Here is a 115,343-nt window from a genome sequence, read left to right as displayed (position 1 = left end):
CCTGCGGCAACGATGTTCTTGGCCACGTAGCGGCCGGCGTAGGCGGCGGAACGGTCGACCTTGGACGGGTCCTTGCCGGAGAACGCGCCGCCGCCATGACGGGCCATGCCACCGTAGGAATCGACGATGATCTTGCGGCCGGTCAGGCCGCAGTCGCCCACCGGGCCGCCGATCACGAAGTTGCCGGTCGGGTTGATGTGGAACTGGGTGTCCTTGTGCAGCAGCTCGGCCGGCAGCACCTGCTTGATGATCAGCTCCATCACGCCTTCGCGCAGGTCCTTGTAGCTGACTTCCGGGTTGTGCTGGGTGGACAGGACGATGGCGTCGATGCCGACGACCTTGCCGTTCTCGTAGCGGCAGGTGACCTGGGACTTGGCGTCGGGACGCAGCCAGGGCAGCAGGCCGGACTTGCGGGCCTCGGCCTGGCGCTCCACCAGTCGGTGCGAGAAGCAGATCGGCGCGGGCATCAGCACGTCGGTTTCGTTGCTGGCGTAGCCGAACATCAGGCCCTGGTCTCCAGCGCCCTGGTCTTCGGGCTTGGCGCGGTCGACGCCCTGGTTGATGTCCACCGACTGCTTGCCGATGATGTTCAGCACGCCGCAGGTGGCGCCGTCGAAGCCGACGTCGGAGCTGTTGTAGCCGATGTCGATGATGACCTTGCGCACCAGGTCTTCCAGGTCGACCCAGGCGGAGGTGGTGACTTCGCCGGCAATGATCGCGACACCGGTCTTCACCAGGGTTTCGCAGGCCACGCGGGCGTATTTGTCCTTGGCGATGATGGCGTCGAGCACCGCATCGGAAATCTGGTCCGCGATCTTGTCCGGATGGCCTTCGGAGACGGATTCGGAGGTGAAAACAGAGTATTCGCTCATCTAACGGTTCCTATCATTTACCGGTGGGTGAGGACGCTTCGCGAATCCGGTTTGGCGAAGTGCCGTACCTGGATCTGAAAGCCATTGCGTAAACCGATGTAAACACTTTCGCCGGACGCGAGCCCGGCGGCGTCGGCCCAATGGGCCAGGTCTTCCTGTTCGAACCCCAGCCAGAGGTCACCACAGGCCTCGCGGGCCCAGCTCTGGTCGTGGCTGCAGAGTTCGGTCACCAGCAGGCTGCCACCGGGTTTCACCAGGTGCGCCAGCTGCTTCACGGCCTCCGCCGGTGCGGCAAAGTGGTGCAGCACCATGTTCAGCACCACGCAGTCCGCCGCGTCGTCGACGTCCTGCAGGGCATCGCCCAGCCGCAGCCGGACGTTATTCAAACCTTCACTGGCGCAGCGTTGCTTCGCCATCTCGAGCATGGCCTGGCTGTTATCCAGCGCCGTGACCTGGGCGAAACGCCGGGCCAGCTCGGGGAGGAATCCGCCGTCGCCGGGACCGACCTCCAGCGCCGTGGCGCCGGGGGCGAAGCTCAGTGCATCGAGCAGCGCCAGCACGCTTTCGCGGTATTGCGGCAGTCCTGCGATCAGGTCCTGGGTCGCCTGGAACTTCTCCGCGCTGCGGGCAAAGAAGTCGCGGCTGACGGCGGCGCGCTGGGCGTGCACGCCGTCGATGCGGGCGCTGACGTCGTCGGCCAGTGCCAGCTCGTCCACTTCTTCGAGCAGCGCCCCGTGCAGCGTGCCACCCAGGCTTTCACCCTGGGGCAGGGCGCGGCGATAGAAGATCGCGTTGCCTTCGCGGCGCGTTGCGACCAGGCCGGCCTGGGCGAGCACCTTCAGGTGGTGGCTCATGCCCGACTGGCGGACACCGAAGATATGCGCCAGCTCCAGCACGCCGAACGAATCGTTGGCCAGCACCCGCAGCACATTCAGCCGCAGCGGATCGCCGCCGGCCTTGCACAGGGCAGCCAGTTGATCGCAATCGTCGTGGCGGATTTCGGGCAGGCGCAGACTCATAGGTCGCGCAGTCTAGTCGTGGCTTCCGGGGTGGGCAATAGCTGTATCAAAAAGTTTTGATATTGGCGGATGAGTGGTTTTTGACCGATTGGGTGTCGCACCCCATGCCTTGCATCAGCCATCTGGCGATCTGTCATTGCCCCACAGGGCCCCGCTGGGCGAAAATGCCGGCCTTTTTTCATTCCCTTCGATCTTTCGAAGCAGCCCCGCAGGAGATTCAGCGATGCCCAGCCGTCGTGAGCGAGCCAACGCCATCCGCGCACTGAGCATGGACGCCGTGCAGAAAGCCAACAGCGGCCATCCCGGCGCCCCCATGGGCATGGCGGATATCGCCGAAGTCCTCTGGCGCGACTACCTCAAGCACAACCCGAGCAACCCGCAGTGGGCCGACCGCGACCGTTTCGTGCTGTCCAACGGCCACGGCTCGATGCTGATCTACTCGCTGCTGCACCTCACCGGCTACGACGTCACCGTCGATGACCTGAAGAACTTCCGCCAGATGCACTCGCGCACCCCGGGCCACCCGGAGTACGGCTACACCGCCGGCGTCGAGACCACCACCGGCCCGCTGGGCCAGGGCATCGCCAACGCCGTGGGCATGGCGCTGGCCGAGAAAGTGCTGGCCGCACAGTTCAACCGCGACGGCCACAGCATCGTCGACCACTACACCTACGCCTTCCTGGGCGACGGCTGCATGATGGAGGGCATCTCCCATGAAGTCGCCTCGCTGGCCGGCACCCTGCGCCTGAACAAGCTGATCGCCTTCTACGACGACAACGGCATCTCCATCGACGGCGAAGTCCACGGCTGGTTCACCGACGACACCCCCAAGCGCTTCGAGGCCTACGGCTGGCAGGTGATCCGCAATGTCGACGGGCATGACGCCGACGAGATCAAGACCGCCATCGAGACCGCCCGCAAGAGCGAAGTGCCGACCCTGATCTGCTGCAAGACCATCATCGGCTTCGGCTCGCCGAACAAGCAGGGCAAGGAAGAAAGCCATGGCGCCGCCCTGGGCGTCGACGAAGTGGCCGCCACGCGCGCCGCGCTGGGCTGGAACCACGCGCCGTTCGAGATCCCGGCGGACATCTACGCCGAGTGGAGCGCCAAGGATAGCGGCGCCACCCGTGAGGCCGAGTGGAACAAGCGTTTTGCTGCCTACCAGGCCGCACATCCGGAGCTGGCCGCTGAGTTCGAGCGCCGCGTTGCCGGTGAACTGCCGGCCGATTTCGCCGAGAAGGCTGCCGCCTACGTCGCCGACGTCGCGCTGAAGGGCGAGACCATTGCCAGCCGCAAGGCCAGCCAGAATGCCCTGAACGCCTTCGGCCCGCTGCTGCCGGAACTGCTGGGCGGCTCCGCCGACCTCGCCGGTTCCAACCTGACTCTGTGGAAGGGCTGCAAGGGCGTGAGCGCCGACGACGCCAACGGCAACTACCTGTTCTACGGTGTGCGCGAGTTCGGCATGAGCGCCATCATGAACGGTGTGGCCCTGCATGGCGGCTTCCTCCCCTACGGCGCGACCTTCCTGATCTTCATGGAATACGCCCGCAACGCGGTGCGCATGTCCGCCCTGATGAAGCAGCGCGTGCTCTACGTGTTCACCCACGACTCCATCGGCCTGGGCGAAGACGGCCCCACCCACCAGCCGATCGAGCAGTTGGCCAGCCTGCGCCTGACCCCGAACCTGGATACCTGGCGCCCGGCCGATGCCGTGGAGTCCGCGGTGGCCTGGAAGTACGCCATCGAGCGTGCCGACGGTCCGTCCGCGCTGATCTTCAGCCGCCAGAACCTGCCGCACCAGCCGCGCGACGCCGCCCAACTGGCCGACGTGGCTCGTGGCGCCTACGTGCTCAAGGACTGCGACGGCGAGCCGGAGCTGATCCTGATCGCCACCGGCTCCGAAGTCGGCCTGGCCGTCCAGGCATTCGACAAGCTCAGCGCCGAAGGCCGCAAGGTGCGCGTGGTCTCCATGCCGTCCACCAGCGTCTTCGACCAGCAGGATGCCGGCTACAAGCAGGCCGTGCTGCCGGTCCAGGTGGGTGCGCGTATCGCCATCGAAGCCGCCCATGCCGACTACTGGTACAAGTACGTCGGCCTGGAAGGCCGCGTCATCGGCATGACCACCTTCGGTGAGTCGGCCCCGGCACCGGCGCTGTTCGAGCACTTCGGCTTCACCGTCGAGAACGTGCTGGAAGTCGCCGCCGAGCTGCTCGAAGCCTGATCCGGCTCTTGTAGGAGCGAGCTTGCTCGCGAAGGGTTTTGCTCGGTTCGCGAGCAAGCTCGCTCCTACGAAGATCGACAAGGGATAACAATGTCCAAGCGCCCTTACCGAGTTGCCCTCAACGGCTATGGCCGTATCGGCCGCTGCGTGTTCCGCGCCCTGCACGAACGCGGCGCCAAGGCTGATTTCTCCATTGTCGCGCTGAACGACCTGGCGGACCTGGCCAGCCTGGAGTACCTCACCCGCTTCGACTCTACCCACGGCCGCTTCCCCGGCGAGGTGAGCGTGGCCGACGGATGCCTGCATATCGGCGCCGACTGTGTGAAGGTGTTCCGCGAAGCCGAGCCCGAGGCCATCGACTGGCGCGCCCTGGACATCGACCTGGTGCTGGAATGCTCCGGCGTCTACCACACCCGTGCCGACGGCGAGCGCTTCCTTGGCGCCGGTGCGCCGCGGGTCCTGTTCTCCCAGCCGATGGCCAGCGAGGCGGACATCGATGCCACCGTGGTCTTCGGCATCAACCAGCAGGGCCTCTCCGGTGCCGAGACGCTGGTGTCCAACGCCTCCTGCACCACCAACTGCAGCGTGCCGCTGCTCAAGCTGCTGAACGAGGCCGTGGGCATCGAGTACGTCTCGATCACCACCATTCACTCGGCGATGAACGACCAGCCGGTGATCGACGCCTACCACCACGAAGACCTGCGCCGCACACGCTCCGCCTTCCAGTCGGTGATCCCGGTGTCCACGGGGCTGGCGCGCGGCATCGAACGCCTGTTGCCGGAACTCGCCGGGCGAATCCAGGCCAAAGCCATTCGGGTGCCGACGGTGAACGTCTCGGCCCTGGACATTACCCTGCAGGTTTCCCGCGATACGTCCGCGCAGGAGATCAACCGGGTGCTGCGCCAGGCTGCCACCGAGGGCCCGCTGAAAGGCCTGCTGGCGTACACCGAGCTGCCCCATGCCAGCTGTGATTTCAATCATGACCCACACTCGGCCATCGTCGATGGCAGCCAGACCCGCGTTTCCGGCCCCCGTCTGGTGAACGTGCTGGCCTGGTTCGACAACGAGTGGGGGTTCGCTAACCGCATGCTCGACACCGCAGGCCACTACCTGCGTGTCGCCGCTACCGAACGTTAATCAAACAGCCCCAACAGGACTGACTGTCATGACCGTGTTGAAGATGACCGACCTCGACCTCCAAGGTAAGCGCGTGCTGATCCGCGAAGACCTCAACGTTCCGGTGAAGGACGGTGTGGTCAAGAGTGACGCGCGCATCCTGGCTTCGCTGCCGACCATCAAGCTGGCCCTGGAAAAGGGCGCGGCGGTAATGGTCTGCTCGCACCTGGGCCGCCCGACCGAAGGCGAGTTCTCCGAAGAGAACAGCCTGCAGCCGGTCGCCGACTACCTGTCCAAGGCCCTTGGCCGCGCCGTGCCGCTGGTCAAGGACTACCTGGGCGGCGTCGACGTGAAGGCCGGTGAAGTCGTGCTGTTCGAGAACGTGCGCTTCAACAAGGGCGAAAAGAAGAACGCCGACGAGCTGGCCCAGCAATACGCCGCCCTCTGCGACGTGTTCGTCATGGACGCCTTCGGCACCGCCCACCGCGCCGAGGGGTCGACCCACGGCGTGGCCAAGTTCGCCAAGGTCGCCGCGGCCGGCCCGCTGCTGGCCGCCGAGCTGGAAGCCCTCGGCAAGGCCCTGGGCAACCCGGCACGCCCGATGGCGGCCATCGTTGCCGGCTCCAAGGTCTCCACCAAGCTCGACGTGCTGAACAGTCTGGCGCAGATCTGCGACCAGCTGATCGTCGGCGGCGGCATCGCCAACACCTTCCTCGCCGCGGCGGGCCACAAGGTTGGCAAGTCGCTGTACGAAGCCGACCTGGTCGACACCGCCAAGGCCATCGCCGCCAAGGTCAGCGTGCCGCTGCCGGTGGACGTGGTGGTTGCCAAGGAATTCGCCGAGACTGCCGTCGCCACCGTCAAGGACATCGCTGACGTGGCCGACGACGACATGATCCTGGACATCGGCCCGAAAACCGCTGCCCAGTTCGCCGAGCTGCTGAAAACCTCAAAGACCATCCTGTGGAACGGCCCGGTTGGCGTATTCGAATTCGACCAGTTCGGCGAAGGCACCAAGACCCTGGCCAAGGCCATCGCCGAAGGCAGCGCCTTCAGCATCGCCGGCGGTGGCGACACCCTGGCGGCGATCGACAAGTACGGCATCGGCGAGCAGATCTCCTACATTTCCACGGGTGGTGGCGCCTTCCTCGAGTTTGTCGAGGGCAAGGTCCTGCCGGCTGTGGAAGTGCTGGAGCAGCGCGCCAAGGCCTGATCCTGGCTGTACTGTCGGGCGACAGTAAAGCAAACCTCTGCGGCATCCTCGGGTCACAAGCCTTGTACGGATGCCAAGGAGAAGGGTCATGCGAGCTGTCACCCCTGTGCTGTCGTTTTGCCTCGTGCTGGTGGGTTGCGCCGGAAGTGGTGGCGCCCCCAGTACCTGTGAAGTGATGAGCCCGCCGCCGGTCATGGTTCCTTCGGACCAGAACCGCGAGCGGGTGGAGAGCCAGAGCAGCGGCGATCCGACGCCTGACCAGAAGCCGGTGAACTGCCCCTGAGGCAGTCAGCTGAGGGTCGGGATCACGATCTGACAGTGCCGCCTGTGCGCGAGTACAGGCGGCACTGGCGTTCCTGCGACGGGACGGGCAATCTGGCGCATTGGATATCCGGCGGCGCGTCCGCCCGAAGGAGAGTCGCCCGATGCTGCGTTATATCGTCCCGGCCCTGGCCCTATCGCTGACGGCGGGCTGCTCCAGCCATTCGTCCGGCGGCAAGGCCGCTTCGGGCAGCGGCTGGAACCAGTGGGTCTGCGACAGCGAAGCCCAGGTGCAGTGGCGCTACGTCGATCCCAGCAGGTCGGTGGTCGACCTGAAGCTGGGTGAAGACGATGTGGTCCATCACCTGGAAGAGGAACCCGGCGGCTCCGGCGCTTTCTATAGCGACGGGCTGATCGGATTGAGCATCAAGGGCGACCAGGGTCTGGTCTACTGGGTCGAGAGCAACGACCTGATCGGCCGGGGTTGCAAGGCGCGCTGAGCGCCGATTGTCCGGCACGCGCCGGAAGGCTTGAACACGGCCTGCCCCTGCGGCAGGCTTCCAAACATGTAGTTAAGGGGCTCGTGTAACCGAGCCTGACTTCTGGGAGAAGCGAAGACCATGGCACTCATCAGCATGCGCCAAATGCTGGATCACGCCGCCGAGTTCGGCTACGGCGTTCCGGCTTTCAACGTCAACAACCTGGAGCAGATGCGCGCCATCATGGAAGCGGCCGACAAGACCGATTCCCCGGTGATCGTGCAGGCCTCCGCTGGCGCCCGCAAATACGCCGGCGCGCCCTTCCTGCGCCACCTGATCCTCGCGGCCATCGAAGAATTCCCGCACATTCCGGTGTGCATGCACCAGGACCACGGCACCAGCCCTGACGTCTGCCAGCGCTCCATCCAGCTGGGCTTCTCCTCCGTCATGATGGACGGCTCGCTGAAGGAAGACGGCAAGACCCCGGCCGACTACGAATACAACGTCCGCGTCACCCAGCAGACCGTTGCCTTCGCCCACGCCTGCGGCGTGTCCGTGGAAGGTGAGCTGGGCTGCCTGGGCTCCCTGGAAACCGGCATGGCCGGCGAAGAAGACGGCGTCGGCGCCGAAGGCGTGCTGGATCACAGCCAACTGCTGACCGACCCGGAAGAAGCCGCCGACTTCGTCAAGAAGACCCAGGTCGACGCCCTGGCCATCGCCATCGGCACCAGCCACGGCGCCTACAAGTTCACCAAGCCGCCGACCGGCGACGTGCTCTCCATCGAGCGCATCAAGGAAATCCACAAGCGCATCCCCAACACCCACCTGGTGATGCACGGCTCCTCCTCGGTGCCGCAAGAGTGGCTGAAGGTGATCAACGAGTTCGGCGGCGACATCAAGGAAACCTACGGCGTGCCGGTCGAGGAAATCGTCGAAGGCATCAAGCACGGCGTGCGCAAGGTCAACATCGACACCGACCTGCGCCTGGCTTCCACCGGTGCCATTCGCCGCATGATGGCCGAGCAGCCGAGCGAGTTCGACCCGCGCAAGTTCTTCGCCAAGACCATCGTCGCCATGCGCGATATCTGCATCGCTCGCTACGAAGCCTTCGGCACTGCCGGCCATGCCTCGAAGATCAAGCCGATCTCACTGGAAGGCATGTTCCAGCGTTACGCCAAGGGTGAGCTGACCGCGAAGATCAACTGATCCCGCTTTGGCTTTGTCCCTGAAGAGCCCCGCCCTGCGGGGCTCTTTTGCATCCGCTAGAAGGAAATATCTGGATGTTTCGTGCGTTGCTTCCCGCTTTGCTGTTGATCCTGCTGGCTGGCTGCTCATTGCGCCCGGCCGCCCCCTCCGGTCCGCCGCCCAAGCCGCCGGTGGATTTGCCGGCTGATGCGCAGAACTGCCTGACTCACCAGGAGTGCACGCTGAAGACATCGCGCACCTTGCTGTTCGTCTTCGCCTATGCCGATGCTGGCGCGCCTTTGGTAGTAAACGACAACCGCGTGCTCAAGACCCCGGATAACGTGCCGCGGAACAACTGGCCCGCGATCCGGATTCAGCTGTCCGATGCGGATGGCGGTCGCTTCGAGTTTTCCAGCGATTGCTCGCAGAAGGGCTGCCGTATCAAGGCTTCTCGTTTGCTGGCCTGCTACCGTAGTTATCTCGAAGGCAAAGCCTGCCGGCTCCGCTGAGCGCTGGTGCTCGGGCCGGGCAGGCTCTGGAGGCACGATGACGGATGTACATGGCAGTGCGCAGGAGGGTTTCTCCCGCGAAGCAAAGGCCTACGCCCATGGCCGCCCGGATTATCCCGACGAGCTGTTGGGCTGGCTCGGCGAGGAGTTGGAGATCGGTGCCGGCAAAGAGGTAGTCGACCTTGGTGCGGGCACCGGCAAGTTCACATCGCTGCTACTGCGCGCCGGTGCGCAGGTCACTGCCATCGAGCCAGTGGCGGCGATGCGCGAACAGCTCGGCGCGGCGCTGCCCACGGTGAAGGTATTGAGCGGCACGGCCCAGGCGATGCCTCTGGCGTCGGAAAGCGTCGATGCGCTGACTTGCGCCCAGGCCTTCCACTGGTTCGCTGACGAGCGGGCGCTGGCAGAAATCCATCGCGTGCTGCGGCCGGGCGGCCGTCTCGGGCTGGTCTGGAATGTGCGCGACGAGCGGGTCGACTGGGTCGCCCAGGTGACACGCATCCTCGAGCGCTACGAAGGCAGTACGCCGCGCTTCCACACCGGGCAATGGCGCCGTGCCTTTGCCGGCTCGCGCTTCGAAGACCTGCGACTGCGCGAATTCAGCTACCAGCACATCGGTCCGCCGGAGCGGGTGATTGTCGCGCGAACGCTTTCGGTGAGCTTTATCGCGGCGCTGCCCGACGAGCAGAAGCAGCGCGTCGCCGAGCAACTGCATGAGCTGATCGCCACGCACCCGGCGCTGAAGGGGCGTAGCGAAGTTGCCTTCCCCTATCGAACTGAGGCCTACAGCACCCGCGCGCTGGCCTGATCGGGTAATGCGGTAGACTGGCGGGCGTCTCCTCCGCCAGTCGTTTCCCATGCAGCCGCTTCGCTATCTCCAGGCCTATCCGCCACAACTCCAGGACCAGGTGCGCCAGCTCATTGAGCAGGACCGCCTCGGTGAGTACCTGGAGCGCCGCTATCCCGGTCGTCACGATGTGCAGAGCGACAAGGCGCTGTACAGCTACGCCATGGACCTCAAACAGCAGTTCATGCGCACCGCGCCGGCGGTGGACAAGGTGCTCTACGACAACAAGCTGGATGTAGTGCAACGCGCGCTGGGCCTGAACACGGCGATCTCGCGCGTACAGGGCGGCAAGCTCAAGGCGAAGAAGGAAATCCGCGTCGCCTCGTTGTTCAAGGATGCCGCTCCCGAATTCCTGCAGATGATCGTCGTTCACGAGCTGGCGCACCTGAAGGAACGCGACCACAGCAAAGCCTTCTACCAGCTCTGCGAGCACATGCTGCCCGGCTATCACCAGTTGGAATTCGACCTGCGCGTCTACCTGACCTGGCGCGACCTGCCTCAGTAGTAGAGTCGCGCCAGATAGATCAGACCCAGACACCACGGCAGCAACAGGACGAAGCCCAGGTAGCGCAGCACCTGGCGCGCGCGGTTCTCTGTCTGGCCCGCCCAATGGATTGCCGCGAGCGCCAGCGCGTAAGCCATCAGGCCCGCCAGCAGCCACTCATAGTGTTCCGTGGTGGGCGAAACCGCACCGAGGTGAGTGTGCGTGAGGTGCCAGACGCAAAGGGCAATTGCCGGTACCAGGAGCGCCAGTGCCACCGGTGTCCGTCCCGCAAGTCGCAGCAGGAAGGCGATGAGCAACCCCGCCAGGCCTGCGCTGGCAGTCAGGACGGCAAACAGTTGGTCGAGGTAGACGAGGTCAGGGGCGCTCTCGAGCGAACGTGGTTGCGCGAGCAGGCGCAACAGGGGCGCGCCGAGCAGGAGAGTGGACAGGCAGAACAGCCATCCTGGTGCGGCGCGTTGCATCCGACACTCCTGAAGAAGTTGCTGCGGGAAGCCCCTGACGTGCCGGATGGGGCCGGTCGCCTGGGGTTGTTCGCCGCCGCAAAGCACAGATTAATCAATGAGTTGGCTAAGTGCTATGGTTTTGTCGGGGCGGTTCCCGAAATAGAAGGGCCCCTCCGGAGAGGGGCCTTTCATCAGAACAGGTCAATCGGCGCTTCTTCCTCCGCTGGCATTCCACTGCCAGGAGCGCTGCCGGGTGCCAGTTCGTTCATGGAAGGCGGTGTGTCTTCGTTCTTGAACAGTTCGAAATACGCGCCCGGGGTGCCCGGAGGCGCCGCGCGGCCAGTGACCGGGTCGATACGCAGGCTGACCATGCCGGGTGGCTCGGGCAACAGGTGCGACGGCTTGTCTTTCAGCGCAGCGCCCATGTAGCGCATCCAGATCGGCAGGGCGACGTTGCCGCCATATTCCGCGCGGCCGAGGCTTTCCGGCTGGTCGAAGCCGACCCATACGGTGGTCATGAAGTCGGCGTTGAAGCCGGAGAACCAGGCGTCCTTCGACTCGTTGGTGGTGCCCGTCTTGCCCGCCAGGTCATCACGCTTGAGGGCCAGGGCGCGGCGGCCGGTCCCGCGTTTGATTACGTCCTGCAGCATGCTGGTCATGATGTACGCGGTGCGCGCATCGATGACGCGCTCGGCGGCGGCCGGTTCGATCGTGGTCTTGGCCTGGCTCGGGTCGTCGTTGCCAAAGGCGTCGGCAGAAGCAGGTTGTGGCTGCGCCTGCACCTGCTCCTCGTTCTGCGGGATGCTGGGCGGGTTGGCCTGGTACAGCACCTGGCCGTCACGGCTCTCGATGCGCTGGACGATGTACGGCGAGACCTTGAAGCCGCCGTTGGCGAAGACGGTCCAGGCGCTGGCGATCTCCATTGGCGTCAGGGTCGCGGTGCCCAGGGCCATGGAGAGGTTTGGCGGCAGGTCGTCCTTGTTCAGGCCGAACTTGCTGATGCAGTTGCGTGCGCGGTCAACGCCCAGCGCCTGCAGAATTCGGATCGACACCATGTTGCGCGATTTGTACAGCGCCTCGCGCATGGGGATCGGGCCGAGGAAGGTGTTGGTGTCGTTCTTCGGACGCCACACCTTGTCCAGGTATTCGTCATAGAACACCACCGGGGCGTCGTTGATCAGCGAGGCAGCGGTGAAGCCGTTGTCCAGCGCACAGCTGTAGATGAACGGCTTGAAGCTGGAGCCGGGCTGGCGGCGGGCCTGGGTGGCGCGGTTGTAGTTGCTCTGCTCGAAGGAGAAGCCGCCCACCAGCGCCATGATCGCGCCGTCCTGCGGGTTGAGCGAGACCAGGGCGCTCTGCGCTGCCGGCACCTGGGTCAGGCGCAGCGAACCGTCGTCCTTGCGCTGTACGCGGATCACATCGCCCGCCTGCACCACGTCGCTGGGTTGGCTGGGCATGCGGCCCATGCTGTTGTTGCTCAGGTAGGGGCGAGCCCACTTCATGCCGTCCCAGCTCAGCGCTTCTTCCTTGCCGTCGCGGGTCATGACCATGGCGCCGCTCTTCTCGACCTGAGTGACGATGGCTGGTTCCAGGCCGCCCAGCGGGCGCTGCTGTGCAATTGCCTGGCGCCAGGCGTCACGGGTCTTGCCGGGCAGGCGGGTCTCGGGGCCGCGATAGCCGTGCCGCTGGTCGTAATCCTGCAGGCCTTCACGCAGGGCGGTGTTGGCGTCTTCCTGCAGGTCGCTGCGCACGGTGGTATAGACGCGATAGCCCTCGGTGTAGGCATCGCCGCCAAAGCGGCCGACCAGTTCGGCGCGGGCCATCTCGGCGATGTAGGGGGCGGCCAGTTCCGGAGTCTGGACATGGTAGGACGCGCCCACTGGCTCCTGGATGGCAGCCTGGTAGCGCGGCTGGTCGATGAAGCCGAGCTTGAGCATGCGCTCGAGAATCCAGTTGCGTCGTTCCAGGCTGCGTGCGGCATTGGCCAGCGGGTTATAGCGTGACGGCGCCTTGGGCAGGCCGGCAATCATCGCCATCTGCGCCAGGCTCAGGTCCTTGATGGATTTGCCGTAATAAACCTGGGCGGCGGCTTCCACGCCATAGGCGCGGTTGCCCAGGTAGATCTTGTTGACGTAGAGCTCGAGGATCTCGTCCTTGGTGAGCGAGCGCTCGATCTGCAGGGCGAGCAATATCTCGTTGATCTTGCGGGAGAAGCTGCGTTCGTTGGTGAGGAAATAGTTCTTCGCCACCTGCATGGTGATCGTACTGCCGCCGGTCTGGATGTGCCCGGTTTTCAATAATTGCGCGGCAGCACGCATCAGGCTTTTGACGTCCACGCCATAATGGTTGGCGAAATTATCATCTTCAGCCGATAACAGTGCGTGGGTGAAATCCGGGGGGATTTCAGCAAATCGAATCGGCGTTCGGCGCATCTCGCCAAACTCTGCTATCAATTTGTTATCAGCACTGTACACGCGCAGCGGCATCTGCAAGCGCACGTTGCGCAAGGCTTCCACGGACGGGAGGTTCGGGCTGAGGTACAGATAGGCGCCGCTGAAACTGAGCAGCACTCCACAAATAATGGTGACGCAGGTCCACCACAGAAACTTCAGCAGGCGCATCGGAAGGTCTTGGATTTCCAGAGAAAAGAAAGAGTTAAGCGGATGGTGCGGTAAAAAGGGAAAAGCTGATCACATTATAAGCAGTTTTTTTGCTGGCAAGCCATTTGCGCAGGTGTCAAGTCTGGTATCTAATGTGGAAAAACATAAATCGTCCGTAAGTCTCGGATGCTGATAGGAAATCAGTCGTGCTAGGGCTCTTCAATAAGAAAGCGAACACGCTGCTGGGGATAGACATCAGTTCGACTTCGGTCAAACTTCTCGAATTGAGCCGCTCTGGAGGCCGCTACAAGGTAGAGGCCTATGCTGTCGAGCCGCTCCCGCCCAACGCAGTCGTAGAAAAGAACATCGCTGAGCTGGAGGGTGTCGGCCAGGCGTTGTCACGTGTGGTCGCCAAGGCACGGACCGCAGTGAAGACGTCTGCGGTCGCGGTTGCCGGCTCGGCGGTCATCACCAAAACCATCGAGATGGACGGCGGACTCTCGGACGACGAGCTGGAAAATCAGCTCAAGATCGAGGCCGACCAGTACATCCCCTACCCCCTCGAAGAGGTCGCTATCGACTTCGAGGTGCAGGGCACGTCAGCGCGCAACGCGGATCGTGTCGATGTTCTTCTCGCTGCTTGTCGGAAGGAGAACGTCGAGGTGCGTGAAGCGGCACTGGCGCTCGCGGGCCTCACGGCCAAGGTCGTCGATGTGGAGGCCTACGCGCTGGAGCGAGCGTTCAGTCTGCTGGGAGACCAGTTGGGCGGCAATGCCGACGAGCTCACAGTTGCGGTGGTCGACATCGGCGCCACCATGACCACGCTCAGTGTGCTGCACCATGGCCGCACCATCTATACGCGCGAGCAGCTCTTTGGCGGGCGGCAGCTCACCGAGGAAATCCAGCGGCGCTATGGACTGTCGGTCGAGGAAGCGGGTCTGGCCAAGAAGCAGGGCGGTCTTCCGGATGACTACGACAGCGAAGTGTTGCAGCCGTTCAAGGACGCCGTGGTTCAGCAGGTGTCCCGTTCGCTGCAGTTCTTCTTCGCGGCCGGTCAGTTCAACGATGTGGACTACATCCTGCTGGCAGGCGGCACCGCGTCCATTCCGGACCTGGACCGCCTGATACAGCAGAAGATCGGTACTCCGACCCTGGTGGCCAACCCGTTCGCCGACATGGTGCTGAGCGGCAAGGTCAACGCCGGTGCGCTGGCCAGTGATGCGCCTGCGCTGATGATTGCCTGCGGTCTGGCGATGAGGAGTTTCGACTGATGGCACGCATCAACCTATTGCCCTGGCGGGAGCAGCTGCGCGAGGAACGCAAGCAGCGCTTCCTGGTGATTCTGGGCGCTGTGCTGCTGGCTTCCGGGGCTGTGATCTTCCTGGGCGACCAGTACTTCAACTCGGCCATCGAGAACCAGGGCGCGCGCAACGACTTCCTGCGCAAGGAAATCGCCGTGCTGGATGCGCGGATCAAGGAGATCAGCGAGCTAAAGACTCGCCGCCAGCAATTGCTCGAGCGCATGAAGATCATCCAGGACCTGCAGGGTAACCGCCCGATCATCGGCCGTGTATTCGACCAGTTGGTTCGGACCCTGCCCGATGGCGTGTACTTCACTGGGCTGAAGATGTCCGGGAAATCCATCGCCATTGCCGGCGCGGCCGAATCCAACAACCGCGTCTCCAACCTCATGCGTAACCTGGACTCTTCCGAATGGCTGACTGCGCCGAACCTGACCGAAGTGAAGGCGGTCACCCAGGGCGCCCTGGATCAGGCAAACGTCTTCCAGTTGACCGTGCAGCAGACCCAGCCCGGCAGTGAGGAACAGGACAAGAAAAGTCCCGCGCAAGGAGCCAAGAAATGAGTCTGGCCAGTTCCCTGGAGAGCTTGCGCAAGATCGACATCAACGATCTTGATCTGAACAACCTCGGCTCCTGGCCGGCGGCGGTCAAGGTGATTGCCTGCGTGCTGCTGATGGCGGTGGTGCTGGCGCTTGGGTACAACTTCCACCTGAAGGACCTGCAGGAGCAGCTTGATCGCAACCGCGACGAGGAACAGACCCTCAAGCAGCAATTCGCAACCAAGGCGTTCCAGGCGGCGAACCTGGATGCCTACAAGGTGCAGATGAAGGAGATGGAAGAATCCTTCGGCGCCTTGCTGCGTCAACTGCCGAGCGATACCGAGGTCCCCGGGCTGCTGGAAGACATCACCCGCACCGGCCTGGGTAGCGGCCTCGAATTCGAGGAGATCAAGCTGCTGCCGGAAGTGACCCAGCAGTTCTACATCGAATTGCCTATTCAGATCAGCGTTGTGGGCGGGTATCACGACTTGGCGACCTTCGTCAGTGGTGTGTCCAGCCTGCCGCGGATCGTGACCCTGCATGATTTCGAGATCAAACCCGCAAGCCCCGATAGCACTTCCAAGCTGCGCATGAGCATCCTGGCAAAGACCTACCGGTATAACGACAAGGGCGTGAAGACGACGGCCCCGACTGCGGGAGCGAAGAAATGAGGGGGCGCCTGATTATCTGCAGTTTTCTGCTCCTGAGCTTGAATGGCTGTGGCTCGGGTGGTGATTTTGCCGACCTGCAGGCTTACCTGGACGAAGTCAGGGCTCGCCCGAAAGGGGCTATCGAGCCGCTGCCCAAGTTCCAGGCATACGAGGCATTCACCTACAGCGCCTCGTCCCTGCGCAGTCCCTTCCAGCCGCCGGTGAAGATCGACCTGGCGGTCAAGCAGAAGGGCAACAAGGTCATCAAGCCCGATGAGACACGGGTCAAGCAGTTCCTCGAAGGCTTCAATATCGAGACTTTCGAGATGGTCGGCACGCTGGCCAGGGATAACCAGACATTCGCTCTCGTAAAAGGTGCAGGAGGGGTGCATCGGGTACGAGTGGGTGACTACCTTGGGCGCAACGACGGCAAGATCGTTGCGATCAGCGAAGCCAAGATCGACGTGATTGAAATCGTTCCTGATGGTGAGGGCGGCTGGCTGGAGCGTCCGCGCAGCCTGACTCTCAAGGAACGCTCCTAAGGGCGGGGATGAACATGGATAACAAACAGCAGTCTGCACGACGGATTCAGACGATGAATAGAACGCTTTCCCGCCTGAGCATTTCCGTGCTCGCGGCCGTATTCGCGCCGGCGCTGCTCGCCGCCAACCTGCAGAGCGTCGATGTGGCGGCACTGCCGGGCGACCGCGTGGAGCTGAAGCTCGGCTTCGACGAGCCGGTGGCGGCGCCGCGCGGCTACACCATCGAGCAGCCGGCGCGTATTGCGCTGGACCTGCCGGGCGTGCAGAACAAGCTGGGTAGCAAGAATCGCGAGCTGGGCGTGGGCAACGCCCGCAGCCTGACCGTGGTCGAGGCCAAGGACCGCACCCGCCTTATCGTCAACCTCAGTACCCTAGTGCCTTACACCACGCGTGCCGAAGGTTCGAACCTCTATGTCGTGGTCGGTGCGGGCGGTGCGACCTCCAGTTCCTACGCTTCTGCCGCGCCGTCGCCGGCTCCGGTTGCCAAGCCTGCCCAGCCCAAGCCTTACCTTCCGGCTGGCAAGGCGATCCGCAATATCGATTTCCAGCGTGGCGAACAGGGTGAAGGCAATGTCGTGATCGATCTGTCCGATCCGACGGTCAGTCCTGATATCCAGGAGCAAGGCGGCAAGATCCGCCTGGACTTCCCGCGTACCCAGCTGCCGGATAACCTGCGCGTGCGACTGGACGTGAAGGACTTCGCCACCCCGGTGCAGTTCGTCAACGCCGCGGCCGCTGGCGACAAGGCCAGTATCTCCATCGAACCGACCGGGCTGTATGACTATCTCGTCTATCAGACCGACAACCGCATGACCGTCAGCATCAAGCCGTTGACCCAGGACGATGCCGAGAAGCGCAAGAAGGACAACTTCGCCTACACCGGCGAGAAGCTGTCGCTGAACTTCCAGGACATCGACGTGCGTTCGGTGCTGCAGCTCATTGCCGACTTCACCGATTTGAACCTGGTGGCTTCGGACACCGTGCAGGGCAACATCACCCTGCGCCTGCAGAACGTGCCGTGGGACCAGGCGCTGGATCTGGTGCTCAAGACCAAGGGCCTGGACAAGCGCAAGGTCGGCAACGTCCTGCTGGTTGCGCCGGCCGATGAAATCGCCGCTCGCGAGCGCCAGGAGCTGGAGGCACAGAAGCAGATCTCCGAACTGGCTCCGCTGCGTCGTGAGCTGATCCAGGTGAACTATGCCAAGGCGTCGGACATTGCCAAGCTGTTCCAGTCGGTGACCGGCACCAGCGGTGCTCCGGGTGCCGCTCCCGGCGGTGATAACCGGGGTTCGATCACTGTCGATGACCGTACCAACGCCATCATTGCCTACCAGACCCAGGATCGCCTCGACGAACTGCGTCGTATCGTTGCCCAGCTCGACATTCCAGTTCGCCAGGTGATGATCGAGGCGCGCATCGTCGAAGCGGCGGTGGACTACAGCAAGAGCCTGGGCGTTCGCTGGGGCGGTGCCTTCAGCAGCGGCAACTGGGACTTCTACGGTAAGGACGGCGCCCGGACTGTCGATAGCGACTCCGGCCAGCTCTACCTGCCGGGAACCTCTACGGTGGGTAATTGGACTGCCGCCGACGGCGTAGCGCCGGTTCCGTTTGTCGACATGGGCGTGACCAACAGTACTTCCGGTATCGGCATCGGTTTCCTGAGCAACCATGCCATGCTCGACCTGCAACTCTCCGCCATGGAGAAGAGCGGTAACGGCGAAGTGGTGTCCCAGCCCAAGGTCGTCACCTCCGACAAGGAAACCGCAAAGATCCTCAAGGGCTCGGAGATTCCGTACCAGGAAGCCAGTTCCAGTGGCGCGACCTCGGTGTCGTTCAAGGAGGCCGCGCTGGCCCTGGAAGTGACTCCGCAGATCACTCCGGACAACCGCATCATCATGGAAGTGAAGGTCAACAAGGACGAGCCGGACTACGCCAACGCCCTGAACGGTGTACCGCCGATCAAGAAGAACGAAGTCAACGCCAAGGTACTGGTCAACGATGGCGAAACCATCGTGATCGGTGGTGTGTTCTCCAACACCCAGACCAAGGCGACCGACAAGGTTCCGTTCCTCGGTGACGTTCCGTTCATTGGCCGACTGTTCCGTCGCGACTCGGTAACCGACAGCAAGAACGAGCTGCTGGTTTTCCTTACCCCGCGGATCATGAATAATCAGGCCATTGCAGTCGGCCGTTGATCAATGTCGTGTCCAATTTGATTCTGGTAGGCCCGATGGGAGCTGGTAAAAGCACCATCGGGCGTCTCCTCGCCAAAGAACTTCACCTCGTCTTCAAAGATTCGGATAAAGAGATCGAGCAGCGCTGCGGAGCCAACATCCCCTGGATATTCGATGTCGAGGGCGAGGCGGGCTTCCGCGAGCGTGAGCAGGCGATGCTGGCCGAGCTATGCGATGAAGGGGGCGTGGTCATCGCCACGGGTGGCGGCGCGGTCATGCGCGACGCCAATCGCCTCATCCTCAAGAATGGCGGCAAGGTGATCTACCTGCACGCCTCGGTCGAGCAGCAGATTTCCCGCACGGCGCGGGACAAGAATCGCCCTCTGTTGCAAAAGCCCAATCCGGAACAGATCCTTCGCGACCTCATGCAGATGCGCGATCCGCTTTATCGCGAAATCGCCGACGTGATCATCGAAACCGACGAGCGGCCTCCGCGTCTCGTCGTGCTGGAGATCATCGAGCGCCTGCGTGAGCTGGAGCGCCATTAACGGCGCTGCAATCTGGGGTATCCTAGTCCCCTTTCCTGTCCGGGGGTTTCATGCGCACACTCAACGTCGATCTGGCCGATCGCAGCTACCCGATCTATATCGGCGAGGGGCTGCTGGATGAACCGCGCTACTTCGCGCCGCACATCCGCGGCCGCCAGGTAGCCATCGTCACCAACGAAACCATCGCGCCGCTGTACCTGGATCGACTGCAGAAGACCCTGGCCGCCTACAAGGTCACCACGGTCGTGCTCCCTGACGGCGAAGCCTACAAGCAGTGGGAAACCCTGCAGCTGATCTTCGATGGCCTGCTGACCGCACGCCATGACCGCAAGACCACCCTGATCGCCCTCGGCGGTGGCGTCATCGGCGACATGACCGGTTTCGCGGCTGCCTGTTATCAGCGCGGCGTCGACTTCATCCAGGTGCCGACCACCCTGTTGTCCCAGGTGGACTCCTCGGTGGGCGGCAAGACCGGTATCAACCATCCGCTGGGCAAGAACATGGTCGGGGCCTTCTATCAGCCGCAGGCCGTGGTCATCGATACCGCGACCCTCAAGACGCTGCCCCCGCGCGAGCTGTCGGCGGGCCTGGCAGAGGTGATCAAGTACGGCTTCATCTGCGACGAGCCTTTCCTCGCCTGGCTGGAAGCGCACATGGGTGATCTGCTCGCGCTGGAGCCTGTCGCGCTGACCGAGGCCATCGAGCGTTCCTGCGCGGCCAAGGCTCGCGTGGTCGGCGCCGACGAGAAGGAGACCGGCGTGCGCGCCACGCTGAACCTGGGCCATACCTTCGGTCACGCCATCGAGACCCACATGGGTTACGGCGTCTGGCTGCACGGCGAAGCCGTGGGTGCGGGAACCGTGATGGCACTTGAGATGTCGCATCGGCTGGGATGGCTGACAAAGGCCGAACTCGACCGCGGCATCCGCCTGCTCGCCGCGGCGAAGCTGCCGGTGGTCCCGCCGCAGGAAATGAACGCCGAGCATTTTCTCGAGCACATGGCCGTCGACAAGAAAGTGCTCGATGGCCGTTTGCGTCTGGTATTGCTCCAAGGGCTGGGGGGCGCGGTCGTGACCGCCGAATTCCCCCGTGAGATTCTGGAAGAAACACTGCGCGCTGACTACCAGTCACTGGTCGGTCAGGCAGGAGAACACTGAGGTCCCATGTCCAGCTTGCATGCCGATGAGGCCTTCCTGGCCCACTACCAGTTCAGCCATGACCCCTTCGCACCGCGGGTTCCAGGCTTCAAGTTCTTCCCGGCGCAGCGCAAGCCCGTACTGGGCCAGCTGCACCACCTGGCGCGCTACAGCCACCTGCTGCTGGCCGTTACCGGTCCGCTGGGCAGCGGCAAGACCCTGTTGCGCCAGGCCCTGGTGGCCAGCACCAACAAGGACGCCGTCTCCAGCGTGGTGATCTCCGGTCGTTCGGTGACCGACGAAGCCACGCTGCTGCGCCAGCTCGCGCAAGGCCTGGGCATCACCCAGACCAGCATCGAGGCGATCCTCGCCAAGGTCGCCCAGTTGGCGATCACCGGGCAGGACGTCTACCTGCTGGTGGATGACGCCGAGCAGCTACGCGACGATGCTCTCGAAGTCCTTCTGCTGCTGGCAGCCGGCAACTCCGAAGCGCGCCTGCACGTCTTCCTGTTTGGCGAGCCTGAGCTGCTCTCGCGCCTGGAGGTGCTATCCGAGGGCGAGGAGCGTTTCCACGCCATCGAGCTGCAACCCTACAGCGAAGAAGAAACCCGCGAGTACCTGGCGCAGCGCCTCGAAGGCGCGGGGCAGGGTATCGAGTTGATTTCCGCCGACCTGCTGGCCGACATCCACGAACAATCCGGCGGCTGGCCGGGCACCATCAACCAGACCGCTCGCGATGCGATGATCGAAGCGATGCTGGCTGATCGCAGTGGTGAGCGCAAAGCCGCCGGTGCCGGCTTCAAGTTGCCGAAGAAGCATCTGGCAATCCTCGGCGTGGTCGCCATTGGTGTCATCGCCGCCTGGTTCATGCAGGGCAAGACCACCAAGCCGGAGACCGCGAGCAACACCGCTGCGCAGACATCGTCGCAACTGCCGCTGGGCGGTGGCGCAGCGCCGCAGCCGAACGCACAGCCGCAGCCGGATGCCCAGGGCAACGGCCCGTCCGTGGAATTCGCCGGTTCCAACCAGCCGCTGCCGCTGCCATTGGTGGGCGAAAGCCAGCCGGTGATCCGCGAACCCCTGGCTCAGGCTGGTGGCCAGGACGATGCCGACGAAGGCGGCATGCCTTCGGCAGCCATTCCGCCGACTGTGACCACCACTGCGCCGCCGGTGACCCCGCTGGCGAACAATGGTCCGAAACCGCTGAACCCGGTGCCGGCGGCTCCCGTCCAGCAGCAGGCTGCGATCCAGCCAGCCCCGACTCCTGTGCCCACGCCGCGTCCGGAGCCGGTCAAGCCTGCCGCCACCGCGCCGGCGAAGCCCGTCCAGACCGCCAAGCCGGCTGTGACCAAACCCGCCACCACCGTTGCCAGTGCCAAGCCGGCGACTGCTGCCAGCAAGCCTGCCGCGGCAACGGGTAGCGCCGGTGGCAGCAGCTGGTACCAGTCACAGGCCGGTTCGCGCTACGCCGTGCAGGTGCTGGGCACGGGCTCCGAAGCCAGCGCCAAGGCCTTCATCAGCCAGCAGGGTGGCGGCGACTACCGTTACTTCCGCAAGAGCCTTCAGGGCAAGCCGTTCTATGTCGTGACCTACGGTAACTTTGCTGATCGCACTGCCGCGCAGGCGGCGATCAAGAAGCTGCCGGCGAAGATCCAGGCCTCCAAGCCCTGGGCTCGTCCTTTCTCCAGCATCCAGCAGGACATCGCCGGGGCGCGCTGAAAGGTCGCAGTGTCGCAATACTGAAAAAGCCGAGCCTCGCACCGCGGGGCTCGGCTTTTTTATTGGCTTGTGTCTTTGGCAGGATTCTTATAAAAATGCGACATCGGGTGTCAGCAGTGCGTCAAAAAAAACAGTGACGTCGCTTTCCCCATGTGTACAATGACCTCCCTTTGCCTATCGGAAACTTGCCGCTTGAGCGAGTAGACAGGCGAAGTGCTTGTAGAGGGTCTGCTGACGTTTCGTCATGGCCAGGGCCGGAACCGCCGCTACGTTGGGTAAGACGTGGCAACTCGCGCGGGACGGTCATTCCAGGTGAACCAGGGGCTACAACGGCGCTGCACGATAGATGCGGCCCGAGCCTTTGGGGTGCGCGGGAAACGAGCCTGCACGGCGAAACTGGGCGATGGCGAAACGTCAGCAGACCCTGGAATCTATAAAAGTTTTGCCGGTGAGAGTTCCCTATGAAAGCAGGTCTGTACCATCCTGAGACGTTCAAGGATAACTGCGGATTCGGTTTGATCGCCCATATGACGGGCGAGGCAAGCCACGAACTTCTGCAAACCGCCATCGAAGCACTGACCTGCATGACCCACCGAGGTGGGATCAACGCGGACGGGAAAACCGGGGACGGCTGTGGGCTGCTGATCCAGAAGCCCGACCAGTTCCTGCGCGCCGTGGCCCTTGAGTCCTTCGGCGCCGATCTCCCTGACCAGTATGCGGTCGGGATGGTCTTCTTCAACCAGGATCCGGTAAAAGCCGAAGCCGCTCGCGCGAACATGAATCGCGAGATCGAGCGCGCCGGCCTGAAGCTGGTCGGCTGGCGCAAGGTGCCGATCGACACCAGCGTCCTGGGTCGCCTGGCGCTGGAGCGCCTGCCGCAGATCGAGCAGGTGTTCATCGGCGGCGAAGGCCTGTCCGACCAGGAGTTCGCGGTCAAGCTGTTCAGCTCCCGTCGCCGCTCCTCCGTGGCCAACGCCGAGGACGCCGATCACTATGTCTGCAGCTTCTCGCACAAGACCATCATCTATAAGGGCCTGATGATGCCGGCGGACCTCGCCGCCTTCTATCCGGACCTTTCCGACGAGCGCCTGAAGACCGCCATCTGCGTCTTCCACCAGCGCTTCTCGACCAACACTCTGCCCAAGTGGCCGCTGGCGCAGCCGTTCCGACTGCTGGCGCACAACGGCGAGATCAACACCATCACCGGCAACCGCAACTGGGCCCAGGCCCGTCGCGCCAAGTTCGCCAACGAGTGGATGCCCGATCTCGACGAGCTCGGCCCGCTGGTCAACCGCGTGGGTTCGGACTCCTCCAGCATGGACAACATGCTCGAGCTGATGGTCACCGGCGGCATGGACATGTTCCGTGGCCTGCGCATGATCATTCCGCCGGCCTGGCAGAACGTCGAGACCATGGACGCCGACCTGCGTGCGTTCTACGAATTCAACTCACTGCACATGGAGCCATGGGACGGCCCCGCCGGCGTCGTGCTGACCGACGGCCGCTACGCCGTCTGCCTGCTCGACCGCAACGGCCTGCGCCCGTCGCGCTGGGTCACCACCAAGAACGGCTACATCACCCTCGCCTCGGAAATCGGCGTGTGGGACTACAAGCCCGAGGATGTCATCGCCAAGGGCCGCGTCGGTCCGGGCCAGATACTCGCGGTGGACACCGAGACCGGCCAGCTGCTGCAGACCGAGGACATCGACAACCGCCTGAAGTCGCGCCACCCGTACAAGCAGTGGTTGCGCCAGAGCGCACTGCGCATCCAGGCGACCCTGGACGATGACCAGGGCGTCGCCAGCTACGACGGTGACCAGCTCAAGCAGTACATGAAGATGTTCCAGGTCACCTTCGAGGAGCGTGACCAGGTGCTGCGTCCGCTCGCCGAGCAGGGCCAGGAAGCGGTCGGCTCGATGGGCGACGACACTCCGATGGCGGTACTGTCCAAGCGCATCCGCTCGCCGTATGACTACTTCCGCCAGGTCTTCGCGCAGGTCACCAACCCGCCGATCGACCCGCTGCGCGAAGCGATCGTGATGTCCCTGGAAACCTGTCTGGGCATCGAGCAGAACATCTTCGAAGAGTCCCCGCACCACGCCAACCAGGCGATCCTGACCACCCCGGTGATCTCCCCGGCCAAGTGGCGGACCTTGATGAACCTGGAGCGTCCGGGCTTCGACCTGCACCACATCGACCTGAACTACGACGAAAGCGTCGGGCTCGAAACGGCGGTGCGCAACATTGCCGACCAAGCCGAGGAAGCCGTGCGCGCCGGCAAGGTGCTGCTGGTACTCTCCGACCGCCACATCGCGCCCGGCAAGCTGCCGGTGCACGCGGCCCTGGCCGTGGGCGCCGTGCACCACCGCCTGGTGCAGACCGGCCTGCGCTGCGACTCCAACATCCTGGTGGAAACCGCCACTGCCCGTGACCCGCACCATTTCGCGGTGCTGGTGGGCTTCGGTGCGTCCGCAGTCTACCCGTACCTCGCCTACGAGGTGCTGGCCGACCTGATCCGCACTGGCGAAGTGCTGGGCGACCTCTACGAGGTCTTCAAGTACTACCGCAAGGGCATCTCCAAGGGGATGCTGAAGATCCTCTCGAAGATGGGCATTTCCACCATCGCTTCCTACCGTGGCGCCCAGCTGTTCGAAGCCATCGGCCTGTCCGACGAAGTCACCGGCCTGTGCTTCCCGGGCACCCCGAGCCGCATCCAGGGCGCGCGTTTCATCGACATCGAGAACGAGCAGAAGCTGCTCGCGTTCGAAGCCTGGAACAGCCGTAAGCCGATCCAGCAGGGCGGCCTGCTGAAGTTCGTCTATGGCGGCGAGTACCACGCCTACAACCCGGACGTGGTGAACACCCTGCAGGCCGCCGTGCAGCAGGGCGACTACGCCAAGTTCAAGGAATACACCGCGCTGGTGGACCAGCGTCCGGTGTCCATGCTGCGCGACCTGCTCAAGGTGAAAACCGCCGAGCAGCCACTGAGCCTGGACGAGATCGAGCCGCTGGAAGCCATCTTCAAGCGCTTCGACGCCGCCGGTATCTCCCTCGGCGCGCTGTCGCCGGAGGCCCACGAGGCCCTGGCCGAAGCCATGAACCGCCTGGGCGGCCGCTCCAACTCCGGTGAGGGGGGCGAAGACCCGGCGCGCTACGGCACGCTGAAAAGCTCGAAGATCAAGCAGGTGGCCACCGGCCGCTTTGGCGTGACCCCGGAATACCTGGTCAACGCCGAAGTCCTGCAGATCAAGGTGGCCCAGGGCGCCAAGCCCGGCGAGGGCGGCCAGTTGCCCGGCGGCAAGGTCAACGGCCTGATCGCCCGCCTGCGCTATGCGGTGCCCGGCGTGACCCTGATCTCGCCGCCGCCGCACCACGACATCTACTCCATCGAAGACCTCGCCCAGCTGATCTTCGACCTCAAGCAGGTCAACCCGCAGGCGCTGGTGTCGGTGAAGCTGGTTTCCGAGCCGGGCGTGGGCACCATCGCCGCCGGCGTGGCCAAGGCCTATGCCGACCTGATTACCATTTCCGGCTATGACGGCGGTACCGGCGCGTCGCCGATCACCTCCATCAAGTATGCCGGTTCGCCGTGGGAGCTGGGCCTCGCCGAGGCGCACCAGACCCTGCGCGGCAACGACCTGCGCGGCAAGGTCCGGGTGCAGACCGACGGCGGCCTGAAGACCGGCCTGGACGTCATCAAGGCCGCGATCCTCGGCGCCGAAAGCTTCGGTTTCGGCACCGCGCCGATGATCGCCCTGGGCTGCAAGTACCTGCGCATCTGCCACCTGAACAACTGCGCCACCGGCGTCGCCACCCAGAACGACAAGCTGCGCAAGGACCACTTCATCGGCACCGTGGACATGGTGGTGAACTTCTTCACCTTCATCGCCAGCGAGACCCGTGAGTGGCTGGCCAAGCTCGGCGTGCGCAGCCTGGAAGAACTGATCGGCCGCACCGACCTGCTGGAAATCCTGCCGGGCGAGACGCCCAAGCAGGGCAACCTCGATCTCACGCCGCTGCTGGGCAGCGACCTGATCCCGGCCGAGAAGCCGCAGTTCTGCGAAGTCGAGAAGAACCCGCCGTTCGATCAGGGCCTGCTGGCCGAGAAGATGGTCGAACTGGCCCGCGACGCCATCGCAGGCGCCAAGGGTGGCGAGTACGAACTGGATATCTGCAACTGCGATCGCTCCATCGGCGCGCGGATTTCCGGCGAGATCGCCAAGGTTCACGGTAACCAGGGCATGGCCAAGGCGCCGATCACCTTCCGCTTCAAGGGCACTGCGGGCCAGAGCTTCGGCGTGTGGAACGCCGGCGGTCTGCACCTGTACCTGGAAGGCGACGCCAACGACTACGTGGGCAAGGGCATGACCGGTGGCAAGCTGGTCGTCACCCCGCCCAAGGGCAGTCCCTTCAAGTCGCAGGAGTCGGCCATCGTCGGCAACACCTGCCTGTATGGCGCCACCGGCGGCAAGCTGTTCGCTGCTGGCACCGCGGGCGAGCGTTTCGGCGTGCGCAACTCCGGCGCCCATGCCGTTGTGGAAGGCACCGGTGACCACTGCTGCGAATACATGACCGGCGGCTTCATCTGCGTACTGGGCAAGACCGGCTACAACTTCGGCTCCGGCATGACCGGTGGCTTCGCTTACGTCCTCGACATGGACAACACCTTCGTTGACCGCGTGAACCATGAGCTGGTGGAAATCCAGCGCATCAGCGGCGAAGCGATGGAGGCCTACCGCAGCCACCTGCGCAAGGTCCTGGTCGAGTACGTGGCGGAAACCGCGAGTGAGTGGGGCGCACATCTGCTGGAGAACCTCGACGACTACCTGCGTCGGTTCTGGCTGGTGAAACCCAAGGCCGCAAGCCTCGGTTCCCTGCTGACCAGCACCCGTGCCAACCCGCAATAAGCGCCTGAAGTTTGATGAGGTCTGAAAATGTCTGAACGTCTGAATAACGACTTCCAGTTCATCGAAGTCGGGCGCAAGGATCCGAAGAAGAAACTCCTGCGCCAACGCAAGCGCGAGTTCGTGGAAATCTACGACCTGTTCAAGCCGCAGCAGGCGGCTGACCAAGCCCACCGCTGCCTGGGTTGTGGCAACCCGTATTGCGAGTGGAAGTGCCCGGTGCACAACTTCATCCCCAACTGGTTGAAGCTGGTTTCCGAAGGCAACATCCTCGCTGCCGCCGAGTTGTCCCACCAGACCAACACCCTGCCGGAAGTCTGCGGCCGGGTCTGCCCGCAGGATCGCCTGTGCGAAGGCGCCTGCACTCTGAACGACGGCTTTGGCGCGGTCACCATCGGCTCGGTGGAGAAATACATCACCGACACCGCCTTCGCCATGGGCTGGCGCCCCGACATGTCCAAGGTCAAGCCCACCGGCAAGCGCGTCGCCGTGATCGGCGCGGGCCCGGCCGGCCTGGGTTGCGCCGACGTGCTGGTGCGCAACGGCGTGACCCCGGTGGTGTTCGACAAGAACCCGGAAATCGGTGGCCTGCTGACCTTCGGCATCCCCGAGTTCAAGCTGGAGAAGCAGGTGCTGTCGCGTCGCCGCGAGGTGTTCACCGGCATGGGCATCGAGTTCCGCCTGAACACCGAGATCGGCAAGGACGTGACCATGGAGCAACTGCTCGATGAGTACGATGCCGTGTTCATGGGCATGGGCACCTACACCTACATGAAAGGTGGTTTCCCCGGCGAAGACCTGCCCGGCGTGCACGATGCGCTGGACTTCCTGATCGCCAACGTGAACCGCAACCTGGGCTTCGAGAAGTCGCCGGAAGACTTCGTCGACATGAAGGGCAAGCGCGTCGTGGTACTGGGCGGTGGCGACACCGCGATGGACTGCAACCGCACCTCGATCCGCCAGGGGGCCAAGAGCGTGACCTGCGCCTACCGCCGTGACGAAGAGAACATGCCCGGCTCGCGCAAAGAGGTGAAGAACGCCAAGGAAGAAGGCGTGAAGTTCCTCTTCAATCGCCAGCCCATCGCCATCGTCGGCGAGGACAAGGTGGAAGGCGTGAAGGTGGTCGAGACCCGTCTCGGCGAACCGGATGCCCGTGGCCGTCGCAGCCCCGAGCCGATCCCGGGCTCCGAGGAGATCATCCCGGCCGAAGCCGTGCTGATCGCCTTCGGCTTCCGCCCGAGCCCGGCCCCGTGGTTCGACCAGCACCAGGTGGAGATCGACAGCCAGGGTCGCGTCATCGCCCCGGCCGCCGCGCAGTTCAAGCACCAGACCAGCAACCCGAAGATCTTCGCCGGCGGCGACATGGTCCGCGGTTCCGACCTGGTGGTGACCGCGATCTTCGAAGGCCGTACGGCCGCCGAAGGCATCCTGGACTACCTGGGCGTCTGATCGGGACTTTGTAGGAGCGAGCTTGCTCGCGAACTTGCCCCGCAGCGGGGCATTCGCGAGCAAGGACTAGGCGTCCCCTCGGTCCTACGAGAAGCACTTCCAACAGCGACCAAATGTCGCGCAAGACAAAAGGCACGGCACCCGCCGTGCCTTTTCGTTTGGGGTTTGCGAAAATGCCCGCACTTTTTTTCCGGATGCCGTTATGACTGCCCTGAAGAACGATCGCTTCCTCCGCGCCCTGCTCAAGCAGCCCGTCGATGTCACCCCTGTCTGGATGATGCGCCAGGCCGGCCGCTACCTGCCGGAGTACCGCGCCACCCGTGCCAAGGCCGGTGACTTCATGAGCCTGTGCATGAACCCGCAGATGGCCTGCGAAGTGACCCTGCAGCCGCTGGACCGTTATCCGCAGCTGGACGCGGCGATCCTCTTCTCCGACATCCTCACCATCCCCGACGCCATGGGCCAGGGCCTGTACTTCGAGACTGGCGAAGGCCCGCGTTTCAAGAAGGTCGTGACCACCCAGGCGGACATCGACGCGCTGCCGATCCCCGATCCGGAGAAGGACCTGGGCTACGTGATGGACGCCGTGCGCACCATCCGCCGCGAGCTGAATGGCCGCGTCCCGCTGATCGGCTTCTCTGGCAGCCCCTGGACCCTGGCCACCTACATGGTGGAGGGCGGCTCCAGCCGCGACTTCCGCAAGACCAAGGCGATGCTCTACGACAACCCGCAGGCCCTGCACGCGCTGCTGGACAAACTGGCGCAGTCGGTCACCAGCTACCTGAACGGCCAGATCGTCGCTGGCGCCCAGGCGGTGCAGATCTTCGATTCCTGGGGCGGCGCGCTGTCGGCGGCGGCCTACCAGGAGTTCTCCCTGGCCTATATGCAGAAGATCGTCGACGGCCTGATCCGCGAACACGAAGGTCGCCGCGTGCCGGTGATCCTCTTCACCAAGGGTGGCGGTCTGTGGCTGGAATCCATGGCCAACACCGGTGCCGAGGCCCTCGGCCTGGACTGGACCTGCGACATCGGCAGCGCCCGCACCCGCGTCGGTGACAAGGTTGCGCTGCAGGGCAACATGGATCCGGCAGTGCTGTACGCGAAGCCTGAAGCGATCCGCGCCGAAGTCGCGCGCATCCTCGGCGCGTTCGGTAACGGCAATGGCCACGTGTTCAACCTCGGTCATGGCGTCACCCCGGAGGTTGATCCGGCCCATGCCGGCGCCTTCTTCGAGGCGGTGCACGAGCTGTCGGCGCAGTATCACTGAGTCTGAGGCTCCACCGAAAAGCCCCGCAGTCGCGGGGCTTTTTCGTTTCTGCCGAGTAGGTTCGCGAGCGGGAAAGAGCGCGCCGCACATACCGGTTACTGTAGGAGCGAGCTTGCTCGCGAACCGCTCGGACTTCGTCCGCGATCGGCCCGAACGGCACGACGTCCCACGACGCAATGAAAAAAGCCCCGCTCGGAAGCGGGGCTTTTTCGTTCCCTCATGGAGCCTCAAGCCCCATCAGGGTGCATCACGCAGCATCGCCCACCAGGCCGGCGGCGCGCTGGGCCTTGTTGCGGCGGTTGGACACCAGCAGGCCCGAGCAGACCACCACGACGGTCAGCAGGGTGGTGGCGACCACTTCCATGCGGTGGTCCGGGCGGATCAGCATGATCACCAGGGCGCCGACGATGAACAGGATCACCGCCCAGGTGAGCCAGGGGAACAGCCACATCTTCAGCTTCAACTGGTGGCCCTGGGCGAGCAGCTTCTTGCGCATGCGCAGCTGTGACAGGGCGATCACCAGGTACACCAGCAGGGCGATGGCGCCGGAACTGGCCAGCAGGAAGTTGAACACTTCGGCCGGGGCCAGGTAATTGGCGAAAGTGCACAGGAAGGCCATGGCGGTGGACAGCAGCACGGCGTACACCGGGGTGCGGCTGACGCTGGTCACCTGGGCGATCTTCGGCGCGTCACCGCGCTTGCTCAGCGAGTACATCATGCGCGAAGCGGTGTAGAGCGCCGAGTTCAGGCAACTGGTCACCGAGACCAGCACGATGATGTCGACGATCAGCTTGGCGTACGGGATGTGCAGGTGTTCCAGCACGGTCTGGTAGGAGCCCATGCTTACCAGCCGCGGGTCGTTCCACGGCACCAGGCAGACCACGATCAGGATCGACAGCAGGTAGAACAGCGCGATACGCCAGATCACCGAGTTGGTGGCGCGGGTAATCTGCTGCTCCGGGTCCTTGGACTCGGTGGCGGCGATGGTGACGATTTCCGAGCCCATGAAGGAGAACATGGTAGTCAGCAGCGCGGCGAGCACGGCGCCCCAGCCCTTGGGCAGGAAGCCTTCGCTGGTCAGGTGGCCGATGCCGGAGACTTCGCTGTTGGGCGAGAAGCCGAAGATCGCCGCACAACCCAGCACCAGGAAGGCAATGATCGAGACGACCTTGATCAACGCCAGCCAGAACTCGAACTCACCGTAGTTCTTCACGCTGAACAGGTTGGTCACGGTCAGTGCGGAGGTGATCAGGAAGGCCAGGATCCAGATCGGCGCGCCGGGGAACCAGGCGTGGATGATGGCCGCGGCGGCGTTGGCTTCCAGCGGGATCACCAGGACCCAGAACCACCAGTACAGCCAGCCGATGGTGAAGCCGGCCCAGTGGCCGATGGCGCGGTCGGCATAGGTGGAAAAGGAGCCGCTGTCCGGCTGCGCGACGGCCATTTCGGCCAGCATGCGCATCACCAGGACCACCAGCAGGCCGGCGACCAGATAGGAAATCATGACGGCCGGGCCGGCTTCGGCGATGGCGTGGCCGGAGCCTACGAACAGGCCCGCGCCAATGGCGCCGGCAATCGAAAGCATCGTGACGTGACGATTTTGCAGGCCCTGGGAGAGCCCGGAAGAAGGGGTGCTGCTCATGCTTTACCTACAACTACGGAGGGAATTGCGTACTGCGGGAGTCGAGGTCCGTTTCAGGATTCCAACAAGTCGTTCGAGATTGTGAACGCAAGGATCGCGCCACATCCTGTTACGACTTAAGTCGTAGATTGGGAATAAATCCCACAACGCCCGTCTGGCAGGCGTTGTCGGATCTGAGATAAATGTCCTTGAACGACCGTTCCATGTCGTTTTTAGGCATTAAGCTTGTCATGTGTGTAGAAACTACCCAGCCTTGTTGAGTGCTGGTAGATCGCGCGGTAACACCGGAAGGCGCATCAGGTGAAGGGCCACCAGCAGGCAGATGCCCAACAGGCCGGCAATGAACAGGCCCACGCCGTTCCAACCGTACTGGTGCCAGAACAGACCGCCAGCGGTGCCGGCGACGCTGGAACCGGCGTAATAGCAGAACAGGTACAGCGACGAGGCCTGGCCCTTGGCCTTCAGGGCTCGGCGGCCGATCCAGCTGCTGGCCACCGAGTGCGCGCCGAAGAAGCCAAAGGTGAAAACCAGCAGCCCGGCCAGCACCAGGGCCAGCGGTTGCAGCAGCGTGATCAGCACGCCGCCGAGCATCAGCGCGATCATTGCCCAGAGCACCTTGCGCCGGCCCAGCTTGTCGGCCAGCGAGCCGACCCACGCCGAGCTGTAGATACCCGACAGGTAGACCAGCGAGAGCACGCCGACTATGGCTTGGCTCAGGTGATAGGGCTCCGCCAGCAGGCGGTAGCCGATGTAGTTGAACAGGGTGACGAAGGCGCCCATCAGCAGGAAACCGACCAGGAATAGCCAGGGCAGGCCGGCGTCGCGGAAGTGCCCGGTGAAGCCCTGGATCAGCCGGCGCGGTTTGAGCGGCGCCGGGCGGAAGTTCTTCGATTCGGGAAGGATGCGCCAGAACAGCAGGGCTGCGGCCAGGGCGAGTACGCCCAGGGTGGCCAGCGCGACGTGCCAGTTCACGTAGTCCACCAGCACGCCGCTGATCAGCCGCCCACTCATGCCGCCAATGGCGTTGCCGCCGATATACAGCCCCATGGACAGCCCGATGTGCTGCGGATGGATTTCCTCGGAGAGGTAGGTCATGCCCACTGCCGCCAGGCCGCTGAGCGACAGGCCGAGCAGCGCGCGCATGGCCAGCACGCCGTGCCAGGTCGGCATCAGCGAGCTGCCGAGGGTGAACAGGGCGGCGAGGACCAGCGAGGCGACCATGATCGACTTGCGCCCGATGGCGTCGGAGATCGGCCCGGTGACCAGCAGGCCGAAAGCCATGGTGATGGTCGAGATCGACAGCACCAGGCTGCTCTGCGTGGCGGTCAGGCTGAAAGCCTTGGACAGTACCGGCATCATCGGCTGCACGCAGTAGAGCAGGGCGAAGGTGGCGAAGCCTCCGGAGAACAGCGCAAGCGAGGTACGCATGAACGCCGGGGTGCCTTTCTCGATGTAGGTTTCGATGTCTTCGACGGTACGCACCACGTCGCTATTGGCTTCGCGCGCGCTCTCGCGCAGACCGGGCAACACCTCCGCCGGGTCGTTGGCGGCGACTGGTTCTTGTACGACGGCCGGTTCGGCCGCCATGGGATGTTCTTCCCGCAAAGCCCGCAGGGCAGGTTGACTCACGACACACCTCAGGTTGGTAAAAGCAGGAGGGCCTGGAATGGCGGCAAGGGCCCGCGCGGCCAGGCAGGGAGCAGGTTGGTAGTCGTTATTGGGCTTGTGTGGAAAGGATAAGGAGCGGGATTTATTATTTCCAATATATTAATCGACACGTTTGATTCGTTTTTCGAATCGATTGGCGATGACGTCGGTTCTACACCTGGTTCGCGAGCACGGCACGGGGCTCAGCCTATCGCGGACAAAGCCCGCTCCTACCCAACCCGGAACACCGGCGCTCCAGCAGGGGGAAACATGGAACTGCGACACCTGCGTTATTTCATTGCCGTGGCGGAAGAGCTGCACTTCGGCCGCGCCGCCGAGCAACTGGGGATTTCCCAGCCGCCGCTGAGCCAGCAGATCCAGGCGCTGGAAGAAGAGATCGGCGCGCGGTTGCTGGAGCGCACCAACCGCCGCGTGGCGCTCACCGAGGCCGGCAAGCTGTTCCTCGATGAAGCGCGGCAGGTGCTGCAGCAGGTGGATCGCGCCGTCTTGCTGGCCCGACGAGCGCACCAGGGGGAGATCGGCGAGCTGAAGGTCGGCTTCACCGCGTCGGCGCCTTTCACCTCGAGCATCCCGCGCGCCATCCTGGCGTTCCGCCAGGCTTATCCGGACGTGCACCTGGACCTGCAGGAACTCAGCAGCGGCCAGGCGGTGCAGGCGCTCCTGGAAGAGCGCGTGCAGGTCGGCTTGATCCGTCCCATCCCGTTGCCGGAAACCCTGGAAGCCGTGGAGCTGTTCAGCGAACCCCTGGTGGCCGTGCTGCGCGCCGATCACCCGCTGGCGCAGGCCAGCCAGGAGGGACTGGAGTTCGCCGCACTGGCGGACGAGCCTTTCGTGTTCTTCCCGCGCAGCTATGGCACCGGGCTCTACAGCCAGTTGATGGCGCTGTCGCGGCAGGCCGGCTTCAGCCCGCGCATCGCCCAGGAAGCCGGCGAGGCGATGACCATCATCGGCCTGGTGGCGGCGGGGCTGGGCGTGTCGATGTTACCGGCGTCGTTCCGCCGGACGCGGGTGGATGGCGTGGTCTATCGCACCCTCAGCGATCCGGGCGCAACCAGTTCGGTGTGGCTGGTACGGCGGCGCAACGAGACGTCACGCCTGGCGCAGTCGTTCTTCGACCTGGTGACCCAGCAAATCCAGGCCTGACTCAGGCACATCGGCGGATAACCCCTGGGGCGTTATGCGCCCTACGGGTGGGCTGGATAACGTAGGGCGCATAAAGCGGAACGCTTTATCCGCCGATACCCAAAGCCGGGCACGGCGGACAGCGCTGCGGACAGCGGCTTATTTGGCGTAATCGGCCTTCAGCGCGACGCCGGCGATGACTGCGCCGGCGTGGCACTCGAACTGCCTGGCGTCCTTGTACTCGTTGCGCTTGTAGTAGCTGACGATGTTGGTCACGGCGGTGGCGCCGGCCTTCTTCGCCGAGTCCTGCAGGGTGATCAGTGCCGATTGCAGTGCCCAGCGGCAGGCTTCCTCGTCGCTCTTGTTGAAGGCGTTGGTCTTCTTGTTGGTGATGGCGCCGGACTGGACCACGTTCAGCTTGTCACCCGCCGGGTTGCCCGCCAGGTAGAACTTCACGCTGCCGTCCAGGCGACCGGCCTTCACCGCCTCGGCGACGACTTCGTCGAAGGGCAGGTGCAGCGTGGTGTCGCGAGCGTGGCTGATGCCAGGGATGGACGTGCAGAGCGCGAGGGCGAGCGCCCCGAGAGTCTTGCGTTGCATGAATCGACTCCTTGTCGATGAGGGGATCAGTTGCTCGGCGTGGCGAGGTGCAGGTTCTGCAGGATCTTGTTGTTGAGAATGGCGACCCACTTGTTGTAGTTGCGGTGGATCTGCCCGTCCTTCTCGTCCAGGCCGCGGCTGCTGCGCAGCTTGATGGAGTACTGCTGGCTGCTGTAGGGAATGCTGACTTCGGCGTGATGCCGCTCGCGCACGGTGATCGCGGCGTAGATCACGTTGCCGGAGTCCTGCTGCACGGTCCATTTCTGTTCTTCCAGTGCGTCATGGATCGCCGCCTGCACCTGCACCGACGTGCGGTTGCTGTCCGGCGGCAGGCTCTGGTCGATGTTCTCCACCGGCTTGGTGGTGCAGCCGATGGCCAGCACGGCGGCGGCGCACAGCAGAACGCTACGGATCAGTCGGGACATGGATTGCTCTCCTTGCAGTGTCGTTGGGTTGTTCCGGTGAAAAGGGCTCAGCGCCAGCGCTTGAAGATCAGCGAGGTGTTGATCCCGCCGAAGGCGAAGTTGTTGTTCATGACGTACTCGTGGCTCATCACGCGCGGTTCGCCCCGCAGGTAGTCGAGCTCGCCGCAACGCGGGTCGATCTCGTCCAGGTTCAGGGTGTGCACATAGCGGTCGCTGTTCATCATCTCGATGCTGAACCACGACTCCAGCGCGCCGCACGCTCCCAGAGTGTGGCCCAGGAAGCTCTTCTGCGAGCTGATCGGCATGCGCTTTCCGAACAGTTCGCTGGTGGCCAGGGTCTCGGCGATGTCGCCCTGCTCGGTGGCGGTGCCATGGCCGTTCACATAACCGATGGCGTCGGGCGTGAGGCCCGCATCTTCCAGCGCCAGCTCCATGGCGCGGCGCATGGTCGCCTGTTCCGGGCGGGTGGTGTGCTGGCCGTCGGCGTTGCTGCCGAAACCAACGATCTCGGCATGGATGCGCGCGCCGCGGGCCAGGGCGTGTTCCAGCTCTTCAAGCACCAGCATGCCGGCGCCTTCGCCGATCACCAGCCCATCGCGGCCGCTGTCATAGGGACGCGGCGTCTGCTGCGGAGTGTCGTTCTTCAGGCTGGTGGCGTAGAGCGCATCGAACACCATGGCCTCGGTCGGGCACAGCTCCTCGGCGCCGCCGGCGAGCATCAGCGGCAGGCGGCCGAAGCGGATCGCCTCGTAGGCATAGCCGATGCCCTGGCTGCCGCTGGTACAGGCGCTGGAGGTGGGGATCACCCGGCCCTTGAGGCCGAAGAAGATGCTGATATTCGCCGCCGTGGTGTGCGGCATCATGCGCACGTAGGAGTTGGCGTTGAGGCCGTCCGCCACCGAATTGAGCAGCATGTTGCCGAACGCCTTGATCTCGTCGGTGCTGCCGGTGGACGAGCCGCAGGCCACGCCCATGCGGCCGTCGCGGATGGACTCATCGTCGAGCAGCCCGGCATCGGCCAGCGCGCGCTCGGCGGCGCCCACCGACAGTCGGGAAACGCGGCCCATGCTGCGCAGTTGCTTGCGGGTCCAGTGCCTGGGCACCGTGAAGTCCAGCACCGGGCCGGCCAGGCGGGTGTTGAGTTCGGTGAAGCGGTCCCACTCATCCATGCGGCGGATGCCACTCTGGTTGGCGCTGAAGTTTGCCTCGATGCTCGCCCAGTCCGAACCCAGGGACGTGATGCCGGACATGCCGGTGATGACCACGCGCTTCATCAGCACAGCCCTCCGTTGACCGCCAGTACCTGGCGGGTGATGTAGCCCGCCTCGGCCGACATCAGGAAGTTCACTGCGCCGGCGACTTCTTCCGGGGTGCCCATGCGCTGGGCCGGGATCATCTTGAGGATGTCCTCCACCGGCACCTGTTCGTCGAGCATCGCTGTGTCGATCAGCCCCGGCGCCACGCAGTTCACCGTGATCTTCCTCTTGGCCAGCTCGATGGCCAGCGCCTTGGCGGCGCCGATCACGCCGGCCTTGGAGGCGCTGTAGTTGACCTGGCCGCGGTTGCCGATCAACCCCGACACCGAAGTGATGCAGACGATGCGCCCCGGCTGGCGGCGGCGGATCATCGGCATCATCACCGGGTGCAGGACGTTGTAGAAACCGTCGAGGTTGGTGCGCAGCACCTGGTCCCAGTCTTCCTCGGTGAGCGCGGGGAAGGCGCCGTCGCGGGTCAGGCCGGCGTTGCACACCACGCCGTAATAGGCGCCGTGGGTTTCCACATCGGCTTCGAGAATGTTGCGCGCGGCTTCGCGGTCGGCCACGTCGAACTGCAGCACACGGGCGCTGCGCCCCAGTGCCTGGATTTCGGCCTGCACGGCGTCTGCTTCGGCGCGGCCGCTGCGGCAGTGCAGCACCAGGTCGAAGCCGGCCTGGGCCAGGCGCAGGGCGATGGCGCGGCCGATGCCACGGCTGGAGCCGGTTACGAGGATGGAATCAGTCATACGCTTGGCTCTTTCGAATCGGTCTTCTTGAAATCGGGTTCCTGCAGGTAGTTGGCAACCTCGGGCGGGCGGAACACGGTGAGGCGCGCCAGCGCCTTGATCCCAGGCCCATCCAGGTGGCATTCGAAGACGCCCATGCCGTTGTCATCCTGCAGGGTACGGATGGCGTGGATAGTGATTTGCGCGCCGGCCGGGAAACTCGCCACGTCGCACTGGTACTGGCGCGTGCCGAGCAGGAAACCCAGCTCCACCGGCTCTCCGCGCAAGCGCGCCTGGCACCCGGCGTAGGCAGCGACACTCTGCGCCATCAGCTCCACGCCGACCCAGGCCGGCAGGCTGCCGTCGGCCTCGTTGAACAGGCCGCCCGGACGCACCGTCAGGCGCGTGCGGATGTCCTCGTCGCCGAAGTCGAGCACGTCGTCGATGAGGATCATGTCGCCCGCGTGGGGCAGCAGTGAGGCGATCGGCCAGTCGATCATCGGGTCACTCCAGACTCTTTGCCCATCTCGCCCAGGATCAGGCTGATGTTGTTGCCGCCGAAGGCGAACGAGTTGCTCATCAGGTAGCGCGGGCCTTCGGCCGGCAGCCGCGGCGCGTCTTCGCCCACCAGTTGCAGCGCCGGCAAGTGCGGATCGGCGATGCCGTCCCAGCGTTGCGGCGGCAGGCGCTTCTGCGGGTTGTGCTCGCCCAGTAGCAGCCAGCAGAACGCCGCTTCCAGCGCGCCGGCGGCGCCGAGGGTATGCCCGGACAGCGGTTTGGTCGAGGAGCAGGGCACGCCGGCGGGGAATTGCGCGCTGACGGCCAGGCTTTCCATGGCGTCGTTGTGCAGGGTCGCGGTGCCGTGCAGGTTCAAGTAGGCGATCTGCGCAGCGTCCAGGCGTGCCTCGACCAGCGCCTTGCGCATCGCCTCGCGGGCGCCGCGTCCTTCGGGTTCGGGGGCGGAGATGTGGTGCGCGTCAGAGCTGGCGCCGGCGCCGAGCAAGGCGACTGCGCCGGGCTCGCGGGTCATCAGGAACAGCGCGGCGCCTTCGCCGATGTTGATGCCCTTGCGGTTCGCCGAGAAGGGTTTGCACAGTTCGTCGGAGACCGCTTCGAGCGCGCTGAAACCGTTGAGCGTCAGCTGGCAAAGGCTGTCCACGCCGCCGCACAGCACGGCGTCGCACAGCCCCAGCTTCAGCAGCCGACGCGCGCTCTGCAGGGCGCGTCCGCCGGAGGTACAGGCGGTGGAGATCACGTAGGTCGGGCCGGCCAGTTCGTAGTGTTCCGCGAGGTACACCGCCGGGTCAGACAGCTCCTGGTGCGAGTAGTGGAAGCCTTCGGGCAACTGACCGTGCAAACGGTGATGGCGAATGCCCTGGGTGGTTTCCTGGACGCCCGAGGTGCTGGTGCCCAGCACCACCGCCACGCGTGCGGCGCCGTAGCGCTGGATGGCTGCGCGGATGGCCGGGTCGATCTGCGTGGCCGCGGCCAGCAGCAGGCGGTTGTTGCGGGTGTCGTGGCGCTTCTCGGGGATGGCCGCCAGGCGCGCCTTGACCGTGCCCACGGGGAGGCTCCTGCCCGGCACCCAGCCGGCCTGCACCTGCATGCCGGCGGACTCGCCCGCCAGCAGCGCGGCGGCCACTTCGCGGCGGTCATTGCCCAGCGCGCAGATCAGGCCCAGCTCGTTCAGGTAGGTCGCGGTCATGGAGCGGTTTCCAGGGGCGTCACGTGGTAGCGGAGGTCAGGGCTTTCCAGGTCGAAGTCCTGCGCCGAACGGTAGCTGATCTTCCAGTGCTGCTGCAGGCTGCGCTGGCCGTTGCGCACCTGGTAGTCCGTGGCGCGGTAGCGTGCGGCGAGCTCATCGCCCGGCGTAAGGGCGAACAGCAGCACCGCGAACAACTCGCGCGCTTCGGGGTTGGGCGGCAGCAGGCCGTCGTTGCGCCATTCTCCCTCAAGCAGCCGTTGGCGCGACAGCGGGATGCCCAGCGGATCGAACAACGACCAGCGCAGCGCGCCGCCCTCCTGCTGGATGACCAGCAGCCAGTCCTGGCTGGTGCCCGCCTGTTCGCGCTGGATGTGCAGCTGCAACGGCGTCGCCAGCAGCGGCAACGCGGTCGGTAGCGGCGCATGCTGGGCACAACCGGCCAGCAGCAGGACGAAGGCAAGACTCAGCCAGCGGATCATGCTCAGCGGCTCTCCAGTGGCTTGCGCACCACGGCGTTGACCAGGGTTTCCTCGCGCTGGCCGAACGGCTTGGGCTTGCGCAGGCCCCAGCGCTCGAGCAGACCGAAGTCCTTGGCGCGGCTCCACCACAGGTAGGGGTAGGAGACGTTCCTCTCGCTGAACTCGAAGCCCTGCTCGCGGAGCATCTGCAGGTACTGCGCGGCGCTCTTCTGTACGTGCATGGGGTGCCGGAAGAGCCAGCGGATCACCCAGGTATCGATGTACGCCTCGGTGGACTCGGCGAACAGCAGCAGGCCGCCCGGCTTGAGCACCCGCCAGAACTCGGCCAGCGCCCGCTCCTGCTCCACCAGATGATGGAAGGTCTGGTGGCAGAACAGGATGTCCACGCTGGCCGAGGGCAGCATCAGGTCGGCGCAGTCGGCGCAGTTCAGCTCCACCTCGATGTTCTCCCGCGCAGCCTCCATGGCCGAGCAGTCGAGGCTGTGCGGGTCGGCGTCCAGCCCGATCAAGCGGCTGGGCCTGAACGCATCGCGCAGCAGGCGGAAGGAGCGGCCCTGGCCGCAGCCAGCGTCGAGCAGCACCGGGTTCTGCGGGGTGTTCCAGCTGACCAGGCGCTTGAGGTCGTTGATCGCCACGCGTAGCACGTGGTGCTGCCAGGTGTGGCTCTGCAGGAACCAGAAACCGAAACGGGTTTCTTCGACGTAGGTTGAGGCGGGGCGGGTCATGACAGTCCTTGTCCTATTCAGCTGGCGCAGATTTCGGAAAGTACCCGCAGGCGGCGCTGCGGTTCGGCGACGAAGGGATTGCGCGTGTCCCAGGCGTAGCCGGCAAGAATGGAGCAGATCATCCGGCGGATTTCCGGGTCGGCCTTCTCGTAGAAGATCACGTCCTGGAAGCTGCCGTCATACCAGCCCTCGACGTAGGCGCGGAAGGTATCCACGCCGCGCTTGAGCGGCTGGGCGAAGTCGGTTTCCCAGTCCACCGCCTCGCCCTTGAGCTGGCGGTCGAGCAGGCTGGCCGCCATGCTGGAGGAACGCATGGCGATGGTGACGCCGGAGGAAAATACCGGGTCGAGGAATTCCGCCGCGTTGCCCAGCAGAGCGAAGCCCGGACCGGCCAGGCGCTTGACGTTCGCCGAGTAGCCGCCCAGGGTGCGCGCCGGCGTATCCCACACGGCGTTCCTCAGCAGCGGGCGCAGGTTCGGCGCGGCGTCGAAGAAGCCTTTCAGGCACGCATCCAGGTTGTCCAACTTGCCCTCGAAGTGACGGTCCTCGGCCACCACGCCGACGGAGGTGCGACCATCACTGAAAGGGATGGTCCAGTACCAGATGCCGCGCTCTTCGGGGTGGATGCTGATGAGGATCTTCTCGCGGTCGAATTCCGGCGCGTCGATGCGGTCCTCGATATGCGTGAACACCGCCCGGCGCACCGGGAAGCCGGACGGTGCTTCGAGGTCGAGCAGGCGCGGCAGCACCCGGCCGTAGCCGCTGGCATCGAGGACGAAGGCGCACTCCACTTCGTATTCGCTGCCGTCCAGGCGGCGCACGCGCAGGCGCGGGCAGCCGACGGCGAAATCGGCGGCGATGAGCTCTTCCTCGTAGCGGATTTCCACGCCCTGCAACTCGGCCTGGTCGGCCAGCAACTGGTCGAAGCGTGCGCGCTGGACCTGGAAGGTCGAGCCTTTGCCATCGGTGAACTTGTCGCGGAAGTCGAACGCGGTGTAGCGCTCGCCCCAACCGAAGGCCGCGCCGTGCTTGATCTGGAAGCCTGCAGCGAACACGGCATCGAGCATCCCCGCTTCCTCGACGAAGTCCAGGCAGTGCGACAGCAGGCTCTCGCCAATGGAGAAGCGGGGGAAACGCTGGCGCTCCAGCACCAGCACGTCGTGGCCCTTGCGCTTGAGCAGGGCGGCGGCGATGGCGCCGGAAGGGCCCGCGCCGATGACGACGACGGTGCGTTGTTGCAGTTCAGGGGCGGGCATCAGAAGGGCTCCTTGCCGGGGCCTGGTCCTCGGAGTCAGGCTGGATGGCGGCGCGCGGACGGCGCACGCCGCAGAAAGCGGGCAGCAGGGTGGCGAACAGGCTCATCAGCAGCAGGCTGAAATACAGCAGCGAGTCGATGTGGCCCTGCTGGAACAACAGGTTGAGGAAGACGATTTCGGTCAGCCCGCGAATGTTCAACAGCAGGCTTTGCTGCCACAACTCGCTGCGGCTCGCGCCCGGCAGCGCCCAGCGCAGGCCGAGCCAGCTGCCGGCCAGCTTGCTGAGCACCGGCAATACCAGCAGCGCGCCGAGATACAGCCAGGAATAGCCGGAGAGGGCGTTGTGGAAATCGATCTGGAGGATGCCGAAGGCCAGCACCAGCGGCACCAGCAGCGTGTTCTGCAAGGCCAGCGCCACGCGTGGCGGGACCGGCAGGCGGAACGGCTGGCGAACTGCGGCCTGAGCCATCAGCCAGGTGATGGCGAACACCAGGGTGTTCAGGTGCCAGTGCTGGAAGGCGATCATCAGGCCGAAGAACGGCAGGCTGTAGGCCAGGTGCTGGCGCACGCCGAGCAGGCGCAGCAGCAACGGAACCGCGCCCGCCAGCAGCGGCCACACCACCTTCGACGGATCACTGCTGCCCTCGGCCAGGCCGAACAGGCTCCAGCACCACAGGTCCATCAGCACCGCCGCGTGCATCAGGCGGCGGGTGGCATCCTCGGGGTAGTCGATGTTGCGCAGGAACAGGTAGAGCACCGGGATCGCGGTGATGGCGAACAGCAGGCCGATGCCCAGCACGCTGATGCCCTCGCGCACGCCCAGCAGCCACCACGCGCTGGCCATGCCGCAGGCCAGCGGCACGGCGAAGCTGGGCAGGGCGATCTTCAGGCTCTGGCGGCTGACGTCGAGGTCGATCACGTCACTCAGGATGTGCCCCAGTAGCAGCGCAAAACCCATGTCGTAGAGCGGCCGCAGCCAGGGCGCGGCGACCAGCGTGCGCACCTCGAAGCCCTGGCTCTGCAGGGCGACGAACAACAGCGGCAACAGCAGGCCGGCCACCAGCAACTGGCTGACGATGGGCAGCAGGCGCAGGCGTCGCCCGCCGATCACAGCCAGGGCGAACAGTGGCGGCATCGCCAGCCAGAAAAGGACCGTCAGCATGCCGCAGTTCCTTCTCGGGTACTTGCCTGTGCCCAGGGGCAGAACAGGAAACAGAACACGAGGCCCAGGCCCACGGCCAGGCCGAAGTTGCTGATCACCGGCGTGGCCGAGAGCGCCAGCAGGCCGAACGATAGCCAGGTGGTGATGGCCGCGAGCAGCACACCCACCAGGCTCACTGCCGCACCGCCGACGCGCTCGCGCATGAGGATGGTGTAATCCACGCCGATGGCGGTGACCAGGAGCAGGCCGAACAGGCTGAACAGCGTCAACGGCTGGCCCAGCCAGCCGAGGCTGGCAAGGCTGCACAGCGCTGCCAGCAGCGGCAGCAGGACGATGCGCAACGCGCCGCGCGGGCCGAAGGGCTTGAGCAGCAGGGCGAAGATCAGCACGCAGGAGAGCAGCTTGAGTTCGGTGGCGCTGACCTGGGTGGCGGCGAACAGGCGGTTCAGCTCGCCGAGACGATCCACCAGTTGCACGCCGTCCAGGCCCTTGGCCTGCTCGGCCAGCACGCTGGCATCGGACAGTCCCTGCAGGCTCACCAGCCCGGCCACTCCTCCGTCTACAGTGCCCAGCCACAGCGGTCGCCATGGCTCGCCCAGTGGACCTTTCAGAGCCTGGTCCAGGGATTGCGGCGGGAGCTTTTCCAGCTGCTCCAGCTCGGCTTGCAGTGCGGCTTGCGGAATACCCAGGTCGACCAGCGCCTGCCAGTGTTGCGGCAACTGGCGCAGGGCCTCTCGGGCCTGCTGTTGCTGCTGCGCGGTGGCGAGAAACTGGTTGAGTGCGAGATAGCCCTGGAGCTGGCCGGAGGTGACCAGTCGATCCAGCCGTGCGGCCAGTCCGGCCTGCCGTTGCAGCAACTGGGTTTCGTCGCTGGCGCGGACCAGGAAGAACTGGCTGGTGGGCTGGTAGCCGGTGATGCGCGCGGCGGCCTGGGCCTCGCTGAGCAACTGCGGCTTGGCGCCCAGCCATTGGCGCAGGTCGTTCTTCACCTGCAGTTGCCACAATCCGCCGGCGCAGAACAGCGCGACCACCGCGAGCAACGGCCAGCTGCCAGTGCGCTGGAGCAGCGACTGGCGAAGACTGATCAGGCGCTCCCCCAGCGCCAGCAGCACGGGTTGCGGCGCGATGGCATCGCCGCGCAGCAGCAGCGGCAGCAGACCGATGACACACAGGTAGGCGGCAAGCAGGCCGGCGACCGAAAAGGTCGCCACCTGGGTCAGCGCCGGGAAGGGCGTGCAGGCCAGGGCGAGGTAGCCGATCAGGTTGGTGGCGAGGCTGAGGAACAGCCCCCGCTGGCTGCGCTTCAGCGCGTGCCACGGCTGCCAATGAGCGGCCGTCCAGGCTTTGGACAGATAGTGCAGCGGGTAATCCGAGGCCACGCCGATCAGGCTGGCGCCCAGTACCAGGGTGAGCAGGTTGATCCTGCCGAACAGCGCGATGCACGCGGTGGCGCCGGCCAGCACACCCACCAGCACCGGCAGGAAGGCCAGCAGCGCGCGCACCCGGCGGAAGGCGAGCAGCAGCAGGAGCAGGGTACCGAGCGCGGCGCCACCGCCGACCCAGGTCATCTCGCGGCTGGCCTGGCGCTGGCCGTCGGCGGCATAGAGCAGGCCGCTGGCGGCGACCATCTGTCCGCCGTCGGCAGCCAGTTGCTGTCGCGCCTCGGCGAGCTGCGCGGCGACGGCGCGCGGCAGGTCCATGTCGAAGGCATCGGCGCGGGTGCGGGCGCGTAGCAGCACCCAGCTGCGACCATCGGCTTCGGCGACCAGCGCGCCGCTGCCGATGTCCAACTGCACCTTCGCCGTCAGCGGCTGGTGGTGCTGGATGCGTAGCGCCAGGCCGAACCAGTCCTGGTCGTTGGGCAGCAGGCCGAAGCCGGAGAAGGGATCAAAGAGCTGTTCGACGCGCTGCTGGACGAAGGCGGCGGGCTCATCGGCGAGCTGGCGACGGTCTTCGGCATTGAGCAGCGCGAGGCGGCCTGCGCGCAGTTGTTCGCGCAGGGCCGGCAGGTCCGCCTGTACGCCCCATTGCACCTTCGCGTAGAGGCCGCTGGCTTGCCAGCGCTCGGCCAGTTCGCGGGCGTGGGCGATGGCGGAGTCGCGCTCGGGGTAGCCGACCAGCACCAGCAGCTCGCGGTTGAGCGGCTCCTGCATGCGCTGCTCGGCCTGCTTCTGCAGGGCATTTCGGCTGCCGCCGGGTACCAGTTCCAGCAGGTCGGTGCTCAGCGGCGCCGCGCCGCGCCATTGCCAGGCGGCGAGGGCGAGCAGCGCCAGCAGCCCGGCGATCACCAGGCGCGGCAGCCACTGCGGCCGATCAGCGGGCAAAGTCGCTACGCTCCGCATCGGTCAGGCTGTCGCCGGGCTGGCTGCTGGTCATGCGCAGCACGGTGCGGTCGCCCTGGGCTTCGTGCAGCTCGATGCGCTGCACCAACTCGCCGCCGGCGATCTCGATGCTGTCGAAGATCTGCTTGAGCAGCACCGCGCGCGGGGTCAGGGTAAGTTTCCAGTCGTTCGCCTCGCCGCTCAGGGCGAGGTCGAAGTCGCGCTGCAGGCCGCTGCTGTCGCCTTCCAGTACGGCGAGGAACAGGCGATTCTGCTGTGCGCTGGCGCTGCGTTGCGGCAGTTGCTGCCAGCCGTTGGCGTCGCGCCGGGCGATGCCCTGGTCGTCGATGCGGTAGTCCTGCTTGAGCGGCGTCTGCAACAGCCAGAGCAACCCATGCTGCTTGGCGAGGACGAAGTGGCCCTTGCTCACCAGCGGCTGCGGCAGCGAGCGCAGGTGCTTCTCCTGGAGGAACTCGCCGCGCACCACCGCCGGTTTGCCGAGTTGTGCGGCCAGTTGCGACAGGTCGAAGGCGTGGGCCAGGGGGATGCTCTGGATGAACAGCGTCAGGAGACTGCAGACGAGCAGGGCACGCTTCAGCATGCTTCGGCCTCCAGCGCGCGCTGCACGGCATCGACGAACACGGCGGGCGAGACCATCTGCATCTCGCGGCTGGCGATCTCTACCGCCACCTGCGTGCTGCTGGCGCGGGTCAGGCGCTCGCCGGTCTGCGCATCGCTGATCAGGTAGTTGATCTTCAGGCGGTTCTCCCACTCCACCAGGTCGGCGCGCACGCTGATGCGCTGGCCGAAGCGTGCGCCGCGCACGTAGCGCAGCTGCAGGTCGATCACCGGCCAGGCGTAGCCGGCATCGCGCATCTGCGAGTAGTTGTGGTCGAGCTTGTCGAGCAGGGCGCAGCGCGCGACTTCCAGGTACTTGACGTAGTGGCCGTGCCAGACCACTTCCATCATGTCGACGTCGAAGAACGGCACGAGGATTTCCACCTCGGCCTGCAGTACCCCGGCCTTACGCATAGAGCCTCCAATGGCGGGCGCGGATGCGCTCCAGGCACAGGCGCAGTTCGCCTTCCAGGGCGCGGTCCTCGATCAGCGGCGGGAAGTCTCGGCCGAGTTGTTCGTGCATGCCGCCCAGCGGTGCCGGTAACGGGCGCGCATCGGCTTCGCCACAGCGCAGCCAGACGCCCTGTTGCGCGGCCAGCAAGGCGGCGGCGGCGACCTGCTCGGTCAGCTCCAGGCTACGCAGGGCATCGCGCGCGGCGATGGTGCCCATGCTCACCTTGTCCTGGTTGTGGCACTCGGTGGAACGCGAGAACACGCTCGCCGGCAGGGTATTTTTCAGCGCCTCGGCGGTCCATGCGCTGGCGCCGATCTGCACGGCCTTGAAGCCGTGGTTGATCATGGCGCGCTCGGCCGGCGCCCCCGAGAGGTTGCTTGGCAGGCCGTGGTTGTAGCGGGTGTCCACCAGCAGTGCGAGCTGCCGGTCGAGCAGGTCGGCGACGTTGCCGACGAGGTTCTTCAGGCTGTCCATGGCGAAGGCGATGTGCCCGCCATAGAAGTGCCCGCCGTGCAGGACGCGCTCGTCCTCGGCGTCGATGATCGGGTTGTCGTTGGCGCTGTTCAGTTCGACCTCGATGAACTGCCGCAGCAGGCCCAGGCTATCGGCCAGCACGCCCAGCACGTGGGGCGCGCAGCGCAGCGAATAGCGATCCTGCAGGCGGTGCAGCGGCGGCGTTGGCGCATCGATGGCGAGGTCCTGGCGAATCCAGGCAGCGACCTGCATCTGCCCCGGATGCGGCTTGGCGGCGAACAGGCGCTCGTCGAAGTGTTCCGGGTTGCCCTGCAGGGCAATGACGTTCAGCGCGGTGATGCGCGTGGCCAGCTTGAGCAGGTAGTCGGCGCGCACATAGGCGAGGCAGGCGAGGCCGGTCATCACCGCGGTGCCGTTCATCAGCGCCAGCGCTTCCTTGGGGCGCAGCACCAGCGGCTGCCAGCCCAGCTCGGCGTGGACCTCGGCGGCGCTGCGGCGCTCACCGCGCCAGAGCACGTCGCGCTCGCCGGCGAGTGTCGCGGCGAGGTAGGACAGCGGCGTGAGATCGCCGCTGGCGCCCACCGAACCCTCTTCCGGGATCAGCGGCAGGATGTCGTGTTCGAGGAAGTCATGCAGGCGTTCCAGCAGTTCCAGGCGTACACCGGAAACGCCATGGCTCAGCGAGCGCAGGCGCGCGGCGAGCACGGCGCGCACGGCAGCCGGCTCCAGCAGCTTGCCCAGGCCGCAGCCGTGGAAGGTGAACAGGTGTTGCGGCAGCGTCTCGACGTGCTCCAGCGGCACGGCTACCACGCAGGAATCACCGTAGCCGGTGGTCACGCCGTAGATCACGCCTTCCTTGTCCAGCAGGGTGTCGAGGAACTGCGCGCCGCGGGCAATCCGCGCGCGGAACTCGGCATCGTCGTCCAGGCGGCTGTCCACGCGGCGCTCGGCGAGGGCGACTATCTGCTCGATGCTCAGGTGGCCTTGGCCGAAAACCGGCGCTTCAATGGCTGTCGTCATGGGCTTTCCAGAACGGGTAGAAGTTGAACCACTGCTGCGGCGCGCGCAGGCAGTAGTGTTCCAGGCGCTGGGCATAGCGCTGGGTCCAGTGCTTGAGGACGTCGGCGCGGTCGCTGCGGCGCCACTGGATGTGTTCGGCGAAGGGCTCCAGGTGCACGCGGTAGCGGCCCGCTTCCTTCAGGCAGAACATCAGGTTGGCCGGGCATTGCAGCAGCCCTGCGAGCAGCCAGGGTCCCTGCGGGAAGGCGGCTTGGGCGCCGAGGAAATCGACCTCGACGTTGCGCCCGCCGTGCAGCGGGATACGGTCGCCGGCGATTGCCAGCCACTCGCCGGCATCCAGGCGCTGGGACAGCTGCAGCATGGTCGCCGGGTCCAGCTCGCTGACCTGGATCAGCCGCAGGTGGCTGGCGCCGGACTCGCCCAGCAGCCGGTTGAACTGCTCCGCGTGGCGGGTGTGCACCAGCACGTTCATGCGTACCTTTTCGCCCAGTTCGGCCAGCGCACGGCAGACTTCGAGGTTGCCCAGGTGTGCGCCCACCAGCATCTGGCCACGGCCGCTGCGCAGTTGCGCGCGCAGGTTGTGCGGGTCGTTCAGTTCGATACTGGAAAGGTCCAGGCGACCGGCCCAGACATCGAGCTTGTCGAGAATGGCGTCGGCGAAGGCCATGAACTGGCCGAACACGCGGCCAGTGCTCGGGCGCAACGAAGCGTCACCGCTGTGCTGTGCCAGGCGCTGCTGGTACTCGCCGATGGCGCGGCGCGCACGGCCGCCGAAGAGGAAGAAGTACAGCACGATCAGGTGCAGCAGCGGCGACAGCAGGCGACGGCCGAGGGTTCGCGCCGCCCAGGCAGTGAAGCGCATCAGCAGCAGGCTGCCGCGCTCGCGCTGTTGCGCCCAGTGCTGCGTGCTCACGCGGCGCTCCGCAGGCGGCGCCAGAGGATGACCGGCGAGCGCCAGAGCATGCCGAAGAACAGCCGGGCGTGCATGGAGGAGATCAGGGCGTTGTCGTGGAACAGGCGGAAGTGCGAGAGACCGTCCAGCGGGTAGTGCACCTTGGTCGGCAGCCAATGCATCGGCTGGTTTCGCCAGGCCAGGCGGACGAGGATTTCCGGATCGAAGTCCATGCGCTTGCCCAGCTTTGCGCTGTCGATCAGTTCCAGCGTGGGGCCCAGCGGATAGACGCGGAAGCCGCACATGCCGTCGCGGATCGACAGCGACAGGCTGTTGATCCACACCCAGATGTGGGTCAGGTAGCGCGCGTAGAGACGGCCCTTGGGCACGCTCTCGTCGTACTGCGGATAACCGCAGATCAGGGCCTCGGGGCGCCCGCGCGATGCGTCGAGGAAACGTTGCACGTCGCCCAGGTCGTGCTGGCCGTCGGCATCCACCTGCAGCGCGTGGCTGAAGCCCAGGCGCGCGGCTTCACGGAGCCCGGCCATCACCGCGCCGCCCTTGCCCTGGTTCACGCTCAGGCGCACCAGGAAGGTGTCGCGGACTTCGGCGAGCTGGTCGATCACTACTGCGCACTCGCGGCTGGAGGCGTCGTCCACCAGCACGCAGGGCAGGCCGGTGGCGAGTAATTCGGCCACGACCTTGGGCAGCGCGTGCTCGTGGTTGTACACCGGGATCACTGCGCAGGGCTTGGCGCTCATTCGTCCGCCCCCAGCAGGATGCGCCCGGAAGAGCAGGCCGCTTCGCCACGGGTGAAGGCGAAGTACAGCTTGCCGCGCGCGGCGTCCCAGCGCAGGGCCAGTTGGCAGATATCGCCCGGCCGCAGCAGTTGCTGGAACTTCAGCACTTCCATGCCGGCGAAGCGCGGCGGCAGCTCCAGTACCTGACGGCCCAGCTGCTGCGCCCACTGCACCTGCACCACGCCGGGCAATACCGGTGCGGTGGGGAAATGGCCAGGGAAGCAGGCGAGGTCCGGCGGGATTTCCAGCTGGAAGTGCTGTTCGCCGTCGACTTCATTGTGCGCCAGGACCTCTGGGGCGAGGCTGCGTGGGGCGTGCAGCAGTTCGTCCACCAGGCCTTGCGGCAACTTGCCCTGGGCATTGCCCGGCAGGCGTCGCAGCAGGCGCCAGCGGCGCGGCAGGGCGAGAGCCTCGCAGTGGCCGGCGAGGTGCTCGCGCAGGCGCTGGGTCAGTGCGCGCCGGCCGCCGTTACGCAGTGCGTGCAGGCCGGCGTCGCTCAGGGCGATCAGCGCGCCCAGGCTGGCGCGGTTTTCCTGCACCACGCCCAGGCGTGCTTCGCTGACGAAGGGGTGTTTCGCCAGCGCTGCTTCCAGTTGCGGGAGGGAAATGCGTTTTTCTTCCAGCTTGACGATGCGGTCCAACCGCCCCAGCAGTTCGAAGCGGCCGTCGGCGCACAGGCGCGCGGCGTCGGCGGTCTGCTCGGTTACGCCGGGCGGCAGGTAGGTCGATTCGATGCGTAGCGCGCCATGCTCGTCCTGGCTCAATACCACGCCCTCGAACGGCTGCCAGAGCTGGCCACCCTGGCGCCAGGCAATGCCGCCGGTCTCGGAACTGCCGTAGATTTCCGTGGGTGCCTGGCCGAGGCGCTCGTGCAGCAGTTCGCCGGCTTCGGCCGGCAGCGGGCCGCCGGAGGAGAACACCCGCACTACCCGGCGCAGCGCCGGCCAGTCAAGGTTGTCGCCCATGCGCTTGAGCAGCGCCGGGCTGCCGATCCAGGCGAAACGCGGCTGGTCGAGGCTGTGGCGCTGCAGGTGTTCAGGGAAGGCGATCTGCCGACGGAGGAAGGCGCGGCCGGCGGACAGTGGCCAGAGCACCCGGAACAGCAGGCCGTAGATATGCTGCGCGGCGACACTGCCGAGGATGCGCGCATCGCCCAGTTCGGCGCCCCAGAGGTTGTCCAGTACCTGCACCTCGTTGCTCAGCTGGCGCAGGGACTTGCCGATCAGCTTGGGCTCGCCGGTGGAGCCTGAAGTGCTGAGCACCAGGCGGCAGGCGTCGAGGTCAAGCTCGGCGGGTTGCAGCGCAGGGCCGTTCAGCTCGGCAATCCGCAGATCGCCGGGCTGGTCACCGATCCAGGCGTCGATCTGCGCGGCCAGGCGCTCGCGGCTGTGGGCAAGGTTGTCCGCCGGCAGTACGGCTTCGGCGCCGGCAAGCCAGGCGGCGTAGAGGGCGACGGCCAACTCGGCGGCATCTTCCAGGTGGATTGCCACGCACCGAACATTGCGCTGGCGCAGCGCGCCGGCGGCTGTGCAGACGCGTTGCACGAAGTCGCCGGCGAGCAGCGTCGGTTCCAATGCCAGCAAGCGTCCGGCAGGCAGTTCCAGCAGCAACCGGGCGAGGGAAATCGGTTTCATCCTTGACCTCTGACCCGTTGCCGCACCAGCCACTCGACGGCGAACAGCACGCCCATCAGCAGGTAGGAAATCAGGCCGTTGTACAGCGTCCACCAGGCCAGTGGCGCCCACAGGGTGAGGGCCGCGGCGATCAGGCCGTTGCCCAGGAAGAACAGCACCCAGGCCTGGGTCACCCGACGCGTGTAGCGCACCGCATGGGGTGGCAGCTCCGGCTCGCGCAGGCGGGCCAGGCGTTCCACCAGCGGCGGGCCGAATTTCAGGCTGAGGGCGAACAGGCTCAAGAGGCCTGCGCTGATCAGCACCGGGTACCAGCGCAGCAGGTTCGGCTCATTGAGGAACCACAGCAGCATGCAGAAGGCCACGGCGGCCAGCGCCATCCAGCGTTGCCCGGGGCGTTGCCCGCTGCCCAGGCTGCGGGCGAACCACAGGCCGCCCAGCAGCAGCGCGAAGAATTTCGGCGACAGGTGATCGATGCCGAAGTAGATCGCGAACGGGTAGAGCAGCCCGGCCAGCAGCAGGCCGAGCCCGACCAGGCGTGTCATGGGTTGGCCAGGCGATAGACCGCTTCGACCACATCGCCGACGGTACGCACCGACTTGAACTCCTCGGCGGCGATCTTCTTGCCGGTGTGGCGTTTGAGGTGGTCGATCAGGTCGACGGCGTCGATGCTGTCGATCTCCAGGTCCTCGTAGAGGTTGGCCTGGAGGCTGACCTGCTCCGGCTCCAGTTCGAACAGCTCGACCAGGGCGTCGCGCAGGGTGTTGAAAATGTCCTCACGGGTTTGCATGGTCGGCGATCTCAGGCGGCTTTCTGGGCAGTCACGAAGGCCGCCAGGCTTGCCACGTTGGCGAAGTGCTGGCGGGTGTCCTTGGCATCGGCGTCGATCTTGATGCCGTAGCGTTTCTGGATGGCCAGGCCCAGTTCCAGTGCGTCGACCGAATCCAGGCCGAGGCCTTCGCCGAACAGCGCGTCCTGCGCGCCAATGTCGTCAGGGCCGATATCTTCGAGGCCGAGGGCATCGATGATCAGCTGTTTAATCTCCAGTTGCAGATCGCTCATCTCTTGCGAGCTCCTTGATGAAATGCTGGTGCAGGAAGGCATTGAGCCGACGCGAGGCGGCCGGGGCCGGCCCCTGGCTGGCGAATTCGCGCGGATCGATGTCGTCGCCCACGCGCAGGCGGAAATGCACGCGGCGAGCGGGAATGCTGTACCAGGGCTCGGCCTTGGTCAGGGTGGTCGGGGTCACGGTGATGGTCACCGGGGTGATGACGCTGGCGCCGCGCAGGGCGATGGATGCCGCGCCACGATGGAATTGCGGAGCCGCGCCGGGTGTGGTGCGCGTGCCCTCGGGGAAGACGATCAGCGTCTGCCCCTGCTGCAGCGCCTCCACGGCCTCATCGAACATGTCCATGCTGCCGTTGTTGCTGATGTATTGCGCCGCCGTCACCGGGCCACGGGTGAAGGGGTTGGCGAACAGGCTCTGCTTGACGACGCAGTTGGCATCGCGGATCAGGCCGATGAGGAAGACCACATCGATCAGCGAGGGGTGGTTGGCGATCACCATCTGCCCTGGCCGGCCCAGGCGCTCGACGCCTGCCACTTCGAAGGTCAGGACGCCGCTGCGCTGCATGATCTGCACGAACAGCCAGAACAGCCGGCTTACCGTCTGGCGTGCGCGGGTGCGGCAGCGCAGCGCATCGCCGGGCAACAGGGCCAGCAGCGGGAATACCAGCACCCGCAACAGCAGGCCGCCGATACCGAAGAGGGCGAAGCACAGGCCGGTGGCGAACAGGCGCCACAGCCAAGCGTCGGCGCGCTTGCTCAGTGGTTGCGTTGCCAGGTCCATAGACGCTTCTTCCAGGGGTGGTGGAACAGGCTGGTGCGTTCGATCAGCGCTCGCACCAGGTTCAGGGCATTGGGGTGGGACGGCGGAACAAGGGCCGTGCCGTTTTCCAATAGCTCCAGCGACCAGTCGCTCCCCGGGCACAGGCGCAGGGCCACGGCATAGGGGAAGGGCACGTCGTCGACCCAGGGCGAATACAGCTCCGGCAGCAGCTCCTCGGTCACCACCAGCAGGACTTCCGGGACGCCTTCGACGAGCAGCGCGACGGCTTCCAGCAGGCCGTGTTCCAAACCGTCACGTTCGCCGGCGATCGCCGTCATTTCACTGCTGTCCTGCCGCAGGATCGACCACAGGCCGATTATCGCGTTGTGCACGGAAAGGCTGAACTGGGTCGGCGACAGTGGTTGTTCGACGGCCAGCTCGCGCAGCAGCTCCAGGCTGCGGCCGGTTTCCCCGTGGCGGGACACGAAGACCAGCGGCATCGGCGGGCGGCCTTCAGCCAGCGGCCAGGCGACGCTGAACACCATCCGCGCCAGTGGGCTGAGGCGACGGCGCTGCATGGCGGGGAGAAAGGCGACATCCGGTTGGACGGCGGCGTCAGGAAGGCGCTCTTCCCGTACCCAGCTCTGCCAGTCGGAGACCGTGGACAGGCCGGGAGCCCAGGCGCTCCACTGGTCGATGTTGAATTGAATCACGCTGCGAGCTCTTGTTGGCCCTTGCGGGCGAATGGTCTTCCTTGATCCACCAAGAGCTGTGACGGCACGGGCTATGGCGTAGTGCCGGCATTATCCGGGTCAAGGTTGAGGCAGGCAAACCTTTGCTTACAAACATGTGAGTAAGACAGGACATTTTACCCTTCGCCTTCCCGGATTCTTCGCGATTCGTCGGAAGTCGTCTGACGGACAGAGGGCGGGGACTTTCCCGCTCGCCCTTGTCATGGGCTTTGCATAGAATCCCCCAGCACTCGAATGTTCCTGGAGGGATGGCTGATGCGACGCGTGGTGTTCAATCAGAAGGGCGGAGTGGGCAAGTCCAGCATCGCCTGCAACCTGGCGGCAGTGAGCGCAGCGGAGGGCTACCGCACTTTGCTGGTGGACCTGGATGCGCAGGCCAACTCCACGCACTACCTGACCGGGCTGACCGGTGAGGACCTGCCGGTGGGCATCGCCGATTTCTTCAAGCAGACGCTGGCGTCCGGGCCTTTCAGTCGCAAGGGCAAGGTGGATATCTACGAGACGCCCTTCGATAACCTGCACATCGTCACCGCCAGCCCGGAGCTCGCCGATCTGCAGCCCAAGCTTGAGCAGAAGCACAAGATCAACAAGCTGCGCAAACTGCTGGACGAGCTCGCCGAAGATTACGACCGGATCTACCTGGATACGCCGCCAGCACTGAATTTCTATACGGTTTCCGCGCTGATCGCCGCCGATCGCTGCCTGATTCCCTTCGATTGCGATAGCTTCTCCCGCCAGGCGCTGTATGGCCTGCTCCAGGAGATCGAAGAGCTGAAGGAAGACCACAACGAGGACCTGGAAGTCGAAGGCATCGTGGTCAACCAGTTCCAGCCGCGTGCCACGCTGCCGCAGCAATTGCTCGATGAGTTGGTGGAAGAGGCGTTGCCGGTGCTGCCGGTGTACCTGATGAGCTCGGTGAAGATGCGTGAGTCGCACCAGGCTTGCACCCCGCTGATCTTCCTCGAGCCCCGCCACAAGCTGACCCAGCAGTTCGTCGAACTGCACGGCCTGCTGGAAGCCTGAGCGGTCACTGGCTGATCAGCACGTCACAGGGTGGCCGGCGCAGGAAATAGCGCGTCGAGCTGCCCAGCATGGCCTGCTCGATGGCGCCGCGACTGCGGCTGCCAAGCACCAGCAGGTCCGGCGTCCATTCCCGTAATGCCGTCTCCAGCGCCTGCTGGGGCGTTCCCTGCTGCACTGCACAAAGCAGTTGCGGCCCCGTGGCTGGCACCTGGGCGCGCTCATCCTGCAGTGCCTGGCGCAGTAGTTCGCGCTGGGTCTCCAGGTGGCTGTCGGCGCGGCCGGCGTTCTTGCCTGGCTGGTAGGCGTTGAGCGCCAGCAGCTCGGCCTCGGGCGCCAGGAGCGTGTAGCCGGCGCGCCAGGCCTGGCGGGCGCAGTGCGACAGGTCCAGCCCGGAAAGCGCCTTCGCGTAAGGCCTGGCGGATTCGTCCACCGCCAGCAGGATCGGTGCGCGGCAGTGCCGGGCGATGCGCTCCAGGGTGGTGCCGTCGAAGCGCTCCAGCAGCTGCTGGTGGTGCGCACCGATCACCAGCAGATCGGCGCCCAGTTCCTGTACCGCCTGGGTGACGGTATTTGCCGCGCGGCCCTGGCGGATCACCAGTTGGTAGTCGATGATGTCACTGGCGCGAGCCGCATCGCGCAGCGCCACTTCGGCCGCTTCGCGTACCGTGGCCATCATGCGGTCCGGAAAGAATTCTTCGATAACGTGCAGCAGCGTGATGCTGGCACTGTGCTGGCTAGCCAGCTGCGCGGCGCGGCGCACCGCGATATCCGCCTCGACGCTGAGGTCGTGGGCGACGAGCAGGTTCCGGTACATGGTGGGCTCCCTCTGTGGCGCATCCACTGTCGCGCCACGTAGGAAATTTCACCTTGATGCAGGGCAATGGCCCGCTTTCACCGACTCCGCAGCTGATAGATGGCGTGGCTTTCGGCGACGACGTTGCCCTCCTCGTCCTTCAATTGCAGGTCGAGGACGAACTCGGACTTGCCGTGATGGGTGGCCTCCTCACCGATGCGCTGGATTTCCTCGTCGCTGAGCCGGGCGTCCACCGTCACGTCGCTGGCGGCGGGACGCAGGAAGCGCAGGCCGGCTTCCTTGACGATAGGGTAGAAGCGCCGCGCGTCGAAACTGGTCAGCATGAGCACTCCGCCGGGCAATTCAGCCACGGTGAACAAGGCGCCGGCGTACATGTTCTGGATGTGGTTCTCGTTGCCCTTGAGCGGCATGCGCAGGCGCACATGGCCCGCTTCCAGCACCTCGGCCTTGAGGCCGGTGCGCTTGACGAAGGCGATGTGATCTTCGGTGAGCTGGCGGATGAAGTCTTCGGGATAGGAGGGCATGGCGTGCTCCGGCTTTTTGCCCAAGCCTAGCCCGCATGTGCGGTCTGGCAATGACCGCACCGATTGACCGAAACGCTCGCCTTCAGATGCCCTGGCGGGATAGCCAGTCCAGCAGTTGCGGCAGCGGCATGGCGCCGCTCTGGCGCGCCACCTCCTGGCCGTTGCGCAGCAGGATCAGGCTCGGAATCGAGCGAATCCCCAGGCGCGTGGAGAGGTTCGGGTTGGCGTCGCTGTCCAGCTTGGCCAGTCGCACCTTGCCCGACAGCCGCGCGGCGGCCTGCTCGAACACCGGCGCAAAGCCCTTGCACGGCCCGCACCAGTCGGCCCAGACGTCCACCAGCAACGGCAGATCGCCCTTGGCCTGGGCAGCGAAGCTGGCTTCGTCGAGGTTGAACGGCGTATCCAGCACGATCGGCGATTGGCAGCGCCCGCAACTGGGCGAATCGCCCAGTCGTGCGGCGGGCACGCGGTTCAGGCCGTTGCAGTGGGGACAGGGGATGATCAGGGAATCGGACATGATGGGCTCCAGAGGCTATGAGCCCAAGGTGGAGCCTGTGCGGGACGATCTCAACCTCGGCCGGCACAATTTTCGGATGCTTGGGCCGGCGCAGGGGGCACCGGCCCGTGCGATTACACCCGGAAGTGGCTGACCAGTGTCTGCAACTGCCCGCCCAGACGGGCGAGTTCGACGCTGGAGGCGGCGACTTCCTCGTTGGCCGACGCGGTCTGTTCGGAGACGTCGCGCACGTTCACCACGCTGCGGCTGATCTCCTCGGCCACGGCGCTCTGCTCCTCGGCGGCGGTGGCGATCTGCTGGTTCATCGCCTGGATGTTGGAGACGGTGCGGGTGATCTCGCCCAGCGACTCGCCGGCCTGGCGGTTCAGGGCGACGCTGCTGGCGGTGAGTTCGCGGCTGCCGAGCATGACGCTGGAGACTTGGCGGGTGCCGCTCTGCAGGCCGGCTACCAGGGCTTCGATTTCTTCGGTGGATTGCTGAGTGCGCTGGGCCAGGCCGCGAACTTCATCGGCGACCACGGCGAATCCGCGGCCGGCCTCGCCCGCGCGGGCGGCTTCGATGGCGGCGTTGAGGGCCAGCAGGTTGGTCTGCTCGGCCACCGACTTGATCACGTCCATGACCTTGCCGATCTTCTCGCTCTCCTGCTCAAGGCGCTGCATGGCCTCGGCGGAGCGCTCCACTTCCTCCGCCAGGCGTTCGATCTGCTCCACGGCCTTGTTCACCACGCGGTCGCCATCCTGGGCCTGGTGGTCGGCGGCGGAAGCAGCCTGGGAGGCTTGCTCGGCGTTGCGCGCGACTTCCTGCACCGTGGCGGACATCTCGTGCATGGCGGTGGCGACCTGGTCGGTCTCGACCTTCTGCGTATTGGCGCCAGCGCTGGTCTGTTCGGTGACGGCGGAAAGTTCCTCCGCGGCGCTGGCGATCTGGGTGACGCCGTCGCGGATGCCACCGATCAGCTCGCGCAGGCTCTGGCTCATGCGCTGCATGCTCTGCTGCAGGCGGCCGAGTTCGTCGCGGCGGCTCACCTGGATGCTCTGCGACAGGTCGCCGGCGGCGATGCGGTCGACCACCGCCATGGTGTCGTGCAGCGGACGGGTGATCTGACGAGTGATGATCAGCGCAGCGATGCTGCCCAACACCAGCGCGAGCAGGGTGACCAGGGTCTGCAGGCTGCGAGCCTTGGTGCTTTCTATGTCGCGGCGATCGAGCTGCAGTTGGTAGAGATTTTCGCTGATCTTGACGATGTCCTGGCCTTGGACGGTCATCTCCTTGCGCGCCTGGACGATCGCGGCCATGTTTTGGCGCAGGGTCTGTACGGCGTCGCGGTAGGTGCGCAGGGCGGCACCGAGTTGCTGAACGTATTGCGCTTCGTCAACACCGAGCACGCTCTCAAGAGCTGGCAGGCCGGCGATGCTCTCGTCGAGGCCGCGGGTCACGCCGTCGCCGTTGCTGGTGAGGGCGGTGGCGAGATAGTCGCGCACGTCGTAGCGTGCCTGCAGCAGGTCCTCACGGGTGCCGGTGATGGCCTGGAAGCGGGTGGCGCGCTCTTCGTCGGCCGGGGCCTTGAGGATGTCCTGCTGGATCTGAGCGGTCAGTTCGTTGGCCCGCGCGGCGTTGTCCTGCAGGGTGCGGCGAGTGATGCCGGCACTCTGGTAGCCGGCGCGCATGGCGGCCAGGGATTTCTCGTAGTCAGCGATGATGCCGCCGAGCTGGTCGAGCAGGCGCACGTTCTCGGGGCTGACGAAGGACGCGCGCAGTTTCTGCTGCTGGGCCTTGAAGTCGGCCAGGGTGCTCATGACGTTGGCGGCTTCCTGCTCGGCGCCGTCGGCGATCATGTACTGCAGGCGGGTGATGCGCAGCTTGGTGAGGCGCGAGTTCAGCTCGGTGATGTCGCTCATCCAGTTACTGCGGTCGATCAGCGAGCCCAGGCCGATCCAGCTGACGATAGCGAGGATGGCGGTGAAGGCGAGCACCAGGCCGAAGCCCAGGGCCAACTTGAGGTTGACGCTCAAGTCGGAAATCCAGCGGTTCATTGACGATCTCCAGGAAAGGTTGTGTGAAGTCAGGCCGTTCGGAGATTGTTCTTGTTGGGGGCCAGGCGGGCGTACCGCGCTTTGTCGCTATCGGCCGCGTTCGGCAGATCCGTATGGTCGAGGCGAAAAAAACCGCCGGTCTGCTGCACAGCAGGCCGGCGGTCCGGTTGAAGCGAGCCTGGTGCGGGTGTCAGGCCTTGGCAGCGTCCAGCGCCTGGGCGAGGTCGGCGAGGATGTCATCGATGTGCTCGATGCCGATGGACAGGCGCACCATGTCGCGCGGCACACCGGCCTTCTGCAGTTCCTCGTCGTTGAGCTGGCGGTGGGTGGTGGAGGCCGGGTGGCAGGCGAGGGACTTGGCGTCGCCGATGTTCACCAGGCGCACCACCAGCTTGAGCGCGTCGATGAAGCGCGCGCCGGCCTCCTGCCCGCCCTTGATGCCGAACGAGAGGATCGACGCCGGCTTGCCGCCCATGTAGCGCAGCGCCAGTTCCTGCTCGGGATGGTTGGCGAGGCCTGCGTACTTCACCCAGCTGACTTGCGGGTGCTCCTGCAGGTACTGAGCGACCTTCACCGCGTTCTCGCAGTGGCGCTCCATGCGCAGGGCGAGGGTTTCCAGGCCTTGCAGGATGAGGAAGGCGTTGAACGGCGAAAGCGCGGCGCCAGTGTTGCGCAGCGGCACGACGCGGCAGCGGCCGATGAAGGCGGCGGGGCCGAAGGCTTCGGTGTAGGTGACGCCGTGGTAGGACGCATCCGGCGTGTTGAGCAGCGGGAAGCGCGCCTTGTTGTCGGCCCAGGGGAATTTGCCGGAGTCGACGACGATGCCGCCGATGCTGGTGCCGTGGCCGCCGATGTACTTGGTCAGCGAGTGCACGACGATGTCCGCGCCATGTTCGAAGGGGCGGCAGAGGATCGGCGTGGCGACGGTGTTGTCGACGATCAGCGGCACGCCGTGGCGGTGCGCGGCGTCGGCCAGTGCCTGCAGATCGACGATGTTGCCCGCCGGGTTGCCGATGGATTCGCAGAAGACGGCTTTGGTGCGCTCGTCGATCAGCGCTTCGAGGGCGGCGATGTCATCGTGCGGCGCGAAGCGGGTCTGGATGCCGAAGCGCGGCAGGGTGTGGGCGAACAGGTTGTAGGTGCCGCCGTAGAGTTTGGCCACCGAGACGATATTGTCGCCGGCCTCGGCGACGGTCTGGATGGCGTAGGTGATGGCGGCCATGCCGGAAGCCACGGCGAGCGCTGCGACGCCGCCTTCCAGGGCGGCCACGCGCTCCTCCAGGACCGCGTTGGTGGGGTTCATGATGCGCGTGTAGATGTTGCCGGCGACCTTCAGGTCGAACAGGTCGGCGCCGTGCTGGGTGTCGTCGAAGGCGTAGGAGCTGGTCTGGTAGATCGGCACCGCCACGGCCTTGGTGGTCGGGTCGGGGCTGTAGCCGGCGTGGATGGCCAGGGTTTCCGGTTTCATTGTTCGAGCGTCCTTGTGGCAGAAAGCCCCGAGGATGCGAGCGGCGCCCCGCCCCGGTCAATGACCGGGAGCAACGCCGGCGGGGCTGCCGCTAGATCGCTTTTCGCTGAGCTTAGAACCTGTTTGCGATATTGCGAGCTAGAGCCGTAGTAGGCGGAGCGCGTCCGAAGAGCGGAGTTTACGTGCTGTAAATGAGCATCTGAGGGCGCGTTCCAACGCCCTACGGCCGTTCTTGTAACCGGCTCACGAGGAACAGCTGATTTCCAGGTGCTTGCCCCAGTCCGGCGGACGGCGGGTGAAGACTTCGGCGTCGGGCTGCTCTTCGAAGGGCTTGCTGAGCACTTCGTGCAGACGACGCACCACGCTGAAGTCGCCCTGTTCGGCGGCGCTGATGGCTTCCTGGGCGAGGTAGTTGCGCAGGACATAGAGCGGGTTGACCGCGTGCATGCGGGCACGTCGCTCGTCCTGGCTGCCGCCTTCACGCTCGACGCGGGCCTGGTAGTCGGCGGCCCAGGCGTCGAAACCGGCGAGGTCGACGAAGTCTTCGCGGACCACGGCCAGCGCCTGCTCCGGTGCCTGATCGCCGAGGCGACGGAAAAACAGCGAGTAATCCACGGCGCCCTTCTGCATGGTCTGCAGCAGGCGCTGCACCCGTTCAAGGTCGCCCTCTTCGGCAGTGGTGAGGCCCAGGCGGCGGCGCATCAGGTCCAGGTAGCTTACCTGGTAGAGCGGCAGGAACAGGTCCAGCGTGGCGCGCAGGTCGTCCACCTCGACGAAGGGGGTCAGCGCCTGGCCGAGGGCGGCGAGGTTCCAGTGGGCGATGGGTACCTGGTTGCTGAAGGAGTAGCGGCCGGTGTCGTCGGAGTGGTTGCAGATGTGGTTGGCGTCGAAGTCGTCGAGGAAGGCGTAGGGGCCGTAGTCGAAGGTGATGCCGAGGATCGACATGTTGTCGGTATTCATCACGCCGTGGCAGAAACCGTAGGCCTGCCAGAGGGCAATCATCTCGGCGTTGCGTTCGACCACTTCGCGGAAGAACGCCCGGTAGGGCTTCTCGTCGTCCAGGCACTGCGGGTAGTAGGACTTCAGGACGAACTCGCCGAGGCTGCGCAGGTGCTCTTCCTGCTGGGTGTAGTAGAAGTATTCGAAGTGGCCGAAGCGCACATGGCTGGGCGCCAGGCGCAGCAGCATGGCGCCGGTTTCCTTCGACTCGCGCCATACCGTGGTGCTGGAGCCGGTGACGCACAGTGCGCGGCTGCTGGGAATGCCCAGGGCGGCGAGGTACTCGCTGGCGAGGAATTCGCGGATCGACGAGCGCAGCACGGCGCGGCCATCGCCCATGCGCGAGTAGGGCGTCTGTCCGGCGCCTTTCAGGTGCAGGTCCCAGTGCTCGCCGGCCTCGTTCACCACTTCGCCCAGCAACAGGCCGCGGCCGTCGCCCAGGCGCGGGTTGTAGGCGCCGAACTGGTGCCCGGAATAGACCATCGCGCGCGGGTCGGCTTCTTCCCAGAGCTTGTGGCCGGCGAAGATTTCGGCGAACAGCGGGGTGTCCGCCTCGCTCGGGTCGAGGTCGAGCAGGGCCATGGCGGCGGGGCTGGCGACGACCAGGCGCGGGTCGGCGATGGGATCGGGCAGGACCTGGGTAGAGAACACGTCGCCCAGGCGGGCGAAGCGGTTATCGAAGGTCAGTTCGTCGAGCTTTTTCACAATCTAACTCCGGACAAGTCCGAGCATTGTGCTCGGACTTGTCCGAAGGCGTCCACCCTCAGGCCTTGTCGCCGCTGGGCTTGTCCAGGGGAGCGGGCAGCTTCACCGGTGTGGCGGCGGGCGACTGCTGGCCAACGATGACCTGGGCTTCCTGGCCCTGGAAGTTTTTCAGGAACACGTCGACCTGGTTGAAGGCCATATCGATGCCGGCCTCTCGGAAGGCCAGGGCGATGCGGGTGAGGGTCTCATCGACCGCCGGGTTGCGGTCGCCCAGCTCGCGCACGTGGAAGCGCAGTTCGTAGTCAAAGGTGCTGGCGCTGATGGTGGTGAAGTACAGCACCGGTTCCGGATCGCGCAGGATGCGGGGGTTGGCGTGGGCGGCGTCGAGCATGATCTTGCGCGCCAGCGGCAGGTCGCTCTCGTAGGCCAGGCCGATCTTGATGGTCACCCGCGTTACGGTGTCGCTCAGCGACCAGTTCACCAGCTGGCCGGTGATGAATGTCTGGTTGGGAACGATGATTTCCTTGCGGTCGAAGTCGGTGATGGTGGTGGCGCGGATGCGGATCCGGCTGACGGTGCCCGACAGCGTGCCGATGGTCACCACGTCGCCGATCCGCACCGGACGCTCGAAGAGGATGATCAGGCCGGAGACGAAGTTGGAGAAGATCGCCTGCAGGCCGAAGCCGAGGCCGACCGACAGCGCGGCTACCAGCCATTGCAGCTTGTCCCAGCTCACCCCGAGGGTGGACAGCGCGCTGACGATGCCGACGCCGCTGATGGTGTAGGACAGCAGGGTGGTGATGGCGTAGGCGCTGCCCTGGCCCAGGGTCAGGCGCTGCAGCACCAGGACTTCCAGCAGGCCGGGCAGGTTGCGCGCCAGGGCGACGGTGACGGCGGCGATCACCAGCGCCATGAGGAAGTCGCTCAGGCTGATCGGCGTGGTGGACGCCGTGTCGCCGGTGCCGCTGGTGTACTGGTAGAGGGTCACGTTGTCGAGGTAGGAGACGACGCTGATCAGGTCGGCCCATACCCAGTACAGGGTGACCACGAAACCGATCAGCAGGCCCAGGCGGATCAGGCGCATGGACTGGTCGTTGATCTGCTCGATGCCCAGGGTCGGTTCTTCGATCACCTCGGTGCCCTCGATGCCTTCCTTGGGGGCGTTCTGCCGCTTCGACAGCGCGCGCTGGTAGGCCAGGCGACGGGCAGCGACACCCATGCCGCGGACGAAAGTGGCTTCCACCACCATCCAGAACATCAGCAGGAACAGGGTATCGATCAGTCGGTCGGTGAGCTTGAGCGCGGTGTAGTAGTAGCCGAAGCCCACGGCCAGGAACAGCGCCACCGGCAGGGCGGTGAAGCCCAGACCGACGATCATCTTGATCATCGACGGGCGCTCGCTGGATGGGCTGTTGAACAGCAGCTGGGCGAGCAGCCAGGTCATGGCGCCGTAGCCGAACAGCACCACGGCAATGCCGATCACGTCATCGGCCAGGGAGGCGGGCGCGTGCTCGGCGACGGTGACCACGGCGACCAGCGACATCACCACCAGGCCCAGTCGGCGCATCAGCTTGCCGAGGAACAGTACCTGCGGCTGACTCCAGTGGAAGTGACGCTCGGCGATGCCGCCCGGACGCAGGATGCGGTGCGCGGTGTAGAACACCAGCCAGACCTGCGCCATCTCCAGCAGCGCGCTACCCAGGGTGGCGTTCTGCCCACGGGCGTCGAGCAGCAGCGCGAGGCCGGCGATGGCCAGCGCCAGGGTGCCGGGCAGTGCCAGCAACACGGCGAGCAGCAGGGCCAGAGGGGTGTGGGCCTGGCTGTCGCGCTTGAAGTGGCCGATGTCGTCATTCAGCGACTCCAGCTTGTCGTAGAGGAACTTGCGCTTCCACAACAACCCTGCGACCAGCAGGAGCAGCGGCAGGAACAGGAAGGGACGATCGATCAGGCCCTCGAACAGCTCCTTCACCCCGGAGCCCCAGGGCACTTCGGCCAACTGGTGGTGCAGCAGGGTTGGGGTCATCTTGAACCACGACAGGTCCAGCGGACGGTTGCTGGGAATCCAGAACATCTGCTCGTCGAGGGTGGCGCGCAGGCTGTCGCTGGTTTCCTTGAGCTGCTTCTGGTTCAGCTGCAGGGTGATGGCTTCGTTGAGCAGCGCGTTCAGTTCGTGGTTGAGGCGCTCCATCAGCTCCAGGCGGGTGTCCACCAGTTCGCGGAGATCATGGCGCAGTTGCGGGGTGACGCTTTCCTGCGATTGCTGGGCCAGCAGGTTGTCGATGTAGACCTGGGTGTTGTTGATCTCGTCGCGCTTCTGGTTCAGCTCGAACTGGTACAGGCGCAGGTCGGCGATCTCGTCGGCGAGGTCCTGGTCGGTCTTGATCACCGGCAGCGACTGCTTCTGCTGGTAGAGGATCTTCGACAGCAGCAGACTGCCGCGCAGCACGTTGATCTGCTCGTCCAGGGCCTGCTCGCCCTGGGTCAGGTTATCCAGCTGCTGCTTGGCTTCCAGGTTGCGCCGGGTGAGGGTGTTGAGGCGGTCGGTGGTGCGCAGCAGGTAGTCGGAGAGCTTGAGGTTGGCAGCGCTCTGCTGACTCAGCAGGCTGTCGGTGCCGGCGGCCTGGCTACTGTCCTTGGACAGCTCGGCGACAGCCTTCTCCGACTGCTCACGGCGCTTGTCGCTGATCATCGCCTGCAGCTCGAGGGTCTGGCGCTCCTCGCGACCGATCTGTTCGGCCAGCAGGTCGCGCTGGCTGGAGGCGAGGTCGAGCAGCAGGTTGTTACCGGCCAGTTGCTTGCGCAGCAGCAGGTTCTGCGCGGCCAGCGCGGCCTGTTCCGCCAGCAGCTCGTTGCGGCGCTCGTCGGTCAGGGATTTGGCGCCTTCCTTGCCAGCCTTGAGCACGGTATTGATGTCCAGCAGGCGGGTCTGGTTCTTGCTCAGGTCGGCCTGGGCACGTTCGGGGCGGGTCTGCGCAGTGAGGATCTCGCTCTTGGCGTCGATCATGTCCTTCTGCCATGCGGCCAACTGCGTGGATTGCTCGTTGAGGAGCATTTCCAGCTGGGTGGCGCTGTAGCTGCCGTAGCGCTGGCTGGCCGGCTTCTCGCTGCTGGCCTTGAGTCGGGTGAGGGCCTTCTGGTTCTCGTTGATCAGCTTGGGAGCATCGGCCAGCCTGCCGTTCAGTTCCTCCAGCTCTTTCTCGCTGTCAGCCTTGGCCGCCAGCAGCTTGAGGGTGTTTTCCAGGCTGGCCTTGAGCGGCTTGGCGTCGGCGTCCGCAAGCTTGCGGTCGGCCAGCCCATCGAGGCTCTGCTGCACCTTTTCGGCGCTTGGCACGGTGGATTCGGCGGCCAGCGCGGGCAGGCCGGTGAGCGAGCCGCCCAGGAGGGCGGCAGTCAGCAGGGTACGCAGCAGGAATGACATGGTCGCGTTCAGCGGCTCGTGCAAAAAAGTGGAGTGAGGGTAGTGCTGGCAGGCCGGCACCCGCAAGCGGGTGCTGGTGGGCGGTCAGAGGAACAGGCCAGGGCCGGGACGGCCTTCCGGGAATTTGACCCCGACCTTGCGGATCTTGTTCCCGTCCAGGGCGGCCACGGTCCAGGTCAGGCCGTTCCATTCCACCTGGTCGCCGATGATCGCCTGCCCGCCGATTTCGTGGGCGATGAAGCGGCCCAGGTTCTGCTCGCCGTCCACGCCTTCGAGTTTCAGACCATAGAGCGAGGCCACGGCGGAGAGCTGGGCGTCGCCCTCGAGGACGAAGTCGCCGAAGAAGCGCGCGCTCAGGCCGCGGTCCGGTGCCTGGCTGAACAGCTTGCCCAGCGCGGAGAGGTCATGCTCGTGACCGATCACGCAGAGGATGTCGTCGGCCTCGAGGATGGTACTGCCGGACGGGTGCAGCAGTTGGGTGCCGCGGAACAGCGCGGCGATACGGGTGCCCTCGGGCATCTTCAGCTCACGCAGGGCGGCGCCGATGCACCACTTTTCCTTGCTCAGGTGGTAGACGAACAGCTCCCACTCGCTGGTCGGGTGGACTTCCAGGCCGGCGCGGGAGATCGGCGCCGGGTCCGGCGGCACCACCACGCGCAGCAACTTGGCGGCCCAGGGCAGGCTGGTGCCCTGCACCAGCAGCGAGACCAGCACGATGAAGAAGGCCACGTTGAAGAACAACTGGGCATTGGGCAGCCCGGCCATCAGCGGGAACACCGCGAGGATGATCGGCACCGCGCCGCGCAGGCCGACCCAGGCGATGAAGGCCTTCTCGCGGCCATGGAAGGCGCGGAACGGAAACAGGCCGACCAGCACCGACAGCGGGCGGGCGAAGAGGATCATCCACAGTGCAAGGCCCAGGGCAGGCAGGGCGATGGGCCAGAGGTCGTGGGGCGTGACCAGCAGGCCCAGCACCAGGAACATGCCGATCTGCGCCAGCCAGGCCATGCCGTCGAGCATGTGCATGATGCCGTGGCGCGAGCGGATCGGCTGGTTGCCCAGCACCAGGCCGCACAGGTAGATGGCGAGGATGCCGCTGCCGTGCACGGCATTGGCCAGCGCGAAGATCAGCAGGCCGCCGCTGATCGCCAGCAGCGGATAAAGGCCGTTGGCCAGATGGATGCGGTTGATCACCTGCAGCAGCAGCCAGCCACCGCCCAGGCCGAGCACCGAACCGATGCCGAACTCGCGCAGGAAATGCCAGAGGAAGCTCCAGCTCACGCCGCTCTCGCCGTGGGCGAGCATGTCGATCAGGGTGACGGTGAGGAACACCGCCATGGGGTCGTTGCTGCCCGACTCGATTTCCAGGGTGGCGGTGACCCGTTCGTTCAGGCCCTTGCCGCCCAGCAGCGAGAACACCGCCGCGGCGTCGGTGGAACCGACGATGGCACCGATCAACAGCCCCTCCATCCAGCTCAGCTTGAACAGCCAGGCAGCGGCGATGCCGGTCAGCCCGGCGGTGATCAGTACCCCGGCGGTGGCCAGCGACAGCGCCGGCCAGAGCGCCACGCGGAAGCTCGACACGCGGGTGCGCAAACCGCCGTCCAGCAGGATCACCGCCAGCGCCAGGTTGCCCACCAGGTACGCCATGGGGTAGTTCGAGAAGCCGATGCCGCCGGGGCCGTCGGTGCCCGCGACCATGCCCACGGCGAGGAAGATGACCAGGATAGGGATGCCCAGGCGCGAGGACAGCGAGCTGACCAGGATGCTCATGCCGATCAGCACCGCAGCGATCAGGAAATAGCTGTTGATGGCCACGGCATCCAAGGTGTCGACCTCCTGGGGAATGGGGGAGTGGCGACGCTACGTAATCAAGGATGCAGGCCGCATGCCAATCGATTCTAACCTGCGGATTTACAAGGCTGTCAAAGGTTAGTTGCTGGCCAGGCCGCGGCGCTGTCGGACCAGCCGGCGGTGTGCTCCCAATCAGGTAGCGGGTTGCTTTGGATCAGGGGCTCGGGCGTCCAGGTCAGCCCGTCTTCATGGACTGGGTGAGCGGCATTCAGGCAGTTGTCGCGGTCCCGCTGCAAGGCGGCCAGCGCCTTGCGGACTTCGCTGGCGGTATCGTTGTCGGCTGGGCTGTTTGCTGAGCGAATCTGCGCATGCCATACGTTGCGGGCTGAACTGCCAGCGGCTCCGCAACTTCCCAATGGCTCGTAGTACGAGGAGCCGAACTGGGCGTAGCCGGCGTTCACCAGGGCGTTGAAGTAGCGGCTCTGCGCCTGGATCGATGTGCCGTCAGCGCCGCGCAGCAGTTCCACGCCATTGCCGATTGCCTTGTCGATGGCGTCGAGGAAGTCCCTGGCGTGCTGGTGCGCCTCGGCGCCCGGTTCGCTATAGATCGGCGCGGTATCCAGTGCGTGGTCCATGCGTTGCGGCAGGGCGGCGGTGGTTGGCAGGTCGTCCATCGAGGTTGGCCGGAACAGAAAAACCACGCAACCGAGCGCGATGGAAGTGGCGAGCAGGGGCAAAAGCAATCGGGGGGCCAGGTCTTGGCGAGTCGACAGAGGTGGCATGGCAAAGCTCGTTGAGGACGGACGCGGGCGCCATTCAACGGAATGCGGATGGATTTATCTGTCAGGCAAATCGGATGGTTAGAGTCGGCGCTTCTTCAATGAAGGGCGACGTTGGCGCTGGATGCACTGCGACGGGCATAAAAAAGCCCCGGACGTGACCGGGGCATAAGGAACATACGAGACGCTTAGAACCAGGCGTCCTGCATGGTGGAACAGGTGTCGTCGCGGGCTTCGAGCAGCGTCAGGTCGTGGTGGCAGGAGGGCACTTCCCAGGTCAGGAAGTAGCGCGCGGCCTGCAATTTGCCGTGGTAGAAGTCGCTGTCGGCGGCGTTGCCGCTGCCCTTCTGGATCAGGGCGAGGCCTTCCTCGGCGCGAATCGCCTGCTCCAGCCAGCGCCAGCCGATCACGGCGTGGCCGAAGACTTTCAGGTACAGCGCGGAGTTGGCCAGGCCCTGGGCGACACGGCCCTGCATCAGGTCGCCGAGCAGGCTCAGGGTGGTGGCCGACAGGCGCGCCATCAGTTGCTCGAGCGGTTCGCGCAGTTTGTCCAGCGACGGGTGCGCGCTGGCGCGTTCGCAGCACAGACTGATCAGGCGGGTCAGTTGCTTGAGGCCGGCGCCGTTGTTCTGCGCCAGTTTGCGGCCCAGCAGGTCCAGCGACTGGATACCGTGGGTGCCTTCGTGGATCGGGTTCAGGCGGTTGTCGCGGTAGTACTGCTCCACCGGGTACTCGCGGGTATAACCGTGGCCGCCAAGGATCTGGATCGCCAGTTCGTTGGCCTTCAGGCAGAACTCCGAGGGCCAGGATTTGACGATCGGGGTGAGCAGGTCGAGCAGTTCGTGAGCCTGCTTGCGCTCGTCCTCGGTGGCCAGCGTTTCGCAATCATCCACCAGGCGCGCGGCATATAGGCCGAGATCGAAGGCGCCCTCGACATAGGCCTTCTGGGTCAGCAGCATGCGCTTGACGTCGGTGTGCTGGACGATGGACACCGGTGCGGAGTTCGGGTCCTTGGCGTCCACCGGGCGGCCCTGCGGGCGCTCGCGGGCGTATTCCAGGGAGTACAGGTAGCCGGCGTAGCCGAGCATGATCGCGCCCATTCCGACGCCGATGCGTGCCTCGTTCATCATCTGGAACATGTAGGCCAGGCCGTGGTGCGGCTTGCCCACCAGGTAGCCGACGCAATCGCCCTTGTCACCAAAGTTCAGCGCGGTGGACGTGGTGCCGCGCCAGCCCATCTTGTGGAACAGGCCGGCCAGGGTCACGTCGTTGCGCTCGCCGAGGGAGCCATCGGCGTTGACCAGGAACTTCGGAACGATGAACAGGCTGATGCCCTTCACGCCCGGCGGGGCGTCCGGCAGCTTGGCCAGCACCATGTGGACGATGTTGTCCGACAATGGGTGGTCGCCGCCAGAGATGAAGATCTTGTTGCCGCGGAGACGATAGCTGCCGTCGGCGGCCGGTTCCGCGCGGCTGCGGATGTCGGCCAGGGACGAGCCGGCGTGGGGCTCGGTCAGGGCCATGGTGCCGAACCAGCGGCCCTCGATCATCGGCTGCAGGAACAGGCGCTTCTGTTCTTCGTTGCCGAAGGTTTCGATAAGGTGGCTGGCGCCCATGCTCAGCATCGGGTAGGACGAGGTGGCGATGTTGGCCGACTGGAAGTGCGCGAAGCAGGCGCGCGACAGCAGGTGCGGCAGCTGCATGCCGCCCTGTTCGAAGCTGCGCGAGGCGTTCTGGAAGCCGGCCTCGTTGAAGGCGTCCACCGCCGGCTTCACGTCCGGGATGAGCACCGCGCCGCCATCGACGTACTGCGGTTCGTTCTCGTCGTTCTTGCGGTTGTGCGGGGCGAACAGCTCCTCGGCGATGCCCCGGGCAGTGGCCAGCGCGGCGTCGAAGGTCTCGCGGTTGTGGTCGGCGAAGCGTTCGCGCCGGGTCAGGGCCTCGGCGTCGAGCACTTCGTAGAGTTCGAAAGCGAGGTTGCGGGAGCTGAGCAGGGTCTCGGACATGGATCGACCTCCGTGGGAATCGGCGCAGTCTAGTCTGGTGAATGAAGCGCGCACAGAATCATCCATGAGCGTGATAAAGGGCTAAAACGCCTGGCCTTCCGGCAGGCCCCGGCCACGGCGGACTCGCACCGTACCCGCCGCAGGACCTAAACTGCGCGCCTTGAGGAGTCCGCTATCCATGAACTACCGCCACGCCTACCACGCCGGCAACCATGCCGACGTGCTGAAACATATCGTCCTCGCGCGCATCTTCGCGCTGATGGCGCGCAAGGACACACCCTTCGCCTACCTCGACAGCCATTCCGGCATCGGCCTGTACGACCTGCTGGGCGACGAAGCCAGCCGCACCGGCGAGTGGGAGTCGGGCATTGGCCGCCTGTATGGGCGCCATGACCTGCCGGAGCTGGTGCAGGACTACCTGGGCGTCGTCAGCGCGCTGAATCCCGATGGCGGCCTGGAGTTCTACCCCGGTTCGCCGGAGCTGGGGCGCCGCCTGACGCGCCCGCAGGACCGGGTGATGCTCAACGAACTGCACCCGGAAGATGGTCGCCTGCTCAAGGCCAACATGGCCGGCGAACGCCGCATCGCGGTGCACCAGGGCGACGGCTGGCTGCTGCCCCGTGCCTTCCTGCCCGTTCCCGAGAAGCGCGGCGTGCTGCTGATCGACCCGCCTTTCGAACAGCCCGACGACCTGGAACGCTGCGTGACCGCGCTGGACGAAGCCATCGGCCGCATGCGCCAGACCGTGGTCGCGATCTGGTACCCGATCAAGGACCGCCGCCAGCTCAAGCGCTTCTACCAGCGTCTGGAGAAAAGCTCGGCGCCGAAGCTGCTGCGCGTGGAGCTGTGTGTGCATCCGGCCGATACGGCTGATCGCCTGAACGGTTCCGGGCTGGTGATTGCCAACCCGCCATGGCCGCTGGACGAAGAGCTTTGCGGTCTGCTGCCCTGGTTAGCCGAGACCTTGGCGCAGAGCGAAGGCAGCAGCCAGGTGGACTGGCTGATCGCCGAATGAAAAAGCCCCGGCACCTGCCGGGGCTTTTTCATGATGATGCCGGGAAAGGGCGCGGGGGCATGATCGCGGACGGAGTCCGCTTCTACGCAGCCGGTGAGGGCGGTGCCTTGGATTTTCCCTCTCCCCGCCCTCTCCCTGAAGGGAGGGGGAGTATCCGTGCCGCTCAGGCTCCAGTGTATTCCTGGCATATCAGTATCAGGGATGCGCAGGGCTAGCCTTCATGCCGAACAGGTCCCCTCTCCCTTCAGGGAGAGGGTTAGGGAGAGGGAAGTCGGTGATACGAGGTTTCAGACAAAGACAACTGCTCCTACAAGAGCCCACTTACGCCGGCAGGCAAACACCCGTCCCGCCCAGGCCGCAGTAGCCGTTGGGGTTCTTCGCCAGGTACTGCTGGTGGTAAGCCTCGGCGTAGTAGAACGGCGGCACTTCGCGGATTTCCGTGGTGATCTCGCCGTAGCCCTTGGCGCTCAGTTCCTTCTGGAAGGCCGCGCGGCTGGCGTCGATGGCGGCTTTCTGCGCCTGGTCGAACCAGTAGATCACCGAGCGGTACTGGGTGCCGGTGTCGTTGCCCTGGCGCATGCCCTGGGTCGGGTCATGGGATTCCCAGAACACCTTGAGCAGCGCCTCGATGCTGGTTTCGCGCGGATCGTACGCCACCAGCACCACTTCGCTGTGGCCGGTCAGGCCGGAGCAGACTTCGTCGTAGGTCGGGTTCGGCGTGAAGCCGCCCGCGTAGCCCACCGCGGTGACCCACACGCCCGGCTGTTGCCAGAAGCGCCGCTCGGCGCCCCAGAAGCAGCCCAGGCCGACAACGATCTGCTGCACGCCAGCGGGGAAGGGCGCGGTCAGCGGACGGCCATTGACGTAATGCGCTTCGGGCACCGGCATGGGGCTCTCGCGTCCCGGCAGGGCCTGGGCGGAGCTGGGCAGTTCCAGCTTGTGGGCAAGTATTTGCGAGCGCAGGGTCATGGCATTCGTCTCCTCGGAATGGGGGCGGCAATAGACTCGGGTACTCGCCGAAGATTACAGCGTTTGATTCGCTTTGCGGGATGTTTGAGCGGGGTCGCGGGCATGGCTGCGGGCACGCCGCGCCAGAGCGGCTCAGTGCGGGCGGCAGGGGTAGCGCTGCAGGCTGGAGGAGAGATCGTGGCTGGGGATGGGCTTGTCGAACAGGTAGCCCTGGCCGATGTCGCAGCGGTTGCGCCGCAGGAACGCCAGCTGGGCGGCGGTCTCGACGCCTTCGGCGACCACCTGCAGCTTGAGGTTGTGGGCCATGGCGATCACCGCCGAGGTGATTTCCATGTCGTCCTGGTTGTCCGGGATGTCCTTGATGAAACTGCGATCGATCTTGATCACGTCGATGGGGAACTTCTTCAGGTAGCTCAGCGACGAATAGCCGGTGCCGAAGTCGTCCATGGCCAGGGTCAGGCCGAGGTTCTTCAGGCGCTCCAGCTGCTGGCGGGTGTCGTCGGTGGCGTCCAGCAGCAGGCTTTCGGTGAGTTCAAGCTCCAGCTGCGAGGCCGGGATGCTCTCCTCATGGAGGATCGCGGCGATGGAGCCGACGAGATCGGGGTCGCTGAACTGCTTGGGTGACAGGTTGATTGCCATGTGCAGCTCGCCCAGGCCCTTGGCGGCGAGCTCGCGTACCTGGCGGCAGGCCTGGCGGATCACCCATTTGCCGATGGGAATGATCAGCCCGGTTTCCTCGGCGACGCTGATGAACTGGTCCGGCCGGATCATGCCCTTTTCCGGGTGCTGCCAGCGCAGCAGCGCTTCCAGGCCGAGCAGTGCGCCGCTGCGCAGGCACAGCTTGGGCTGGTAATGCACCGCCAGCTCGTCCTGCACCAGCGCACGGCGCAGGTTGCTCTCGACGAACAGCTTGTAGCTGGCCTCGGCGGTCATCGCCTCGGTGAAGGTCTGCACTTGGTGCTTGCCGTTGGCCTTGGCCTTGTGCAGCGCAAGACCGGCGTGCTTCATCAGGGTCTGCGGGTCCTGGCCGTGCTGTGGCGCGTAGGCGATGCCGACCGAGCCGGTGATGCTGATCAGCTGGTTGTCGACGAACAGCGGTTTGTCGAGCACATCGAGAATCTGCGCGGCGATCTTCTCGCCACGCCCAGCGACGGACTCCTCCAGCAGCACGGCGAATTCGTTGCTGGCGAAGCGCGCCAGGGTGGCGCTGTCGCTCAGGCTGCTGCGCAGGCGGCGGGCGAGGTTGGCCAGCAGCTTGTCGCCGGTCTGGTGGCCGAGGCTGTCGTTGATCCGCTTGAAGTTGTCGATGTCCACCAGCAGCAGGCTCAGCGAGTGTTCGCTGCCTACCTGCAGGCGCTCTTCCAGGGCGTTGATGAAGAAGTGCCGGTTGGCCAGGCCCGTGAGGTTGTCGCGGTAGGCGAGCTTCTCGATGTGCTGCTGGGCTAGCTTGCTCTGGGTGATGTCTTCGTAGATGCCGATGTAGTGGGTCAGCTCGCCCTTGTCGTCGTAGACCTTGGACAGCGACAGCTGGCCCCAGTAGGGCTCGAGGTTCTTGCGCCGGCTGCGGAACTCGCCCTGCCAGCTGTTCTGCGTGACCAGGGTGGAGCGCGCGTCGAACAGCAGCTCGCTGAGATTGGCCAGTGCCGGCAGCTCCGGCAGGCGGCGGCCGCGCACTTCGTCGGCGCCGTACTGGGTGATCGCGGTGAAGCTCGGGTTGACGTACTCCACCAGGCCGTCGCGGTCGATCAGCAGAAAGGCGCTGGCGCTCTGCTCGACGGCGCGCTGGAACAGGTGCAGGGCGCTGGAAACGTTGCGCCGCTCGTGGTTCATCAGGACCTGGGCATACTGGTCGGCCAGCTCGCCGGCAAAGGCGATCTCGTCGCTCTGCCACATGCGCACTTCGCCAACGTGCTCCAGGCAGAGCACGCCGACCACCTCGCCGCCCACGCGGATGGTGGCGTCGAGCATGGCGCTGATGCCCTGCGGGCGCAGGTAGCGCTTGGCCAGTTCCTGGGTGCGCGGGTCCTGCTGGGCGTTGTGGGCGTCGATGGCGCGGCCGCTATGGACCGCGTCGAGGTAGTTGGGAAAGTTGCTGGCGTCGATGTCCTGCGGCTTTTCGTACTGGTCGATGTCGCGGCGGTAGATGGTCACCGCCTCCAGCCGATGATCCGTGTGCAGGCGCCAGATGCCGGCGCGGGCCACGTCGTAGGCCTCGCAGGCGGCCTGGGCGATCAACTGGGCAGCTTCGAGCAGCGGGTCGCTGGACAGGTAGCGGTGCCGCGCCAGGCGCACGATCAGGTTCTGCTGGGTGCGCGAGCGCACCAGGTGCTGCAGGTGTTCGTCCTGGGAGCGCTGGTACATCTCCAGGGACATCTTCAGGCGGATGTTCTGTGCTTCCAGGTCCAGCAGGCGCGGGTCCAGCTCGCTGCTCTGCTCGTCGCCCTCGTCCTGCAGGATGTAGCCGTGGAGGAGTTGGCGACCGTGCTGCTGGAAGCTCTCGCCGACCTCCAGCACGTTCAGCGTGCCGCGCGGCGAGTGGAGCAGGTAGCGCACCCGGTAGCGGCCGTCCTTGAGCAACTGCTGCTGAACCTGTTCGTGCAGGCGATGGCGCGCTTCGGGCTCCATCAGACTGGCGTAGGGGGCGTCGAGGATGCCGCAGAGGTCCTGGGCCGGCACGCCGATCTGGCGTTCGCAGCCGGGGTCGAGGAACAGCAGGGTCCAGCTGGGTTCATTCAGGCGCTCGAAGCGCAACATCCCGAGCCTGGAGGGGACGGGAAGCTGCGTGACAACCTCGGCCGCCTGACGGCTGGCGGCATCGGGATGACTCTTCATTCGCGGTGGATTTCCAGGGTGCTGGACGAGGTACATGGCCTCGCCCGACTTCTATGGGCGTTGGCAAGATTTGCATGAGGCACGGGGCCATGACAAGCCAAGACTGTATCGGCCGTCACAGAGGGAAGTTGAGCCAGGGGCAGGCGCGGGGCATGACCGCCGGTCCTGATAAAAAGAAGCCCCGCCATCCGGCAGGGCTGGAGAGAACGAGCGTGGCGTGCTCGTCGAGAGGAAAGGCCGGCGCGGGGCCGGCCTTCTACAACACTTACAGCAGCAGGGTGCGGATATCGCCCAGCAGGTCCGACAGGCGCTTGGTGTAGCGCGCGGCGGCCGCCCCGTTGATCACGCGGTGATCGTAGGACAGCGACAGCGGCAGCATCAGGCGCGGCTGGAAGGCCTTGCCGTCCCACACCGGCTGCATGGTCGCCTTGCTGACACCCAGGATCGCCACTTCCGGCGCGTTGACGATCGGCGTGAAGCCGGTGCCGCCAATGTGGCCAAGGCTGGAGATGGTGAAGCAGGCGCCCTGCATGGCGTCGGCAGAGAGCTTCTTGGTGCGCGCTTTCTCGGCCAGTTCGGCGGCTTCGGCGGCGAGTTGCAGGAGGCTCTTCTGGTCGACGTTCTTGATCACCGGGACCAGCAGACCGTCCGGGGTGTCCACGGCGAAGCCGATATGCACGTACTTCTTGCGGATCAGCGCCTTGCCGCTGGGGGCGAGGGAGCTGTTGAAGTCCGGCATTTCCTTGAGCAGGTGGGCGCAGGCTTTCAGCAGGATCGGCAGCACGGTCAGCTTGACGCCGGCCTTCTCCGCGACGGCTTTCTGGGCCACGCGGAAGGCTTCCATCTCGGTGATGTCGGCCGAGTCGAACTGGGTGACGTGCGGCACGTTCAGCCAGCTGCGGTGCAGGTTGGCGGCGCCGACCTGCATCAGGCGGGTCATTGCCACTTCTTCCACTTCGCCGAACTTGCTGAAGTCGACTTCCGGAATCGGCGGGATGCCTGCGCCACCGGTAGCGCCCGCAGCCGGGCCGGACTTGGCGCGTTGCAGCTGTTCCTTGACGAACGCCTGCACGTCTTCCTTGAGGATGCGACCTTTCGGGCCGGTGCCTTTCACTTCGGCCAGTTCGACGCCGAACTCGCGGGCGACCATGCGCACGGCGGGGCCTGCGTGAACCTTGGTACCGTCACGGCTGGGCGCACCCACCGGAGCGGCTTCCGGTGCCTTGGCTGGAGCGGCGGCCGGCGCGGGAGCGGCGGCAGGAGCAGCGGCCGGAGCCGGAGCAGCAGCCGGAGCCTCTGCGGCGGCCGGGGCAGCAGCGCCCGCGACCTTGAGCTTGAGGATCAGGTCGCCGGTGCCGACTTCGTCACCGACCTTGATCGATACGCTCTCCACCACGCCGGAAGCCGGCGAGGGGATTTCCATGCTGGCCTTGTCCGACTCCAGGGTGATCAGCGACTGGTCGGCTTCGACCGTGTCGCCGGCTTTCACCATGACTTCGATGACATTCGCCTTGCCGGCGGAGCCGATGTCCGGGACATGGATGTCCTGGACGCTGGCGCCAGCGGCAGGCGCGGCAGCCGGCGCCGGGGCAGCGGCCGGAGCCTCTGCCTTCGGTGCCTCGACGGCCGGCGCCGGTGCTTCGGCCTTGGGCGCCTCGGCGGCAGCCGAACCACCCTCGACTTCCAGCTCGAGGATCTCGTCGCCTTCCTTCAGGGTGTCGCCCACCTTGACCTTCAGGCTCTTCACCACGCCGGCCTTGGGCGAGGGAATTTCCATGCTGGCCTTGTCGGATTCCAGGGTCAGCAGGCTCTGGTCGGCCTCGACGGTGTCGCCGACCTTGACCAGCAGTTCGATGACTTCACCCTGGCCATTGCCGATGTCGGGTACACGAATCAGTTCGCTCATCGTGCCTCTCCTCAGCAGTCCAGCGGGTTGCGTTTTTCGGGGTTGATGCCGAACTTGGCGATGGCTTCCGCCACGACCTTGGGTTCGATATCACCACGATCGGCCAGGGCTTCCAGCGCAGCCAGCACGACCCAGTGGCGGTCGACTTCGAAGAAGTCGCGCAGCTTGCGGCGGCTGTCGCTGCGGCCGAAGCCGTCAGTGCCCAGGACCTTGTATTCCTTGCTCGGAACCCACTGACGGATCTGCTCGGCATAGAGCTTCATGTAGTCGGTGGAGGCGATCACCGGACCCTTGCGGCCGGACAGGCACTCTTCGACATAGCTCTGCTTGGGCTTCTGACCCGGGTGCAGGCGGTTCCAGCGCTCCACGGCGAGGCCGTCGCGGCGCAGTTCGTTGAAGCTCGGTACGGACCAGACGTCCGCGCCGATGCCGAAGTCCTCGCGCAGGATCTTCGCGGCGGCTTCGACTTCGCGCAGGATGGTGCCCGAGCCCAGCAGCTGCACGTGGTGCGCGGCGTCCTTCTTGTCCTCATCGAGCAGGTACATGCCCTTGATGATGCCTTCCTCGGCGCCCTTGGGCATGGCCGGCTGGACGTAGTTCTCGTTCATCACGGTGATGTAATAGAAGATGTCCTGCTGCTCTTCGATCATCTGGCGCGAGCCTTCGCGGATGATTACCGCCAGCTCGTAGGCATAGGTCGGATCGTAGGTGCGGCAGTTCGGGATGGTCGCCGCCAGCAGGTGGCTGTGACCGTCTTCGTGCTGCAGGCCTTCCCCGTTCAGGGTGGTACGGCCGGCGGTGCCGCCGATCAGGAAGCCGTGCGCGCGGCTGTCGCCAGCGGCCCAGGCGAGGTCGCCGATGCGCTGGAAGCCGAACATCGAGTAGAAGATATAAAACGGCAGCATCGGCTGGTTGTGCGTGGAGTACGAGGTACCCGCGGCGATCCAGCTGGACATGGCGCCGGCTTCGTTGATGCCCTCCTCGAGGATCTGACCTTTCTTGTCCTCGCGGTAGAACATCACCTGGTCCTTGTCCACCGGCTCGTACAGCTGGCCGACGGAGGAGTAGATGCCCAGCTGGCGGAACATGCCTTCCATACCGAAGGTACGGGCTTCGTCCGGCACGATCGGGACGATGCGCGGGCCGAGTTCCTTGTCCTTGACCAACTGCGAGATGATCCGCACGAAGGCCATGGTGGTGGAGATTTCACGGTCACCCGAGCCGTCGAGCATGGCCTTGAGGGTATCCAGCGGCGGAACCGGGACCTTGAAGCTCTTCTCGCGGCGAACCGGCATCACGCCGCCCAGCGCGGCACGGCGCGAGGCCAGGTACTTGGCTTCGGCGCTGCCTTCCTCGGGGCGGTAGAACGGCAGGTTTTCCAGGTCGGCATCCTTGATCGGGATGTCGAACTTGTCGCGGAACGACTTCAGGGACTCGACGTCGACCTTCTTGACGTTGTGCGCGATGTTCTTCGCTTCGCCCGAGCCGGTGCCGTAGCCCTTGATGGTCTTGGCCAGGATGACGGTCGGCTGGCCCTTGTGGTTGACCGCCTGGTGGTAGGCCGCATAGACCTTGTAGGGGTCGTGGCCGCCACGGTTGAGCTTCCAGATCTCTTCGTCGGAGAGGTCCTTGACCATCTCCAGCAGCTCGGGACGCGCGCCGAAGAAGTGCTCGCGCACGTAAGCGCCGTCCTTGGCCTTGTAGTTCTGGTACTCGCCGTCGATGACCTCGTCCATGCGCTGCTGCAGCAGGCCGGCGGTGTCCTTGGCGAACAGCGGGTCCCAGAAGCGACCCCAGACCACCTTGTTGACGTTCCACTCGGCGCCACGGAACACGCCCTCGAGTTCCTGGATGATCTTGCCGTTGCCGCGAACCGGGCCGTCGAGGCGCTGCAGGTTGCAGTTGATGACGAAGATCAGGTTGTCCAGCTTCTCGCGGCCGGCCAGGGAGATCGCGCCCAGGGATTCGGGCTCGTCGCACTCGCCGTCGCCCATGAAGCACCAGACCTTCTGCTTGCCGGCGGGAATGAAACCGCGGCTTTCCAGGTACTTCATGAAGCGCGCCTGGTAGATCGCCTGGATCGGACCCAGACCCATGGAGACGGTCGGGAACTGCCAGAAGTCCGGCATCAGCCAGGGGTGCGGGTAGGAAGACAGGCCGTTGCCGTCCACTTCCTGGCGGAAGTTGTTCAGCTGGTCTTCGCTGATGCGGCCTTCGAGGAAGGCGCGGGCGTAGACGCCGGGGGAGGCGTGGCCCTGGAAGAACACCAGGTCGCCGCCGTGTTCTTCGGTCGGGGCCTGGAAGAAGTAGTTGAAGCCAACGTCATACAGGGTCGCCGAGGAGGCGAAGGAGGAGATGTGGCCACCCAGATCCGGGTCGTTCTTGTTGGCCTTCATCACCATCGCCAGGGCGTTCCAGCGCACCAGTGAGCGGATGCGGCGTTCCATGAACAGGTCGCCGGGCATGCGCGCTTCGTGGGTCACCGGGATGCTGTTGCGGTAAGGCGTGGTGATGGCGTAGGGCAGTTGGGTGCCGGACCGGCTGGCCAGCTCGCCCATGCGGGTCATCAGGTAATGGGCGCGGTCTTCACCTTCACGGTCCAGGACCGATTCCAAGGCGTCCAGCCATTCCTGGGTTTCGACGGGATCGAGGTCTTGCATGGCTTGCTCCAGGGCGGAAAGGCTTCCAGAATCGGAAGCCAGTAGATCGTTGCCGATAGCTGCGCCAACCTCGTGGGCGACGCGGCGAATTCTTGGAAGTGCTCCGGGGGTACGCCCGGCGGGTTGTAGTTTTACTACAAATCGCCAGCGGATACACCCCTCCGCCAGAAAAAGTTAGTAGTAAAACTACAGGGGCGCGAAAAGACAGGAATGCCGGCGCCTCGCCGACCTCTCAGGATAGACCATGAGCCTGCCGTCCCTGGCCGCATTGCCGGCCACGCTCAAGCCGCTTGCCGAGCGCGCTGAGCAGAATTTCCGCACCGCTATCGCCGCCCTTTCCGCCGAGCAGATCGCCAGTTTCGACAGTTGGCCCGACGAGCGGCACACCGATTTCGCCCGAGTCACGGCCGGCAGCGACTTCGTCGCCGAGCAGGTGCAGCGCGATCCTGCCTTTCTATTGGCGCTGGCCGCGACCGGTGAACTGGAGCGGAGTCTGCAGCCGGGCGAGATGGGCGCGCAGCTCGAAGCGCTGCTCGCCGACTGCACCGACGAGGACGAGCTGGGCCGCCGCCTGCGCCGCTTCCGCCGGCGCCAGCAGGTGCGCATCATCTGGCGCGACCTGACCCGCCGCAGCGACCTCGCGGGTACCTGCCGCGACCTGTCGGACCTTGCCGACGCCTGCATCGACCAATCCCTGGCCTGGCTCTACCAGCGCCACTGCCAGCAGTTCGGCGTGCCCATCGGCAACCGTTCGGGCCTGCCGCAGAAGATGGTGGTGCTGGGCATGGGCAAGCTGGGGGCGGGCGAGCTGAACCTGTCCTCCGACATCGACCTGATCTTCGGCTACCCCGAGGGCGGCGAGACCCAGGGCGCCAAGCGCGCGCTGGATAACCAGGAGTTCTTCACCCGCCTGGGGCAGAAGCTGATCAAGTCGCTGGACGCCATCACCGTCGAGGGCTTCGCCTTCCGCGTCGACATGCGCCTGCGCCCGTATGGTTCCAGCGGCCCGCTGGTGCACAGCTTTGCCGCGCTGGAGCAGTACTACCAGGACCAGGGGCGCGATTGGGAACGCTACGCGATGATCAAGGCCCGCGTGGTCGGCGGCGACCAGGAGGCCGGCCAGCGCCTGCTGGAGCTGCTGCGTCCGTTCGTTTACCGCCGCTACCTGGACTTCTCTGCCATCGAAGCGCTGCGCACCATGAAGCAGTTGATCCAGCAGGAAGTCCGGCGCAAGGGCATGAGCGAGAACATCAAGCTGGGCGCCGGCGGCATCCGCGAGGTGGAGTTCATCGCCCAGGCCTTCCAGCTGATCCATGGCGGCCGTGACCTCAGCCTGCAGCAGCGGCCGCTGCTGCGCGTGCTGGCGATCCTGGAAGGGCAGGGCTACCTGCCGCCGCAGGTGGTTGCCGAGCTGCGCGAAGGCTACGAGTTCCTGCGCTACGCCGAGCACGCGCTGCAGGCCATCGCCGACCGGCAGACGCAGATGCTGCCGGAGGATGAATTCGAGCGTATCCGCGTGGCCTTCATCATGGGCTTCGCCAACTGGTCGGCCTTCCACCAGGCGACCAACCAGTGGCGCGATCGTATCGACTGGCATTTCCGCCAGGTCATCGCCGACCCAGACGAGGACGAAGATGGCCAGGTGGATACCGCCATCGGTGGCGAGTGGATCCCGCTGTGGGAGGAGGCGGTCGATGAAGAGTCCGCCTGCCGGCAGTTCGCCGACGCCGGGTTCGCCGAGCCGGCGCAGGCCTGGAAGCGCCTGACCGACCTGCGCCATGGCACGCAGGTGCGGGCCATGCAGCGCCTGGGACGCGAGCGGCTGGACGCCTTCATGCCGCGCCTGCTGAACATGATCGCCGAGCGCGGTCCGGCGGACGTGCTGCTCGAGCGCACCCTGCCGTTGATCGAGGCGGTGGCGCGGCGTTCGGCCTATCTCGTGCTGCTCACCGAAAACCCCGGCGCCCTGGAGCGCCTGCTGACGCTCTGCGCGGCCAGCCCGATGGTCGCCGAACAGATCGCCCGCTTCCCGATTCTGCTCGACGAGCTGTTGAATGAAGGGCGGCTGTTCCGTCCGCCGCAGGCTGCCGAGCTGGGCGCCGAGCTGCGCGAGCGGCTGATGCGCATCCCCGAGGACGACCTCGAGCAGCAGATGGAAACCCTGCGCCACTTCAAGCTGGCCCACGCCCTGCGCGTGGTGGCGTCGGAGATCGCCGGCACCCTGCCGCTGATGAAGGTCAGCGACTACCTGACCTGGCTGGCCGAAGCCATCCTCGAGCAGGTGCTGAGCCTGACCTGGGACCAGCTGGTGCAGCGCCACGGTCGGCCGACCCGGGGCGACGGCACGCCCTGCGATCCGGACTTCATCATCATCGGCTATGGCAAGTCCGGCGGCCTGGAGCTGGGCCATGGCTCCGACCTTGACCTGGTGTTCATCCACGACGGCGACCCGCAGTGCGAAACCGATGGTGCCAAGCCCATCGACGGCGCGCAGTTCTACACGCGCCTGGGGCAGAAGATCATCCACTTCCTTACCGCGCAGACGCCCTCGGGCATGCTCTACGAGGTGGACATGCGCCTGCGTCCGAGCGGCGCTTCCGGCCTGCTGGTCAGTTCGCTGCGCGCCTTCGAGGCCTACCAGTTGGGGGAGGCCTGGACCTGGGAGCACCAGGCTCTGGTGCGCGCCCGCGTGCTCGCCGGCTGCAAGCGGGTCGCAGGGGCGTTCGAAGCGATCCGCGCGAAAGTCCTCGGCCAGCAGCGCGACCTGGCCGAGTTGCGCAAGGAAGTCAGCGAGATGCGCGCGAAGATGCGCGACAACCTCGGCACGCCGACCACGGCTGCCGGCACTGCGCCGAATGCCTTCGAGGCCGCGGCCCCGTTCGATCTCAAGCAGGATGCCGGTGGTATCGTCGATATCGAATTTATGGTGCAATACGCGGCCCTGGCCTGGTCGTGGAAACACCCGGAGTTGGTGGAGTTCACCGACAATATCCGCATTCTGGAAGCGCTGGAGCGGGTCGGGTTGATGTCCGGCGAGGATGTCCTGAATCTGCAGGACGCCTACAAGGCCTACCGGGCGGCGGCGCACCGATTGTCCCTGCAGAAGCAGCCGGGCGTGGTGAGCGGCGACCACTTCCACGCAGAAAGGCGCATGGTGATGCAGATGTGGAAGGCCTTAGAGCTGACCTGATGCGCTGCGATTTCCTCCCAGGGCTTTTGAACGATGGAGCCGCATCCGGCGGATGATGATCGCCGGAGCGGGTCGCGCTGTCGGTTGTTTGCGGGGCTGAAGAGATGTCAGGAAAGGGGCGCGTGATGCCATTGCGCCAGGTCACAGGGAGTGACGAAATCCGCCCGGCCGCAAGGCTCGCTGGGCTAGACTGCCGGCATTCGATGCTCGGCACCCACTCGTGACGGCACCTGCCGCACGGCTGGATGAATGGAACACGGGGAGGCGAGAGCCTCCCCGGTCGTTTTTCGGAAAAGGCATGAGAATTCTGATCGTAGGCCCCTCCTGGGTGGGTGACATGGTGATGGCGCAGACACTCTTCCAGTGTCTGAAGCAGCAGCATCCGGATTGCGTGATTGACGTGTTGGCGCCCGACTGGAGCCGGCCTATCCTCGAACGCATGCCCGAGGTGCGTCAGGCCCTGAGCTTCCCGCTCGGCCACGGCGTGCTGGACATCGCCTCGCGCCGGCGCATCGGCAAGTCCCTCAAGGGCCAGTACGACCAGGCGATCCTCTTGCCCAATTCGCTCAAGTCGGCGCTGGTGCCGTATTTCGCCGGTATCCCCAGGCGCACCGGCTGGAAAGGCGAGATGCGCTACGGTCTGCTCAACGACATCCGCACGCTGGATAAAGAACGCTACCCGCTGATGATCGAGCGCTTCATGGCCCTGGCCTATGAGCCGGGCGTCGAGCTGCCGCAGCCTTATCCACAGCCGCGCCTGTCCATCGACCCGCAGAGCCGCGAGGCCGCGCTGGCCAAGTTCGGCCTGAGCCTGGACCGCCCGGTGCTGGCGCTGTGCCCCGGCGCCGAGTTCGGTGAGGCCAAGCGTTGGCCGGCCGAGTATTACGCCAAGGTCGCCGAAGTGAAGATCCGCGCCGGCTGGCAAGTGTGGATCTTCGGCTCGAAGAACGACCATCCCGGCGGCGAAGACATCCGCATGCGCCTGATTCCCGGCCTGCGCGAGGAGTCGGTCAATCTCGCTGGCGAGACCGCCCTGTCCGAAGCCATCGACCTGATGTCCTGCGCCAGTGCCGTGGTCACCAACGATTCCGGCCTGATGCACGTGGCCGCTGCGCTGAACCGCCCGCTGGTGGCGGTCTACGGCTCCACCTCGCCGCAGTTCACCCCGCCGCTGGCTGATGCCGTGGAGATTGTCCGCCTGGGTCTGGAATGCAGCCCCTGTTTCGACCGCGTGTGCCGCTTCGGCCACTACAACTGCCTGCGCGAGCTGAAGCCGCGCCCGGTGCTTGAAGCGCTGGACCGTCTGGTCGCCGACCCGGTGGACGTGGAAAGCGCGGAATGAGGGTGTTGTTGATCAAGACGTCGTCCCTGGGCGACGTCATCCATACCCTGCCGGCGCTCACCGACGCCGCCCGCGCCATTCCCGGTATCCAGTTCGACTGGGTGGTCGAGGAGGGCTTCGCCGAAATTCCCGCCTGGCACCCGGCGGTGGCCCAGGTCATCCCGGTGGCGATCCGCCGCTGGCGCAAGAACCTCTGGCAGACGATCAAGAGCGGCGAATGGAGCCGCTTCAAGCGGCGCCTGAAGGAAGTCGACTACGACCTGGTGATCGACGCCCAGGGCCTGCTCAAGAGCGCCTGGCTGACCCGCTACGTGCGCCGCCGCACCCCGGTCGCCGGGCTGGATCGCGAGTCCGCCCGTGAGCCGGCCGCCAGCCGCTTCTACCGTCGTACCTATCCGGTCGCCTGGGGCCAGCACGCCGTCGAGCGCGTGCGCCAACTGTTCGCCCAGGCGCTGGACTACCCGTTGCCCACCGCCACCGGTGACTACGGCCTGGACCGCAGTCGCCTGCTGGATTCGGTGGAGACCGAGCCTTACCTGGTCTTCCTCCACGGCACCACCTGGGTGACCAAGCACTGGCCCGAGGTCTACTGGCGCGAGCTGGCGCAACGCATGGGTGAACGCGGCTGGCAGGTTCGCCTCCCCTGGGGTAACGAGGCCGAGCGGCAGCGAGCCGAACGGCTGGCCGATGGCTTGGAAAACGCCTCGGTGCTCCCCAGATTAAGCCTCGCGGGCATGGCCAAGGTCCTGGCCGGCGCTTCCGCCTGCGTGGCGGTCGACACCGGGCTTGGCCACCTGGCCGCCGCCCTGGACGTGCCGACGCTGTCGCTGTTCGGCCCGACCAATCCCGGTCTGACCGGCGCCTACGGGCATTCGCAGGTGCACCTGGCCAGCGACTGGCCCTGCGCGCCTTGCCTGCAGAAGACCTGTACCTACCAGCCGACGGCCGAAGACAAGCGCCAGTTCGACCTGCGGCATGAACAGCCCCTGTGCTTCACGCGTCTCAACCCGCAGCGCGTGGCGATACAACTGGAGGCACTGCTGCTGGCCCCGGAGACACTTCGATGACACTGGCTTTCGTCCTCTACAAATACTTCCCGTTCGGCGGGCTGCAGCGCGATTTCATGCGCATTGCCCTGGAATGCCAGCAGCGCGGCCACTCCATCCGCGTCTACACGCCGATCTGGGAGGGCGAGGTGCCGCCCGGCTTCGACGTGCGCGTGGCGCCGGTGAAGTCGCTGTTCAACCATCGCCGCAACGAGAAATTCAGCGCGTGGCTGGCAGCGGACCTCGCGCGCTCGCCGGTGGACCGTGTGATCGGCTTCAACAAGATGCCCGGCCTGGACGTCTACTACGCCGCCGACGGTTGCTTCGAGGACAAGGCGCAGACCTTGCGCAATTCCTTCTACCGTCGCTGGGGCCGCTACAAGCACTTCGCCGATTACGAGCGTGCGGTGTTTGCGCCGGAGTCCAAGACCGAGATCCTGATGATCTCCGAAGTCCAGCAACCGCTGTTCATCAAGCATTACCGCACCCCCGAGGCACGCTTCCATCTGCTGCCGCCGGGTATCGCCCAGGACCGCCGCGCGCCGGCCAACGCCGGGCAGATCCGCGCCGATTTCCGCCGCGAGTTCAAGCTGGGTGACGACGATCTGCTGCTGGTGCAGATCGGCTCCGGTTTCAAGACCAAGGGCCTGGACCGCAGCCTCAAGGCGCTGGCCGCGCTGCCGCGCTCGCTGCGCAAGCGCACCCGGCTGATCGCCATCGGCCAGGACGATCCCAAGCCGTTCCTGCTACAGGTGAAGGCGCTGGGGCTGTCGGACAACGTGCAGATCCTCAAGGGGCGCAGCGATATCCCGCGTTTCCTGCTGGGCGCCGACCTGCTGATCCATCCGGCCTACAACGAAAACACCGGTACCGTGCTGCTGGAAGCGCTGGTCGCGGGTCTGCCGGTGCTGGTCACCGACGTCTGCGGCTACGCCCACTACATCGACGAGGCGAAAGCCGGGCGCGTGGTGCCGTCGCCCTTCGAGCAGGAGCACCTGAACGCCATGCTCAAGGACATGCTGGAGGATGACGCGGCGCGTGGGCAGTGGGGGCGCAATGGCCTGGCCTTTGCCGAGACCGCCGATCTCTACAGCATGCCGCAGCACGCTGCCGACCTGATCCTGCGGGAGCGCGCATGAAGCTCGAACTGCACGAGCCCTTCAAGACCCTCTGGGCCGGCAAGAACCCGTTCGCCGAAGTCGAACGCCTGCAGGGCAAGGTCTACCGCGAGCTGGAAGGTCGCCGCACGCTGCGCACCGAAGTCGAGGGTCGCGGCTATTTCGTGAAGATCCACCGCGGCATCGGCTGGGGCGAGATCGTCAAGAACCTCTTCAGCGCCAAGTTCCCCGTTCTCGGGGCTGGCCAGGAGCAGCGCGCCCTCGAGCGCCTGCACCAGGCCGGCGTGGCGACCATGACCTCGGTGGCCTACGGCGAGCGCGGCGGCAATCCGGCCGCGCAGCACTCCTTCATCATCACCGAGGAGTTGGCGCCGACCACTGACCTGGAAGTCCTCTCGCTGGACTGGCTGCAGGCGCCGCCCGAGCCACGCCTGAAGCGCGCGCTGATCGCCGAAGTGGCGAAGATGGTCGGCACCATGCACCGCGCCGGGGTCAATCACCGCGACTGCTACATCTGCCACTTCCTGCTGCACACCGATCGCCCGATCAGCGCGGATGACCTGCGCCTGTCGGTGATCGACCTGCACCGCGCCCAGACCCGAGCCGCCACCCCGCGCCGCTGGCGCGACAAGGACCTGGCGGCGTTGTATTTCTCCGCGCTGGACATCGGCCTCACGCGCCGTGACAAATTGCGCTTCCTGCGCGGCTACTTCCAGCGCCCGCTGCGTGACATCCTCCGCGAGGAAGCTGCGCTGCTGGCGTGGATGGAACGCAAGGCGGCGAAGCTCTATGACCGCAAACAACGTTACGGAGACCTGCTCTGATGGCCGGCTGGGTACTCGAAGCCGACTACCAGCATCTCGCCGCCGATTTCGGCAGCCTGGATGCCGTGTTCGCCGTCGAAGGCGAGCGCATCACCAAGGATGCAATGTCCGATGTCGTGCGCATCGAACGCGACGGCGTGCGTTATTACGTCAAGCGCTACCGCAAGCCGGGCAAGGGTTTCCGCCGCTATCTGCCGCGCCCGCGGGTGAAGGCCGAATGGCAGAATCTCAAGCAGTTCGGCAAGTGGGGCATTCCCACCGCACAGGTGGTGGCCTACGGACTGGAGCGCATCAACGGCGGCTTCTCCCGCGGCGCGATCATCACCCGCGAGCTGGTCGGCACCGAGGACCTGCATGCCCTGGCCAAGCAGAACGATCCGCGCCTGAAGGATCGCGCCTGGGTCGAGCACGTCATGCGTCAGCTGGCCAGCTACACCCGGACCATGCATGACCACCACTTCACCCACAACGACCTGAAGTGGCGCAACATTCTGGTGGACGGGGAGGGCACGGTGTACTTCATCGACTGCCCGATCGGCGATTTCTGGATCAGCTTCATGCTGCGCTATCGCATCACCAAGGACCTGGCCACCCTCGACAAGGTCGCCAAGTACCACCTCTCCTACACGCAGCGCCTGCAGTTCTACCTGCTGTACCGGCGCCGCGAGCGACTGAACGCGTCGGACAAGAAGCGTGTCCGACAGATCGTCCATTTCTTCGAGGGACGCGAGTGAAGGATTTCATTGCCGAGGGCGATCAGGCCCTGCTGGAAAGCAACGCCCTGGCCGATTTCGACGCCCTCTGGGCCCTGCAACTGGACGCCGTGGACGAGCCCAATACCGAGCGCGGTGGCTGGAGCAGCGTCTATCGCCTGGAGCTGGACGGCACTGCCTATTACCTCAAGCGCCAGAGCAACCACCTGACCCGCAGCATCCGCAAACCCATGGGCGAGCCGACCTTCAGTCGCGAGTTCCGCAATATCCAGCGCTACCACCAACTGGGTATTCCCTCGATGCAGGCGGCCTTCTTCGGCGCCCGGCAGGTCGGCGGCGAGCGCCGGGCGATCCTGATGACCCGCGCCCTGGACGGCTGGCGTGACCTGGACAGCCTGCTGCAGGGCTGGTCGAACCTACCGGCCGAGCGTCGCCAGGCTATCCTGCGCGCCTGCGGCATGCTCGCGCGCCGCTTGCACGAAGCCGGGCAGATGCATGGCTGCTTCTACCCCAAGCACATCTTCCTGCGCGAAACCGATGACGCCTACGAGGCGACCCTGATCGACCTGGAGAAGACCCGCCCACTGTGGTTTGGCCAGCGCGACCGCGTGCGCGACCTTGAGCCGCTGCTGCGCCGCGCGCCGGACTGGAACGAGACCGACGTACGCAACCTGCTGGCGGCCTACCTGGGGACCTCGTCCACCGGCCCTGAAGTGGACGACTGGTACCGCCGCCTGGGCGCGCGCCGCAAGAAGAAGGAAAACCGCGCATGAGGCTGTCTGCCCTGCGCGATGCCGGCCGCGTTCCGGCGCTGCCGCTGCGCATCGAACTGGAAGATGGCGCGGGTCCTGCCGAACTGCGCCTGGACAGCCTGCTGCGCGTATTGCCCGGCCAGCGCTACGTCGGTGCGGCCAATTGGCGCGGCCGACCGGTGCTGGCCAAGTTGCTGGTCGGCGGCAAGGCCGCACGGCACTTCCAGCGTGAGCGCGAAGGCGTGCGCCTGCTCGCCGAACAGGGCCTGCCCACGCCGCAGTTGCTGGCCGACGGGCTGAAGGACGGCGAAGGCGGCTGGCTGCTCTTCGAGTTTCTCGACAATGCCGAGAGTCTCTGGGACGCCTGGCGCACCGTGGAGGGCGAGCCGCTGCTGTCCGAAGGGCAGACCGCCGTCCTCGCCGAGGCGCTGACTGCCATTGCGCTGATGCACGCCAAGGGCCTATGGCAGGAAGATCTGCACCTGGACAACCTGTTGCGCCACGCCGGCAGGCTGTACCTGATCGATGGCGCCGGCATCCGCGCGGAAACCCCCGGCCAGCCACTGTCGCGCAAGCATGTTCTGGAAAACCTCGGGGTGTTCTTTGCCCAGCTGCCGGCAAGCCTCGAGCCGTACCTGGAAGAGTTGCTGATCCACTACCTGCTGGCCAATGGTGAGCACGCCCTGCCGCTGGAAGCCCTGCAGAAGGAAATCGCCAGGGTTCGACGCTGGCGCGTCGGCGACCTGATGAAGAAGATCGCCCGCGACTGCAGCCTGTTCAGCGTGTTAAAGGGGCCGTTCGGCCTGCGAGCGGTGCGCCGCGAGGAAGAGCAAGGGCTGCAGCCGCTGCTGGCCGACCCTGACGCTTTCATTGCGAAGGGGCACCTCTACAAGACGGGCGGCGCTGCCACTGTCGCCCGCGTGGAGCTCAATGGTCGGCCTCTGGTGATCAAGCGCTACAACATCAAGAACCTGCTGCATTGGTTCAAGCGCTTCTGGCGCCCGAGCCGCGCCTGGGCCTCCTGGCGCGAGGGCAACCGCCTGGACTTCCTCGGCATCGCCACGCCCAAGCCGCTGGCGGTGATCGAGCGGCGCTGGCTGTGGCTGCGCGGCCCGGCCTTCCTGATTACCGATTACCTGGCGGGTCAGGATATAATCGCTCGTTTCAAACCCTACCTGAACTATCCGGAGGGGGGCGGCCTGCCGCCGGAAACAGAGCTTGCGGCCCTGGACAGACTGTTCGCGGCGCTGGTGCATGAGCGCATCAGCCATGGCGACTTGAAGGGGCACAACCTGTTCTGGCAGGAGCAGGGCGAAGGCGGACAGTGGTCGTTGATCGACCTCGATGCCATGCAGCACCACTCGCGAGAAGCGAGCTTCGCCCGCGCCTATGCCCGCGACCGTGCGCGCTTCCTGCGCAACTGGCCAGAGGGCAGCGCACTGCACCGGCTGCTCGACGAACGTTTACCGCGGGTGCCTGGCACCCGCCCAGATGAAAGAGGCTAGACCCTGTGGCATTGACCATCCTCGGCCTGTCCGGCGCCGTAAGCCATGACCCTTCCGCCGCCCTGTACATCGACGGCAAACTGGTCGCGGCTGTCGAAGAAGAGCGCTTCGTCCGCGACAAGCACGCGAAGAACCGCATGCCCTACGAGTCGGCCAAGTTCTGCCTGGAACAGGCCGGGATCAAGCCGTCGGACGTTGACGTGGTGGCCATTCCCTTCGCCCCCATCAGCATCTTCGACAAGGCTCGCTGGCACTACGCCAAGCGCTACGCCTACGCCCCGGACCGTGCGCTCGATGCCATCCTGCTCGGCAACCGCCGCTACCACCGCTACTACAAGCGTATCCAGTGGTGCCTGCAGCAGCTGGGCTTCGACCTGAAGAAAACCAAGATCCAGCCGGTCGAACACCACCTGGCCCACGCCTCCAGCGCCTACCACTGCTCCGGTTTCAAGGAGAAGACCGCGATCCTCGGGATCGACGGCAAGGGCGAGTACGCCACCACCTTCTTCGGCTACGGCGAGAACGGCAAGATCCACAAGATCAAGGAGTTCTACGATCCGGACTCCCTGGGTGGCCTGTACGGCGCGCTGACCGAATACCTCGGCTTCGACATGCTCGACGGCGAGTTCAAGGTCATGGGCATGGCGCCCTACGGCGATGCCAGCAAGTACGATTTCTCCCGCCTGGCCAAGTTCGAGAACGGCGAGCTGATCATCAACACCGACTACGCCAACGTCATCGGCTTCCGCCGCTACAAGGAAAAGGGCAAGGGCTACTACTTCTCGCCCAAGCTGATCGAGTGGCTCGGCCCGAAGCGTGAAGGCGACATCGCCGACGATCCCTACATCCACTACGCCGCCAGCATCCAGGCGCTGTTCGAGAAGCTGGCGCTGGAGATGATGGATTACTACCTGGGCGACATCATCCGCGAGACCGGCAAGATCGCCTTCGCCGGCGGCTGCGCGCTGAACGTCAAGCTCAACCAGAAGATCATCGCCCGTCCCGAGGTCAAGGAGCTGTACGTGCAGCCCGCGGCCAGCGACGCCGGCACCGCCGTTGGCGCCGCCGCGTACGTGTCCTGGGAGCGCGGCGTGCCGGTCGAGAAGATGGAGCACGTCTACCTCGGCCCGGAATACAGCAATGAAGACGTCATCGCCGCCTGCGCCCGCCACGAGGCCAAGCCGGTATGGCGCAAGATCGACAACGTGCCCGAGCTGATCGCCAAGGTGCTGGTGGACGGCAACCCGGTGGCCTGGTTCCAGGGCCGCATGGAGTTCGGCCCGCGCGCCCTGGGCGGGCGTTCGATCATCGGCTGCCCGAGCGTTCCCGGCGTCGCCGACCGCATCAACGCGCAGATCAAGTTCCGCGAGCGCTGGAGGCCCTTCTGCCCGTCGATGCTGGATACCGTCGGCCCGCAGATGTTCAAGATCGACCACCCGGCGCCGTTCATGACCTTCACCTTCGAAGTCAACGAAGAGTGGAAGACCCGCGTGCCGGAAGTCGTCCACGAGGATGGCACCTCCCGCGCCCAGGTGCTCAAGCGCGAGTTCAACCCGCGCTACTACGACATGATGAAGGAGCTGGAGAAGCTCACCGGCAACGGCGTGGCGCTCAATACCTCGCTGAACCGCCGTGGCGAGCCGATGATCTGCTCGCCCACCGACGCGCTGAACATGTTCTACGGTTCGGACCTGCAATACCTGATCATGCAGGACATCCTGGTGGTCAAGGACGGCGCGGCGGCCTATGACTCGCTCGGCTGAACCGCGCGTCCTGCAGTTCTGCCATGGCTATGACGGGCCCTTCCTGGATTGCGCCCGTCAATATGCCAGTCTGTTCGCCGGCACCGGCTACCGGGTCACCACGGTGTTCCTCACCGGCGCCCCCGACCCGGAAGTGGCCTCCGGCTGCGCCAGCGACGAGGTGCTCTTCCTCGACTACAGCTCGCGGGACATCCGCGGGCTGAAGCTCAAGGCGATCCGTGATCTACGCGAAATCGCGCGCTCCCGGGACTTCCGCTTCTGCATTGCGCACCGCTTCAAGCCGACCTGGATCGCGATGCTCGGCACCCGTCTGCCGATCATCGGCGTGCACCACGGTTTCGGTGATTTCCAGCGCCTGGGGCGCAAGTTGTTCGCGCGTATCTTCGCCGAGCGCCTGAGCCTGCTGGGCGTCTCGAACGCGGTGCGCGACGAAATCCGCGCCTGCCTGCCTGCCTGGCCGCAGGAGCGCATCGAGACCTTGTACAACCGGGTCGACGTCGATGCGCTGCAGGCGCAGCAGGTCGACCGCTATCCCGCGCGCCAGCACCTGGGCCTGGCGGACAACGCCTGGGTGGTCGGCAACGTCGGCCGCCTGCATCCGGACAAGGACCAGGCCACCCTGCTGCGCGGCTTCGCCCAGGCACTGCCGCGCCTGCCGCACAACAGCCTGCTGGCGATCCTCGGCAAGGGCCGCCTGGAAGACGATCTCAAGGATCTGGCCCGCGAACTGGGCATCGCCGAACGCGTGCTGTTCCTCGGCCAGGTTCCCGATGCCAAGCGCTACTTCAAGGCGTTCGACGTGTTTGCCCTGAGCTCCGACCACGAGCCGTTCGGCATGGTCCTGCTGGAGGCGATGGCCGCGGGCGTGCCGGTGATCGCCAGTGCGGGTGGCGGCGCCAGCGAAGTGGTCGAAGGCGTCGGCATCCTGTTCCCGCTGCGTGACGAGAAAGCCCTGGCCGAAGGCCTGGGACATATGGCGGCGCTCGATCGTGGGCAGCGCGAGGCTTGTGCGCAACAGATGGAGCAACGCCTGCAGACGCGCTTCTCCGACGCCGCCGTGCGTCGGGAGTTCTGGAGCTTGCCGCTGATGAAGGCGCTCGTTGCCGAGCGCTGACTGCCGCTTTACCGCGTTGGAGGGACATGACGTGCGCGATTCGAAAGTCTTCTTGCTGGATTGCACATTGCGAGACGGCGGTTACTACAACAACTGGGACTTCGACGCGGACCTGGTTCGCGAGTACCTGCAGGCTGTGGCCAGTGCGGGTATCGATTATGTCGAGTTGGGTCTGCGCGGTTTTCCCCGGCACGGTTTTCGCGGCGGATACGCCTACAGCAGCGATGCCTTTCTCGCCAGCTTGCCGCTGGTTCCGGGCGTCTGCTACGGCGTGATGGTCAATGCCAGTGAGCTGGTCCAGCATGCCGAAGGGCCGCTTGCCGCTGCGGCGCTCCTGTTTGCTTGCGCGCAGGAGTCCCCGATCGACCTGGTGCGCATCGCCAGTCATGCCCACGAGTTCCAGGCGGTATTGCCAGCCTGCCGCTGGTTGAAACAGCAGGGCTACCGGGTCGGCATCAACCTGATGCAGATCGCCGAACAGTCTGACGAAACCATCCTGCAATTGGCTGCATCAGCCCAGCAGTTCGGACTGGACGTGCTGTATTTCGCCGACAGCATGGGCAGCCTTTCGCCCGCCGATGTGCGCGCGATCGTCGCCCTGCTGCGCCGCGAATGGGACGGCCCGCTGGGAATCCATGCGCATGATAATCGCGCACTGGCCCACGCCAACACGCTCGAAGCCATCGAGGCGGGCGCGACCTGGGTCGACGGCACTGTGCTTGGCATGGGGCGCGGTCCGGGCAACGCGCGCATCGAATACCTCGCCATGCAGCATGGCAAGCGCAATCTCTCGGCGCTTCTGCAGCTGGTGTCGAGGCGCTTCCAGCCGATGCAGCAGCGTTACGGCTGGGGCACCAATCCTTATTACTACCTGGCGGGAATGCATGGCATTCACCCCACCTACGTCCAGGAAATGCTGGCTGACTCGCGTTACAGCGACTCGGATCTGCTAGTCGCGATCCAGGCGCTGCGCACCAGCGGCGGTAAAAAGTACAACCCGGACACTCTCGAGGCATCGCGGCACTTCTACCACGGCTCTCCTCGGGGCGAGTGGGCTCCGCAGGAGTGGCTGGCCGACCGGGAGGTGCTGCTGCTCGGCAGCGGTGCCGGCGTGGCCAGGCATCGTGATGCCATCGAGCATTACATCCGCAAGGCCAACCCCGTGGTGCTGGCACTCAATACACAGACCGATATCTCTCCTGAGCTGATCCATCTGCGCGCGGCCTGCCATCCGTTACGCCTGATGGCCGATGGCGCCGAGCACGTGCAACTGCCGCAGCCGCTGATCACGCCGGCGAGCATGTTGCCTGAGGATGTGCTGAATTCCTTGAAGGGCAAAGCGCTTCTGGACTTTGGTTTGTCCATCGACAGGCAGGGCTTTGGTTTCCATGCCCGGCACTGTACATTGCCGACGTCGCTGGTGGCGGCCTATGCGCTGGCAATCGCGGCCAGCGGCAAGGCCCGGCGGGTTCTGCTGGCGGGTTTCGACGGCTATCCCGGCGAGGATCCGCGCAATGTTGAGGTCAACGACGTGCTGGAGGCTTATCAGGCTCAGCAGGCAGTGCCCGAATTGCTGGCGGTGACACCGACCCGCTATCAGGTTCCCTGTTCTTCCATCTATGCCCTTTGAGTCATCTATGTCCGCTCAGCTCGATTACGCCGTGATCATTCCCGCTCGCTACCAGTCCAGCCGCTTGCCGGGCAAGCCGCTGGTGGAGCTGAACGGCGTTCCGATGATCCTGCGCACCTACCGGCAGTGCCTGAAGGCTTGTCCGGCTGAACGAATCTACGTCGCGACCGACGATGAGCGGATTCGCCAGGTATGCGAGGCGCACTCCATTGCCGTGCTGATGACCTCCGGGGACTGCCTTACCGGTACCGACCGTCTCGCCGAATGCGCGCAGCAGCTCAATGCGGATGTGTTCATCAACGTGCAGGGTGACGAGCCAGTCTTCAACCCGGACGACTTGCGGCGCATGATCGAGGCCAGCGCCCAATGGCCGGGCGAGGTGCTCAACGGATTCTGTGCCATCGAGCAGGAACTGCAGTTCCGTAGTACGAGCACGCCCAAGGTGGTCATGCGTCCCGATGGCCGCCTGCTCTACATGTCTCGCGCGACTATTCCCGGCACCAAGGCGGACGAGTTCATCAAGGCCTGGCGCCAGGTCTGTCTGTACGCCTTCCCTCGTGCCGCGCTCGAGGCCTTTGCCGCCTGCACGAGCAAAACACCGCTGGAGAGCCTGGAGGACATCGAGATACTGCGTTTCCTGGAGCTGGGTTGGGAGGTGCGGATGCTTGAACTGTCGCAGGACTCCATTGCCGTAGACAACCCTGAAGACATCGAGACGGCCGAGGCGGCCATTCGGGCGCGGGGACTGTGATGCTGCGCAATCTCGCCGACTACCGCTGCCTGGTGTTCGATTGCGATGGCGTCGTGTTGGACTCCAACGCAGTGAAGACCCGGGCTTTCCACGAAGTTGCACTGCCGTTCGGGGACAGCGCTGCGCAGGCCTTCGTCGATTATCACCAGGCCAACGGCGGCATATCCCGCTATCGCAAGTTCGAGTATTTCCTGCAGGACATCGTGAGGGCGAAGGACGTTCAGGCATTGCTCCCCGGTCTCCTCGAGCAATACGCTGCCGCCGTTCGCCAAGGATTGCTGGACTGTGCCGTGGCGCCGGGGTTGCAGGCGTTGCGAGCGCAGTTGCCCGATAGCCGTTGGCTGATCGTTTCGGGCGGTGATGAGGCCGAGTTGCGCGACGTGTTTTCCGCTCGCGGCCTGGACCGCCTGTTCGATGGCGGCATCTTCGGTAGCCCGACGCCGAAGGACCGTATCCTTGCCCGCGAACTGGCTAGCGGCAATATCGCCGGCCCCGCCCTGTTCCTGGGAGACAGCCGCTTCGATTACCAGTGCGCCCATGGGGCTGGACTGGATTTCGTCTTCCTTGACGGCTGGAGTGAATTCCACGACGCGAACGCCTTCTTCGCCGACAAGTCCGTCGCAGTGCGCCGTGATATCCAGGCGTTGCTCAGGATAGAAGAAACCCCATGACGGTTGTGACTCTGGAGGCCGGACCTTCCGGCGAGCGTACCTTGCACCTGCCTTCCGGGCAGGCGCGTCGTCTACCGTCCTGGCAGCTGCTGCGCAACAGTCGCAGCGGGGCAGTCTTCATCATCGCGTCGGGGCCATCGGTGGCTGAGTTTCCCCTGAAGGACTACGCCCATGTACCGATGATCGCGATGAACGGCTCCATCGCCCGCTTCGAGCAGGAGGGCGTGCGTCCGTTCTTCTACCTTTGCGACGATGCCGGTGTGGCCGAAAAGAAAAGCACTGCCGTTGCCAGTGGCATTCACCGGTCGCAATGGGCGGCGCTGGGGCTGGAGGCCATGAAGCGGTTGTACGCAAAGGAGCCGCAGGCGCTGCAGGCGGAGAACCTTCTGCTGATGGAGCGTGTCAATCGTTGGGCGGATGTGCCCCAGCGCACAGACCGCGCGTTCGCCTGGTCGGCCCGGAAAGACCCGGATTTCGTCATGAACTGGTCCTTGCTAAGTCAGGCCGCCAACCGTTTGGGTTTCAGCCGGAACTTCGGTCGGGGTTACTTCTCCGCTCGTACCATTGCCTATGTCGCCATTCAGTTGGCGTATTACCTGGGTTTCGACAGGGTGTTCCTCGTGGGCGTAGATATGAATTCGTCGCTCGGACAGTTTTACGATCCTGCCGGTGTCCAGGTAAAAAGCCGCCTGGACGATGATTTCGCCGGGCACATCCTGCCAAATTTCAGCCTGTTGGCCCGGCAGGTTATCGACTCCGGGTTCCAGGTGTTCAATCTTTCCCGCGAGAGCCGCCTTCCCGGCGAGTTGATCCCGAAGGTCAACCTTGCTCAGGTCCATGAACTGGTGGCCTTGGCAACGTCGCAACCATTGCGTCCTGAGGTGGGCAAGCCGGTATGAAGGTCCTGTTCCTGGTCCAGAAAGAACAACGCGCCATCCTCGACCGCCTGTATGACGGCATCGCCGAACATTGCGAGTGCGATCTGCGCTGGCTGAGCAGTGGCGAGCAGGCCAACCTGCGCCGCTATTTCCGTGAACAGGTGGACGTGTCGAAATACGACCGCATCCTGTTCTTCCTGCGTTTCAAGAAGGAGATGCGCCAGGCCGCCTTCATCCGCAGCGTGCCCAACCTTGTCATCCTCGAACACGATGCCTACCAGAACTACATCCCCTGCAAGTACACCGGGAAGTTCAGTGCGCACTACCGTCGCCTGCCCTGGGCGCGCGTGATCAGCTCCGGCTTCATGGTCAGCGAGCGGCTGCGCCAGGAAGGCTTCGATGCGGTCTTTGTGCCCAAGGGCTACGACCAGGACCTGCTCCACGATCTGGGGCGCGAGCGCGATATCGAACTGGCGTTCGTCGGCAGCACCGGCAGCGTTGCCTACAGTGGCCGCAAGGCGCTGCTGGACGAGCTGGGCAAGGTGGAAAACCTGCTGGTCACCAAGACCAATTCAGGCGAGGACTACCTGAACACCCTCAACCGCATTCGCTTCTTCGTCAGCGCGGATGTCGGCATGGGTGAGTACATGATCAAGAATTTCGAGGCGATGGCCTGCGGTTGCGTCTTGCTCGCCTATGACCAGGGCGAGGCGGAGAACCGTGCGCTCGGCTTGCAGGATATGCACAACGTGGTGCTTTACCGCGACGTTGCCCAGTTGCGCAGCAAGCTGCAATGGCTGCGGAACGACCCGCAGCACGCCGCCCGTATCGCTGAGGCTGGACGAGCGCTGGCGGTTGAGGGTTTCGGCTTCAGCCAGATTGGCGCACGGATCGTCCAGGCCATGGCCGAGCCGCTGCGCGAACGGCCGCAGCCCGGAGTGCTCGAACGTTGCCGTCTGGCGTTGGGGATCTGATCTGTGCCCACTCCTTCGCCGGACACCGAGGTGCCTGTGGATTACCCGCTGATTTCTGTGCTGGTGCCTTGCTACAACCGCGAACGCTATATCGAAGAGACGCTGCTGAGCATCCTGGGGCAGGACTATCCGAACTTCGAACTGATCGTGGTGGATGACGGCTCCCAGGACCGCAGTGCCGAGAAGATCCAGGCGCTGCAGCAACAGCATGGCTTCCAGTTCTACCGCCAGGCCAACCAGGGCGTCAGCGCCGCGCTCAATGCTGCCCTGAGCCATGCACGGGGCGAGTTGGTAGCCACGCCAGACTCCGACGACATCATGCTGCCAGGGCGCCTGAGCCTGCAGGCCAGATACCTGCGCGAGCATCCGCAGGTCGGTTGCCTCGGCGGGCGTGCAGTCTATATCGATGCCAATGGCAAGCACATCAAAGGCGGCCCCGGCAGCGCCGTGCGCCGCTACAGCTTCGATGAGTTGTTGGGCCAGGCCATCGCCATCGGCGCGACGGTAGCCATGTACCGGCGCGAGGCCATGGAGCGGGCAGGGCGCTACGATCCGCAGATTCGCATCCAGGACTTCCAGATGACCCTGAAAATCGCTCATCTGGGCTACGGGGTCGAAGTCCTGCCGGAAGTCGTCAGTGGCTACCGTCGCCATGCAGGCAACCTGTCGCGGACGGCCTACAAGAACCAGCTCCAGTATGATCGCATGGCGGTCGCGCCCTACCGGGATCACCCGGCCTACTCCGCTGGCATGACCTGCATCCTCAACAAGGCGCTCAAGCAATCCGTGGTCAATGACAAGGGGTACGCCTGGTCGCTGCTGCTGCAACTCCCGCCGTGGCGCTGGAATCGCGTCACCTTGCGGCGGGTTCGTCATTTGTTATTCAAGTTCGGGCAGGAACAAGACGTTTGCCGATGAAAGAAGTGATTGCCCAAGCCTGGCGGGCCTGGTGTCCGAGAGTGACGCCAACCGGTGCGACTCAGCGCCGGGGAACACGGATAGCCGAGGCAATGCTGGGCATTGGTGTGCTGTGGAGCATCGCTGGCGTGATGCTCACTCCGACCATGAAGTTCTATTTCCAGATGGTCGCGCTGTTCGCTTACCTGCCGTCCCTGTGGCTGTGCATCGCTCGTCGCGAGGAACTCGGCCACTTGCTGCGTGCGCAGCGGGAGCTGTGGCTCCTGCTGGCGCTGTTCGGTTGGGCGGTGCTCTCGCTGCTGTGGTCTACGTCGGGAAAGCCGCTTGGCAGCCTCAAGAGCGTTTCGCTGTTCATGTTGTTCGTCCTGGGCTGGGTGCTATGGGCGCGGGCTGATGAGCGCCGGCTGCATATGACACTGCTGTCCCTGGCACTGGTGATCGGTTTATACAGCCTTGCGGCTTTGGTGATGGCCCCCCTCTATGACGGCGAACGCCTGAATGGCTTCGGTGGCTTCATGGACAACCCGAATGCGGCGGCCTATTCGATCGCCTTCGTCTCGGTGATGTGCGTGCCTCTGCTGCCGCGTCGCGGCTGGGGCCAATTGCCCTGGGTGCTGCTGCTGGCAGCGGCCCTGGCTTATGTAGCGTTGTGTGGCAGCCGCGGCGCACTCCTGGCGCTGATGGTCACGGCTATCTTCAGCCTCAGCCTGGTACGGGGGCGGATCGCCAAGTTGCTGCCATTGCTGCTGCTGGTGGGCGGGGCGACGCTGGTCGTCGTCGAACCAGGGTTGATGGAGCGCGGCGATGCCGAGCGCTTCGAACTACTGCGCAGTGCCTGGCCGCTGATCCAGCAGCACTTCTGGCTCGGGGTTGGGCTGGGTGCCGATTATTCGGTCACCAGCGGCCGCTCCGTTTACGAAAATGGCGCTCACAACTTCCCGGCGCATACCGCCATTCAATACGGCGTGCCGGCCATGCTGGCATTCCTGGCGCTCTGGGCGGTGATCGGCTACCGCGCCTGGCGTTGCCGTGCGCGTGCCCTGGGGCTTTCGGTGTTGTTGCTGTGGGTGTTTTCCAGCGTGGCCATGCAGTTCGACGTGTTCAGCCTTTGGGAGCGAACGCGCGCCATGTGGCTGATGCCGTGGGTGGTGATCCTGCTCGGGCTGACCCTTGAGCGCTGGCCGCCGGTGCGTCCGGCAGTCAGGGCGCCGAACTGAGAAACTGCTTGAGGTCCGGTAGCGGCCAGCGAACCTGGCTGCGCGCCAGGTAAGCCTGCGACAGGCTGTCGGTGTTACCGGCGAGCAGCCACTGACGATCACCGGTATAGCGCAGCATGTGTGCGAAGTTGCGCTTGCGCTGCTGGCGGGAAAGCGCGCGCCGCTGCTTCTTCATGTCCGCGAGGTCGATCAGGCCCAGGGAGCCTTCCGGCGTCCTCACCACATTGCCCAGGTGCAGCGAGCGGAAGTACACGCCCTGATCATGCAATTCGGCGATCAGTGTGCCCAACTGGGCTGCCAGCTTCGCGTCCGCCTCGCCGGCGGCGATCACCTGGCGCAGCGTATCGCCGGGCAATGGCTGGTAGTGCACCGCATCGCGGGCGAGTTCCGGGATACGGTAGACCGCGATGATCTGCGGGCACGGCACTTTCAGATGCTGTAGCGTCTGGGTGTTGTCGGCGAAGCGCTGCGCGTAGGGATACAGCGCCGCCGAGGAGATCAGCCGCTTGCGCCGGAACAGTTTCAGGAAGTTGCCATCGGCCAGGCGCAGGACCTTGTCGCCATGCTTGTCGGCTTCCAGCACCTGGGCGCCGGCGCGTAGCGCTTCGTAGGCGGAGAGAGCGAGGTCTTGCATGGCGGGTCCCTGAATCGATAGCCGGCTATAGTAGCCCAGCCGCCGGGCAAACGAGAGCGCTGTGTTATAATCGCCGACCTTTTAAGCGTGCGATTCCTACATGTCCGGTAAAGAACCCCAGGCACCTTCGAGCCTGAAGATCTACTTCCGACTGCTGTCCTATGTGCGCCCGTACATCGGGATGTTCCTGCTCAGCATCGTCGGTTTCCTGATCTTCGCCGCGACCCAGCCGATGCTGGCGGGCATCCTCAAGTATTTCGTCGATGGCCTGGCCCATCCGGATGCCAAGCTGTTCCCCAATGCGCCTTGGGCCTGGTTGCGCGACCTCTCGTTGCTCTATGCGGTACCGCTGCTGGTGGTACTGATCGCTGTCTGGCAGGGCGTCGGTTCCTTCCTCGGCAACTACTACATCGCCAAGGTGTCCCTGGGGCTGGTGCAGGACCTGCGCATCGCGCTGTTCAACAATCTGCTGACCCTGCCCAATCGCTACTTCGACAGCAACAACTCCGGGCACCTGATCTCGCGCATCACCTTCAACGTGACCATGGTCACCGGCGCGGCTACCGATGCCATCAAGGTGGTGATCCGTGAAGGCATGACCGTGGTCTTCCTGTTCCTCTCGCTGCTCTACATGAACTGGAAACTGACCCTGGTGATGCTGGCGATCCTGCCGGTCATCGCCCTGATGGTGACCAGCGCCAGCCGCAAGTTCCGCAAGCAGAGCAAGAAGATCCAGGTGGCCATGGGCGACGTGACACACGTGTCCTCCGAGACCATCCAGGGCTATCGGGTGGTCCGCAGCTTTGGCGGCGAGCCTTATGAGCGCCAACGCTTCCAGAACGTGACCGATGAGAACACCAGCAAGAACCTGCGCATGAACAAGACCTCGGCGATCTACACGCCGATGCTGCAGCTGGTGATCTACAGCGCCATGGCCGTGCTGCTGTACCTCGTGCTGCTGCTGCGCGGCGATGCCACCGTCGGTGACCTGGTGGCCTATATCTCCATGGCCGGCCTGCTGCCCAAGCCGATCCGCCAGCTGTCCGAAGTCAGCTCGACCATCCAGAAGGGCGTGGCCGGTGCGGAGAGCATCTTCGAGCAACTCGACGAGCAGCCCGAGGTGGACAACGGCACCGTCGAGCGTGACCGCGTACAGGGTCGCCTGGAAGTGAAGAACCTCAGCTTCACCTACCCGGGCACCGAGAAGAAGGTTTTGAACGACCTGAACTTCAGCGTCGAACCGGGCCAGATGGTGGCGCTGGTCGGCCGCTCCGGCAGCGGCAAGTCGACCCTGGCCAACCTGATTCCGCGCTTCTACGACCACAGCGACGGGCAGATCCTGCTCGACGGTACGGACGTCGAAGACTACACGCTGAGCAACCTGCGCCGGCATATCGCGCTGGTGACCCAACAGGTCAATCTGTTCAACGACAGCGTGCTCAACAACATCGCCTATGGTGACCTCGCCAGCAAACCGCGCGAAGCGGTGGAGAAGGCCGCCGAGGACGCGTTCGCCCGCGAGTTCATCGACCGCCTGCCCGAAGGCTTCGACACCGAAGTCGGCGAGAACGGGGTGATGCTTTCCGGCGGCCAGCGCCAGCGCCTGGCGATCGCCCGCGCGCTGCTCAAGGACGCGCCGGTGCTGATCCTCGACGAGGCCACTTCGGCACTGGACACCGAGTCCGAGCGGCACATCCAGGCCGCGCTGGAGAAGGTCATGCAAGGTCGCACCACGCTGGTCATCGCCCACCGCCTGAGCACCATCGAGGCGGCGGACCTGATCCTGGTGATGGACCAGGGCCACATCGTCGAGCGTGGCACCCATGACCAGCTGATTGCCCAGAATGGCTACTACGCACGCCTGCATGCCCGCCAGTTCGCCGATGATCCGGCCGATGGCAACGAGCTGACCGCCGAGCAGCCGGTATGACGCGGCACCCGACATGCTGAACCGTCTGCGAGTCTTCCGCGAACGCGGCTGGACGCCCATCACGGCAACTGACTATGCGGCCGCCTGGCAGCGCTTCGGCGGCAGCGTCGCCACCCACCCGGAGGTGGTCGAGCGCCTCGCCCATCTGGCCGGCATTCCGGTGCGCTACCTGGGTTGGTTCGAGGGCGATGAACTGCGCGCCGCTGTGCCGACCTGGGGACGCAACCTGGCCTTGTCCAAGGACGTGCTCAAGCGCGAGGGCAAGAAGGCCCTGTTCGACCTGGGCAACGCGGAGATCATCCTGCCGATTGCCGAAGGCACGCGCATCGAACTGCGCCATCAGGTGCGCTACCTCTCCGAACTCAATCGCGAACAGGTCAGCGATGCCCGCGCGCAGCCCGAGCAACTGGCGATGAACCGCGCCCCGGCCGACTTCTCGAAGAAATTTCGCTACAACCAGCGCCGCGAACAGCGCCTGCTGGAAGAGGCGGGCGGCGTGCTGCAACCCATGAGCGAGTTGAGCCCGGAGGAGCAGGCGAGCATCTATGCCGACCTGTTCCAGCGCCGCTGGGAATTCGAGGTGCCCGGCAAGGCGCGGCTGGCCGAAGTATTCGGCCTGATGCGCGAATTCATGCGCGGCTCGCTGGTGCGCCTGGACGACGAGCCGGTGGCGATCCAGATTCTCTACCGGGTCGAGGCGCCGAAGTGGATCAGCGTCGAATACATCAATGGCGGCGTGGCGCCGGAAAATCGCGACTTCAGCCCCGGCAGCGTGCTCAGCTTCGTCAATACGCAGGAGGCCTGGGCCGAAGCCGAGGCGCTGGGCAAGCCCCTGCGCTATTCCTTCGGCCGCGCCGACCGCGAGTACAAGGACCGCTGGTGCCACCGCGTGCCGGTGTTTCAGGTCTGACTTCAGGCTTTTTGTAGGAGCGAGCATGCTCGCGAAGCCATTCCTCTGCGGGGGTTGTTCGCGAGCAAGCTCGCTCCTACAGTTCGTGCACGGCGACTTGGTCTGTGCGTAGGAGCGGACTCCGTCCGCGATCGGTGTCCACGGAGAACCACATGAGCGCCCGCAAGCAGCACCTGCTCAAACAGCACCGCCGCAAGAAGCGCGTGGTCCTGCTCGTCGCCCTCCTGGCGCTGATCCTGCTGGGCATCTTCGCGCCCTGGTGGAGCGTGCCGCTGGCGCTGCTGCTCGGCTGGGTCGCCCACGAAGCCTGGTTCGCCGACCACCTGTTCTACTCGCCGCGCGACGACTACCGCTACGACTTCCCCGAGGGCTCCGTCGCCCTGCCGGTTTCCCTCGGCCCGCACGGCTTGCACGTCGCCACCGGCGCGCTGTCGGAGAGCGAGGAGACGCTGGTGCTGGAGATCGAGGTCAAGTCCTCGCTGCTTGGCCGCTGGCTCGACCCGCAGGTGCTGATTGAAGGCGTCGAGAACGATCGCCAGGACTTCGAGCGCGGTGTCAGCGGCAAGCGCTATATCAACCTGTCCGGCCAGGGCGAAGCCCTGCGCGCCGGGCACCTGCGTTTGCGCAGCCGCCATTGCCGGCTCGCGCATCAAGGCGTGCTGCACGCCTTCCATAATCCCGACTATGCCCGGCAGCGCCTGCTGATCATTGCGCCCCATGCGGATGATGCCGAGCTGGCTGCCTTCGGCCAGTACAGCCGCTGCGCGGACGCCTGGATCGCCACCCTGACCCAGGGCGAAATCGAGGCCGAGCACTACCAGCGGCTCGGGCTGGACAAGGCCGCCGCCGCCCGGCTGAAGGGCCGCCTGCGCACCTGGGACAGCATTGCCGCGCCGCTCTGGGGCGGCGTGCCGGCCGAGCGCTGCGTGCAGCTGGGCTATTACTGCCTGCAGCTGCCGGCCATGGCCGCTGAGCCGAGCCAGGCGTTCGGCTCGAAGGAGTCCGGCGAGGCCGACGTCCGCAGTGTGCGCGGATTCAATCCGTTCGCGCTGCCCGCCGACAGCGACGGCGCGCCGACCTGGCTGAATCTGGTGGCCGACCTCACTGCGCTGATCGAGCGCATCCGACCAGAGGTGATCCTCACCGCGCACCCGGAACTGGACCCTCACGCCGACCACGTGCACGCCACCCGCGCCACGCTGGAAGCCGTCGAGCGCAGCAGCTGGAAGCCGCAGACGCTGCTGCTCTACGCCAATCACCTGCACGACAATGACCGCTGGCCCATGGGGCCGGCCGACGGCGGCATTGCCCTGCCGCCCTGTATCGAGGCGTTGCCGGCCGACCCGCTGTGGAGCCCGGTGCTGGACACCGCGACCCGCGTCGACAAGGCCCAGGCCCTGGCCCTGCAGCACGACCTGCAGACCCCGCTCACCGGCAAGAAACGCCTGCGCCGACTGATCCAGCGCGTGCTCGCCGGGCGCCGCTGGCCTCCCACCGGCGACGACGAGTTCTTCCGCAAGGCGGTGCGCCGTCACGAGCTGTTCTGGGTTCGCAAAATCCCTTAGAGATTGCCGTGACCGCCCGGTGCCCGGCGCAAGTCGCACTGGGCGGCTATGGTATTATCCGCGGCGATTTCGACCTGCGGAGTTCCCATGAAATTGACCATGCCCCGATTCGATCAGGCCCCCGTGCTGGTGGTAGGCGACGTGATGCTCGACCGCTACTGGCACGGCGCGACCTCGCGCATCTCGCCCGAGGCGCCGGTGCCCGTGGTGCGGGTCGAGCAGCATGAGGACCGCCCCGGCGGCGCCGCCAACGTCGCGCTCAACCTCGCCGCCCTCGGCGCGCCGGCCTTTCTGGTTGGCGTCACTGGCGTCGACGAAGCCGCCGACAGTCTGACCGACAGCCTCAAGGCGGTGGGCGTGACCACCCGCTTCCAGCGCATCGCCGGCCAGCCGACTATCGTCAAGCTGCGGGTCATGAGCCGCCACCAGCAACTGCTGCGCGTGGACTTCGAAGAAGCCTTCCGCACCGACGCCGTGGCGCTGTCCGCCGACGTCGAGGCGCTGCTGGATAACGTCCGGGTACTGGTGCTCTCCGACTACGGCAAGGGCGCGCTGAAAAACCACCAGCAACTGATCCAGGCTGCCCGCCAGCGCAACATCCCGGTGCTGGCCGATCCCAAGGGCAAGGACTTCGCCATCTACCGCGGCGCCAGCCTGATCACCCCGAACCTCTCCGAATTCGAAGCCATCGTCGGCCGCTGCACCGACGAATCCGACCTGGTCGCCAAGGGCCAGCAACTGATGACCGAGCTGGAACTCGGTGCATTGCTGGTCACCCGTGGCGAGCACGGCATGACCCTGCTGCGCCCCGGTCACAACGCCCTTCACCTGCCGGCCCGCGCTCGCGAAGTGTTCGATGTCACCGGCGCCGGCGACACCGTGATATCCACCCTGGCCGGCGCCATAGCGGCCGGTGAGGAGCTGCCGCAGGCCGTAGCCCTGGCCAACCTGGCCGCCGGCATCGTCGTCGGCAAGCTCGGCACCGCCGCCATCAGCGCCCCGGAACTGCGTCGCGCCGTGCAGCGCGAACAGGGCTCCGAGCGTGGCGTGCTGAGCCTCGACCAACTGCTGCTGGCCATCGAGGATGCGCGCGCCCATGGTGAGAAGATCGTCTTCACCAACGGCTGCTTCGATATCCTCCACGCCGGCCACGTGACTTACCTGGAACAGGCCCGCGCCCAGGGCGACCGCCTGATCGTCGCCACCAATGACGACGCCTCGGTGACCCGCCTCAAGGGCCCGGGCCGCCCGATCAACAGCGTCGACCGCCGCATGGCCGTATTGGCCGGCCTCGGTGCGGTGGACTGGGTCGTCAGCTTCGCCGAAGACACCCCCGAGCGCCTGCTCACCGAAGTCCGCCCGGACGTGCTGGTGAAGGGCGGCGACTACGGCGTCGAGCAGGTGGTCGGCGCCGACATCGTCAGGGCCTACGGCGGCGAAGTCCGCGTGTTGGGCCTGGTGGAAAACAGCTCCACCACGGCCATCGTCGAGAAGATCCGCCATCAGGGCTGATCCTCTCCTCCCCAGAAAGGGCGCTACCGGGTAGCGCCCTTTTTGTTTGTGGCGATGCACTGACCGCTCTGCCAGTGACCAGCGGCAAAGCGGTCATGGTCCCTGCGGCATTTTGCAGCGCATGATCGCGGCATCCACCCTCCGCGGAGCGAGATGCCATGACCACCGACGTGCAGGGCCGTGCCCTGGCCGTGTTGAATCGTGTCGCCCAGGCCGACTGGCCGGATCGACTCAAGCTGCGCAAGCCCTTCGAACGCCTGCTCTACAGCGGCAGCCGCACCGGCTTCCGGCTGGCCAGCGAGCGCGCCGCCAAGCAACCCAAGACCCCGCGCAAGGCTGACCCGGACGGGTTGTTCGACCTGTCCCTGTCCGATGAGCAGCAGATGCTGGTGGAGATGCTCGAAGGCTTCGCCGCCGAAGTATTGCGCCCGGCTGCCCATGAGGCCGACGCCAAGGCCAACCTCAGCCTGGAACTGCTGGCCCAGGCGCAGGAGCTGGGCCTGACCCATTACGGCGTCAGCGAAGTGCACGGCGGCATGGCCGGCGAGCGCACCGTGGTGACCAATGCCCTGATTGCCGAATCCCTCGCCCGAGGCGACCTGAGTCTGGCCGCCGCGCTGCTGGTGCCGCTGTCGGCGGCCAATTGCATTCGCCGCTGGGCCTCGCCGGAGCAACAGGCACGCTGGCTGCCGGCCTTTGTCGGTGAAGAGGCGGCGCCGCTGATTGCCATCGCGGTGACCGAGCCGCAATTGCTGGCCGATCCGCAACGCTTGTCCACCAAGGCGCGCAAGCGTGGTTCGACGTACACGCTGTCCGGCGAGAAGTGCCTGGTCGTGCGCGGCGTCGATGCGCAGAAGTTGATTGTCGCGGCGGATGCCGGCGACGGCCCGGCGCTGTTCCTGGTCGACACCCGCGCCAAAGGCGTCGAGGTGCGCGCCGAGCCGGCCATGGGCCTGAAAGCCACTGGCACGGCGCGGGTGCGCTTCAAGAGCGTGAAGGTGCCGGCCGAACAGCGGCTGGCGGCGGAGCGCTTCGACTACCAGGCCTTCCTCGATCACACCGTGCTGGCCTGGTGTGCGCTGGCCGTCGGCACGGGGCAGTCAGCACTCGATTACGTGATCACCTACTGCAACGAGCGCGAGGCCTTCGGGGAGCCGATCAGCCATCGCCAGGGCGTGGCCTTCATGGTCGCGGACATCGCCGTCGAGCTGGACGCCATGCGCCTGATGGTCTGGCGCGCCTGCGCGCTGGCTGAACGCGGGCTGGCGTTTCACCGCGAGGCCTACCTGGCGAAGCTGCTCTGCGCCGAGAAGGCGATGAAGATCGGCACCGACGCGGTGCAACTGCTCGGCGGCCATGGTTTCACCCAGGAACACCCGGCCGAGCGCTGGTACCGCGACCTGCGCGCCGTCAGTTTGATGGCCGGCGGTCTACACCTGTAACGCGGGCTCATCGCTGCTGCGCTCGCCCAGCCGGCGTTGGAAACGAACTCGGAATGCTCATTTACAACTGTAAACTCCGCTTCCTCGTCCGTTTCCGCCTTGGCTGCGCTTCGCTCGCGACGCGATGAGCTCCGCTTAGGAGCCTTCCATGTACCTCGAGACACCGAAGAAATTCCGCACCTTGCAGAACCAGGCCCGACAGGTGGCGGAGAACTACCTGCGACCGATATCGCGGAAGTACGACAAGGCCGAGCACGCCTATCCCAAGGAACTGGACCTGCTGGCCGCGTTGCTGGACGGCATGAACGCCGGCTCGCCGGACGCCGTTGGCGCCACTTCGGCCAGCAAGCGCAAGGCCGGCGCGGAGGAGGGCGTGAAGAACGGCGGCAACCTCTCCGCCTGCCTGGGTGTGATGGAAATGTGCTGGGGCGACACCGGCCTGCTGCTGGCCATGCCGCGCCAGGGCCTGGGCAATGCGGCCATCGCCGCAGTGGCCAACGAGGAGCAGCTCAAGCGCTTCTCCGGCACCTGGGCGGCCATGGCCATTACCGAACCGGGCTGCGGCTCGGACTCGGCGGCGATTCGCACCACCGCCACCCGCGATGGCGATCACTATGTGCTCAATGGCGAGAAGATCTTCGTCACCTCCGGCGCCCGCGCCGACGCGGTGGTGGTCTGGGCGACCCTGGACAAGAGCCTGGGCCGCGCGGCGATCAAGTCTTTCGTGGTGGAGAAGGGCACGCCGGGCATGACCGTCACCCGCCTGGAGAAGAAGCTCGGCATCAAGGCGTCGGACACCGCGTCCATCAGCTTCACCGACTGTCGGGTGCCGGCTGCCAACTTGCTGGGCAACGCCGAGATCGATGTGCAGAAGGGCTTTGCCGGGGTAATGGAAACCTTCGACAACACCCGTCCGCTGGTGGCCGCCATGGCCATCGGCGTGGCCAAGGCCTCGCTGGATCGCACCCGCGAACTGCTGAAGAAGGCCGGTTGCCGCTTCGATTATCGCCAGCCGTTGCTGACCGCCAGCCATGCCGAAGCCACGTTGTACCGGCTGGAAGCCGAATGGGAGGCCGCGCGCCTGCTGACCCTGAAAGCCGCCTGGATGGCAGACAACCGCCTGCCCAACTCCAAGGAGGCCTCCATCGCCAAGGCCAAGGCCGGGCGGGTGGCCAACGAGGTGACGCTCAAATGCGTCGAGCTGGCCGGCGCGCTGGGCTATGGGGAAGAGAACTTGCTGGAGAAATGGGCGCGGGATTCGAAGATTCTCGACATCTTCGAAGGCACCCAGCAGATCCAACTGCTGATCGTGGCGCGGCGGTTGCTGGGCAAGAGTTCCAGTCAGTTGAAGTGACGCAAGCACCCTGCGATATCCGTTGCCCGGCAAGAGCCCCTCTCCCTAACCCTCTCCCTGAAGGGAGAGGGGACCGTTCGGTGCAGGATGAAACCTTGGCATCAGCCGGTACGGACAGCTCCCTCTCCCTTCAGGGAGAGGGCGGGGGAGAGGGCAGAACCCCGCGCAGAGCTTCAGGATGCGGCATCTGTCCCAAACCAGCCGTCAGGCCGGAGTGATCAGATCACGTTGGCGGCCTCAGGCCGTGCGCCGCCCGCTGCCGGCATTGCCGGCGGCGGGCGGCCACTGCTCCATCCATTCGCGGAATCGGATGCGCTCTTCGCGCACCAGCCAGCCGTCCTGCTCGGCGAAACTTTCCGACAGCCACAGGCCACGGGTGCCAGCCTTGCACAGTTCGCCCTTGCTCAGGGTGTAGAGCTCGCCGCTGGGCCGGCCGTGCTCCAGCGGCAGCAGGTAGAGGTCCGGACGCCGGCGGTCAAGCCGCGCCACCAGCGGGCCGCTCTCGAGTTTCTCGTCGACATGGAACAGGCTGACTTCGCGTGCGTCCTTGGGCAGCTCCATGCGCAGGTCATAGACCAGCTGCAGCGAGGCCGTCGGCAGGTGCACATAGGCCTGCGGACGCTCCAGCAGACGCAGCGCGCCCGCCTGAACCGGACGGGCAGCGCCGGACAGCGGCGTCAGCGAGAAGTGGCTGGTCTCGCGGTAACGCAGGATGCCTTCGTAGGGGGTCGGCAGCCAGGTATCACCGAAGCGTCCGCCGAGCCAGCCGTCGGCGGTTTCCACCAGGCATTCCTCAGCCACTTCCTGGATCGCGGTGAGCAGCGGCAGGTTCAGCTCGTGGGCCGGCACGTAGCCGGAAATCAGCTTGAGCACCGTGTCGCCACGGTCCTGGCGGCGCTGGCGCACCAGGATCCAGTGATCGCGCCCCTGATAGTTCAGGGTCAGTCGCACTGACACGCCGAGGTTGGCCAGTTCAGCGTCGAAGCGCTCGGTTTCGTTGATCTCGATAGGGCGGCGCTTTTCCAGGACCTGGGCGAAGTTCAGGGGCTTGCCGAGGGTCTGGTAGGCGAGACCTTCCGCGCTGGCTTGCACCAGCAGCGGCAGGGTCTTGAAGGCGGTCGGGTCCTTGCGGGCGAGCGTACGGGGCATAGGGGCTTCCTTCTGTCACAGGGCCTTGGTCGTACTGGGCACCGGGTTGCGCGGGCGCGTGCCGGGTCAGAAAGCGGCGCCGACGCGAACGCTGACCATCTGATGGAGACAGTCCGGCCGATCATTCATTGCAGGGTCGCTACAACCTGGACAGCCTGACACCTCTCCTGGTGTCATCGAAAATCGAAAGGATTTCCGGATTTTTCCCTGAAAGGCTGGGCGATTCCGAGGCTTTTGCGTGGGAATCGCCGGCTGGCGACAGTTTCTGTGCCACCGGTTTTCTCCGGCGGAGTTGGAGCATGGCACAGGAATACGCAATCCACATGACCGCCGATCAGCGGTCGATGACCTCGGCGGCGATCTTCACGTTGTGGGCAAGGTGCAGCGGATTGATGGTGCCGACGATGGCACTGGCGACGCCGGGATGACCCAGCACCAGCTCGAAACTGGCGCGCACCGGGTCGACGCCAGGGGCGAGGGTGGCATGGCCGCTGGCCAGGGCCTTCTTGATCAGGATGCCGCGGCCATGGGCCTGGGCATAGTCGATCACCGGTTTTTCCGTCTGCTCGTTGAGGTTGTAGGTCACCATGGCGCAATCGCCGCGCTCCAGCGCGAGAAGCCCGCCATCGGCGGTCTTGCCGGAGAAGCCGAAGCCACGGATCAGCCCTTCCTTCTTCAGCTGTTCCAGGGTCGCGTAGACCTCGGTGCCGCGCAGGATGTCCAGGTCATTGCCATCGGAATGCACCAGCACCAGGTCGATGTAATCGGTCTCCAGGCGCTGCAGGCTGCGCTCCACCGAGCGACGCGTGTGGACGGCGCTGAAATCGAAGTGCGACTGGCCGTCGACGAACTCCTCGCCGGTCTTGCTGACGATCACCCACGCATCGCGCTGGCCGCGCAGCAGCGGACCGAGACGTTCCTCGCTGCGGCCATAGGCCGGCGCGGTGTCGATCAGGTTGATGCCCAGGTCGCGGGCCAGTGCGATCAGGTCGGCGGCCTCGCGGTCATCGGGGATGCGGAAGCCCTCGGGGTACTTCACGCCCTGGTCGCGGCCAAGCTTCACGGTGCCCAGGCCCAGCGGCGATACGTTCAGGCCGGTGCTGCCCAGCGGGCGATGCAGGTGATGCAGGGTCCTCATCCGAGCAGCTCCTCCCACACCGGGCGGGCCAGGGCCGGGCGCGGCAGGGCGGGCAAGGCAGCGCTCGCCTGCGGACGAATGCCGCTCTTCTCCAGGGACTCCAGCACGCGGTCGGCGAAGTTCGGCGCCAGGGCCAGCTTGGTCGGCCAGCCGACCAGCAACGCGCCGTCCTCGGCAAGGAACGCGCTGTCCGGTCGCAGCAGGTTGTTCTGCGAGGGCTCGGCACGGTCCACGCGCAGAGTGGCCCAGCGCGCGGCGGAAAGGTCGATCCAGGGCACCAGCTTGTGCAGTTCGCGTTGCGCCTCGGCGATCTGCTCGGCCTCATTGCGCGCCACGCCGCCGGCTTCGGCGATATCGCCGCCCAGGTACCAGACCCAGTCGCCATTGCTCAGCGGGTGGGTGGTGACGGTGACGCGGGGTTTCGGCCCGCCGCCCAGGCAGTGGGCGTACAGCGGTTTCAGGGTCGGCGCGGTGACCAGCACCATGTGCAGCGGACGGCGCTGCATCTCCGGGCGCTCCAGGCCCAGTTCGCGCAGCAGCGCCTCGTTGCCGGCGCCGGCACTGAGCACCACGCGCTGGGCGCGGACCTCGCGGCCATCCACGCGCAGCCCGACCAGCTTGTCGCCCTCGCGCAGCGCTTCGATGCGCTCGCCGGCCAGCAGGCTATCGCCGGCCAGCTCGGCCAGGCGGGCGATCAGGCTGGGAACGTCCAGCACCAGTTCGGTGAGGCGATAGGCCTTGCCCTTGAAGGCCTTGTCCTGCAGCGCTGGCGGCAGGTCGCTGCCTTTCACCTGGGCTACGCGGCTGCGCACCGCCTTGCTGGCGAAGAAGCTGGTGAGGTTGCCGGCCAGGCCGCCGGGGGACCACAGGTAATGGTCGTCGGAGAGCACACGTACGCCGCGCAGGTCCACTTCGCCGGTGCCAGCCAGGCAGTCGCGCCACAGCGCGGGCATGTCGGCGATGGCTTCGGAGGCGCCGGTCAGCGCGCCGTGCAGGGCGTACTTGGTACCGCCATGGATGATTCCCTGCGAGCGCATGCTCTGCACGCCGCCCAGCGCGGTGTTCTCCACCAGCACGGTGGAAAAGCCGGCGCGCCGCAGACGCGCATTGAGCCAGAGACCGGCGATGCCGCCGCCGACGATGAGGATGTCGGTGCTCAGGGATTCGGACATGAAAGCGCCTCGAAGGGGAAAACAAGGCGCGCAGTATAACCCGTTGACGCGCGGCAGCAGGCCGCGCGCCGGTGCCGCGTCAGTGACCGGCGGTGCGGGAGAACAACTGGATGACGACGACACCGCTGACGATCATGCCCATGCCGAGAATGGCCGGGGTATCGAGCTTCTGCTGGTAGAGCACCAGGGCCGCAATGCTGACCAGCACGATACCCAGGCCGGCCCAGATGGCGTAGGCGATGCCCACCGGTATGCTGCGCACTACCAGGGTAAGCATCCAGAAGGAAATGGCGTAGCCGACGATCACCAGCATCAGCGGCAGCGGCGTGGACAGGCCCTTCACCGATTTCAGCGAGGCGGTAGCGATGACTTCGGCGACGATGGCGATGGCGAGGTAGAGATAGCCGGGCATGGTGGGTGCTCCCCGGAACGACACGCCGCTCGGTATGAGCGACACGCAGCTGACGTTCGATTCTGGCGCCCATTCTAGTCCTGTTGGTGATGGGATAAAGTCATTGCCTATCTGCTATGGAGATAGGTTATGCAATGGAACCTGGACCAGTTGCGCCTGTTCGTCAGCGTCGCCGACCAGTCGTCTTTTTCCGCCGCTGCGCGGCAGCTCAAGCGCGTGCAGTCTGCAGTGAGTTCGTCCATCGCACTGCTGGAGAGCGACCTGGGCGTGACCCTGTTCGAGCGCAGCAGCGGCCGCCAGCCGGTGCTGACCGGCGAGGGCAGGGCGCTGCTCGATGAGGCTCGCGAAGTGCTGCGCCAGTGCGAGCGCCTGGAAAGCCGCGCGCTGTCCCTGGTGCGCGGCACCGAGCCTTTGTTGCGGCTGGCGCAGGACGAGGCGATGCCTTACCAGCCTGTGCTCTCCGGCCTGCAGGCGTTGGCGCAGGAGTTCCCGACGGTGGAGGTGCAGCTTTCCAGCAGTGCCCAGGGCGACGTGGCGCGCAAGCTGCTGGAGCGCCGCGCCGACCTCGGGCTGCTGTTCCACCATGAGGGCATGCCGGCAGCGCTGGAGCGGCAGCGCCTGGGCACCATCGAGATGGTTACCGTTTGCGGCGCCGGCCACGAGTTGGCCAGACTCGACTACGCGGACCGCCGCGAGCTGGCAAGGCACCGTCAGTTGCTGATGGCGCCGCAGGACAGCCACTACCCCGGCGGCGAGCAGATCAGCCCGCTGGTGTGGCGCGCCGACAGTTTCTACGCCATGGCCGAACTGCTGATGCGCGACCTCGGCTGGGCCTGGTTGCCGACCCACGTCGCCCAGTACCCGGCTTACCAGCCGCTGCTGGTGGAGCTGGCCAGCGACTGGACCCCGCCGCCGCTGGTGGTGGAGCTGGTGTGGCGCCGCGACGAGCCGCTGGGCCCGGCGGCCAACTGGTTGGGCGAGTGCTTCGCCGAGCATCTCGCTTCGCCCGTTTGATTGGCTCTTCGTGGGAGCGAGCTTGCTCGCGAACAGGATTTCCCGGCCGCTCCGACGTCAAGCGGTTCGCGAGCAAGCTCGCTCCTACAGAAACGCTGCGCCAGTCAGGATTGTGCGGCGGCCAAGCCCGCTAATTTGCTACTCTCCGCCGCCATGAACCGGACCCTCTATACCCTGCTGTTCCACCTGGGCCTGCCGCTGGTTGCGCTGCGCCTGTTCCTGCGTTCGCGCAAGGCGCCGGCCTATGCCCGGCGCGTCGGCGAGCGCTTCGCCCTTGGCCTCCCGGCGCTCAAGCCTGGCGGCATCTGGGTGCATGCGGTGTCGGTGGGCGAAAGCATCGCCGCCGCGCCGATGATCCGCGCGCTGATGCAGCGCTATCCCGGCCTGCCGATCACTGTCACCTGCATGACGCCCACAGGCTCCGAGCGTATCCGCGCGATGTTCGGCGACCAGGTGCAGCATTGTTACCTGCCCTATGACCTGCCCTGGGCGGCGTCGCGCTTTCTCGATCGCGCGCGGCCGGTGCTGGGTGTGATCATGGAAACCGAGCTGTGGCCGAACCACATCCACCAGTGCGCCAAGCGCGGCACCCCGGTGGCGCTGGCCAATGCGCGGCTGTCCGAGCGCTCGGCGCGCGGTTATGCGCGCTTCGCCGGACTGACCCGGCCGATGCTGGAAGAGATGAGCTGGATTGCCGTGCAGACCGAGGTCGAGGCCGAGCGCTTCCGCCAGCTCGGCGCCCGCCCGGACTGCGTGAGCGTGACCGGTTCGATCAAGTTCGACCTGACCATCGCCCCTGAGTTGCTGTCGCGCGCCGATGAGCTGCGCGCCCAGTGGCAGGCGCAGCAACGTCCGGTGTGGATCGCCGCCAGCACCCACGCCGGGGAGGACGAAATCATCCTCGCTGCCCACCGCCAATTGCTGAAGAAACACCCGCAGGCGCTGCTGATCCTGGTGCCGCGCCACCCGGAGCGCTTCAACCCGATGTTCGAGCTGTGCGCCCGTGAGGGTTTCCGCACCCAGCGCCGCTCCATCGATGAGCCGGTCACGGCCGATACCCAGGTGCTGCTGGGCGATACCATGGGCGAACTGCTGTTCCTCTATGCGCTGGCCGATGTCGCCTTCGTCGGCGGCAGCCTGGTGCCCAATGGCGGGCACAACCTGCTGGAACCGGCGGCGCTGGGCAAGCCGGTACTGTCCGGGCCGCACCTGTTCAACTTCTTGGAGATCGCCGCGCAACTGAGCGAGGTCGGTGCGCTGCGGGAAGTGGTCGATGCGCCTTCGCTGGCGGTGGCCGTGGCGGCGTTGTGGGACGAGCCTGCGGCTGCCAAGCGCATGGCTGAGGCCGGGTTGGGCGTGATGAAGGCCAACCAGGGCGCGCTGCAGCGGTTGCTGGATGGGTTGGGGCGGCTGATCAAGGGTTGATCGGCTTCGGAACGGGGGATTTTCCCTCTTTCCAGCCCTCTCCCTGAAGGGAGAGGGAGCTTTACGGAGTTGCCGGCTGGCTCGGTATTACGCCTGAAGCCGAACGGTCCCCTCTCCCTTCAGGGAGAGGGTTAGGGAGAGGGTAGTCTTTTCGGAGTCACTCGAGCTAGGCACAGGCACCAGACCATAAACAACGCTGCGTACACGGCTCCAATGAGCAAATGTCCCATCTCCGAGTCAATCCAAATGCACTGCCACCAGCAAATGCTCCTGCTGCGATTGCAAGGAAGAAATTTCGGAGGCGGATTTCAATGGGGCGAAACCGCAATCTGGGCAGCTATGAGCTGTCGTCGATAGTTTTCCTAAGCATTCTGGGCAAGCTTTTAGCGCCAACGTGTCCTCCTTTCAGAACGTCGGCGGCGTAATCACCCAGAGCACCACGGCATCCACATCCCCGGGGTTGCCATAGCGGTGCGGCTCCTGGCTGGAATAGCTGAAGCTGTCGCCTTCATTGAGCAGGAAATAGCGCTCGCCCACCCAGAGCTCGAAAGTGCCGCTGAGCAGGTAGCCGGCTTCCTCGCCCTCGTGGCTGTAGCTTTGTTGACTGTAGGTGCCCGGCGGGAAGCGCGAGTGGAGGATTTCCAACTGGCGGCTGGGCTGCGGGCTGAGCAGTTCGTCGACGATGCCATCCTCGTAATGCACGCTGGTACGGGCGTTGCGCCGCACCACGTAGCCGGCGTCGGCCGGGTCGACCTGCACTTCGC

At 65.5% G+C, this 115,343-nt stretch carries 96 protein-coding genes (2 of these 96 running past the window's edge); 48 read left to right on the top strand and 48 right to left on the bottom strand.

Annotated elements, in window-relative coordinates; all coding sequences use genetic code 11:
- Both metK and C167_RS0122300 read right to left on the bottom strand, forming a co-directional pair.
- Positions 1-872 carry the 5' portion of a methionine adenosyltransferase gene (gene metK / locus C167_RS0122305; RefSeq protein WP_017520528.1) on the bottom strand. The gene continues 319 nt to the left of window position 1, outside the view, so 872 of the gene's 1,191 nt are visible here — the first part of the coding sequence; it begins with the start codon at positions 870-872; its stop codon lies off the left edge, out of view.
- 17 nt (positions 873-889) lie between these two features.
- Positions 890-1,891, bottom strand: coding sequence for an ArsR/SmtB family transcription factor (locus C167_RS0122300; RefSeq protein WP_017520527.1), 1,002 nt, complete (start codon positions 1,889-1,891; stop codon positions 890-892).
- 223 nt (positions 1,892-2,114) lie between these two features.
- On the opposite strand from C167_RS0122300, the gene tkt reads away from it, so the two are divergent.
- From tkt to C167_RS0122255, 9 genes are all read left to right on the top strand, one after another.
- On the top strand, positions 2,115-4,112 hold the full coding sequence (gene tkt / locus C167_RS0122295) for a transketolase (RefSeq protein WP_017520526.1): 1,998 nt from the start codon (positions 2,115-2,117) through the stop codon (positions 4,110-4,112).
- A 90-nt stretch (positions 4,113-4,202) separates the two neighbouring features.
- A complete protein-coding gene (epd, locus tag C167_RS0122290; protein ID WP_017520525.1) occupies positions 4,203-5,249 on the top strand; it encodes an erythrose-4-phosphate dehydrogenase in 1,047 nt (348 codons plus the stop codon).
- A 28-nt stretch (positions 5,250-5,277) separates the two neighbouring features.
- A complete protein-coding gene (locus tag C167_RS0122285; protein ID WP_017520524.1) occupies positions 5,278-6,441 on the top strand; it encodes a phosphoglycerate kinase in 1,164 nt (387 codons plus the stop codon).
- 88 nt (positions 6,442-6,529) lie between these two features.
- Entirely contained in the window at positions 6,530-6,724 is a 195-nt protein-coding gene (locus C167_RS0122280; protein ID WP_026079214.1) for a hypothetical protein, read from the top strand.
- Positions 6,725-6,866: 142 nt separating this feature from the next.
- Positions 6,867-7,202, top strand: coding sequence for an MliC family protein (locus tag C167_RS0122275; RefSeq protein WP_017520522.1), 336 nt, complete (start codon positions 6,867-6,869; stop codon positions 7,200-7,202).
- A 120-nt stretch (positions 7,203-7,322) separates the two neighbouring features.
- Positions 7,323-8,387, top strand: coding sequence for a class II fructose-bisphosphate aldolase (fba, locus tag C167_RS0122270; RefSeq protein ID WP_017520521.1), 1,065 nt, complete (start codon positions 7,323-7,325; stop codon positions 8,385-8,387).
- A 74-nt stretch (positions 8,388-8,461) separates the two neighbouring features.
- A complete protein-coding gene (locus tag C167_RS0122265; protein ID WP_017520520.1) occupies positions 8,462-8,875 on the top strand; it encodes a hypothetical protein in 414 nt (137 codons plus the stop codon).
- 37 nt (positions 8,876-8,912) lie between these two features.
- Positions 8,913-9,683, top strand: a complete 771-nt coding sequence (locus C167_RS0122260; protein ID WP_017520519.1) for a class I SAM-dependent methyltransferase — start codon at positions 8,913-8,915, stop codon at positions 9,681-9,683.
- A gap of 49 nt (positions 9,684-9,732) precedes the next feature.
- Positions 9,733-10,227: a YgjP-like metallopeptidase domain-containing protein gene (locus C167_RS0122255; RefSeq protein WP_017520518.1), complete on the top strand. Its 495-nt coding sequence runs from the start codon at positions 9,733-9,735 to the stop codon at positions 10,225-10,227.
- Here the strand turns inward: C167_RS0122255 and C167_RS0122250 are convergent.
- Entirely contained in the window at positions 10,221-10,688 is a 468-nt protein-coding gene (locus tag C167_RS0122250) for a hypothetical protein (protein WP_017520517.1), read from the bottom strand. The genes C167_RS0122255 and C167_RS0122250 overlap by 7 nt on opposite strands.
- Before the next feature lie 173 nt (positions 10,689-10,861).
- The gene (locus C167_RS0122245; protein WP_017520516.1) at positions 10,862-13,291 is read right to left on the bottom strand and encodes a penicillin-binding protein 1A; all 2,430 of its coding nucleotides are present in this window, start codon (positions 13,289-13,291) and stop codon (positions 10,862-10,864) included.
- A gap of 185 nt (positions 13,292-13,476) precedes the next feature.
- Between C167_RS0122245 and C167_RS0122240 the strand changes: the two genes are divergently transcribed.
- The 11 genes from C167_RS0122240 to hemE all read left to right on the top strand — a co-directional run bounded on the left by C167_RS0122240 (position 13,477) and on the right by hemE (position 29,499).
- A complete protein-coding gene (locus C167_RS0122240) occupies positions 13,477-14,541 on the top strand; it encodes a pilus assembly protein PilM (RefSeq protein WP_017520515.1) in 1,065 nt (354 codons plus the stop codon).
- Complete coding sequence (gene pilN, locus C167_RS0122235; protein WP_017520514.1) at positions 14,541-15,134, top strand: type 4a pilus biogenesis protein PilN; 594 nt, start codon at positions 14,541-14,543, stop codon at positions 15,132-15,134. The genes C167_RS0122240 and pilN overlap by 1 nt, the downstream gene beginning before the upstream one ends.
- On the top strand, positions 15,131-15,781 hold the full coding sequence (pilO, locus tag C167_RS0122230) for a type 4a pilus biogenesis protein PilO (protein ID WP_017520513.1): 651 nt from the start codon (positions 15,131-15,133) through the stop codon (positions 15,779-15,781). The genes pilN and pilO overlap by 4 nt, the downstream gene beginning before the upstream one ends.
- A complete protein-coding gene (gene pilP / locus C167_RS0122225; protein WP_017520512.1) occupies positions 15,778-16,302 on the top strand; it encodes a type 4a pilus biogenesis lipoprotein PilP in 525 nt (174 codons plus the stop codon). Before pilO ends, pilP begins: the two co-directional genes overlap by 4 nt.
- A gap of 53 nt (positions 16,303-16,355) precedes the next feature.
- Positions 16,356-18,497 carry a type IV pilus secretin PilQ gene (gene pilQ / locus C167_RS0122220; protein ID WP_017520511.1) on the top strand — a complete coding sequence of 714 codons (2,142 nt, stop codon included), beginning with the start codon at positions 16,356-16,358 and terminating at the stop codon, positions 18,495-18,497.
- A gap of 8 nt (positions 18,498-18,505) precedes the next feature.
- The gene (aroK, locus tag C167_RS0122215) at positions 18,506-19,024 is read left to right on the top strand and encodes a shikimate kinase AroK (protein WP_026079212.1); all 519 of its coding nucleotides are present in this window, start codon (positions 18,506-18,508) and stop codon (positions 19,022-19,024) included.
- 50 nt (positions 19,025-19,074) lie between these two features.
- Positions 19,075-20,181 (top strand): 3-dehydroquinate synthase, encoded by a 1,107-nt coding sequence (gene aroB, locus C167_RS0122210; protein ID WP_017520509.1) that lies wholly within the window; start codon positions 19,075-19,077, stop codon positions 20,179-20,181.
- Between the two features lie 6 nt (positions 20,182-20,187).
- Positions 20,188-21,879 (top strand): AAA family ATPase, encoded by a 1,692-nt coding sequence (locus tag C167_RS0122205; RefSeq protein WP_017520508.1) that lies wholly within the window; start codon positions 20,188-20,190, stop codon positions 21,877-21,879.
- Positions 21,880-22,340: 461 nt separating this feature from the next.
- Complete coding sequence (gene gltB, locus C167_RS0122200; protein WP_026079211.1) at positions 22,341-26,786, top strand: glutamate synthase large subunit; 4,446 nt, start codon at positions 22,341-22,343, stop codon at positions 26,784-26,786.
- Positions 26,787-26,813: 27 nt separating this feature from the next.
- On the top strand, positions 26,814-28,232 hold the full coding sequence (locus C167_RS0122195) for an FAD-dependent oxidoreductase (RefSeq protein WP_017520506.1): 1,419 nt from the start codon (positions 26,814-26,816) through the stop codon (positions 28,230-28,232).
- Between the two features lie 202 nt (positions 28,233-28,434).
- Entirely contained in the window at positions 28,435-29,499 is a 1,065-nt protein-coding gene (hemE, locus tag C167_RS0122190) for a uroporphyrinogen decarboxylase (RefSeq protein ID WP_017520505.1), read from the top strand.
- Between the two features lie 247 nt (positions 29,500-29,746).
- Here hemE and gabP read toward each other — a convergent pair whose 3' ends face one another.
- On the bottom strand, positions 29,747-31,141 hold the full coding sequence (gene gabP / locus C167_RS0122185) for a GABA permease (RefSeq protein WP_026079210.1): 1,395 nt from the start codon (positions 31,139-31,141) through the stop codon (positions 29,747-29,749).
- Between the two features lie 243 nt (positions 31,142-31,384).
- The gene (locus C167_RS0122180) at positions 31,385-32,728 is read right to left on the bottom strand and encodes an MFS transporter (protein ID WP_017520503.1); all 1,344 of its coding nucleotides are present in this window, start codon (positions 32,726-32,728) and stop codon (positions 31,385-31,387) included.
- A 330-nt stretch (positions 32,729-33,058) separates the two neighbouring features.
- Between C167_RS0122180 and C167_RS0122175 the strand changes: the two genes are divergently transcribed.
- On the top strand, positions 33,059-33,952 hold the full coding sequence (locus C167_RS0122175; protein ID WP_017520502.1) for a LysR family transcriptional regulator: 894 nt from the start codon (positions 33,059-33,061) through the stop codon (positions 33,950-33,952).
- A gap of 138 nt (positions 33,953-34,090) precedes the next feature.
- On the opposite strand, the gene C167_RS0122170 is transcribed toward C167_RS0122175, so the two are convergent.
- The 22 genes from C167_RS0122170 to C167_RS0122065 are packed head-to-tail and all read right to left on the bottom strand — an operon-like array spanning position 34,091 to position 53,015.
- Positions 34,091-34,531 (bottom strand): hypothetical protein, encoded by a 441-nt coding sequence (locus C167_RS0122170; protein WP_017520501.1) that lies wholly within the window; start codon positions 34,529-34,531, stop codon positions 34,091-34,093.
- Between the two features lie 26 nt (positions 34,532-34,557).
- Positions 34,558-34,956 (bottom strand): hypothetical protein, encoded by a 399-nt coding sequence (locus tag C167_RS0122165; protein ID WP_017520500.1) that lies wholly within the window; start codon positions 34,954-34,956, stop codon positions 34,558-34,560.
- 47 nt (positions 34,957-35,003) lie between these two features.
- Positions 35,004-36,230 carry a beta-ketoacyl-ACP synthase gene (locus C167_RS0122160; protein WP_017520499.1) on the bottom strand — a complete coding sequence of 409 codons (1,227 nt, stop codon included), beginning with the start codon at positions 36,228-36,230 and terminating at the stop codon, positions 35,004-35,006.
- Positions 36,230-36,958, bottom strand: a complete 729-nt coding sequence (fabG, locus tag C167_RS0122155) for a 3-oxoacyl-ACP reductase FabG (RefSeq protein WP_017520498.1) — start codon at positions 36,956-36,958, stop codon at positions 36,230-36,232. The genes C167_RS0122160 and fabG overlap by 1 nt, the downstream gene beginning before the upstream one ends.
- Positions 36,955-37,437, bottom strand: coding sequence for a hotdog family protein (locus C167_RS0122150; protein WP_017520497.1), 483 nt, complete (start codon positions 37,435-37,437; stop codon positions 36,955-36,957). Before C167_RS0122150 ends, fabG begins: the two co-directional genes overlap by 4 nt.
- Positions 37,434-38,642 carry a beta-ketoacyl-[acyl-carrier-protein] synthase family protein gene (locus C167_RS0122145; RefSeq protein WP_017520496.1) on the bottom strand — a complete coding sequence of 403 codons (1,209 nt, stop codon included), beginning with the start codon at positions 38,640-38,642 and terminating at the stop codon, positions 37,434-37,436. The genes C167_RS0122150 and C167_RS0122145 overlap by 4 nt, the downstream gene beginning before the upstream one ends.
- Positions 38,639-39,121, bottom strand: coding sequence for a hypothetical protein (locus C167_RS0122140; protein WP_017520495.1), 483 nt, complete (start codon positions 39,119-39,121; stop codon positions 38,639-38,641). Before C167_RS0122140 ends, C167_RS0122145 begins: the two co-directional genes overlap by 4 nt.
- A 2-nt stretch (positions 39,122-39,123) precedes the next feature.
- The gene (locus C167_RS0122135; protein WP_017520494.1) at positions 39,124-39,846 is read right to left on the bottom strand and encodes a class I SAM-dependent methyltransferase; all 723 of its coding nucleotides are present in this window, start codon (positions 39,844-39,846) and stop codon (positions 39,124-39,126) included.
- 17 nt (positions 39,847-39,863) lie between these two features.
- A complete protein-coding gene (locus C167_RS0122130) occupies positions 39,864-41,102 on the bottom strand; it encodes an NAD(P)/FAD-dependent oxidoreductase (RefSeq protein ID WP_017520493.1) in 1,239 nt (412 codons plus the stop codon).
- On the bottom strand, positions 41,089-42,264 hold the full coding sequence (locus C167_RS0122125) for a hypothetical protein (RefSeq protein WP_017520492.1): 1,176 nt from the start codon (positions 42,262-42,264) through the stop codon (positions 41,089-41,091). Before C167_RS0122125 ends, C167_RS0122130 begins: the two co-directional genes overlap by 14 nt.
- The gene (locus tag C167_RS0122120) at positions 42,258-44,588 is read right to left on the bottom strand and encodes an MMPL family transporter (protein WP_017520491.1); all 2,331 of its coding nucleotides are present in this window, start codon (positions 44,586-44,588) and stop codon (positions 42,258-42,260) included. The genes C167_RS0122125 and C167_RS0122120 overlap by 7 nt, the downstream gene beginning before the upstream one ends.
- The gene (locus tag C167_RS0122115; protein WP_017520490.1) at positions 44,578-45,186 is read right to left on the bottom strand and encodes an outer membrane lipoprotein carrier protein LolA; all 609 of its coding nucleotides are present in this window, start codon (positions 45,184-45,186) and stop codon (positions 44,578-44,580) included. The genes C167_RS0122120 and C167_RS0122115 overlap by 11 nt, the downstream gene beginning before the upstream one ends.
- Positions 45,180-45,617: an acyl-CoA thioesterase gene (locus C167_RS0122110; protein ID WP_017520489.1), complete on the bottom strand. Its 438-nt coding sequence runs from the start codon at positions 45,615-45,617 to the stop codon at positions 45,180-45,182. The genes C167_RS0122115 and C167_RS0122110 overlap by 7 nt, the downstream gene beginning before the upstream one ends.
- The gene (locus C167_RS0122105; protein ID WP_017520488.1) at positions 45,610-47,151 is read right to left on the bottom strand and encodes an HAL/PAL/TAL family ammonia-lyase; all 1,542 of its coding nucleotides are present in this window, start codon (positions 47,149-47,151) and stop codon (positions 45,610-45,612) included. The genes C167_RS0122110 and C167_RS0122105 overlap by 8 nt, the downstream gene beginning before the upstream one ends.
- The gene (locus tag C167_RS0122100; protein WP_051167988.1) at positions 47,135-48,013 is read right to left on the bottom strand and encodes a glycosyl transferase; all 879 of its coding nucleotides are present in this window, start codon (positions 48,011-48,013) and stop codon (positions 47,135-47,137) included. The genes C167_RS0122105 and C167_RS0122100 overlap by 17 nt, the downstream gene beginning before the upstream one ends.
- Positions 48,014-48,060: 47 nt before the next feature.
- The gene (locus C167_RS0122095; protein WP_017520486.1) at positions 48,061-48,804 is read right to left on the bottom strand and encodes a glycosyltransferase family 2 protein; all 744 of its coding nucleotides are present in this window, start codon (positions 48,802-48,804) and stop codon (positions 48,061-48,063) included.
- Positions 48,801-50,477 carry an AMP-binding protein gene (locus C167_RS0122090; protein ID WP_017520485.1) on the bottom strand — a complete coding sequence of 559 codons (1,677 nt, stop codon included), beginning with the start codon at positions 50,475-50,477 and terminating at the stop codon, positions 48,801-48,803. Before C167_RS0122090 ends, C167_RS0122095 begins: the two co-directional genes overlap by 4 nt.
- Positions 50,474-51,019, bottom strand: a complete 546-nt coding sequence (locus tag C167_RS0122085; RefSeq protein WP_017520484.1) for a hypothetical protein — start codon at positions 51,017-51,019, stop codon at positions 50,474-50,476. The genes C167_RS0122090 and C167_RS0122085 overlap by 4 nt, the downstream gene beginning before the upstream one ends.
- Complete coding sequence (locus tag C167_RS0122080; RefSeq protein ID WP_017520483.1) at positions 51,016-51,264, bottom strand: acyl carrier protein; 249 nt, start codon at positions 51,262-51,264, stop codon at positions 51,016-51,018. The genes C167_RS0122085 and C167_RS0122080 overlap by 4 nt, the downstream gene beginning before the upstream one ends.
- Before the next feature lie 11 nt (positions 51,265-51,275).
- Positions 51,276-51,536, bottom strand: coding sequence for a phosphopantetheine-binding protein (locus tag C167_RS0122075; protein WP_017520482.1), 261 nt, complete (start codon positions 51,534-51,536; stop codon positions 51,276-51,278).
- Positions 51,511-52,323, bottom strand: coding sequence for a lysophospholipid acyltransferase family protein (locus C167_RS0122070; RefSeq protein ID WP_017520481.1), 813 nt, complete (start codon positions 52,321-52,323; stop codon positions 51,511-51,513). Before C167_RS0122070 ends, C167_RS0122075 begins: the two co-directional genes overlap by 26 nt.
- Positions 52,299-53,015, bottom strand: coding sequence for a beta-ketoacyl synthase chain length factor (locus tag C167_RS0122065; protein ID WP_017520480.1), 717 nt, complete (start codon positions 53,013-53,015; stop codon positions 52,299-52,301). The genes C167_RS0122070 and C167_RS0122065 overlap by 25 nt, the downstream gene beginning before the upstream one ends.
- Before the next feature lie 294 nt (positions 53,016-53,309).
- Between C167_RS0122065 and C167_RS0122060 the strand changes: the two genes are divergently transcribed.
- Entirely contained in the window at positions 53,310-54,077 is a 768-nt protein-coding gene (locus tag C167_RS0122060) for a ParA family protein (protein WP_026079207.1), read from the top strand.
- 4 nt (positions 54,078-54,081) lie between these two features.
- On the opposite strand, the gene C167_RS0122055 is transcribed toward C167_RS0122060, so the two are convergent.
- The 10 genes from C167_RS0122055 to C167_RS0122010 form a co-directional block, all read right to left on the bottom strand.
- The gene (locus C167_RS0122055) at positions 54,082-54,891 is read right to left on the bottom strand and encodes a universal stress protein (RefSeq protein ID WP_017520478.1); all 810 of its coding nucleotides are present in this window, start codon (positions 54,889-54,891) and stop codon (positions 54,082-54,084) included.
- A 77-nt stretch (positions 54,892-54,968) separates the two neighbouring features.
- Positions 54,969-55,415, bottom strand: coding sequence for a YiiD C-terminal domain-containing protein (locus C167_RS0122050; protein WP_017520477.1), 447 nt, complete (start codon positions 55,413-55,415; stop codon positions 54,969-54,971).
- 82 nt (positions 55,416-55,497) lie between these two features.
- Positions 55,498-55,932, bottom strand: a complete 435-nt coding sequence (trxC, locus tag C167_RS0122045) for a thioredoxin TrxC (RefSeq protein WP_017520476.1) — start codon at positions 55,930-55,932, stop codon at positions 55,498-55,500.
- 113 nt (positions 55,933-56,045) lie between these two features.
- Positions 56,046-57,830 (bottom strand): methyl-accepting chemotaxis protein, encoded by a 1,785-nt coding sequence (locus C167_RS0122040; RefSeq protein ID WP_419146532.1) that lies wholly within the window; start codon positions 57,828-57,830, stop codon positions 56,046-56,048.
- A 325-nt stretch (positions 57,831-58,155) separates the two neighbouring features.
- Positions 58,156-59,433: a bifunctional O-acetylhomoserine aminocarboxypropyltransferase/cysteine synthase gene (locus tag C167_RS0122035; protein WP_017520474.1), complete on the bottom strand. Its 1,278-nt coding sequence runs from the start codon at positions 59,431-59,433 to the stop codon at positions 58,156-58,158.
- Positions 59,434-59,676: 243 nt separating this feature from the next.
- Positions 59,677-61,137, bottom strand: a complete 1,461-nt coding sequence (selO, locus tag C167_RS0122030) for a protein adenylyltransferase SelO (RefSeq protein WP_017520473.1) — start codon at positions 61,135-61,137, stop codon at positions 59,677-59,679.
- Positions 61,138-61,195: 58 nt separating this feature from the next.
- On the bottom strand, positions 61,196-64,555 hold the full coding sequence (mscK, locus tag C167_RS0122025; protein WP_017520472.1) for a mechanosensitive channel MscK: 3,360 nt from the start codon (positions 64,553-64,555) through the stop codon (positions 61,196-61,198).
- 84 nt (positions 64,556-64,639) lie between these two features.
- Positions 64,640-66,382: a potassium/proton antiporter gene (locus C167_RS0122020; RefSeq protein WP_017520471.1), complete on the bottom strand. Its 1,743-nt coding sequence runs from the start codon at positions 66,380-66,382 to the stop codon at positions 64,640-64,642.
- A gap of 98 nt (positions 66,383-66,480) precedes the next feature.
- On the bottom strand, positions 66,481-67,023 hold the full coding sequence (locus tag C167_RS0122015) for a hypothetical protein (protein ID WP_017520470.1): 543 nt from the start codon (positions 67,021-67,023) through the stop codon (positions 66,481-66,483).
- 293 nt (positions 67,024-67,316) lie between these two features.
- Positions 67,317-69,134, bottom strand: a complete 1,818-nt coding sequence (locus C167_RS0122010) for an acyl-CoA dehydrogenase (RefSeq protein ID WP_017520469.1) — start codon at positions 69,132-69,134, stop codon at positions 67,317-67,319.
- A gap of 178 nt (positions 69,135-69,312) precedes the next feature.
- On the opposite strand from C167_RS0122010, the gene C167_RS0122005 reads away from it, so the two are divergent.
- Positions 69,313-70,149: a 23S rRNA (adenine(2030)-N(6))-methyltransferase RlmJ gene (locus tag C167_RS0122005; RefSeq protein ID WP_017520468.1), complete on the top strand. Its 837-nt coding sequence runs from the start codon at positions 69,313-69,315 to the stop codon at positions 70,147-70,149.
- Between the two features lie 321 nt (positions 70,150-70,470).
- Here C167_RS0122005 and msrA read toward each other — a convergent pair whose 3' ends face one another.
- From msrA to aceE, 4 genes are all read right to left on the bottom strand, one after another.
- Positions 70,471-71,118 carry a peptide-methionine (S)-S-oxide reductase MsrA gene (msrA, locus tag C167_RS0122000; RefSeq protein ID WP_017520467.1) on the bottom strand — a complete coding sequence of 216 codons (648 nt, stop codon included), beginning with the start codon at positions 71,116-71,118 and terminating at the stop codon, positions 70,471-70,473.
- 132 nt (positions 71,119-71,250) lie between these two features.
- On the bottom strand, positions 71,251-73,950 hold the full coding sequence (locus tag C167_RS0121995; RefSeq protein ID WP_026079206.1) for a putative bifunctional diguanylate cyclase/phosphodiesterase: 2,700 nt from the start codon (positions 73,948-73,950) through the stop codon (positions 71,251-71,253).
- A 265-nt stretch (positions 73,951-74,215) separates the two neighbouring features.
- The gene (gene aceF / locus C167_RS0121990; protein ID WP_017520465.1) at positions 74,216-75,856 is read right to left on the bottom strand and encodes a dihydrolipoyllysine-residue acetyltransferase; all 1,641 of its coding nucleotides are present in this window, start codon (positions 75,854-75,856) and stop codon (positions 74,216-74,218) included.
- Positions 75,857-75,867: 11 nt separating this feature from the next.
- Positions 75,868-78,516 carry a pyruvate dehydrogenase (acetyl-transferring), homodimeric type gene (gene aceE, locus C167_RS0121985; protein WP_017520464.1) on the bottom strand — a complete coding sequence of 883 codons (2,649 nt, stop codon included), beginning with the start codon at positions 78,514-78,516 and terminating at the stop codon, positions 75,868-75,870.
- A 244-nt stretch (positions 78,517-78,760) separates the two neighbouring features.
- Between aceE and glnE the strand changes: the two genes are divergently transcribed.
- From glnE to C167_RS0121900, 17 genes are all read left to right on the top strand, one after another.
- Complete coding sequence (gene glnE / locus C167_RS0121980; protein ID WP_017520463.1) at positions 78,761-81,706, top strand: bifunctional [glutamate--ammonia ligase]-adenylyl-L-tyrosine phosphorylase/[glutamate--ammonia-ligase] adenylyltransferase; 2,946 nt, start codon at positions 78,761-78,763, stop codon at positions 81,704-81,706.
- Between the two features lie 298 nt (positions 81,707-82,004).
- Positions 82,005-83,048, top strand: a complete 1,044-nt coding sequence (waaF, locus tag C167_RS0121975) for a lipopolysaccharide heptosyltransferase II (protein ID WP_026079205.1) — start codon at positions 82,005-82,007, stop codon at positions 83,046-83,048.
- The gene (waaC, locus tag C167_RS0121970; protein WP_017520461.1) at positions 83,045-84,115 is read left to right on the top strand and encodes a lipopolysaccharide heptosyltransferase I; all 1,071 of its coding nucleotides are present in this window, start codon (positions 83,045-83,047) and stop codon (positions 84,113-84,115) included. Before waaF ends, waaC begins: the two co-directional genes overlap by 4 nt.
- Entirely contained in the window at positions 84,112-85,233 is a 1,122-nt protein-coding gene (locus tag C167_RS0121965; RefSeq protein ID WP_017520460.1) for a glycosyltransferase family 4 protein, read from the top strand. The genes waaC and C167_RS0121965 overlap by 4 nt, the downstream gene beginning before the upstream one ends.
- Complete coding sequence (gene rfaP / locus C167_RS0121960; protein WP_017520459.1) at positions 85,230-86,036, top strand: lipopolysaccharide core heptose(I) kinase RfaP; 807 nt, start codon at positions 85,230-85,232, stop codon at positions 86,034-86,036. The genes C167_RS0121965 and rfaP overlap by 4 nt, the downstream gene beginning before the upstream one ends.
- Positions 86,036-86,770 carry a lipopolysaccharide kinase InaA family protein gene (locus tag C167_RS0121955; protein ID WP_017520458.1) on the top strand — a complete coding sequence of 245 codons (735 nt, stop codon included), beginning with the start codon at positions 86,036-86,038 and terminating at the stop codon, positions 86,768-86,770. The genes rfaP and C167_RS0121955 overlap by 1 nt, the downstream gene beginning before the upstream one ends.
- Complete coding sequence (locus tag C167_RS0121950) at positions 86,767-87,522, top strand: lipopolysaccharide kinase InaA family protein (protein ID WP_017520457.1); 756 nt, start codon at positions 86,767-86,769, stop codon at positions 87,520-87,522. Before C167_RS0121955 ends, C167_RS0121950 begins: the two co-directional genes overlap by 4 nt.
- Positions 87,519-89,006 carry a lipopolysaccharide kinase InaA family protein gene (locus tag C167_RS0121945; RefSeq protein ID WP_017520456.1) on the top strand — a complete coding sequence of 496 codons (1,488 nt, stop codon included), beginning with the start codon at positions 87,519-87,521 and terminating at the stop codon, positions 89,004-89,006. The genes C167_RS0121950 and C167_RS0121945 overlap by 4 nt, the downstream gene beginning before the upstream one ends.
- A 5-nt stretch (positions 89,007-89,011) precedes the next feature.
- Positions 89,012-90,769 carry a carbamoyltransferase gene (locus C167_RS0121940; protein ID WP_017520455.1) on the top strand — a complete coding sequence of 586 codons (1,758 nt, stop codon included), beginning with the start codon at positions 89,012-89,014 and terminating at the stop codon, positions 90,767-90,769.
- Positions 90,753-91,883: a glycosyltransferase gene (locus C167_RS0121935; RefSeq protein WP_017520454.1), complete on the top strand. Its 1,131-nt coding sequence runs from the start codon at positions 90,753-90,755 to the stop codon at positions 91,881-91,883. The genes C167_RS0121940 and C167_RS0121935 overlap by 17 nt, the downstream gene beginning before the upstream one ends.
- A gap of 31 nt (positions 91,884-91,914) precedes the next feature.
- Positions 91,915-93,513 carry an aldolase catalytic domain-containing protein gene (locus C167_RS0121930; protein ID WP_026079204.1) on the top strand — a complete coding sequence of 533 codons (1,599 nt, stop codon included), beginning with the start codon at positions 91,915-91,917 and terminating at the stop codon, positions 93,511-93,513.
- A gap of 7 nt (positions 93,514-93,520) precedes the next feature.
- Complete coding sequence (locus C167_RS0121925) at positions 93,521-94,264, top strand: 3-deoxy-manno-octulosonate cytidylyltransferase (RefSeq protein WP_017520452.1); 744 nt, start codon at positions 93,521-93,523, stop codon at positions 94,262-94,264.
- Positions 94,264-94,935, top strand: coding sequence for an HAD family hydrolase (locus tag C167_RS0121920; protein ID WP_017520451.1), 672 nt, complete (start codon positions 94,264-94,266; stop codon positions 94,933-94,935). The genes C167_RS0121925 and C167_RS0121920 overlap by 1 nt, the downstream gene beginning before the upstream one ends.
- The gene (locus C167_RS0121915; protein WP_017520450.1) at positions 94,932-95,834 is read left to right on the top strand and encodes a hypothetical protein; all 903 of its coding nucleotides are present in this window, start codon (positions 94,932-94,934) and stop codon (positions 95,832-95,834) included. Before C167_RS0121920 ends, C167_RS0121915 begins: the two co-directional genes overlap by 4 nt.
- Positions 95,831-96,787, top strand: a complete 957-nt coding sequence (locus C167_RS0121910) for a glycosyltransferase (RefSeq protein ID WP_017520449.1) — start codon at positions 95,831-95,833, stop codon at positions 96,785-96,787. The genes C167_RS0121915 and C167_RS0121910 overlap by 4 nt, the downstream gene beginning before the upstream one ends.
- A 3-nt stretch (positions 96,788-96,790) precedes the next feature.
- Positions 96,791-97,705: a glycosyltransferase family 2 protein gene (locus C167_RS0121905; protein ID WP_051167986.1), complete on the top strand. Its 915-nt coding sequence runs from the start codon at positions 96,791-96,793 to the stop codon at positions 97,703-97,705.
- A gap of 92 nt (positions 97,706-97,797) precedes the next feature.
- A complete protein-coding gene (locus tag C167_RS0121900; protein WP_017520447.1) occupies positions 97,798-98,922 on the top strand; it encodes an O-antigen ligase family protein in 1,125 nt (374 codons plus the stop codon).
- Here the strand turns inward: C167_RS0121900 and C167_RS0121895 are convergent.
- Complete coding sequence (locus C167_RS0121895; protein WP_017520446.1) at positions 98,906-99,556, bottom strand: lipopolysaccharide kinase InaA family protein; 651 nt, start codon at positions 99,554-99,556, stop codon at positions 98,906-98,908. The genes C167_RS0121900 and C167_RS0121895 overlap by 17 nt on opposite strands.
- Before the next feature lie 100 nt (positions 99,557-99,656).
- On the opposite strand from C167_RS0121895, the gene msbA reads away from it, so the two are divergent.
- The 6 genes from msbA to C167_RS0121865 all read left to right on the top strand — a co-directional run bounded on the left by msbA (position 99,657) and on the right by C167_RS0121865 (position 108,269).
- A complete protein-coding gene (gene msbA / locus C167_RS0121890; RefSeq protein ID WP_017520445.1) occupies positions 99,657-101,486 on the top strand; it encodes a lipid A export permease/ATP-binding protein MsbA in 1,830 nt (609 codons plus the stop codon).
- A gap of 13 nt (positions 101,487-101,499) precedes the next feature.
- Positions 101,500-102,396, top strand: a complete 897-nt coding sequence (locus C167_RS0121885; protein WP_017520444.1) for a GNAT family N-acetyltransferase — start codon at positions 101,500-101,502, stop codon at positions 102,394-102,396.
- 152 nt (positions 102,397-102,548) lie between these two features.
- Positions 102,549-103,961, top strand: coding sequence for a PIG-L deacetylase family protein (locus C167_RS0121880; protein WP_017520443.1), 1,413 nt, complete (start codon positions 102,549-102,551; stop codon positions 103,959-103,961).
- Between the two features lie 87 nt (positions 103,962-104,048).
- On the top strand, positions 104,049-105,473 hold the full coding sequence (hldE, locus tag C167_RS0121875) for a bifunctional D-glycero-beta-D-manno-heptose-7-phosphate kinase/D-glycero-beta-D-manno-heptose 1-phosphate adenylyltransferase HldE (RefSeq protein ID WP_026079202.1): 1,425 nt from the start codon (positions 104,049-104,051) through the stop codon (positions 105,471-105,473).
- A 158-nt stretch (positions 105,474-105,631) separates the two neighbouring features.
- Positions 105,632-106,915 (top strand): acyl-CoA dehydrogenase family protein, encoded by a 1,284-nt coding sequence (locus tag C167_RS0121870; protein WP_017520440.1) that lies wholly within the window; start codon positions 105,632-105,634, stop codon positions 106,913-106,915.
- A gap of 148 nt (positions 106,916-107,063) precedes the next feature.
- Positions 107,064-108,269: an acyl-CoA dehydrogenase family protein gene (locus C167_RS0121865; RefSeq protein ID WP_017520439.1), complete on the top strand. Its 1,206-nt coding sequence runs from the start codon at positions 107,064-107,066 to the stop codon at positions 108,267-108,269.
- A 237-nt stretch (positions 108,270-108,506) separates the two neighbouring features.
- On the opposite strand, the gene C167_RS0121860 is transcribed toward C167_RS0121865, so the two are convergent.
- The 4 genes from C167_RS0121860 to C167_RS0121845 form a co-directional block, all read right to left on the bottom strand.
- Positions 108,507-109,418 carry a cation transport ATPase gene (locus tag C167_RS0121860; RefSeq protein WP_017520438.1) on the bottom strand — a complete coding sequence of 304 codons (912 nt, stop codon included), beginning with the start codon at positions 109,416-109,418 and terminating at the stop codon, positions 108,507-108,509.
- A gap of 334 nt (positions 109,419-109,752) precedes the next feature.
- Entirely contained in the window at positions 109,753-110,556 is an 804-nt protein-coding gene (locus tag C167_RS0121855; protein ID WP_017520437.1) for an aldo/keto reductase, read from the bottom strand.
- Positions 110,553-111,728 carry an NAD(P)/FAD-dependent oxidoreductase gene (locus tag C167_RS0121850; RefSeq protein WP_017520436.1) on the bottom strand — a complete coding sequence of 392 codons (1,176 nt, stop codon included), beginning with the start codon at positions 111,726-111,728 and terminating at the stop codon, positions 110,553-110,555. Before C167_RS0121850 ends, C167_RS0121855 begins: the two co-directional genes overlap by 4 nt.
- A gap of 79 nt (positions 111,729-111,807) precedes the next feature.
- Complete coding sequence (locus C167_RS0121845; protein WP_017520435.1) at positions 111,808-112,140, bottom strand: DMT family transporter; 333 nt, start codon at positions 112,138-112,140, stop codon at positions 111,808-111,810.
- A 129-nt stretch (positions 112,141-112,269) separates the two neighbouring features.
- Between C167_RS0121845 and C167_RS0121840 the strand changes: the two genes are divergently transcribed.
- Both C167_RS0121840 and waaA read left to right on the top strand, forming a co-directional pair.
- Positions 112,270-113,154 carry a LysR family transcriptional regulator gene (locus C167_RS0121840; RefSeq protein ID WP_017520434.1) on the top strand — a complete coding sequence of 295 codons (885 nt, stop codon included), beginning with the start codon at positions 112,270-112,272 and terminating at the stop codon, positions 113,152-113,154.
- A gap of 153 nt (positions 113,155-113,307) precedes the next feature.
- On the top strand, positions 113,308-114,579 hold the full coding sequence (gene waaA / locus C167_RS0121835) for a lipid IV(A) 3-deoxy-D-manno-octulosonic acid transferase (protein WP_026079201.1): 1,272 nt from the start codon (positions 113,308-113,310) through the stop codon (positions 114,577-114,579).
- 405 nt (positions 114,580-114,984) lie between these two features.
- On the opposite strand, the gene C167_RS0121830 is transcribed toward waaA, so the two are convergent.
- Positions 114,985-115,343: the 3' portion of a helix-turn-helix domain-containing protein gene (locus tag C167_RS0121830; RefSeq protein ID WP_017520432.1), read on the bottom strand. The gene runs 235 nt beyond the window's last position; 359 of the gene's 594 nt are visible here — the last part of the coding sequence; its start codon lies beyond the right edge, outside the window; the stop codon is at positions 114,985-114,987.

It is taken from the genome of Pseudomonas nitroreducens TX1 (assembly GCF_000313755.1).
Classification (GTDB): domain Bacteria; phylum Pseudomonadota; class Gammaproteobacteria; order Pseudomonadales; family Pseudomonadaceae; genus Pseudomonas; species Pseudomonas nitroreducens_A.
This window is presented reverse-complemented; position numbering and strand designations above follow the sequence as displayed.

Coding starts and splice junctions, on each gene's coding strand:
- trxC (WP_017520476.1), bottom strand. CDS start 55,932: ATGTCCGATTCCCTGATCATCCCCTGTCCCCACTGCAACGGCCTGAAC.
- C167_RS0122195 (WP_017520506.1), top strand. CDS start 26,814: ATGTCTGAACGTCTGAATAACGACTTCCAGTTCATCGAAGTCGGGCGC.
- C167_RS0122060 (WP_026079207.1), top strand. CDS start 53,310: ATGCGACGCGTGGTGTTCAATCAGAAGGGCGGAGTGGGCAAGTCCAGC.
- C167_RS0121925 (WP_017520452.1), top strand. CDS start 93,521: ATGTCCGCTCAGCTCGATTACGCCGTGATCATTCCCGCTCGCTACCAG.
- hldE (WP_026079202.1), top strand. CDS start 104,049: ATGAAATTGACCATGCCCCGATTCGATCAGGCCCCCGTGCTGGTGGTA.
- C167_RS0122255 (WP_017520518.1), top strand. CDS start 9,733: ATGCAGCCGCTTCGCTATCTCCAGGCCTATCCGCCACAACTCCAGGAC.
- C167_RS0121995 (WP_026079206.1), bottom strand. CDS start 73,950: ATGAAGAGTCATCCCGATGCCGCCAGCCGTCAGGCGGCCGAGGTTGTC.
- C167_RS0122260 (WP_017520519.1), top strand. CDS start 8,913: ATGACGGATGTACATGGCAGTGCGCAGGAGGGTTTCTCCCGCGAAGCA.
- fba (WP_017520521.1), top strand. CDS start 7,323: ATGGCACTCATCAGCATGCGCCAAATGCTGGATCACGCCGCCGAGTTC.
- msbA (WP_017520445.1), top strand. CDS start 99,657: ATGTCCGGTAAAGAACCCCAGGCACCTTCGAGCCTGAAGATCTACTTC.
- C167_RS0122085 (WP_017520484.1), bottom strand. CDS start 51,019: ATGACACGCCTGGTCGGGCTCGGCCTGCTGCTGGCCGGGCTGCTCTAC.
- epd (WP_017520525.1), top strand. CDS start 4,203: ATGTCCAAGCGCCCTTACCGAGTTGCCCTCAACGGCTATGGCCGTATC.
- C167_RS0121840 (WP_017520434.1), top strand. CDS start 112,270: ATGCAATGGAACCTGGACCAGTTGCGCCTGTTCGTCAGCGTCGCCGAC.
- C167_RS0121895 (WP_017520446.1), bottom strand. CDS start 99,556: ATGCAAGACCTCGCTCTCTCCGCCTACGAAGCGCTACGCGCCGGCGCC.
- C167_RS0122035 (WP_017520474.1), bottom strand. CDS start 59,433: ATGAAACCGGAAACCCTGGCCATCCACGCCGGCTACAGCCCCGACCCG.
- C167_RS0122275 (WP_017520522.1), top strand. CDS start 6,867: ATGCTGCGTTATATCGTCCCGGCCCTGGCCCTATCGCTGACGGCGGGC.
- aceF (WP_017520465.1), bottom strand. CDS start 75,856: ATGAGCGAACTGATTCGTGTACCCGACATCGGCAATGGCCAGGGTGAA.
- C167_RS0122140 (WP_017520495.1), bottom strand. CDS start 39,121: ATGATCCGCTGGCTGAGTCTTGCCTTCGTCCTGCTGCTGGCCGGTTGT.
- C167_RS0121860 (WP_017520438.1), bottom strand. CDS start 109,418: ATGCCCCGTACGCTCGCCCGCAAGGACCCGACCGCCTTCAAGACCCTG.
- C167_RS0122245 (WP_017520516.1), bottom strand. CDS start 13,291: ATGCGCCTGCTGAAGTTTCTGTGGTGGACCTGCGTCACCATTATTTGT.
- C167_RS0122180 (WP_017520503.1), bottom strand. CDS start 32,728: ATGGCGGCCGAACCGGCCGTCGTACAAGAACCAGTCGCCGCCAACGAC.
- C167_RS0122150 (WP_017520497.1), bottom strand. CDS start 37,437: ATGATCGACTGGCCGATCGCCTCACTGCTGCCCCACGCGGGCGACATG.
- C167_RS0122090 (WP_017520485.1), bottom strand. CDS start 50,477: ATGAAACCGATTTCCCTCGCCCGGTTGCTGCTGGAACTGCCTGCCGGA.
- C167_RS0121955 (WP_017520458.1), top strand. CDS start 86,036: ATGGCCGGCTGGGTACTCGAAGCCGACTACCAGCATCTCGCCGCCGAT.
- C167_RS0122095 (WP_017520486.1), bottom strand. CDS start 48,804: ATGAGCGCCAAGCCCTGCGCAGTGATCCCGGTGTACAACCACGAGCAC.
- C167_RS0122105 (WP_017520488.1), bottom strand. CDS start 47,151: ATGACGACAGCCATTGAAGCGCCGGTTTTCGGCCAAGGCCACCTGAGC.
- C167_RS0121865 (WP_017520439.1), top strand. CDS start 107,064: ATGTACCTCGAGACACCGAAGAAATTCCGCACCTTGCAGAACCAGGCC.
- C167_RS0121910 (WP_017520449.1), top strand. CDS start 95,831: ATGAAGGTCCTGTTCCTGGTCCAGAAAGAACAACGCGCCATCCTCGAC.
- gabP (WP_026079210.1), bottom strand. CDS start 31,141: ATGAGCAGCACCCCTTCTTCCGGGCTCTCCCAGGGCCTGCAAAATCGT.
- pilP (WP_017520512.1), top strand. CDS start 15,778: ATGAGGGGGCGCCTGATTATCTGCAGTTTTCTGCTCCTGAGCTTGAAT.
- C167_RS0121915 (WP_017520450.1), top strand. CDS start 94,932: ATGACGGTTGTGACTCTGGAGGCCGGACCTTCCGGCGAGCGTACCTTG.
- tkt (WP_017520526.1), top strand. CDS start 2,115: ATGCCCAGCCGTCGTGAGCGAGCCAACGCCATCCGCGCACTGAGCATG.
- aceE (WP_017520464.1), bottom strand. CDS start 78,516: ATGCAAGACCTCGATCCCGTCGAAACCCAGGAATGGCTGGACGCCTTG.
- C167_RS0121855 (WP_017520437.1), bottom strand. CDS start 110,556: ATGAGGACCCTGCATCACCTGCATCGCCCGCTGGGCAGCACCGGCCTG.
- C167_RS0122280 (WP_026079214.1), top strand. CDS start 6,530: ATGCGAGCTGTCACCCCTGTGCTGTCGTTTTGCCTCGTGCTGGTGGGT.
- C167_RS0122040 (WP_419146532.1), bottom strand. CDS start 57,830: ATGAGCGACATCACCGAGCTGAACTCGCGCCTCACCAAGCTGCGCATC.
- C167_RS0122285 (WP_017520524.1), top strand. CDS start 5,278: ATGACCGTGTTGAAGATGACCGACCTCGACCTCCAAGGTAAGCGCGTG.
- C167_RS0122265 (WP_017520520.1), top strand. CDS start 8,462: ATGTTTCGTGCGTTGCTTCCCGCTTTGCTGTTGATCCTGCTGGCTGGC.
- gltB (WP_026079211.1), top strand. CDS start 22,341: ATGAAAGCAGGTCTGTACCATCCTGAGACGTTCAAGGATAACTGCGGA.
- C167_RS0122205 (WP_017520508.1), top strand. CDS start 20,188: ATGTCCAGCTTGCATGCCGATGAGGCCTTCCTGGCCCACTACCAGTTC.
- C167_RS0122135 (WP_017520494.1), bottom strand. CDS start 39,846: ATGACCCGCCCCGCCTCAACCTACGTCGAAGAAACCCGTTTCGGTTTC.
- C167_RS0122100 (WP_051167988.1), bottom strand. CDS start 48,013: ATGCGCTTCACTGCCTGGGCGGCGCGAACCCTCGGCCGTCGCCTGCTG.
- C167_RS0121850 (WP_017520436.1), bottom strand. CDS start 111,728: ATGTCCGAATCCCTGAGCACCGACATCCTCATCGTCGGCGGCGGCATC.
- C167_RS0122070 (WP_017520481.1), bottom strand. CDS start 52,323: ATGGACCTGGCAACGCAACCACTGAGCAAGCGCGCCGACGCTTGGCTG.
- C167_RS0121885 (WP_017520444.1), top strand. CDS start 101,500: ATGCTGAACCGTCTGCGAGTCTTCCGCGAACGCGGCTGGACGCCCATC.
- pilO (WP_017520513.1), top strand. CDS start 15,131: ATGAGTCTGGCCAGTTCCCTGGAGAGCTTGCGCAAGATCGACATCAAC.
- C167_RS0121945 (WP_017520456.1), top strand. CDS start 87,519: ATGAGGCTGTCTGCCCTGCGCGATGCCGGCCGCGTTCCGGCGCTGCCG.
- rfaP (WP_017520459.1), top strand. CDS start 85,230: ATGAAGCTCGAACTGCACGAGCCCTTCAAGACCCTCTGGGCCGGCAAG.
- C167_RS0122170 (WP_017520501.1), bottom strand. CDS start 34,531: ATGCAACGCAAGACTCTCGGGGCGCTCGCCCTCGCGCTCTGCACGTCC.
- C167_RS0122300 (WP_017520527.1), bottom strand. CDS start 1,891: ATGAGTCTGCGCCTGCCCGAAATCCGCCACGACGATTGCGATCAACTG.
- C167_RS0122075 (WP_017520482.1), bottom strand. CDS start 51,536: ATGAGCGATCTGCAACTGGAGATTAAACAGCTGATCATCGATGCCCTC.
- waaA (WP_026079201.1), top strand. CDS start 113,308: ATGAACCGGACCCTCTATACCCTGCTGTTCCACCTGGGCCTGCCGCTG.
- glnE (WP_017520463.1), top strand. CDS start 78,761: ATGAGCCTGCCGTCCCTGGCCGCATTGCCGGCCACGCTCAAGCCGCTT.
- C167_RS0121845 (WP_017520435.1), bottom strand. CDS start 112,140: ATGCCCGGCTATCTCTACCTCGCCATCGCCATCGTCGCCGAAGTCATC.
- C167_RS0122005 (WP_017520468.1), top strand. CDS start 69,313: ATGAACTACCGCCACGCCTACCACGCCGGCAACCATGCCGACGTGCTG.
- C167_RS0122250 (WP_017520517.1), bottom strand. CDS start 10,688: ATGCAACGCGCCGCACCAGGATGGCTGTTCTGCCTGTCCACTCTCCTG.
- waaC (WP_017520461.1), top strand. CDS start 83,045: ATGAGGGTGTTGTTGATCAAGACGTCGTCCCTGGGCGACGTCATCCAT.
- mscK (WP_017520472.1), bottom strand. CDS start 64,555: ATGTCATTCCTGCTGCGTACCCTGCTGACTGCCGCCCTCCTGGGCGGC.
- C167_RS0122010 (WP_017520469.1), bottom strand. CDS start 69,134: ATGTCCGAGACCCTGCTCAGCTCCCGCAACCTCGCTTTCGAACTCTAC.
- C167_RS0122175 (WP_017520502.1), top strand. CDS start 33,059: ATGGAACTGCGACACCTGCGTTATTTCATTGCCGTGGCGGAAGAGCTG.
- waaF (WP_026079205.1), top strand. CDS start 82,005: ATGAGAATTCTGATCGTAGGCCCCTCCTGGGTGGGTGACATGGTGATG.
- C167_RS0121935 (WP_017520454.1), top strand. CDS start 90,753: ATGACTCGCTCGGCTGAACCGCGCGTCCTGCAGTTCTGCCATGGCTAT.
- hemE (WP_017520505.1), top strand. CDS start 28,435: ATGACTGCCCTGAAGAACGATCGCTTCCTCCGCGCCCTGCTCAAGCAG.
- C167_RS0122115 (WP_017520490.1), bottom strand. CDS start 45,186: ATGCTGAAGCGTGCCCTGCTCGTCTGCAGTCTCCTGACGCTGTTCATC.
- C167_RS0122015 (WP_017520470.1), bottom strand. CDS start 67,023: ATGGACGACCTGCCAACCACCGCCGCCCTGCCGCAACGCATGGACCAC.
- C167_RS0121900 (WP_017520447.1), top strand. CDS start 97,798: ATGCTGGGCATTGGTGTGCTGTGGAGCATCGCTGGCGTGATGCTCACT.
- msrA (WP_017520467.1), bottom strand. CDS start 71,118: ATGACCCTGCGCTCGCAAATACTTGCCCACAAGCTGGAACTGCCCAGC.
- C167_RS0122055 (WP_017520478.1), bottom strand. CDS start 54,891: ATGTACCGGAACCTGCTCGTCGCCCACGACCTCAGCGTCGAGGCGGAT.
- C167_RS0122080 (WP_017520483.1), bottom strand. CDS start 51,264: ATGCAAACCCGTGAGGACATTTTCAACACCCTGCGCGACGCCCTGGTC.
- C167_RS0122160 (WP_017520499.1), bottom strand. CDS start 36,230: ATGAAGCGCGTGGTCATCACCGGCATGTCCGGCATCACGTCCCTGGGT.
- C167_RS0121965 (WP_017520460.1), top strand. CDS start 84,112: ATGACACTGGCTTTCGTCCTCTACAAATACTTCCCGTTCGGCGGGCTG.
- C167_RS0122050 (WP_017520477.1), bottom strand. CDS start 55,415: ATGCCCTCCTATCCCGAAGACTTCATCCGCCAGCTCACCGAAGATCAC.
- C167_RS0122145 (WP_017520496.1), bottom strand. CDS start 38,642: ATGACCGCGACCTACCTGAACGAGCTGGGCCTGATCTGCGCGCTGGGC.
- C167_RS0122125 (WP_017520492.1), bottom strand. CDS start 42,264: ATGCTGACGGTCCTTTTCTGGCTGGCGATGCCGCCACTGTTCGCCCTG.
- pilQ (WP_017520511.1), top strand. CDS start 16,356: ATGAATAGAACGCTTTCCCGCCTGAGCATTTCCGTGCTCGCGGCCGTA.
- C167_RS0122130 (WP_017520493.1), bottom strand. CDS start 41,102: ATGCCCGCCCCTGAACTGCAACAACGCACCGTCGTCGTCATCGGCGCG.
- C167_RS0121870 (WP_017520440.1), top strand. CDS start 105,632: ATGACCACCGACGTGCAGGGCCGTGCCCTGGCCGTGTTGAATCGTGTC.
- fabG (WP_017520498.1), bottom strand. CDS start 36,958: ATGACTGATTCCATCCTCGTAACCGGCTCCAGCCGTGGCATCGGCCGC.
- C167_RS0121880 (WP_017520443.1), top strand. CDS start 102,549: ATGAGCGCCCGCAAGCAGCACCTGCTCAAACAGCACCGCCGCAAGAAG.
- C167_RS0122110 (WP_017520489.1), bottom strand. CDS start 45,617: ATGCGTAAGGCCGGGGTACTGCAGGCCGAGGTGGAAATCCTCGTGCCG.
- C167_RS0121920 (WP_017520451.1), top strand. CDS start 94,264: ATGCTGCGCAATCTCGCCGACTACCGCTGCCTGGTGTTCGATTGCGAT.
- pilN (WP_017520514.1), top strand. CDS start 14,541: ATGGCACGCATCAACCTATTGCCCTGGCGGGAGCAGCTGCGCGAGGAA.
- aroB (WP_017520509.1), top strand. CDS start 19,075: ATGCGCACACTCAACGTCGATCTGGCCGATCGCAGCTACCCGATCTAT.
- C167_RS0122165 (WP_017520500.1), bottom strand. CDS start 34,956: ATGTCCCGACTGATCCGTAGCGTTCTGCTGTGCGCCGCCGCCGTGCTG.